The organism is Salinivibrio sp. MA607 (genome assembly GCF_001996245.1).
In the GTDB taxonomy this organism is placed as follows: domain Bacteria; phylum Pseudomonadota; class Gammaproteobacteria; order Enterobacterales; family Vibrionaceae; genus Salinivibrio; species Salinivibrio costicola.
On the sequence record NZ_MUFJ01000013.1, the window covers coordinates 1 to 87,592 of the forward strand.

Genomic DNA, 87,592 nt, shown 5'->3' on the forward strand with positions numbered 1-87,592 from the left:
TTACAAATTATTATTTTATTTTAATCCATTTTGGCAGCGCTAAATTGATTTGCGCGCACGAGCTTTTACTCTAGGCCTCCCTTTAAACCGCGAACAAGTAAGCAGATGAAAAATAATAAGATCGTTTATCTCGCCGTTGCCACCGCACTCGGCTCGCTTTCCACCACCGCCCACAGCGCGGGTTTTCAGTTAGCAGAAACCTCAGCAACCGGCCTTGGCCGTGCCTTTGCCGGTGAAGCCGCAATGGCCGATAACGCCAGTGCGCAATTTCGCAACCCTGCCCTGCTCAGCTATTTGGCGGACACCCAGGTATCAGCGGGTGGCATCTACGTGAACCCCAATGTCGATATTGATGGCACGAATACAAACACTTCAGGCAAAAAGACGGCGACATCAACCGATGATGTCGCCCATGATGCCGTGATCCCTAACTTTTACTTTTCGCATCAACTCGACGACCGCTTGACCGCGGGCATCGCGCTGGCCACCAACTTTGGCATGGAAACCGATTTAGGCAACGACTTTACCGGCACCCAGTTTGGTAACGAAGCGGCAGTCACTACTTTTGAAATCAACCCAAACCTTGCCTGGAAGGCCACCGACCAGTTGCGTATTGGCGCCGGTATCCGTTATGTGCTGGGGGAAGGCAGTATTGGGGCGAAAAGCAGTAAAGAGACCGATCTATCTGGTAAATATGGCAAACCCATCGGATCTGTGGTTATTCCAACAGGAACAACGCTTAAATATATGGAAGGCGATGATCGTGCCTGGGGCTGGCAATTGGGTGCCGTGTACGACATCAATGACAAGCACCGTGTCGGTTTTAATTACCGTTCCGAAGTGAACCTCACGCTGGATGGGCATGCTGAGGGGTTAACCTACAATATAAACCCCAATGGCTCAGGCTCCCCCCTAAGCAATACACACTACGCGGGCAGTATGGATCTTACTCTCCCCGCCACCGCCGAGCTCTCGTCGTTACATCAGCTGACTGAGCAGTGGGCGGTACACACCAGCATTAACTGGACCGAGTGGAGCAGCTTTGACAAGTTAGAGGCAGATATTCCATCGCTGTCTAGTGACCCACAAATGGTCAAAGTCGAAAACTGGGAAGATAACTACCGCTTTGCGATCGGCACCACGTATCAGTGGGATCAACAGCTAACACTGCGCTCAGGCATTGCCTATGACACCTCGGCAGTCAGTGATCAAAACCGTACCTTGACCATCCCAGAAACCGATCGTACCTGGTTAAGCCTGGGTGCTGGCTATGAGATGACGCCACAGCTCACCCTAGACGCGGCCTTTACCTATGTCTTTGCCAAAGATGCCTCGGTAAAAGAGCCGCGTGACGGGATCACGTCGGATAAAGGCGGTTCTGCGTTCGGTGGTGACTTTGAGGGTGAGACCACCGGTAATGTGTGGTTAGTCGGCGTGCAGGCCAGCTATCGTTTTTAAGTGCTAGACCAATAAACGCTCGCCAGTCGATGCGAGTGATTAAATAAAAACACCACGGTGTCGCCGTGGTGTTTTTTGATCACGCTTGTCCTCAACGAGTTCACGTTAACTTACGGTGCAGCGTCGATATCATCGATAAAGTCATCGAGAAACTCATCATTCAAGGCCGGTTGTTGCTCTAACGCCTCGTCCCCTTTGGCACGATAGCGACGATTTTGTAGATAAGCCTCACGCGCAAACGCATAAGGGTCTGGCGAGTTGTCCAGCTGTGATTCTTGCGATACCAAGGCCGCTCGTGATTCCATGCCATCAAACATCCACTTTAACGCCGACTGCGGCAACGTCAGTAATGCCAGTGGCGGGTATAAGCCATCGACCACTTCACCGGCACCTTCTCTGACCGACGTAGGACCATAACCCGGCAGCATAATATAGGCGCCCGTACCGACATCATAGTGCCCCATCGCATCGCCAAACTCACGTTGGTCGTATTGCTGAATATCGGCTGCAGAGGCGATATCAATTAAGCCACCCAAGCCAAACAAGGTGTTAATCCAAAAGCGATTAAAATGGGTGACCGCTTTTTCGCCCTCTAGCATCAGCACGCTATTTAAAAAACTGGCTGGCTCTTCTAGGTTACCCAAAAAATTGGAAATCCCGGTGCGCATTGGGCTCGGCACATAATCGACGTAGGCGATCGAAACCGGACGCGCAACATAGGGATCAAGGTAATCGTAATTTACCGTCCACATCGCACGGTTAAATCCTTCTAATGGATCATCGGGGTGCGGCTCGGCACCCGGTGGGCGTGACGCACACCCTGCGACAAGACCTAATATAAGCGCCATTAAACACAGACGTTTCCACATCAAATGGGATTCCTCTATAAAATGAAAGGCTGGGAATGCCCAGCCTTAGTAACAATCTGTCTATTTTGTCTTGGTTACTGCTGTTTGTCGATAACCAGTTCAACCCCTTCGCTTAAGACCACCGGATCACTGACACCCACCCAGTCGCCTTGCTTAGTCGCGACATTGCCATCTCGGTCAATACGCGCTTTGATCACCACGCTATCAAGCGAGGAAAGTGCCTGCACCGGGTTCAAACTATCGCTATCAGCCAAGGCCAGTGAAACCGGAAACTTAGACAGTGGGAGACGCTTAGCGGCAATCGGCATCGCTGCCTCAGCCGATGCATGCGCGGAAATGATCAGCACGCCATCCTCGGGTAATTCAACCTGCTCCCCCAGTTTCACCGTGATCGCTATCTTGGCTCCTGCGGCACTGTTGAGGGCTAGCTGGGCACGGGCAATCGACTGATCAAGGGTTTGGTTACGCGGATCGTCTTTGCCAATCAAGGTTTTCATCGCATTCCAAGTCGCGATGGCATCTTGATAACGGCCTTGCTCGAACGCCTGGTAGGCCAGTAACGACATCGCCTGTAGATTAAAGGGATCGTCTTTCACTACAGATTTTAATAAATTCTGCGCTCGGGCACTGTCTGCCTCATCACCTGCAAACAGCAAGGCTTGCGCCAACCCCACTTGAATATCGGATTGCGAGGGTGCCAAGGCATAAGCTTTTTCCATCGCCCCTTTGGCGGTTTCGCCATCCCGATTGGCCAAGCCAATGCGTCCGAGCAACAACCAACCGGTACTGTCTTGCGGCTCGTGCTGCAAGCGGGTCCGCAACGCCAAGGTAAGATCTTGCATCTCTTGCTGAGTTAATGGCTTCTCGCCCTCGAGTAACCGCTTTGATAGCTCGGGCAACTGTTTGGCGGTTTGCTGCCACTGCGCGACCTGATTCGCACTCCCTTCGATGCCATATAACCCAAAACTCACTATCGCAAGCACAATAAGCCCCGGCACCCATTGCATTGGCGTTAAGCGCAAATGACGAGCCTGCTTAGCTTTTTCTTTTTCAGGGATATCGTCCAACAAGGATTGTTGCAAATCCTGCGTTAGGTCCTGCTCATTATCAATCAGCCCTTCGGCACCCTCAGACTGGATTTCTTCAACCCGGTCATAATAAAAGGCTTTGTTAAGTGCATCCCGGCTGGCTTGATGGTCGTGTTCGCTTTTTTGCCAAAGGGGCCAGAGAAACATCACCGCGCCAAGTACAAAAAACACCAAGGTGGCGCCCCAAAACTCAATCATTTTGGCTCCTTTTTCTGTTCGGTTGATCCATGCTCAGCGGATACTTTAGGCTCTGCGTCGGTCGCTTTTTCTGAAGCTAATAACGCATCAAGCCGTTGTTGTTCTTCATCACTGAACGCCTCATTCAGCGTTTGCTTGGCTCGGCGACTGCGCACAACCATCAACCCAAGCCCCGTGAACATGACCAGTGCAGGCGCAAGCCATAAAACTATGGTGGAGGCAGTCAATGGCGGATTATAGGTCACAAAATTGCCATAGCGTGCAATCATAAAGCTGCGAATTTCATCGTCAGTACGCCCTTGCTGCAGCATTTGATGGACTTTTTGCCGTAAGTCTTGCGCCAATTCGGCATTGGAATCAGCAATGCTATTGTTCTGACACTTAGGACACCGTAATTCACTGGTGAGGGCGCGAAAACGCGCCTCTTGTTTGGCCGAATCAAACTGATAGACATCAATCGCATTGGCAAATGCTAAGGTCGCACCGGCCCACAATAGGACAATCATGATCACTTTTTTCACGATCCCTCCTCCTGCAATGCGTTAAATTTAGGCTTCAAGGTGTCTTGCCAATTACGTGCGTTAACATCCCCCACGTGCCGGTATTGAATGATACCGTTGGCATCGATCAAAAAGGTTTCTGGCGCGCCATATACCCCTAAATCAAGCCCTAGCATGCCATCGCCATCGTACAGACTGATCTGGTAAGGATTGCCAAGATTATTCAGCCATTTTACCGCTTTGCCGCGATCATCTTTGTAGTTGAGTCCAATGATTTTGACCCCTTGCGACGCCAGTTTATTGAGAAACTGATGCTCGGCATAACAGGTAGGGCACCAAGTCGCCCATACGTTTAACAGTAAAGGCTCACCATTAAAAATAGCCTGGTCATACACTTTGCCCGGCGTTTGCAAATCTTCGAGATGAAAAGCGGGCACCGGCTTGCCCACTAATACCGATTCAAGCTTGGTGGGATCGTCTCCTTGCGCATTTTTATCGAGCTGGGCGACGAAAAAGCCAGCGAGAGCAACAAAGGCAAGTAACGGGAGAAACCACAGTAACTTCTTCATCCTTTCGCCTCCGATGTCGCAGTTGATGAGATCGATTTACGACGAAAGCGGTAGCGCTTATCACTGATCGCTAACGCGCCACCAAGCGACATCACGATGGCACCAAACCAAATCCAACGGACAAAAGGTTTATAATAAAGCCGCATCGCCCAAGCGCCATCCGGCAATTCTTCACCCATAGCAATGTAGAGATCTCGGGTTAAACCGCGATCGATGGTTGCTTCTGTCATCATCGAACTCTGAACCGAATAAAAACGCTTTTCTGCTTCTAAATGATTGATAAAGCGCTCGCCATGGTACACATCAAAGGATGCCACATAAGCTTGATAGTTCGGTCCTTGCTTTTCCGACAAGTCAGTAAAGTTAAAGGTATACCCTTGCAGCGTGACACTGCTTCCTGGCGCCATTTTAACGTCACGTTCAATATCATAATTTTCCACCATGGCCACACCGATGATGGTAATGGCTAAGCCAATGTGTCCCAACACCATCGCCCAATGACTGCGCCCTAACTTTTTGATCCCGACACGGAATGGATGCCGATGCGTGGCGCGTAAATGTAGCTCATAGCCATGCAAGAAGGTAATCCACAACGCCATGGTGACCCCCATGGCCGCCATCGCTTTAAAGCTATCAGCCAATAAGGCAATGGACCCAATCCCCAAAGCGACCGCCGCGATCCCGCTTGCGAGCATGGGTTTGGCGAGAGTGGAAAGCTTATCGCGCTTCCAACGGATTAAGGGGCCAATCCCTAAGAAAAAGGCGAAAGGCAGCATTAGCCATGCGAACAAAAAGTTAAAGAAAGGTTCGCCAATAGAGACCGATCCTAACCCAATTTGTTTGTGCACCAAGGGAAGCAAGGTGCCGATTAAGACTATCACCAACGCGGTCATCAACAAGGTATTGTTAACCAACAAAGCGTTCTCGCGTGAAATGAGCGACACCTTGGTGTTCCCTCGAATTTCTGAGGCGCGCAACGCATAGAGCAACAATGAACCACCAATCACCACCACCAGGAAGCCAAGAATAAATAGCCCTCGCGCCGGATCGGACGCAAAAGAATGTACCGAGACCAAGACGCCTGAGCGCACTAGGAAAGTACCTAACAAGCTTAATGAGAATGCGGATATCGCCAATAATACGGTCCAGGCTTTAAAGGTGCCCCGTTTTTCGGTCACTGCCAGCGAGTGCATTAATGCCGTCCCAGCAAGCCACGGCATAAACGACGCGTTTTCGACCGGATCCCAAAACCACCAGCCTCCCCAGCCCAGTTCGTAATACGCCCACCAGGAGCCAAGTGCGATCCCAAGGGTAAGAAATAGCCAAGCGGCCGTAGTCCAAGGTCGTGACCAACGCGCCCAGGCGGTATCTAAGCGACCGGCCAACAATGAGCCAATCGCAAAAGCAAACGCAACCGAGAAGCCCACATAACCCATATACAAAATCGGTGGGTGGACAATAAGTCCTGGGTCTTGCAGCAATGGGTTTAAATCACGCCCGTCGACAGGAAAGTAAGGTAAGGTGCGATCAAAGGGATTGGACGTTAGAATAATAAAGAGTAAAAAACCAACCGAAATCATCCCCATGACGGCTAAAACGCGCGCGACAGAGGACAGCGGCATGCCGCGACTAAACACAGCCACCGCTACCGTCCACAGTGCTTGCACCAACACCCAAAGTAATAATGAGCCCTCGTGAGCGCCCCATACCGCAGTGAGGCGATAGTACCAAGGCAGTGCACTGTTGGAGTTACTGGCGACGTAAGCTACCGTAAAGTCATTGGTGTAAAAGGCCCAACTCAAGGCGATAAAAGAAAACAGCAACATGGCAAACATTCCCACAGACAGTGGTCGTGCCATTTTCATCATGCCTTCATGCCCTTTACTCGCCCCATAGAGGGGATAAAAACTTAAAAGTAGCGCCAGCCCCAGGGCGAGGATTAACGCATAATGCCCGAGCTCAACAATCATAACTGACTACCTTGTTTTTGCTCCTCGGTGTATTCAAGTGGCTGATGGTTTTTCTCCATCGCCTCCGCGATTTCTGGCGGCATATATTCTTCATCGTGCTTAGCCAGTACTTCACTCGCTTTCACCGTACGCGAATCAACAAGTACCCCTTGCGCGACAATGCCTTGTCCTTCTCGAAATAAGTCCGGCAAGATCCCCTCATAGGTCACAGTGACGGCAGGGCCTACATCGGCGACATCAAACTGAATTTGCAAAGACTCCTGATCGCGTTTCACCGAGCCTTCTACCACCATACCGCCAATACGAAGACGCTGACCGACTGTTGGCTTGGTCCCATCGGGTTTGCCTTGCACGATTTCAGTGGGGGTATAGAACAAGTCCATATTCTGATTCAAGGCGTAAACAACGAGCCCAATCGTGGTCGAGGCGCCAAGAACCAAAGCAAGGGTAATCCACAATCGTTTCTTACGTCGGGGCGTCATAAGGTGTTCTCCAGTGATTGAGCGTCTTTTATTCGCTGCTCTCGTGCGATTTGTTGTTTAACGGCTTGCAGGCGTTTGTTGTGAGTACGGTGATAACCGATAATCAGCGCAATCATCGCACCCGCGGTGATACCAAACGCACTCCACACATAGGCGGCATAGCCCCCCATGGATAAAAACGCACTGATACTATCAAAATGCATTAGTGGTCCTCCGCCAGCGCACGGACCCACGGTCGATGAGACTCACGTAACAAAATTTGATTACGCAGCCCCATCAAGGTCAGGGCGATAAAAAAACAAGCGAAACCCAGCAGGCAAACCAATAGCGGCCATAGCATGCCAGGATCGATAGACGGCCGAGCGAACTTAGTGATGGTGGCGCCTTGATGTAAGGTGTTCCACCACTCTACCGAGAAGTGAATAATAGGAAGATTAATCACGCCGACCATGGCTAAAATACCGGCGGCTTGTGAGGCGGTACGCGCATCGTCGAACGCGTTGTAAAGCGCCATCACACCGATATAAAGGAACAGCAAAATCAACTCAGACGTGAGTCGGGCATCCCAGACCCACCAGGCGCCCCACATCGGCTTACCCCAAATTGCGCCGGTCACCAACGCTATAAAGGTAAAAACGGCCCCAACAGGCGCAATGGCACCCACGGCCCAGTCGGCCATTTTAATCTGCCAGACTCGACCGATAAAAGCGGCTATCGCCATTGACATATATGCACCCATCGACCAGATTGCGGCCGGCACGTGGATATAGATAATGCGAAAACTATCGCCTTGTTGATAATCTGCGGGCGCGAACGCCAGCCCCCATATATTTCCGATCATTAAGCTCAGCCCAGCCAGCACGGCAAACCAAGGGAGCAAAGTCCCACAGAGCCGATAACTCACTTCAGGTTTTGCGTAAGGGTGAAGCCACTTCCACATGACAATTGCTCTACTTCCTGATTAATAATTAATTCACGCTCACACGCAACGCGGCGGCGATAGCAAATGGCGCCAAGGTGACCGATCCCACCAACATGGCGCCAAGAATAGCCAGTTGCCCACTGATGTCTGCCCCTAATGCGGCCATATCAATCGCTGAGGTCGCAAAAATCAGTACAGGGATATAAAGAGGGAGGATCAATAGGCTCAACAAGACGCCGCCTTTACGTAACCCAACGGTTAGCGCCACGCCAATAGCGCCAACAAAACTCAGTGTTGGAGTCCCCAATAACAAGGTTAAGACCACCGCTTGGTAACTAGTGCTATCTAATGACAGCAACAACGCCAGTACCGGGCTCACAAGCAGCAAAGGCAACCCCGTTAACAACCAGTGTGCAATCACTTTGGCGATCACCAACACAGGTAAAGGGACAGGCATCAGCATCATCTGCTCTAATGAGCCGTCCAGATAATCGTCGCGAAAAAGCCGCTCTAAGGATAATAATGCAGAGAGCAAGGCCGCGACCCAGATCACACCAGGAGCAATTTTCTGCAGTAATTGCGGGCCAGGCCCTACCCCTAATGGAAATAAGGTAATCACGATAATGAAAAACCATAATGGATTGAGACTGTCAGCAGGCTGACGGAAGGCCACTTTTAGCTCTCGGCGAATGGTCAACCACATGGCTTGGATCATTGGGCCCCCAAACGAATACGACGCAGCAAAGGATGGTCGACAAACATATCTTGATGCGTGGTGAACAATACAATGCCACCTTGGTTCACATGCCGCTCGAACACAGCTTCAAGCACCTTCACGCCCTGTTTATCAATCGCAGTTAACGGCTCATCGAGAATCCACAATCGACGGTCGGTAAGCCACAAACGCGCCAATGCTACGCGTCGATTTTGACCCGCTGATAGTTGTCCAGCGGGAATATCTTCGCGCCCAGCCAGGCCGACTTTAGCCAAGGCTTGCCAAATCGCATCACTGTCATAGCTGCCATGGATTTGCATCGCATGAGAGAGATTCTCAAAGGCGGTTAGTTCGCGTTTCACCCCGGGGGTATGCCCTAAAAAGAGAAGATTACGATAAAACACGTCGCGCTGTTGGGTAATCGTCTGCTGCTGCCAACAGACCTCTCCGCTATCCGCTAAGCCTAGACCCGCGATAATACGTAATAGCGTGGTTTTGCCTGCCCCGTTTGGTCCCTCAACTTGAACAAGATCACCCGGAGACAGAGAGAATGTCAGCGCATCAAACAACACTCGATCATCACGAACACAGCACAGCTGTTTCACTTCCAACATGACAAATGTTGCATCCTGCTTTGTGTTACAAAAGTGGACGCATAGTATCACAATGGTCAAAATGACTGTTAGTTACCATAGGGTTGCAAAGTGTGACTCGCGTAAATAATTGTGAGAAACCATGAAGATTGGGCCAACGAATCCACAACAATGGGTGGAAAAACCAGCAGCGCTTGCAAGACCAATGACACGTCAGATAGACAGTCGTGCACTGACGCAGGCGCAATTTACGTTGCTAACCGGTCAGTCCCAGGCCTCCCTCTCCGGAGTGCTGGCTCAGTTACACCTATTGCCCGCGTTGACCGCCACTATCCAGCAACAGCCTGCCGCGACACAAACGCTGATGCAATCGTTGCTGTCATTGTGGACGTTACCGAGTCGCTCACACGACCTGAACCCGGATAAAATCGCCGAATGGCTGTCACAACGCCCCGCAGATAAATTAATGGCGACGTTACTGCGCCAATGGCTGACACCACAATCTGAAGGCGACGGTATGAAGGGCGTATTGCGATTAATGGCCGAACAGCGGGTCGCTGAATCGGCTCGCCCGGGAGAGTGGCAATGGGTGCTGCCCTTTTCCGACCCCCAGCAACCCCCTATTCGGGTAAACGCGCGTCGATGCGGGGCTCAAGATTCATCGGAGTCGGCACCAAACCTAAGCTGGCAAATTCGACTTTATCTTCCCGTTGGCCGCCAATTTATTCGTGCGGATGTCGACGTCTCAGATGTCGAGAATAAAATAACGCTAACCGCCCCGACACACGCACTCCAGCAGCGAATTTATCAAACGGTTGATTGGCTTAATGACCGACTCGCTCAGCAAGCCATTACGATGAAGATCGGTGTTAGTGATAAAGTAGAAACCGTCACACCGAATACAGCCGAAGTGCCACCAGGGGCCGGCATTTCAGTGAGGGTATAATGATGAAAAGTGAGAAAGGTGGCAAAGGTAAGAAAGGTGAAAAACGTGCTATCGCGCTTGGATATGATGGTTATAACGCTCCGACGGTTCAAGCCAAAGCGTCTAACCAACTCGCGCATGAACTCATTGAAGCACTTAATGAACAAGGCTGCCTAATTCACGAAGATGCTCACCTGCTCGCGTGGTTAGAAAAGCTTGAAAAGGGGGATGAAATCCCGCCGATTCTTTACCAAGTGATAGCAGAGTTGATTGCTTATGCGTGGGTGTTGGAAGGAAAAACCCCACCAGGCTGGCACGAGCATAAGCCAATCAATACGCAGGTATAAAGACTAGCGTTGCTGATTGGCCGCTTGACGCTTACGTAAACTCAGTAAAAGCTCAGCCTCGGCTTTAGGGAGATCACATTCTTGCATCAGTTCATCCACATCGGCACCGAGGTCGACCATTTTGCTCGCACGGCTATATAAGCGGCTACCTGAATCGTGCATCTCCAGCTCGACGTGCTTTTCCAGTAGATCGTCGACATTGGCAGATAAATCCGCCAACTTTTTACCCATACCCATACTACCGGCACGCAATTCATTAAACTGCTTAGCAAGACTGTCATGGCGTTGACGCGCACTTTTTAGCACGGTTTCCATCGCCTGCAACTTGTTCTCTAATCGCTCCCGAGCGCGCTTTTCCGCGCCCAAGCGCCACAAAGTGACGATGGCAAACACCACCGTCACCACAACCGGCAACCAAGTAAGCAGCAGCTCAACCATTACAGCATGGCCATTTCATTCCACTCTTCATCGGTCAATAACTTGTTGAGATCGACCAAGATAAGTAGTTCACCATTACGGTTGCTTACGCCTTGAATAAACTTGGCGCTTTCTTCTGTACCGACGCTCGGCGTGGTATCAATTTCTGATGTTTTCAGATATACCACTTCGGCCACGCTGTCGACCATAATGCCAATGACTTGGGTTTCTGCTTCAATAACAATCACACGCGTATTGTCTGTGACCTCGGCAGAGGCTAAACCAAAGCGAGAGCGTGTGTCGATCACTGTCACGACGTTACCACGCAGATTAATAATACCCAATACATAGTCAGGGGCGCCAGGGACCGGTGCAATTTCGGTATACCGTAATACCTCACGCACCTGCATTACGTTGATGCCGTAGGTCTCTTCTTCAAGCTGAAAAGTAACCCACTGCAATACTTCGTCATTGACGCCTTCTTTTTGAATTTCAGCTACCTGAGACATTGATTTTCCTCTTTACGCGCTGTGTAACTAGTTATTACGCCATCGCTTTGGCGTCAATCCCCTGATTTAACATAGCAATAAATGCTGGGACATGGATCAAAGCACACATTTTCTCTTTGACCATGCCCGCTAGCCAAGGCCTTTTTCCGGCTTGTTTTCGCCAGCGAATGGCCTTTCCACTGAGAGCTTGTGTGCCTAGGAGTTGATCACACGCCAACCCCCACTTACTGTCCCCCAGTATCACAATATAATTATAGTCGTCCCTGTGCTGATTATCTGCCAGTTTTTCTGGCATCACCCAACGAGCAGTATCAACGACATCAAGCTGTTGCTGCTTCTCTGTCTGCAATCCTAGATACCAATCTGGTCGTCCGATCAAACGATTACAGTCTCCGAGTTGATGAATACCACCTAATTCTGCAAGTGGCACGGCATAGGTAACGCCCATACTCTCAAAAAATAATACCTGAAACTCCGCTTCAGTTTCAGCATTTTCCCACTGTGTGGGAGGAATCTCTTCACCGGCTTGAGTGTCAACCTCGACGTCAACGTCCGCCTGTTGTGCTTGCTCCGCCCTGAACGCCTCATCAACACGCACTTCTTCTTGGTCGGACGTAGATACCGTTGCTTCGGACTCGACGGAGATATCTTCGTCGGTCTCGGTCTCGGTCTCGGTCTCGGTCTCGGTCTCGGTCTCGGTCTCGGTCTCGGTCTCGAATGCAGTCTCTACCTCAGGCACAGACTCGTCTACCGTAATCGCGTCTTTTTCTTGTAGGCCCCAATCAGCCATGGTGTAAGTGTCTACCACTGACTCAGACGCTTCTTCAACCAAGGGTTCTGTTGTTTCAGTCGCAATGTCTTGGGCGCGCTCAGTCTCTGTTTGCGTTGAGGTTTCCGCTTGCGCGTCGACTTCAGCTTCTTCATCAATTCTAAGCTGAGCTAACAAACGCTCAACTTCTGCCAGATCGCGCTCTGGCTCGGCATAAGCAACCGGATCGGGCTTCAACGGTGCAGCACTAGGTTGTGGCTTGGGCTGCAAGCGTGGCTGTGTCGGATCATTATCCTCGATCAATGAGGCAGACGACACCCGCGTCACGCCCAAATCGGGTGTGACGGATTGGGAATCGCTTTCCGAGCTGTCACCTAAGTCATCCAGTAGGGCTTCAAAATAGTCATCGAGCGCCTGACCACTGGAGAGGGTGTTATGCTTGTTCATCCTGTTCCAGTCGCTCCAAATAGGTTAATAGCGTTTTGTAAGCAAAGACACCGCGGCAGTTTTTGGCATAGAAAGACGCTGGCATATGTTTGAGGCTCGCATCTCGAAACTTGGTATCAATAGGAACGGCTGACGCCCACACTTGATCACTGTAGCGAATCTTTAACTCTTGCAATGTTTCTAACGAGGCGCGTGTTCGCTTGTCGTACATGGTAGGAATGATGGTGAGATTAAAGTTGGAGCTACGAGATTTTTGCATGATCTGTAACGTCCGCATCATTCGCTCCAGCCCTTTCATGGCCAAAAATTCAGTTTGTACAGGAATTAAAATTCGATGACTCGCCGCTAACGCATTAACCATCATCACACCTAGTATGGGCGGGCAATCAATTAATACATAGTCGTAGTCATCAGAGAGTGCGCTCAACGCCTTCTTTAATACCAGCCCCATGCCACCACGGTTACCCATGACACGATCCAACGTTGCCAGTGACATATGAGCGGGGATCAAATCTATGTTTTCATACTGGGTCTTTAAAATAATCGGTTTGACCGTGTCTTTATTCACGGTCTGTAATTGGAATAAATCAAACAAACTTGCCGGAAGCTGCTCCGAATCAAAATTCAAATACGTCGATAGTGAGGCGTGCGGGTCGGTGTCCACCAGCAGGACACGTTTCTTACGCTCGCTAATCAATCCTGCTAATGTCACTGTGGTGGTTGTCTTACCAACACCGCCCTTTTGGTTGGCGATACTCCAGACTATCAAGCCCCACTCCTTATTTTAAATTCAACTCAACCAGTATGCGCTCGGCAATCCGGTCAAGTGGCAAGTCTTCCGATGAGATGCCCGCTTTGGCGACCGCTTGCGGCATGCCATAAACAACACAACTGTCTTCATCTTGCGCCCAGATCGTCGATCCCGCATTTTTGAGCATGCGTGCACCTTCTCGACCGTCCGCTCCCATGCCTGTTAGCACCATAGATAGGACTTTATCGCCATAGATTTTTGCCGCCGAGCCAAATGTCACATCCACACAGGGTTTGTAATTCATCCGCTCGCCGCCATCAAGAATTTTTAAACGTGCAGCACCCGGCCGACCATCTACCATCATTTGCATGCCACCAGGCGCAAGATAAGCATGACCCGGTTTGAGCATATCGCCATCTTTTGCCTCGGCCACGGTTACCTTACTCAGACCATTTAAACGCTGAGCAAATGCGGCGGTAAATGTCGCTGGCATATGCTGAATTAAGATAATGGGCAGTGGAAAGTTCGCTGGCAGTTTAGTCAGTACCTTTTGTAGCGCAACCGGTCCCCCCGTTGAGGTACCAATTGCCATTAATTGATAGCGCTTACCCGAAGCGGCAAATTTTGCCGGCGCTTTTGCTGAAGACGCCGTACCCGCGGTGGGTCTAGACACCGGACGTGCAGGCGCTCGCACCCCACCCGTCGGTGGTACGGTTTGCTCAGAGCCGGAAGCAGGTGACGGACGTGTAGCGCGACGCATGACCGGGCGCTTACGCGCGATCTCAAGCACGCGCTGCTGGAGTAAGTTCGTTGCCTCATCTCGATTACGCGCGATATCCTCAAACTTTTTGGGAAGAAAATCGAGTGCACCCGCTTCGAGTGCATCTAACGTCGCTTTTGCGCCATCGTGTGTTAGCGATGAGAACATCAAGATAGGTGTTGGCGTTTGCGCCATGATTTGGCGCACCGCTGAAATCCCGTCTAACACCGGCATTTCGACATCCATAGTGATCACGTCTGGCTTAAGTTGCGCGGTTTTTTCAACCGCTTCTTTGCCATTCACCGCACTATCAATCACCTCCATTCTTGGATCAGCGTTGATTATTTCACTCACGCGGCGACGGAAGAAACTTGAATCATCTACCACCAATACTTTTACTGCCATGGGCGTCCTTTTCTCTCATTAACCTGCGTAGTGTTTCAACAGGTTGGGCACATCCAGAATCAGGGCGATATGACCATCACTGGTGATGGTTGCACCCGCCATACCCGGTGTACCTTGCAGCAATTCATCAAGCGGTTTAATCACCACTTCCTCTTGCCCAAATAGGGTATCTACAACAAAGGCAATACGTTGGTGAGCAATTTGTACAATCACCACATGCCCTTTGGTTTTATCAATCTCCGTTGCACGTTTACATAGCCAATCTTGCAAGAAGAAAATCGGGATCGCTTTATCTCGAACAATAAGCGTGAGCTGACCATCAACCGTGTTAGTTCGGGACATATCTAAACTGATGATCTCACTCACGTTGGACAGTGGGAAAGCAAACGGGTTGTCTCCCACGCCAACCATAAGGGTTGGAAGAATCGCAAGGGTTAGCGGTACCTTGATTTCCAGCACTGTGCCTCGGCCCAGCTCAGAGTCGATATTGATCGAGCCATTCAGCTTAGTGATGCCCGTTTTAACTACATCCATCCCAACCCCACGGCCGGAAATGTCGGACACTTCTGTTTTGGTCGAAAAGCCTGGGGCAAAAATAAGATTATATGCCTCACTGTTGCTCAAGCGAGCGGCGGCTTCAGCATCCATCACCCCACGGTTAACCGCGATGCTTTTCAGCTTTTCTGCATCCATACCGCCACCATCATCGGCGATGGTCAGCAAGATATGATCCCCTTCCTGGGAGGCTTTTAAGGTAATGGTACCCACACGTGGTTTGCCTGCTTTTTCACGCTCATCAGGCATTTCAATGCCATGGTCAACCGAGTTACGCACCAAGTGGACCATAGGATCCGCCAAGGCTTCGACAAGGTTTTTGTCGAGATCGGTCTCTTCGCCCTGCATTTCCAAGACAATTTCTTTTTTCAAGCTGCGAGAAAGATCGCGGACAACACGAGGGAAACGACCAAAGACCTTTTTGATCGGTTGCATCCGCGTTTTCATCACCGCGCCTTGCAGATCCGCCGTGACCACATCCAAGTTGGTAACCGCTTTGGCCATGCTCTCATCATTGCTGCTTTGACCTAGGCTGACGAGTCGATTGCGCACTAACACAAGTTCGCCGACCATATTCATAATGCCGTCGAGCGTGGAGGTATTCACCCGAACGGTCTGCTCTTGCTGTGGTGCTGCAGGCGGTTTTTTCTCAGGTGCTTTCTCTACAGCGGCAGGCGCTTTTGCTCCTGCCCCCGCACTTTTAGGTGCTGCTTCTTTGGCGGGTTCTGGCTTGCTCGCTTTTTTAGCCGGCGCAGGATCCGGTTTGGGCTGCGGTTTTGGCTCAGGCTTAGCGTCGACTTTATCTGCATCGGCTTTCGCTTTTTCAGCATCTGCCGCTGGCCCCTTACCTCTACCATGCAAATCATCTAGCAGCTTTTCGAATTCATCATCGTCAATAAAATCATCACCACCCGATGAGGCGGGTTGGCTCGGTGCTGAAGCACTGTTTTCAGCTGCATCATCGCCTGGCTGCGGTGCGGCTGGGCCTTTACCAGAGCCATGCAGATCGTCAAGTAACTTTTCGAATTCATCGTCGGTGATATCACCGCTATCCGCTTCGGTGCTTTCCACCACTTCTGGCTTAGCGGGCGATGATTCATTTGAAGATGTCGGTGCTTTGCCTTCGCCATGAAGCTGATCGAGCAATTTATCGAATTCATCTTCGGTAATTTCATCGACGGAATCACCGCTTATCGCACCTTCGTCTTGTGCCGGTGTCGCATCGTTTTGCGGCTCTGGCTCAGCAGTCGGTGCTGGCTCAGGTTCTGGCTCCGGTTCTGGCTCTGCGGGTACTTCCTCGTCTTCGCTTGCCGGTTTGGCATAACGGTGAAGCGCTTCCAACAGTGTGGGATCTGCGATAACAGGCTCTTCACGATTTTGCACGGCAGAAAATTGGTCATTAACGGTATCCAATGCCTGCAAAATGGTGTCCATCACGTCGGACGTCAACTCACGGCCACGATTACGCAAATTATCAAAAACGTTTTCGGCACCATGGCAAGTGTCAACTAAGGCATTGAGGCCAAGAAAGCCTGCCCCACCTTTTACGGTATGGAACCCTCGGAAGATACTGTTCAATAAGTCTGCGTCATCAGGGGCACGCTCCAAATCGACCAATTGCTCAGACATTTGTTCGAGGATTTCCCCCGCTTCAATCAAAAAGTCCTGAAGGATTTCTTCATCCATCTCAAAGCTCATAGCGCACCTCTAAAAACCCAAACTCGATAATAAGTCGTCAACATCATCTTGGTTGTGAACCACGTCATCACGCTCTTCGGGATGAATAACAGGACCCTCAGGGGCTGATTTACTGGTGGTATCATCTGCTTGTGTTGCCGATGCTGCTTCGATTGCAGCGCTATCCATGCCAAACGCAGTCAGTATTTCAACCAGTTGCTGTTCCACTTCCTGCACTAATTCAATAACACGTCGAATTACCTGCCCCGTTAAGTCCTGAAAATCTTGTGCCATTAATATTTCAGTAAGGTGAGCATGCAGTTCTGTTGCCCCCCCCTCAACCTGAGTCAATAGACCCTCAATGCTGTGACACAATGGCTTAAACTCATCCAAGGCAATGTCGCCCCGCATCAAGCTGTTCCAATTAGGCCGTACCGCTTGCAGATTGTCTTGCAAATCACTGGCAATCGGCATGGTACGCTCGACCGCGTCCATGGTTTTGTTTGCCGCTAATTCGGTTTTCTGCATCACATACGTAAGCCGATCGCGAGCATCAGGTATATCGACATTCGCCAAATCACTTACTCTGGGATCCAAGCGAAAGTCAGTAATAGAATCATGTAATTGGCGGGTCAACTTACCCACTTCATTAAACAGCGGGTCACGCGCTTCTTTCGCTATCTCAGTCAGAAGCGTGTTAGCGTTATCTTGCTCTCCACTCTCAAGATACGCGACCAATTGTTTCGCTTGGTCCAGGTTGATCATGACGGTTCCTTTTAACTGTGCGCGTTACTGATTACATGCGCTCGAAGATCTTATCGAGCTTCTCTTTCAACGTTGCGGCAGTAAAAGGTTTTACAATGTAACCGTTCACGCCAGCTTGCGCGGCTTCTACAATCTGCTCGCGTTTCGCTTCGGCGGTGATCATCAATATAGGAAGGTGCTTAAGTTCATCGTCTTTGCGGATCTCTTTAAGCAGGTCAATCCCTTGCATGCCCGGCATATTCCAATCGGTCACGACAAAATCAATACCGCCTTTTTTAAGGATTGGCAGCGCGGTTAAGCCGTCATCTGCTTCAACGGTATTGTTGAAACCCAAGTCACGAAGAAGATTCTTTACGATACGGCGCATTGTTGAAAAATCATCAACAACGAGAATTTTCATGTTTTTATCCAAGGTTGCCTCCGGTGAGGTCTCGTTTTATTGTCGAAACAGTTACTCACTATGCCAAGCGGTTAGCTTGGCTCTCAAACGTTGCGTAGCCTGACTTTGAATCTGACAGACCCGGGATTCGCTGACCCCTATCACAGCGCCTATCTCTTTAAGGTTTAATTCCTCATCATAATAGAGAGATAGAACCAGTGCCTCTCTTTCAGGAAGACTTTTGATCGCGCCCGCTAATGCGGCCTTGAAACTATCTTCCGCAACGCCCTGAAAGGGAGTGTTGTCGTTACGGTGACTCTCCGTTGTGAATGCATCTTCAGAGACACCTAGATCATCCATACCGATTAAACGCCCACAGCTTACGTCGTTAAGCGCCTGATGGTATTGATCCAAACTCATATCGAGCTTTTCTGCCACCTCCACATCAGTTGGGTCTCGCCCTAAGGTTTTCTCTAACGATGCAATGCCATCACTGATCGTTCGACTCGCCTTGTGGACAGACCGTGGAACCCAATCACCGCGGCGCATATCATCCAGCATAGCACCGCGAATACGAATACCAGCATAAGTTTCAAAACTTGCGCCCTTTGACGGGTCATAATTTTGCTGCGCCTCAAGAAGACCCACCATGCCAGCTTGGATTAAATCTTCTACTTGAACGCTCGGTGGTAAGCGCCCCATCAAATGATGCGCGATGCGCTTAACCAAACTCGAATAACGCTCAAGTACCGCTTGGCGATCTACCCCTACGCGGCTATACGTGAGCGCTTTATTCACGAACTAACTCTCCTGCGTCATCATTTTTGATCAGCAATCGCTCAACGAAAAACTCCAGATGGCCTCCCGGATTACGTGGTACCGGCCATGTCAGCGCTTTATTTGCGAGCGCATTCATGGCTAATGATGCGGGGGAGCGAGGAAATGCGTCAATGACAACTTTTTGTTTTCTCACGGCTTGCCTCACCCTTTCGTCCACGGGAATACATGCTACTAATTCTAGATTAGCATTGAGAAAACGTTCAGTGACTCGCGTTAATTTTGTGAACAAGTCTCGCCCTTCACGGTAGCTTCTGACCATATTTGCGACAACTTTGAAGCGCGTCACCCCGTGTTCTCGGCTTAATAGTTTAATCAACGCATACGCATCAGTAATCGACGTGGGCTCATCACAGACCACAATGACGACATCTTGTGCCGCGCGCGAGAAGCTCAATACCATATCAGAAATACCCGCCGCCGTATCCACTAAGAGTACATCAACCTCTTCTTCGAGTGTACCAAAAGCACGAATTAAACCAGCATGTTGGGCGGGTGTCAGCTCTGTCATGCCTTGAAGGCCAGACGAAGCGGGGACGATTTTCATACCATGCGGCCCTTCCAGAATAATATCTTTGAGGTCACAGGCACCTTGGAGAACATGCGATAGGTTTTTACCCGCCCGCAATCCAAGTAATACGTCTACATTGGCGAGGCCAAGGTCGGCGTCAAGCACCATCACTTTTTTGCCCTGACGAGCCATGGACGCGGCCATCCCTAACGTAACGTTAGTTTTTCCTACGCCACCTTTCCCCCCGGTTACGGTAATAACCTTGGTACGTGACGGATTGGTTAAACGGCGAAGGCCGCTTGCTTGATCTTGCATGGTTGTCTCAATCATAAAAGTCCGCCCCATTCGACTCTGGGACATCGCTGCTCCAGAAGTGATTGTGCTGATCCGTGCCTGACTCCAACATTTCACTGGCTTTTACCACCAGAAATTGTCCCGTGGCTTGGCGGATATCTTCCGGCACACGTTGCCCATCGGCCAAGTAGGCCACAGGCAAGGCATTTTCGATGGTGACACACAATAATTCACCGAGGCTGAGCGACTCATCTAGCTTGGTCAGTACACATCCCGATAAAGGGATACGGCGAAAGTGTTCGATGGTTTCTTGCAATACGCGGCGCTGCGATGTCGCAGGCAACACCAGCAAGCTACGGATATGTGAGCCACTGTTTTGCATCAGGGTATCCAGTTGCTCCGACAACCGAAGATCACGCTGTCCCATTCCAGCGGTATCTAGCAATATCAAGCGTCTATGACGCAGTTGATAGAGGATATCGGCAAGCTCATCCGCATCTTTAGCGACTTTAACGGGACAGCCAAGGATTCGCCCATACGTGGCGAGTTGCTCATGGGCACCGATACGGAAGGTGTCCGTGGTGACTAAGGCAATATCCTCAGGGCCAAATTCCATCGCGGCGCGCGCAGCTAACTTAGCAATGGTGGTCGTTTTCCCCACTCCTGTAGGACCAAGCAAGGCAATCACGCCCCCGGTTTCTAGCATGTTCTCATCAACCGTAATCACTTGATCAGCCACCAAATCTAACAGCGCTTGCCACGCCTCATTCGGCGGCGTTTCTTCTGGGATATAACACGCCAGTTGATCGGCCAGTTCAGAGGATAGCCCCATCCGCTCTAAGCGTTTGATTAGCATCGCTCTTAATGGCTCTCGACGTTCCACCTCTTGCCACATCAACCCCGATAACTGGTGTTCAAGTAAGCTTCGAATCGAGGCCATTTCTTGACGCATGGCATCAATTTCTTTATCCGAGGCTTGCGATTGCCGTCCTTCAAACCGGGACGGATCGAGCTGCGGTTTAGCGGGCGATGAACGGGGCGCTGGTGATGCATCTTGCCAACCTGAGCGACCATTGCTCTTTAACTGGCGACGAGGCTCATAGCCACGACCCAGTGCCGACTGACGCGCGTCAGTTGGAGGTTGGGGGCGCGAACCGTGACCTGATTGCTTTTGCTGACGCTGTAGCAAGGCAGTGAGCGAGTCAGCTTCGGTTTCGGGTTCAGTTGGCTGTGATTGTTCCCGATACTCATCAAGCATCGCAGAAAAGCGAGGCGGTCGCTTGCTTTGCCCATTTTGACGCGCGTGGCTTTGCTGACGCTGGCGCAATTGAACTTGATCATCAGCCAATTGCCGATGTGCCTGTGAATAGGCGTTTGCCGACTGCTGCTGCGCCTTAGGAGCAGGCTTATCCGGCATCGGCTCAGTGTCTGCATCCACAGCCGCGACAATCTCTACGCCACCTGTCACTTTTTTGTTAGACATGATAACGGCATCCGCGCCCAGCTCTTCTTTCACTTGGCTCAGCGCAGCTCTCATATCTTTTGCAAAAAAACGTTTTATTTTCAAAGCACGGCCCTACTCATAAACGAGGTTAATTGTTGCCAACCGCATTAACGATACGAATTTGTTTTTCGTCCGGTACTTCCTGGTAAGACAACACACGTAACGTCGGAATCGTATTCTTGACAAATTTTGCGAGCGTGGCTCTCAACACACCCGATGTCAGCAATACCGCAGGCTCACCTTGTAGTTCTTGCTGCTGAGTGGCTTCAGCCAGTGAAGACTGTAACCGCTCAGCAAGACCAGGTTCTATGCCTGTTGACTCCCCACCGGACGCCTGCATTGTTTTATGCAACATCTGTTCCAGTTCAGGAACAAGGGTGATAACCGGTAGCTCAGGCGCGCTGCCATTGATTTCTTGGACAATCAAGCGACGCAGAGCAATCCGCACTGCTGCCGTTAGGATGTCGGGATCTTGACTCTTTCCTGTGTACTCCGCCATGGTCTGCACAATGGTGCGGATATCACGGATAGGAATCGCTTCACTGAGCAAGTTCTGGAGCACTTTGACTAACACGCTCAGTGGGATCTGATCGGGAATAAGCCCTTCCACCAAACGAGGAACTTGTTTACCCAGCATATCTATCAAGTTCTGCGCTTCTTCATGGCCGAGTAGTCGCTCGGCATTATTGGTGAGCATTTGGCTCAGGTGTGTCGCCAGTACCGTTGCTGAATCAACCACTGTGTAGCCTAAGGCTTGCGCGTGCTCGCGCTGGCTCGGCTCTATCCAGACGGCCTCTAAGCCAAACGCCGGGTCTTGAGTCGGTTCACCGTCAATGGGTCCGAACACTTGGCCTGGATTAATTGCTAATTCATGTTGGGGGTGTACCTCTGCTTCACCGACCGCGACGCCCATTAACGTAATGCGGTAGTTATGCGGTGGTAACTCTAGGTTATCGCGAATGTGTACGGGCGGGATTAAAAAGCCAAAGTCTTGCGAGAGTTTTTTACGCACCCCTTTCACTCGATCTAACAATTCGCCCCCTTGGTCTCGGTCGACCATAGCGATGAGCCGATAGCCCACTTCGAGGCCAATGACATCAACCGGTTGAACATCATCCCAGGACAGTTCTTTTGGTGCCGGAGGGGCTGCATCAGGGACATCAGACTGCTCTGGCGCTTGTTGTGCTTTTTGATACTGCTGGTATTTCCAATATGCCAGTCCACCACAAGCCAGCGCCAAAAATAGAAAAGGCAGGTGTGGCATACCAGGCACCACGCCCATGATCGTCAGAATACCGGTGGCAATCATGAGGGCACGTGGATTATCAAACAGCTGGAACACCACCTGCTGCCCCATATCCTCATCGGTATTTTGACGCGTCACCATAATGGCGGCACCAATGGATAACAGCAATGAAGGGATTTGCGCGACAAGACCGTCACCAATGGTGAGCAAGGTATACACTTCTATTGCGTCTGAAAATCCTAAATCATGTTGGCCCATACCGATAGACAGCCCACCAACAATGTTGATGAAAAGAATCAAGATCCCGGCAATCGCATCGCCTTTAACAAATTTGGACGCACCATCCATCGAGCCATAGAAATCAGCCTCTTGCGTCACTTCTTGGCGCCGAGCACGCGCTTGCTCTTGATCGATTAACCCTGCGTTCAAGTCGGCATCAATAGCCATTTGCTTACCGGGCAGCGCATCCAGGGTAAAACGCGCCGTAACCTCGGAAATCCGGCCTGCGCCTTTGGTGACAACCATAAAGTTAATGATCATCAAAATCAGGAAGACGACCAGACCGACAGCGTAGTTGCCACCAATCACGACTGACCCAAATGCACCAATGACCTGACCGGCTGCATCGGGACCCTCGTGACCATAAAGCAAAACCACCCGGGTAGAGGCAACATTAAGCGCTAGTCTCATCAAGGTTGCAATTAACAACACCGCGGGGAAGGCAGCAAATTCAAGAGGGCGGCGGGTATAAATGGTGACCAGCAATACAATCAACGACAAGGCAATGTTGAAAGAAAACATTAAGTCGAGCAGCATCGGCGGTACAGGCAGCACCACCATCGCTAAGGTGGCCAATACCAGTACCGGTGCGCCGATCGCCGGCATCGCTCCCAAGCGGTGGTAAGGTACCTTGTCAGAAAATGGCAATCGCCACTTGGCTTTTAACATGTCAGGCGTTCAAGTCCATGATTGGTGAACGTGGGCCAGTTGCCACGCGGAAATAAAACGAGAGTGCAAGGCAAGCAATTTTTACGCCAGAAAAAGCGGATAATGTGTCAGCTTTTTGGCGCGTCTACCAGCCCAAAAACACCGACAAGCAACTCGATAGCGGGACTTCGTTCACGCGTACGATGACACCATGGTTAATCGTGTTTCAAATCGGTAGGGATGGGTAAGTAGGTATCATCTGGGCGCGTAGGCCGCCGGCCTCGGCCTTTTTTGTATTGCTTGAGCTGGAAGACATACGCTAACACCTGAGCAACGGCAGTAAACAAACCGTCTGGGATCTGCTGCTCTAGCTCGGTACTGAAATACAGCGCGCGTGCTAGCGGTGGTGCAGGTACAATGGCAACATCATATTCTGCTGCAATTTCACGAATCTTCAGTGCGGTAAAATCAGAGCCTTTAGCTATCACAACCGGCGCACTATCCATGTCGCTGTTGTAGCGTAACGCTACCGAGTAGTGCTCAGGGTTCGTCACCACAACATCAGCTTGAGGCACATCGGCCATCATCCGGCGTTGCGCCATTTCCCGTTGCAGCATGCGAATACGTCCTTTAACTTCAGGGCTACCTTCGGTCTCTTTGTGCTCGTCTTTGACCTCTTGTTTAGTCATTTTCAGCTGCTCATTGTGTTGCCAAATTTGGAATGGCACATCAATCACCACCACTACCAGCAATGAACAACAGACCAACAACACAAAGTCCAATAAAATGTTTAAGGCGTGATAAAGATTGCTGGGGAAGGTATCGATCGTCAGCTCAAAAAACTCTTCTAAGTTGATATAGACCAAATAGGTCGCAACGCCGGCGACTAGCAAGACTTTCAACACTGACTTCAACAGCTCGACGAGCCCTTGGGTACCAAACATACGCTTGAAGCCAGAAATCGGGCTCATTTTTGATAATTTGGGCCGCGCGGCTTCCCAAGAGAAGCTGACACCTCCCAAACCTGCTGCGCCGACGAGGCCGGAGATAAATAACACCACAAGGATCAAGCCTAAGGGCAGTATTAGATGCAGTAGCTCACCAACGACCACCAGCATCAGCTCTGAGCTATCGAAGATTTCAGCACGCGAAAGTGAAAACAAGCGCGTCATCAGCGCCATTAACGCTTCGCCCAACGCTTGTCCAAACCACATTAAACTGACGGCACCTACCACCAGAACAGCCACTGACGCTAGTTCTCTTGAGCGCGGTACTTGGCCCTTTTCCCGCGCCTGCTCCTGCCTTCGGGGTGTGGCGTCTTCTGTTCTTTCCTGACCGTCACTCTCTGCCATTAGTTAAACTCGCAATTCAGCCGGATAAGGGAGCAAATTTGATTGAGCCCGGTTTGCCAATGGTTGTTGTAGTGCGTCAACATACCGGACAGTAAGTACCAACTGATCAACAACCCCATCAACAATGCAAATGCAAAGCCAAGTGAGAAAATATTAAGTTGTGGCGCCGCTCGGGTCATCACACCAAAAGACAAATTGACCACCAACAAAGCAATGACACCTGCCAGCGACATACTCAATGCGACCTCGAACATGATCCCAAACCATGCTGCGAGGCTGCGATAATCTGCGGCCCCTATCATCTCGCCAATGGGGAGCGTCTCAAAGCTCATTACCACTAGGTTAAGCATTTTCAAATGGCCATCGGTGGACAGAAATAACATAACGGCCAAGAAGAGATAAAACTGACCCAATAGTGGCGTGTTTTGACCGTTGGCTGGATCCACCATTGACGCAAAACCCAAACTTGATTGCATCCCCAAGATCTGGCCGAGGATGACAAAGGTTTGGGTAATGAACTGCGTGACTAGCCCCATCGCAACGCCAATCACGACTTGCTGCGCGAGCACCATAAATCCGGCAAATGACACTAACTCAATGTCCTCTGGCACCGCAGGAAGTGCAGGCATGACCGCAAAGGTAATCGCAAGAGAAAGGTATAAACGGATCCGGGTAGGCACGAAACGGGCACCAAAAAACGTCATCGCCATCATCATCGATGAGATGCGTGTAAACGGCCAAAAGTAGTTAGCCATCCAAGATAAAATCACCGAGGCCGGATATTCCATATGCCTTTCCGTCAGTACAGAATGGTTGGGATGTGATCAATCAAACGATAAAAATATTCCATCAACATCCGTGTCATCCAATGACCAAAAAACATCAGCGCAATAAACGTCGCAATTAAACGGGGAAGAAAACTGAGTGTCTGCTCGTTGATCGAGGTTGCCGCTTGGAATACAGCGACGATCAAACCGACTAACAAACCCGGCACGACAATCGCAGACACTAACAGTAGTACCAGGTAAAGCGCATCCTGGAACAGTTCAACAAACGCTTCCGGGGCCATTGCTGCCTCCTTTAGCCAAAACTGGCGGCGAGGGTAGAAAGGATCAAATTCCACCCATCAACCAACACGAAGAGCATTAATTTAAACGGTAATGACACTATCATGGGCGACAACATCATCATACCCATCGCCATCAATACCGACGCTACCACCAAGTCAATCACCAAAAACGGTAAGAACAGCATGAATCCAATTTGGAACGCGGTTTTCAGTTCTGATGTCACAAATGCGGGGATCAGTACGGTCATTGGCACCTGCTCTGGCTCGTCAACTTGAGCGCCCGACATATTGACAAAGGTTTCCAAATCTTTGACACGGGTTTGCCTAAGCATAAACTCTCGTAGTGGCACTTGCACCCGAGTGAAGGCCTCACGCGCTGTCATCTGCTCATTGATATACGGCTGTACCGCCTCTGTATTCATTTTATCGATCACCGGCGACATAATGAACAAGGTCAAAAACATGGCGATGCCAATAATGACTTGATTGGACGGCGTTTGCTGTAACCCCATCGCTTGGCGAAGGATCGCCATCACCACCACAATGCGGGTAAAGGACGTCATTAAAATGACGACCGCTGGCAAAAACCCCAACGCGGTCATCAGCGCTAAAATTTGTAAGGTCACTGAGTAGTCTTCGCTACCATCCGGATTGACTCGCATGGTCACCGCAGGGATCCCGCCTCCGGTATTGCGCTGCGTTTCCAGGCGAACCGCTTCACCGCTATCATTCAGTGACTCGGTTGTGATGCTTTCCTGGGCGGGCGTGGCTTCTTGCTCGGCGAAAGCAAACGGTGTCATCAAAGTGGCCACCACCAAAACCCAGACTGCCAATAGCGTGCGTATCGTCATTTTCGATTCAATAGTTGGCTAAGCTGATTTGCAAAGCGAGAGTGAGAGTCTGGCGAAGTCGGCGCTGTTGTGGGCACCGGATTATCTAGCGCTTTTAATAGCTGCACCTGAGAAGCTGTAACACCGATGACAAGTTGCTCTCCATGCACGTCCACAACTAATATCCGCTCTTTTTGGCCAATAGCTAATTGACTGACAATTTTGATCCCATTGCTTTGCTGCGCCAAGCCAGGGAGCTTAAGCCGACGTAATAGCCACGCTAAGCCAAAGATTAATGCCAACACCAGCCCGAGAGACAACAGCATTGTCACTATGCTTACGTCTGGCGCCGCTGCCCAAGCGGGCATCGGCACCAACAATATTGCCCAAACGCGTCGGTTCACGATCATCTTATCGTAACTTCTTAATTCGCTCAGTTTGACTGATGACATCGGTAAGACGAATACCAAATTTATCGTTAACCACCACCACTTCACCGTGGGCGATCAAGGTACCGTTCACCAGAACATCAAGCGATTCACCGGCGAGACGGTCGAGTTCAACCACCGAGCCTTGGTTAAGCTGGAGAAGATTCCGAATATTAATCTGGGTGTGTCCCACTTCCATCGAAATGGTCACCGGAATATCGAGAATCGCATCGAGCTTACGTTGTTCATCCGCGCCCAGTTGCTTCTCACTGTCGTCAGTGAGCTCATCCAATGGTGCCGCTTGTACATCATCTGATCCTTCCGAATCAGACTGCTCAGCCAGGGCAGCAGCCCAATCATCATCTACATCATTTTGATCCATGACGTCTTACCCCTGTTTACTGGTCTTATTCACTGAGTTTTACCTTGTTTATCATCAATCGGTAAATCTTCCTCGAGATCATCGAGTAGCTCAGGTTTATCCTGTAATAGCGAAATATCAGACTTCGCCATATCAGGTCGTTTTAGTTTCTCAACAATTTTCAGTGCCAGTTTATCGTTAGACTGGCCCATTTTCGCTCGATAGGTTGGCAAGTCTTCCACAAAAACCGTACACGCATCTGGCATATCAACCGGGATCACATCCCCTTTTTGTAACTCCATCAAATCGCGCAACGATAAGGTCACATCGAGTAGTTTTGCACTGAGTTCCACATTTACGTCCAAGATTTCATCACGTAGCGCTTTACTCCAGCGCACGTCGGTATCCATCTTGTCACTTTGTACCCCGGCGTCGAGGAGCTCACGGATTGGCTCCAGCATCGAATAAGGCATGACCATATGAATGTCACCGCCCCCGCCATCCAGTTCGATGTGGAATGAACTGACCACAATCACTTCCGATGGACTGACAATGTTTGCCATCGCTGGGTTGACTTCCGAATCAAGATACTCAAAGGCCACTTCCATAACAGGGGCCCACGCGTCTTTATAATCCTCAAACATCAGCTTCAGCAGCATCTGTATGACGCGTCGTTCGGTTGGGGTAAATTCGCGCCCTTCGATCCGGGCATGAAATCGGCCATCGCCACCAAAGAAGTTTTCAACCAAAATAAAGACCAGTCGGGCCTCCATGGTAATTAAGCTCGTCCCTTTTAGTGGACGAAACCGTACCATGTTTAAACTGGTCGGAACGTATAACGTGTTTTGGTACTCGCCAAACTTCATCATCTGCACGCCGTTTATCGAAACTTCGGCGGTTTTCCGCAGCATATTGAACAAGCTGATGCGCATGTGACGCGCAAAACGCTCATTGATAAGCTCGAGCGTCGGCATGCGCCCGCGCACAATTCTATCTTGTGACGAGAAGTCGAAGGAGACCGTCCCATCTTCTCCAACCTCGGGCTCATTATCGTCGTCATCGACGTCGTCAACGCCGTGAAGGAGCGCGTCAATCTCGTCTTGGCTGAGTAAGTCAGTCACGTCATCACCTATTGCATCACAAACCCAGTGAAGAGAACCCGCTCTACCACCGGCTCACCCGTTACTTTAATTAAAGCCGCGCGCACATTCTCAGCGGACTGGCGTCGGACTTCTAGCTGACCTTGAGGGGTCCGCAGTTGCTCAACTGTGGCAGCACCAAAGGTATTGAGTAACGCGTGTTCTACCAGCGGCAAATTTTCCTTCGCTAGCGCTTCTCTCTCGCTACCACGCACCAATAATTGTGCATTCACTTGCACCAGCCGTTGTTGTTCATCACCAGTCACGTTAAAGACAAACGGCTGAGGTAGGGTGATATAAATGGCCGGAAGCGTGTTATTTTCTTCCTCCAAGACAATATCGTCCTGACTTTTATCGTCACCCGATAAAAAGAAAAAAGCGCCACCGCCTACGGCCGCCAATAACACCACAGCAGCAACAATGATAATGATGAGCTTTTTCTTGCCCCCGCCTTGTTCCGAGGTTGCGTTGTCATTTGCCATGGCTATTCATGCTCCTCATTATTGGTGCGTTTTGATCAAGCATAGTAATCGACAGCGCGATCATTGTGTGAAACGTTTAACGCGTGCCCTGCTAACATCGCGTCATCATGGTCGTCAGCGGTCTTCAACCCAAGAGACGGGTCGCCTGACGCCCCTGCCCCAGTATGATTTTGTTGTCCTGAAGCCATTTGCTGCGCGCCACTGTCTTGCTGCTGAACGGATCCTTGAGCCAACTGTAAGCCTTGTTGCTGTAGCATATCACGAAGCCGCGGCATTGCTTGTTCAACCGCGTCTCGCGCTTGCTGGTTGGCGACTGTAATGTGAACCGTCGCTTGATCGTTGTTCATTCCCAACTTAATTTGCATTCGCCCTAGCTCAGGAGGATCAAGCCGAATATCAACCTGCTTGAGGTTTTTTGACAGCATGATGTTAATACGCTCCGTCAAGGCAGCACCAGCTTCTGTGGGCGTTTGTCCGAGCGGGAGGGGCGCCTGTGCACTCTGCGCTGCTTGCATATCTTGTCGTGCCGTGGCGGACTGGGCCGACGACAACCCTAAACCACTGGCCAATTGTTGCGCTAAGTTTTCAGGGCGTGTGGCTCCCTCTGCTGTGCTAGAAGCACTGCCACTTGTCAATGCGGTGTCCGCTTGACCCGCTTGCTCTGCCATCGCTTTTAATGCGGCTTTGCTGAGGTCATCCGACTGGCCCATTTTTCCTGCTAATAACGACGCTGGATTGGCATTGGGGGTCGCTGCTGATTTTGCATCATGGCGCAGTTTATCGGTCAGCTCGCTACTCTTTAATAGTGTCGCGCCTTCTTTTGTGACGCCCTCTTTCAGCTGACCTTCTTTCGCCAGCGTTTCCTTCTCTTTGCTTAGAGATGCTGGATTATCTGTCTCTTGTTGCGCTTTGGCGGTTGACCATTTTATCGCGCTTCCATCCGATTCAAGCGCGTTATCTTTGCGATGTGCAGCACTCTCAGCGTCAAGTGATTGCGTCGCTCTTACTTGACTTGCCAACGCCGCCAACTGATCCGGCGATAACTGATCGAGTACTTTTTCGGGTGACACACCCTCCGGCAAGTTTTTGGCCAGCTCAGTCAATAACGCTTGTCTGTCGATCACCCCTTCTGTGTTATCACCGTCTATCTGCACACTTTCATCGTCATCAGATTGCGTTACGTTTAGCGTCTGTGCTGATAACGCATCCGCACTGGCAGATAAGGGATCAGCGTCGGCAGTAGGCAAAGATTTGCCATTAAGCATGGCTGCCGCTTGATTCAGTCGCATCAGCAGTGCTTGGCTCTCTTCCATGGCTGTCATATCGGCAATTTCGGCCATTTCCGCTTCGCTAAACATGCCATCAGCAAGCATCGCCTCGGCATCAATTGCCTGACCATCAACCAGTAAAGTCTTGCCATCTTGGGTCAGTTTAATCGGTATGTCGCCTTGCTCACCCTTGCCATCAATGGACTGGCGCAACGCCGCTAAAAAGCCGGTATTTTTATCACCTTTTACCTCGCCTGTCGCACCGTCATTGGTCGCGGGAGGGGTTTTAGGTGAGAGATTGGAAAGCGTCAGCGTAGACTGCGTCATAAGTTTCTCGTCATTACCTTATGGTTATCCTTTAAACCGAGCCTCAATGTGCTGGCATGTCGGTAATGATAAAGCAATTATCGCGCCATTTTATTCTTAGGAAAAGGGAGAGGGACGTCGGCGTGCAATAATTGCTGCCATTTCATCCATTTGACGCTGTTCTTGATAATGAGCACGTTCCGCTTCTTCTCGCGCTCGCTTTTCGATTAACCACTCGAGAGACTGCCGGTGTTGGCGTGTTTGTTGCCATGCTTGACGGCACTGTTCTAAATGATCCTTAAACTGATGCTCAGCACCTCGTTGCTTTGCCAAGGTTTCATCAAGCTGGACGATAAATTTATTAAGATGGCCAAACGCGCTGGCAGAGAGCCCTGACTGACCCCGGTCAGACATTTGTCGGCAATATTCCAGACGATACTGCTCAATTTGCTCGAGCTGGTGATAATAGCCATCTAATGCTTGCTGGGCTTCACTGACGCTAAGTTGCGCCTGCTTTTCATCTTCTTGGGCCTTTTCTAACAATAAATGCAGTGCATGGTCAGCCATAAATTATCCTTGCAAGGTTGAGCGCAACATATTGACGCACATATCGAAAGGGACCACCTCTTTCATCCCTTGTTGCAAATAATTATCCAGTTTTGGCTTCAGGTGAAAGGCTTGGTCAACGGCTGCATCACTGCCTGGCTTGTACGCGCCAATTGAGACCAAGTCTTGGTTTTTGCGGCAAACGGACAACACTTGCCGCACCGCTTTCGACATCAAGATTTGCTCGTCATTGGTAATATTGGGCATCACACGGCTTACCGAGCGTTCGACATCAATCGCCGGATAATGCCCACCATCCGCCAATTCGCGAGATAACACGATGTGACCATCAAGAATGGCGCGTGCAGCGTCGGCAATTGGATCTTGTAAGTCATCACCTTCGGTCAATACAGTAAAAAATGCCGTGATCGAGCCCTGCCCGACAGCACCATTTCCTGCACGCTCGACTAATGAGGGTAAACGGGCAAATACCGAGGGTGGGTAGCCTTTGGTCGCGGGAGGTTCACCCACGGATAATGCGATCTCACGTTGTGCCTGAGCAAAACGTGTTAATGAGTCCATCAGCAAAAGCACATCCAACCCAAGATCGCGAAAATACTCAGCGATCGTTAGTGCCGTTTGGCAGCCTTTTAAGCGCACAAGCGGCGATGAATCAGCAGGGGCGGCGATAACGACGGCACGGGCCCGGCCCTCCTCCCCTAAGATATCATCGATAAATTCTTTTACTTCTCGGCCACGTTCGCCAATCAGCCCCACAACCACAACTTGTGCCGTGGTGCCACGTGTCATCATCCCAAGCGTTACGGATTTACCCACACCAGAGCCGGCAAACAACCCAATTCGCTGTCCTTTACCGACAGTAAGCAGACCGTTAATCGCTTTAATCCCCACATCGAGGGGTTCTCTAATTGGCTGTCTCGCTAATGGGTTGATGGGAGTACCTTCTAAACTGGCCTGCTTATCAGTGTAGATATCCCCTTTGCCATCCAGTGGGTTTCCCATACCGTCGATAACACGGCCAAGCAGCTCCATGCCTACAGAAAGTTGGCTACGTTCAGATAAAGGCGTCACGCGTGCACCCGGGAGTACCCCAGAGACTTGTTCATTTGGCATCAAGTACAACAACTCTCCGGCAAACCCCACCACTTCCGCTTCGATGGTTCCATTTAAGGTCTCGACCGCACAAACAGAACCGATGGGCGCCCGGCAGCCGATCGCTTCGAGCGTTAAGCCGACCATTCGTACCAATTTGCCGGATGCCACGGGTTTTGGCGCAAGGTTATCTAATTGACACCGCTTTAAGCGCTCAGCCAGCTGACTCATGACGACACGCCGTCATCATCGCTGGATGAGGAGGATGAAGCATGAGGTTTTGCTTGCGCTTGCTCTTGCGCTTGTGCCGCTGCGTCTGACGACGGTTGCGCCGACGACTTGAGCGTATCGGTTTCAGTATTGGGCGTATTAACACTGGGATCGTCAGCGCCAGACGTAGAAGACTGGGATGGCACTGATTGCCGTGACTGGTTTTTCCCTTGAAACTCGCGGAGCAACGCGTCCACCCGTTCACTGTATTGATAATCAACCACAGAATCTTTCGATTTCACATGTACATCACCACGCGCTAACGCGGGCTCTGATTGTAACGTCCAATCCCGTGAGGCTAACATGGCGTCGTCGTAGGCTTCGGTGACCACGGCATAATCATCAGGATGTAACGCGGCTGTGACGGGATGATCCGCCACGGGAAGTGCAGCTATCGATGCGCGTAATGTCTGTAAAATGACCTGCGGATTGGTTTCTAACTCCACGCCGGTCAGCGACTTAGTCAATGCTTGGACCATTACCAAAAGTTGCTGTTCGACGTCTATATCAAGCTTCTCCAATGGATGACTGAGCTGATTAAGAATGGTGTCAAGATGCTGACAGCGCGTCTCAATTAATGCTTTTCCCTCTTCAACACCCTGCTCATACCCTGCCTTTTTGCCTTCTTCGAATCCTTTTTCGTGCCCTTCTTCTAGGCCACCCTCTAGCCCTTCTTGATGCCCGAGTTGTTTGCCTTCTTCATAGCCTTCGTCATAACCTTGTTGCCGAATCGCTTCTAGGGCATCGGCCGTTAATGGCTCTGGGGCCGGCTCACTTTCTTCAACGTCAGTATCCGCTTCTGGCTCCCAGCTCGGATCATAATTGAGCGCAGTATCTTTGGGCAGATTCTCTCGATCGCCATAAGGCGGCAGTGTCCAACGATCGATCGTTTCGGCGTCAGCTTCGTTGGCACGAATATAGCCACGGCGTTTATCTAAACTCATCGACAACCTCTACGCGAAAGAAAAGCAACTTATACAAACTCATCACCGCCGCCACCAGTGAGCATCAGCTCACCGGCATCGGCAAGGCGACGCGCAACGGAAAGGATTTCTTTTTGTGCCCCTTCAACATCGGAGACACGAATTGGCCCCATGGCTTCGATATCATCTTGCAGCATTTCGGCCGCACGTTTAGACATGTTGCGATAGATTTTCTCGCGTAAATTATCTTCCGCTCCCTTAAGTGCTTTTTGCAGCACTTCTTGCGGCACATCGCGCAATAGGGTCTGTATACCGCGGTCATCCACATCAATTAAGTTGTCAAAGACAAACATCAAGTCTTGGATTTGTGATGCCATCTCTTCGTCCTGATCACGAATGGAGTCCATTAAGACACCTTCTACACTGTTGTCCATGTAGTTCATGATTTCGGCAGCCGCTTTTAAGCCACCAATTTTGGCGGCTTGAGCACCCGCTTGGCCAGCAAACTGCTTCTCCATGATTTCGTTTAGTTCGTGTAATGCCGCTGGCTGGACTTCTTCTAAGTTGGCTATCCGCATCATCAGATCGAGCCGGTCACGCTCAACAAACTGGGAGAGAATTTCTGCCGAATGTTCAGGATCTAAGTATGACAGCACGATAGTTTGAATCTGCGGGTGCTCGTTGATGATGATGCTGGCGACTTGACGCGGATCCATCCATTTGAGTGAGTCTAAGCCTTTGGAGCCACTGCCAAGCAAGATTTGGTCAACCAAGTTATTAGCTTTGTCTTCACCCAGCGCCGCCACCAGTGCGTTACGCACAAAGTCTTCGCTTCCCATCCCAATCGATGTGTATTTTTGGATTTCTTCCAAAAACGCACGATGCACCGCCGCGACCTTGTCCGAGTTAAGATCGGTCATTGATGTCATCGCCGAACCGACTCGCTGCACTTGTTTAGGTTCGAGGTGTCGAATGATGCTTGCTGCATCTTGCTCACTTAAACTTAACAGTAAGATGGCGGCTTTCTCAATCCCACTTAAAGAGCTGATATCGAAACTTGAGCCGGCTTGCTCTTCACCCGTGTTTGCGACTTCATTTGCCATCTTCGGTCACCCAGTTTTTTACCGCTTGTGCGGCCAAGTCTGGCTCATTGGCGACCAGCGCTCGGACCGCTTTTAGCAAGTCTTCGTCTTTATGTAAGTTTGGCAGCTCAACATCTGACGCTGACATGGCAAAATTACTCGAGCCATCGAGCTCTGAACCAATCAAGCCAACGTCATCGCCATCTGGGGTAATGGGTAGGCCATCCGGACCCAAGATTTCGCCATTAGGCCCGACAGTATTGCCATCTTCGTCGATATTGGGGTACAACAGCTTTTTCATCGCTGGGCGAACCAACACCACAATAATCACGATAATGACTAAAGCAGCCGCCAACCAGCGTACCCAATCATTAAAGTTTGGATGATCCCAGATAGCAACATCTTGTTCGGCAGCTTGCTCAGGTTCAACAAATGGTACGGCGATCACTTCAAGCACATCACCGCGCTGCTCACTAAATCCTACCCCGCCCATTAATAAGCGGCGGATTTTTGCCAGTTCATCATCCGTTAAAGGCTCTTTAACCACATCACCGGTGTCCGGATCGACACTTTGCTTAAAATTCACCGCCACTGAAACAGTTTGGCGGTCGATCACGCCTGATTGCGCGCGCCGATGACGAATTGTCGTATCTAATTCAAAATTACGCGTCGCTTCTCGACTGACCGAACCATTTCCGCCTGCGCCATTTTTTAAATCTCGCACATCCTCTGGAATAGAGGCGTCCGCTGGTGGTTGATTGCTTAATGCCCCAGGGATACCAGCCACACGGTCGGAGCCGTTATAATCTTCACGTGTGTATTCACTGCGCGTCGCAGGCGTATTGGGGTTATATTGCCGTTGCGTTTCTTCCAACGAGCTAAAATCCAGGGCAACATCGACTTGAGAGGTATAATTCCCTAAGCCCAAAACAGGGATGAGAATGGAATCAATTTTTTCCCGTAACTGGCGCTCTTGTTTACGTTCTAATTCGTACTCTTTTCGCCGCGCCGCCGACGCTGGATCTTCACTGCCTGAGTTGAGCAAACGTCCATGCTGATCAGTGACGGTTACGCGCGTGGGTTTCAGAGAAGGCACTGCGGAGGCCACCATATCAACAATCGAGTCGACTTCTTCCTGGCCTAGGGTATTACGCCCGCCAAGAGTCAAAAAGACCGTTGCGGACGCTTCTTGGTTGTGACGCACAAAAACACTCTGTTTGGGCAGCGCCAACAGTACTCTCGCGTTTCGCACTTGACGCACTTCTTCGATCGCTGCCGCCAGTTGACGTTCACGACTCAGTTTTAAGCGTTCTGTTTCAAGCTTTTGCGATACACCAAAGCCCATATCATTGAGCAAAATATCGTCGCCCTCTGCCGTGGCTGTATTTAAGCCCGCTCGGGTGAGCCCAAGACGAATGGACGAGTAATCGCTAGAGGGAACGCGGATGGTGTTTCCATCGAGTTGATAATCGACTTTGCTTTGATCCAGGTGATCGAGAACCGGAATAAGCTCTTCCGTTTCGTACGTACCCAGTGGCCGCATCTCTGGCTCTTGTACCCAGAAAAAAAGCATCATGATCAGGGCCACGCAGATCGCGACCGCGAGCACCAAGATCAGTTGACGCACCATGTCGAGATCGCCAAATATCGAATTTGACGACGCCGATTGTTCGAGTGCATCCGGATCTTGCGCGCTTTGCTCCGCGTCTAGCGTTGCATCGGTCGATGGTAATGCTGCTGCACCATCTGACACCGCGAGATCGGTATTTTGATTCTCTTCAGCCACTGATTAATTCCTACATTAAACAGGCATGTTCATTAATTCTTTATACGCTTCAACCAGTTTGTTGCGCGTTTGCACTGTTGCGTCAAAGGCCACACTGGATTTGTTCCGAGCGATCATGACATCCGATAAGCTCACATTACGATCGCCTTCATCAAACCGGGTAGCGAGTTCACCGGATGTTTTTTGCAGTCCATTGACATGATTAATGGCACTGGAGAGCATATCGCCAAACTCTTGGCTAACTTGCTGTCCCGTGGCAGGCTGAGACACATTTTTCGCGGCTACCGCCATGGCTTGCATTTCTTGCGTCAGGGCATTGGCTTTCATCGTCGATCCTTCCTGTGTCAATTTTTTGTCAAATGAGTCAGATTTCTATCAGATATCTGTGTGTTTGCAACTTTGAGACCACTTTAGCAAAAAGCCGCAACACCGCGCGATTATTGGGGAATATCGATGCCAGCATCACGCATTTTGGCTAATTTGTAGCGTAAGGTTCTTGGGCTAATCCCAAGGCGTTCTGCAACATCTTTGCGGCGTCCTTCACAAGCGCGGATCGTTTCTAAAATAATAGAAAATTCCTGATCGCGTAACTCATTGCCCAATCCTACGCTATTGGGGGGCTGCTCAACATGCTCAGTGGCCGTTGGAGGAGAAGCCGGAGCTTGTGCTTGGTGGTTAAAGCGCGTATTCATTACTTGATTTTGTAAGCTAGACGCATCTTGCCAATCTTGCCCCTCCAGTAGAATATCAGAGGCTTGAATGTGCGACTGCGTGGCCAAGATTAATGCGCGTTGCATAACGTTATCGAGCTCTCTGACATTACCAGGCCACGGGTACGCGAGCAGTTTCTGTTCGGCATCTGGATGCAAACTTGGGCAAGGTAAGCCTTGTTTTTGGCAGTGGCGTGACAGTAAATAATGCGCCAGTGGAATAATATCGCCGAGCCGATCACTGAGCGCCGGCCAAGTGATGGGAAAGACATTCAAGCGATAGTAAAGATCTTCTCGAAAGTGGCCTTGCGCTACGTATTCTTTTAAGTCGCGGTTACTGGTGGCAAGCACCCGCAAATCAAGCTGGATACTTTTTCGTCCACCTAAACGCTCAACCTCACGCTCTTGCAACACGCGTAGTAATTTCGCTTGCAACCCAAGCTCCATCTCACTGATTTCATCCAGTAAAATGGTTCCGCCTTGTGCCTGTTCAAACTTGCCCGGGCAAGCCTGAACCGCGCCAGTAAAGGCCCCTTTTTCGTAGCCAAATAACGTGGCTTCTAACATGTTTTCTGGAATCGCGGCACAGTTAATGGCGACAAAAGCGGCATTGGCACGTGCTGAATGATCGTGAATATAGCGCGCCATGACTTCTTTTCCTGAGCCTGAAGGCCCTAAGATCATCACATTCGCATCGGTATTTGCTACTTTGTCTGCCAACGCCAGTAAGGCGACGCTTTTTGGATCTTCAGCAATCGCATCGGAGTCATCGGTTTTGACAGGGGCATAGCGGCTCACCATATTTAACAGCACTTCGGGAGCAAACGGTTTGGCCATGTAATCGATCGCGCCCTCTTTCATCGCCGCCACGGCATCTTCGATGTTGGCATAGGCCGTCATCAGCAAAACCGGTAAATTCGGCATGTGTGTTTTAATCGAGCGCAAAAGTGCAAGGCCATCCATTCCTGCCATTTGCACGTCAGAGACGACAATATCAATGGCCTCTGATTTCAGGGTCACTAAGGCTTGCTCGGCACTGTCCGCTTCTCGCCAGTGATACCCTGCCAGCGCCAGTGTATCGACAAGCGCTTCGCGCAACCCTTCATCATCTTCCACGATTAGCACGGTTGTTTGGCTCATTGTGTTTCTCCTACGCTCTCACCATGATCTGCCACCGCCCCTTTGGCAAGCGGCAAACACAATGTAAAACAGGCCCCTTTTTCAGGCTTAGATTGTAAGGTGAGCTTGCCATCATGGGCATGACACACCATTTGCACAACGGCGAGGCCAAGACCTGTCCCCTGTTGTCGCGTGGTAAAAAAAGGCTCAAGGACTTTGGCATGTAACTCCGGCGCGATGCCTGGCCCGTTATCCGCCACCGAAAGTAAAAGGTTATCGCCCTGCAGCCGTGAATCGACAACGACTTGGCAGCCTTTGCCCGCCACCTGGACAGCATTAATCACAAGATTACTTAAGGCACTGGCTAACGCATTGGGGTTGCCCAACACCTTTACACTTTCGTCGTCACTGTTAATTGCAAAATCAACATCATGTCCTTGAACGACCGCATCCACCATGGGCTCAAATTCATTAAATAGCTGTTCGACACTGAATACCTTGACCACGTTATTGTCGCCGCCTTTGGCAAATAGCAACATGTCATTGACTTGCTTTTCCAGATCATGCAAACGGTCTAACAACTTGAATTGAAAACGCTGCCTGGTCGCATTATTCAGGTTTGGGGCACCTAGGTTGGACGCATACAAAATGGCACTCGATAGTGGCGTACGCACCTGATGCGCTAATGATGCCACCATTTTACCTAACGATGATAAACGTTGTAGATCACTGACACGCGATTGCAATAAACGGGTTTCGGTCATATCGGTAATTAAAATGAGCTGCCCCGAATCGGACGCTGAGATGGCCAGCTTTACTCGCCGACCATCTTTTAGTGATACCTCGTGCCCATCATCGTCACGTGGGGAAAAAGCCCGTTGTATCACCTCAAACCAACGCTGCTGAGTCAATGGCTCACCCAGTAGTCGATGCGCCTCTGGATTGGCTTCAGCAACACGTCCATTGGCGTCCAGCAAGATAACCCCCGCAGGCATAACATCCAGAACTTGCTTATATCGAGTAACTTGTTGATCCACTGATCCAAGTGGCGACGATTGGGTTTCCATTTAAGCAATACACATTTCAATCAAGGTTTTACTCATTTAAGCAGGGATTATGCCATAAAAATAGTCAATAATATCAGCTTGTTGAAGACAAAAAAGCGAAGTCATTTTTTTGACTCCGCTTTTTGACACATTACCGATTTATATTAACTCTTCTTTGTTGAGTCCGTACTTACGCATTTTTTCCACCAAGGTGGTTCGCCGCATACTCAACATGTCCGCGGCTCTGGCGACGACGCCTGACTGCGCCTCTAGTGCCTGCTTGATCAGATCAACTTCTACCTCAGCCAGGGTCTCTTTAAGATTAACGCCCTCGGGAGGCAAACTAGTAAAACCTGGACTGTCAGAAAAGCCTGGCATCTCATCGTCAAACGCGGGAATATCTGGCTCACAAAACATCGCAGTGAGTGCCTCTCGCTCTGCCATTTCGGTGTCTTCTACCGAATACGCTTCTGGCTGAAATTCAGGAATATCACTGTAGCGATATTTCGCGGGAAGGTGATTTACATCCACCATTTGCCCCGGATATAAAATCACCAAGCGTTCGATAAGGTTGGCCAATTCACGCACGTTCCCCGGCCACTGATGTTCCATTAGCGAATTAATTGCTCGCGGTGAAATATGAATTCGTCCATTTCCTTCACCATCTAGACGAGACATCAGTTCGTGGATAAGCAAGGGAATATCGTCAATACGATCTCGCAATGCAGGCATCTCAATCGGGAATACGTTGAGTCGGTAATAGAGATCTTCGCGAAATTCGCCTTCTTGGATCATCGTTTCCAGTGTGCGGTGAGTGGCAGCAACCACTCTGACATTGGCGCGAATACTTTTATTTCCACCCACTCGCTCAAACGTACGCTCTTGAAGGACGCGTAACAACTTCACTTGCATTGGCATCGGCATATCGCCGATTTCATCCAAAAAGAGCGTTCCACCCTCCGCAAGTTCAAAACGTCCTTTGCGCGCTGAAATTGCGCCGGTAAATGCCCCTTTTTCATGGCCAAAGAGTTCACTTTCGAGGAGCTCTCCGGGAATCGCACCACAGTTCACCGGCACAAAAGGACCGGTCGCGCGTGAGGATGAATGATGAATATGGCGTGCAACCACTTCTTTACCGGTGCCAGACTCACCTAAAATCAACACACTTGCCTCGGTTGAAGCAACCTGATCAATTAAATGACGAACCTGTTCAATCACATCGCTCTTGCCAACCATATTATGAAAGGCGGTGTTGTCACCTGCGAGTTGTGGAATACTAAACGCTTGTTTTCCAGCAAACTCACGGCAATGGTGTAAGGCGTCAAACAATTGTGGGTAATTTAACGGTAAGCCCAGTTCGCCGACATAATTAGGCAACCCGGAAAGTTCACGATCATGACGTCGAATCGCAATCACTGGAACATGGTGATAGGTTGCAAGTTGGTCAAGCACTTTCTCTAACAGAGATGTCGAGCGGACGTGACCAAGAAAACATGCGCCCCAGTTTTGCTCCCAGAGTGCATCACTGACATCTGTGGTCGAGTGAAGCGCGTAACGCTCGCCGATAAAATCGAGTATCACGCCGAGATCGTGACGAAACTGGTCATCGTCATCGATAACAAGGATCTTTGCTAAATCTTGCATGTGTGAGATACGTCTGCCCTGATAACTTATTATTATTGTGCCGCTCGTAAGCAACAACAATCTCAATTTTAATCAAGACATTGTAATAGAGAACGCGCATAAGGCAACCGGAGACACAGTAAACCTGTGACTCCAGTGCCATGTCCGTCTTTTGGTAGGCGGTTTAACTGGTCGCTTGGGTCATATTATGGTATTCAGAGGGAATCTGGTCCCAAGCTGATTTTATCTCTCGCAATAGCTCAATCACATCGTCAATGGGTTCTGGCGTATTGTCTAAGTTGGCGGCACTGACTTGTCGAATCATAAAGTCATAAATGGCATCCAAATTATCCGCGATATCACCGCCCTCATCCATAGATAAACAAGCCCGTAGATTGATAATAATATCCAATGCCTTACCTAGGCGCTCACCTTTGACGGATAAATCGCCTTGTGCCATCGCCGCCTTGCCTTGAATTAAACGCTCAATAGCCCCGGCCATCAGCATCTGGATAACCTTATGAGGCGACGCGGCGCTTAACTGACTGTCAACCGAGACCTTCTTATAGGCCTGTAGTGAGCCTCTCATAGTCTTCCTCACCTATTGAAATTTCTTATACAGCTGCACAGACTGCTTCCCCTTGCGCTGCTGTAACAAGCGCTTGGCAGATTCTGCTTTGTGCTCTTCGAGCGTATCAATGAGCGTTTTTGTTCTTGCCAACGCCTCGGACCATTGTGGATGACTCGGCGCCTGTGTTGACGCTGCAATCTTATCGAGCAGCGTTTTTCTATCATGCAATTGTTGAGCCAGCTTTTCTGGATCAATATCACTTAGGGTTAAGTGCTGAGCAATGTCTGCATCCATCACCTCTAACGTGGCGAGCCAATCCGCAATCTCTGTCATGGCTAACCTGGCATGATGTTTTGCATTGCTTGCAATTGAGAACGCATTTGACTCGTTGCTTCTTCCATCGCAGAAAAGCGCTGCATGGTTCGTGACTCTAAGCTTTCCATACGTCTATCTAACTCACGCTGATCATCACGTAATCTCAGCTTTTGCTCTGAAAGCGTGCTTTCACGGTTACTGATCGCCCCACCCGCGCCGGTGAACCCATTGACCACCTGCTCTAATTGACGCGCAAAGCCATCATTGCCACCGAAAAAACCTTCTAAAGCGTTAAAGTTTTGACGCAGCTGGCGGTCTAACACGTTATTGTCGATTTCTAAACGGCCATCCATGGTGGTCGTCACCCCAAGTTCACTCAATGTTTTCATCCCTTCAGGCGCTTTCTCTATCGGGGATGAAAATAAGTTACGTAACCGACTGGTCGCCGTACGTATCACACTTTCACCCGCCAACGGACCGCCTTGTTGCGTTTCGGGATCATATTGGCTAACGGCTTGAGAGACACGGAAGAACGCATTGTAATTATCAACAAAAGACGTAATCGTTGATCGTACCGATTCTCGGTCATGCTCTACCGCCAGTGAAAGTGGCTTATCACTGGTTTGGTCAACTTCTAACGAGACACCCTCGATAGCATTATCAAATGTATTGGTTGTACTGGACACCGAGGCGATACCATCAATCAGTATCTTGGCATCTTGTGCTGCCTGCATTTGCGTCATGCCATTATTAGCTTGTCCAGCTTGAAACCCTAACTGGTGGAGTGCACTGCCTATCTGAGCATCAACATTCACTTCGATCCGATTCGTTTCCCCGGTTTTATTACCGTTTAGCACCATACGTGTGCCACTATCGTCTTTGATAAGCGACGCCTGGATCCCGGGGTTTTTAGGATCGTTGTTAATCGCCCGCACAACGTCAGCCAAGCTGTCTTTGCCTTGTGGTACATCGATCACACTGGTGCGATTACCCATGGTGATCGTAAGTTTACCCGTACCCAACGATGCATCAGGATCGACGCCTGGCGAGACAAGCTTATGAGCCCCCGCAAGTTGCTGTACATCAATCTGATAACGTCCAGGGATGGCGTCCGGTGTTGCCGTAGCACCGAGCGCGTCGGGGTTGCTCACCGATGTGGTTCTCGCCGAAAAACCTTCGTTACGACGAAAATCATACATCTGGGTTTTAAGTGTCGCGAGAGAATCTTTTAAGCGACCAAACGCACTAATGTCGGTTTCAACGTCATTAGTGCGTTTGATAATCCGCTCTTGCTTGGGTGCACGTTCAGCATCCACGATTTTAGTGACCATGGCATTAATATCCATGCCACCGCCCATGCCTGCTGCTTTTACACTCATAACGACTCTCTCACCTCGTTACACCTTCTCTGTGACCAGCCCTCGCGCGTGTTGCGACAATTGCTTAGCAAGCTCTAACATTTCTTTTTCTGGAATTTGACGGATGATATCGCCACTGTTCATTTCATACACGGTGACAATGCTACGTCCTGTGTCTTCATCCAGTCGGAATGCGAGCCCTTTGTTAAAGTCAGACATAAACTCATCTAGCCGGGCGACCAGCTTTTCAAGCTGTTGTCGTTGTAGCTGACGGTTTTCTTCAATGCGCTGCGACTGTTCAACACGCCGTTGCTGCATTGATTCTCGCGCTTCTCGGCGTTCAGCTTGCTGATGCTGATTCACCGGATCAGACTGCGTTTTTCCAACTCTTACATCTTTTGCAATCTTTGTGCCATCAGAGGGTTTTGAGTGCAGCAGGGATGAATTGGAAACGGATGAAATGTCCATTGCTATTCACCTCCAAAAACGTAGCGGCGGCGATTAGGCCGCCGCTCGTGAATGGTTAACCGAGCAAGCTCAGTGCCGCTTGTGGCGCCTGCTTGGCTTGCGCCAAAATCGAGGTACCAGACTGCTGCAGAATTTGCGATTTGGTCAAGTTCGTTGTTTCTTTCGCGAAATCAACATCACGGATTCGGCTGTTCGAGGCCGATACGTTTTCATTGACGTTATCCAAGTTCGCAATTGTATGGCTCAAACGGTTTTGCTTCGCACCCAATTCAGCACGGTGAGAGTCGATAAATTGCATCGCATTATCGATCATACCGACCGCTTTTTGTGCGCCACCCATAGACGAAACATCCACATCTTTGATGGTTTCATCCACTTTGGTTCCCATGGAGAGCGACGTAGCCAGCGCCCCTGAGAAGGTTGCATCCGAACCTGCCCCAGTGACAATTTGCAGCTCACCGTCTTCCGTCACCGATGCACTGAGTTTATCGTCAGCCTGACCATTAATGTAGGTGGCGATTTCTTCAATGTCATCACCCGCTTTGGCGTTCACATTGATGGATGTTGATGTGCCATCCGCATTGGTGATGTTGATTGCCATGGTTGCACCGGCAGTAGCTGTCCACCCTGCTGACTTACCATTCGCAGCCGTAAAGCTAGCGCCACCCATTTCACTGTGGTCAGCGCGGATGTTTTTGAACTCCATCATCACCGCTTCACCAGCATCAGCACCTACTTGGAACGAACGCGTACCAAATGTGCCGTTGAGAAGCTTAGCACCACCGAACGAGGTGGTTTCTGCGATACGGTTCAACTCATCTTGTAACGCCACAACCTCTTCTTGGATTGCACCACGCTCAGCATCACCGTTTGCACCGTTAGCGGATTGCAGTGACAAGTCACGCATACGTTGCAAGATGTTGCTTGACTCTTCCATCGCCCCTTCAGCGGTTTGCGCCATTGAGATACCGTCATTGGCATTTCGAACAGCCACACCCAAGCCACTACTTTGTGCCATCAAGCGGTTAGAAATCTGAAGACCTGCCGCATCATCTTTAGCACTGTTGATACGAGAGCCGGATGACAAACGCTCCATTGAGTTGTTCAGCGCATCGGTTGAATTATTCAAAAATCGCTGAGCTGTCATCGCAGGGACGTTAGTGTTAACAGTAATAGCCATAACTATTCTCCTTAGGTTCTAGGTCCGGCTTCGCCCAGCTGACCAGGGAAAACCAGTGTAAAATTGTTCACAACCCATGTAGCGGCGCACGTTGAGAAAGCTTTAGCTTTTTTGTTGTGCGTGTCGGTATTAATACCGATGCCGTATGGCGCTATGAAGGTTAACGCCCAAAGGAGAGATATCTTTAGTGGGATTTTAATAAAAATTGGCATAAAAAAAGCGGCAACCGCTTGCCGCTTTTTTTTACCTGTAAAAACGAGAGGTTATTGCAGAAGGTTCAATGCTGCTTGCGGCATCTGTTTGGCCTGAGCCAGCATCGAGGTACCCGCCTGCTGTAGGATTTGACCTTTGGTCATTGCCGTCGTTTCACGTGCAAAGTCTGTGTCTCGAATACGACTGTTTGAAGCCGACACATTTTCCTGGATATTCGACAAGTTGCTAATGGTGTGGCTGAGTCGATTTTGCTTCGCGCCCAAATCCGCCCGCTGACTGTCGATATAACGCATCGCCGAATCGACAACGCCAACAGCCATTTGAGCACCACCGACATCGGACACATCGAGGTCTGCCGCTGTCACTAAGTCACCGTTACCCGAAACCATGCCCAGAGAGGCGGCGAGTCCACCACTAAAATTGACGGCGCCTGCGACTTTATTCTCTTCAATAAAGATTTGCAGCTGTCCTTCCTCGTCAACGGACGCGGTGAGCATTTCATCTGACTGACCGTTGATATAGCTTGCCAGCTCTTCCACATCATCGCCTGCTTTCGCGCCGATACTTAAGCTGACGTTTTCACCCTCTTTCGTGGTAAATTGCAGCTGTAATGTCGAGGCTGCACCATCCACTTCCCAGCCAGCTGATTTGGGTTGACCACCAACAAATTCTACGCCACCCATACGGAAATCATCTGCACGAATGCTCGAGAGTCCCATAATGATCGCTTCACCGGCATCCGCACCAATTTGGAACGAGGCTTCACCAAACGAACCATTCAGTAATCGACGTCCACCAAAGGCTGTCGTTTCTGCAATTCGGTTCAGCTCATCTTTCAGTGCCTCGACCTCTTCTTGGATAGCCACACGTTCAGATTTACCATTAGCACCGTTAGCAGATTGCAAGGAAAGGTCCCGCATACGCTGCAAAATATTGGTAGACTCTTGCATAGCCCCTTCGGCAGTCTGGGCAATCGAGATACCATCATTGGCGTTCCGCATTGCCACATCAAGCCCTCGAGTTTGGGCCACTAATCGGTTAGATATCTGCAAACCCGCCGCGTCGTCTTTAGCACTGTTGATTCGGCTACCTGACGACAGACGTTCCATTGAATTGTTCAACTCATCGGTCGCTTTATTCAGGTAACGCTGCGCAGTCATCGCAGACACGTTGGTGTTAACTGTTACACCCATTTTGCTCTCCTTTGACTTTCGCTTGCTTTGCGAAACAGCCTACCCGCGACGTGTTGCACTGTGTAATGGCGGTGCTGCGGGAACAGCTTGTTAATCAGTTTTAGTCTCAGCCCGTTCAAAAACTGGCCGCTTGGTTGATTAAATACAATATATGTGCCAACTTTTTAAAATATATCCAAATCAGTATCTTACTAGATTTTTGTTGTATAATAGAGCGCAATAATGACAGCGGAATCTGCCGATTTTCTGTACCAGCGGCAATATAGCGGCAACGCCTCGCCTTCGGTTGCCGGCATGACCGGTCTATCGCTTGTCGATGTACGCTTGCAAATAGGCGGCCAACTCCGGTAACGACTGAGCTAGAAGGCATATTTTTTGCAGATATTGTTTGCAGATAGATAACACTCATCATCCCACCAGCGTCTGGACACTAAGTCGAGGCAATCATAAATAACAGGACGAAGTCACTGATGACGCAAGAAAACGACGGTCAAACGAATATGACGCTGGATGACGCGTTCCAGCTCGGTATTCGCCTCTATCAAGACGGCAATAAAGTCGATGCACGGCAAGTTTTTGAACAGATACTGAGCCAGGCGCCAGATACCGTTCCCGTGCGGCAGGTTCTCGCCGTATTAGATGCGGAACAAGGGCAATATCGCCAAGCGATGACACATCTTGAACATGCCCTTGCGCTCGCGCCTGATGATCACTCTCTGTTGTTCGACAAAGCGCAACTGCTCACCCAGCAAGGCCACAACAAAGCGGCCTTAGACATTGTCGACGCTTTGTTTGCCGCCGCTCCCACCACCCAAGATATCCTTAGTTTACGTGAACAATTAACCGCAAAACTTGGCTTGCAAGGTGAGAGCCGTCGTACACATGCTTTGCGTGATGAATTGCATCAAATTAAAAATCAAGGTCTGGCTGAGGAAATCAACAAAACCATGGCGTTGGCCGCTAATTTGATGAAGGATGGCCACACGGCACAAAGCGAACAACTTTATCAAACGATACTAACGCTTGAACCCGACTACCCTCCTGCATTGATGGCGTTGGCTCAGCATGCGCTTGATGAACAAGAATACGGTAAGGCCCAGCAGCTCTTATTACGCGGTAATGACAAAGCGCAATCTCATCAAGTGTGGCAACTGCTTTTGGTAAGAGCAGAGTCAGGGCTCGGTGCGTATACAAGCGCTCGCCAACGCTGCTTGCAAGCCCATAAGCAAACTCAAGATCCAGCCTTTTTGCACCAACTGTTGGTGGTGTATCTCAAGGAAGCCAATTGGTTGGAAGCGAGTAAACTGGCCAAGCAATGTTTGCGTGATGACCCCGAGCGCGGAGAATTACACTATGCCTATGCCCGTGCTACCTTCGAGCGACTCAAGCAGCATCATCAGTTTACGCAAGATAAATTGACCGATTGCTACCAGATCCACGAGAAGGCTCTCGTTCATGTCAGCGATAAACAAGCGAATACCTTAAATGCACAATTAGGCGAGCTCGAGTGGTATATGGGAAATATCGATCAAGCCCAACATCGCCTAGAAACGTTATTAGCGGCGCAACCCGATGATCATGCGCTGCGGTTTAACCTTGCCTTTGTCTATCGTACCCAAATGGCGTGGGATAAGTTTTACTCGGCGAATGAAGCAGGACTTGATTGCGGCCGTCGACTCAAATACCACGGTGATTTACCCCGTTGGGATTTGTCGCGACCACAAACCGATGCCGTACTCATTATGCCTGAGCAAGGTGTCGGGGATGAACTCGCCTATTTTCATAACGTGGCAATGGTGGTTGAGCGTGCTCGAAAAGTGTACGTTGGCTGCGATCCGCGTCTAGAGCCCTTACTAAGTCAAGCATTTCCAAGTACAGAAATTGTGCCGATTTCTCGCAAAGATGGAAAAGATATTTTCGTCCCTGAGCATGTTCTCGCTGACATTGATAGTTGGGTGGCCGGTGGATCACTGGCAGGGTTGTGCTATCACCACTTTGACCGTCATCTTTATCAGCAAACCTATATTGTTCCTGATGTCGCACCCCATGCGCCTTGGATAGCACCGTTAGCTAAATTGCATCAGAAAGGGCCTGTGTTTGGGCTATGCTGGCGCAGTGGTCTTGCGGCTGCCACCCGTAACATTCACTACTTGGTGGCTGAAGAATTAGCAGGCTGGATAAAAGCCGTTCGCCAGCTTTGTCCTAGCGCCCAGTTTGTCAATTTACAATATGGTGAGTGTGAAAAAGAGCTGAGTAAAATCAAAAAACAAACGGGCGTTGAGATCGTGTCACTGCCCGGATTGGATCTTAAAAATGATTTTATGGGGACCGCGCATGCGATCAAACAGCTCTCGGGGGTATTTACCGCGGGGACAGCGGTGCATCGGCTGACGGTTGCCGTCGGCACACCTTGCTATGTGTTTTTTGCCGGCCATAAAGAGAGCGATATACAAACGCCAGAGTCGATGCCGGGCTACGCAGAGTATGCGTTTAGTTATCCGCCAATGATCAAAGACAAACAGCCACTGCTTGATGCGATAGCACGCCGTATGGTTGACGATCTCGGTCGGTAAAAAGGGGGGAATCACCCTCTACCAATAAAAACGGGGCCGCTGAGACGGCCCCGTTTTTTATTCACCCCTGGTACCTTGCGGTAACCTAAGGCTTCAACCTTGGGTTAGATATAATTAAACAACGAAAGATCTTTAGTCTTAGCAAATGCCTGCTGGGACGCTTGCAGTGCCAGCATATCTTCGTTCATATCGATGGCGGCTTGGGTATAATCTAAATCTTCCATGGTACCCAAAGAGCGATTCAACACTAATTTAAAATCTTTATGCATGCTTTCTTGTCGATCGAGCGTGGTCAACCGCGTTCCCACTTCTGAGCGTGCTTTGTTCAAGTGTTTAAAGGCGGCTGAAAACTGCTCAGTGACTTGATGGAGCTCTGCCGTGGCCGAGGCATCATCGATATCCGCATACGATAAAGCCGCACCATTTTTAAACGCATCGAAGATATTGAAGCTATCTTGTCTTTCTAAGTTAATAGTATCACCCGGCCTCATCTCACCTTCAAAGGTCATTTTGAGCGTGTTCCACTCAATGCCGGTTTGCGGATCGTAAAGGCCAGCACTGACTTCGGTGCCATCTTGCATCAGTGAGTACGTGGTATCACCACTCGCATTCACATCAAACGACACCGAATAGTTGGCCGTATCAGCATCATTGCTATTTTCCGCGTTTGCCAGCAACAGCAGAGATCCATCTTCAAGATCGTATTCCGGTTGATAATCGCCAAAAGGGTTATCAATTTCCATAAACATCTTATCGCCGGGATCGGAGGTCGGCACTTCTACTGCAGGCGCTACTTGAGCCGTACGAAAGTAACTGTCGCCGGCATAACGGACATTGCCTTGGGTATCACGATAAAAAGGCTGGGTACTGGTTTGGGTGCCGGAGAACAAGAAGTTGCCTGACTCGTCCTTGGTGTTCACCAAGTCCATAAAGTTATCAAACATTCCTTGCAGATCTTGGCGGTGCGCAGTGCGGTCTTCCACCGATAACGAACCATTAATCATCGCCATCACTTTACGCTTGGCGCCATCCATGATTTGCTCTGATTCATCAATAGCGATCTCTTCACGTGTTTGACGATTTCTCGCCAAGGTGATCGAATCAATAAACTGATCAATCTGCTCATCTTGCTGGCGAAAGTTCTGAATATAGATTGATGAGACGGGGTCATCGCCGGATGTGATCACACGTTTTCCGGTCGCCATTTGCTCCTGATTATCTTGCACCTTTACATTTTGGCGCATAATGTCGTTGGAGACAGATTGGTAATTATGAAAACTAGCAATACGACTAATCATACTGATCGACCCTTATCGCGTTGCATTGAGCAGAGAATCAAAGGTTTCATTGGCCGCAGTCATGATGCGTGACGCCGCCATATAAGCGCGTTGAAACTTCATCATATTCGCCGCCTCTTCATCAAGGTTAACCCCAGACACTTGGGCGACACGTCCTTCTGCCGCATCATGTTCAACCATACTCACATCCTGCAAACGCTCATACGACGCTTTTTGCACCCCTAAATCGGTACTCAGCCCTTCATAGACATCAAGCACGGTGGAGCGGCCATTATCCATCAACTTTTGCGTTTGCAACTCTTGCATGCGAATTAAGTTACTGTTGTCGCCATCCGCCGGGATCAAGCTTACGGCCAAGACATCGTCAGGCACCGCTTTATCATTAAGATCAATCACGGTCCCATTCACGTCTATCGGCCCACCAGGTGGATAAGCTTGAGGCGCAACCAAGATTTGACCTTTGGTGTCTGTCACCGCAAATTGGCTGCCATCCGGTGAGATTCGAACTTGAAATTCTTTTTGTCCGCCACTTTGCAGTACACGGACGTCGCCCTCACCTTTACTCACCGAGCTACCACTAATATAGCTTTGTGCGGCAATATCAGCAGGATCTTCCATCGCCACCCGCATTTGCCCTGCCGCTGACCGTGCCGGGCGAATTAATACTCGCTCATTGGCCGCCAATCCTGCATCAATTTGAACACGCATTCCGTCCACATTGAAGCTGGGAGGCGTACCACTAGGGGTAACGGCGGATTGTTTGCCGTCTGGGGCGGTCAGCGTATATTGTGTGCCATCGAACTTAAGTTGATAGTCACCCGGTTTAAGCTTTTGCAAATCATCGATATAAACTTTAAGGTCCGCGGTGGAGTCACCGTTTTGAACCACGCGAGAACGGGCGATGCGATCACTGTTAAAATCGGTAAAGATATTTTTGCCCACTTCACCATTAAGATCGAAGCCTTGTCCCTGCAAATCATTCAACGCCTGAGAAAACCCAATCGACATTCGGCCTAACTCGTCACGCGCTTGGCTGAGTGTGTCATCACGGTACTCAAATAATGCACCAAGTTTACCGCGAATATCGCTATTCGAAATGGCTTTCACACTCTTACCTTCAACGAGGGCTAAACGACGCTCTTGATGATCCGGCTCACCCGGCAAGGTAGTTAACTCACTGCTATTCATCCCGGATACCAGCATATGGCCACTGCCAATGATGACATTAAAAAGACCATCTTCGCGTGCATTCACGCTTACCTGGGTGTACTCAGACAGCTCTCGGATCAATTTATCATGACGGTCCAATAGGTCATTAGCTTCGGCGGGGGTTTTAAGTATTGCCTTATGCACATCCACCAGCTCTTGGCCGATGTCGTTCATTCGCTTTACCGTGGCATCAATTTGTGACGAGGTATCAATTGATTGCTGCTGTAACACGCCATAAACGTCATTCATGCCGGCAGCGACCATTCGCGCTTTTTCGAGCACGACTTTTCGCGCCCCCATATCACTGGGGCTATCAGTTAACCCTTTAACCGCGCCGTAGAATTCATTCATGTTTTCAGGAATTTTTTTGGCTGAATGCGCCATCATATCGTCGAGTCGACCGAGTTGATCGTTGCGCGCGGCGGCGTGAGACAAGTTCGAGGTCGCCACATTCAGTTCATTAACCGCGAACTTATCATAGTTACGGCGTACCGCAGCAGCATGAACACCGGTACCGTAATTGTTGCCACCCCAAAATTGCGGATCATTGGTTTGTTGCTCAACGGATTGACGGCTATACCCTTCCGTATTCACGTTAGAGATATTGTGACCTGTTGTATTCAGCTGTCGCTGCGCAGTCAGTACGCCTTGCGATCCAAGGGAAAGCAGGTCCAAGCCCATTGTGCCTCCAAGTAACCCGGCAATTAAAACGAGATAATCAAAGTAAAGCAAAAATCAGGCCAGAGAAGGTAGAGGGGTTTTAAAGCGATGTAAAACAAGATTTTAACTGATTTAAAGGCATCAAAAATCAAGCTGAAATAAAAAACGGCAAGCCTTTGCCTGCCGCTCAATTACTCCATCATGCCACGGACTTGATCGAGCACACGGATAACTTTGTCGGCATACTCAGGATCAGTGGCATAGCCCGCTTGGTGGAGTTCGCGAATAAACTGTTCAGGTTGCGCAGATTGAGACAGGGCTTGCTCATAACGGGGGTTTTCTCGTAAAAACGAAACAAAATCATCAAAACTCTCTTGATAGGATGGATACGCGCGGAAACTCGCCGTTTCTTTCACCGGGATCCCATCATACACTTCGAGTGTTTGCGTCGCGACTTTGTCTCCGCTCCAGCGTGGATCCGCTTTAATATTGAACAAGTTATGGCTGCTATCACGGGCATTGGCGATCACTTTTTTACCCCAGCCGGTTTCCAAGGCAGCTTGTGCTAAAATGATCGCTGGATCAGTGCCGAGTGCCCGTGCCGCGCGTCGTGCATGAGGCGCTAAGGTATCAACAAATGCGGCAGGCGAATCAAAGCCTTCATTACGTTGTCCCGCCTCACTTCCCGCTGCCGGTGGGGCAATCGACTGGCTATCCAGCGCAGCAATCGCTTTTTCTGCCGCCTCTCGACTTCGATTTTGATCCAAAGGCAAAGATTGCGCCGATGTGCGCGCCGCATCTTCCAAGTCAGGTTCACTATCGCCCAGAGCCTGGCCCAGTTGTTCCACAATCATATCAGCCAGCCCCAGCGATCCCTCTCGGCTGAGTTCACTTGCCATTTGTTCGTCTGCCATTTGCTCATAAAACTTAGAGGTGCGATCGTCGATGAGATCGGACTCGAACGCTTCATTGGCATCACGCATTGATTTAAACAGCATCTGGGTGAACAAGGCTTCAAATTGCTCAGCCGCGGAGCGTAATGCGGCACTTTTATCGCCATCGCCATTCTTAGTCGCTTGACGGCGCAACGAATCAAGCTGGCTAATATCGTGTACAAATTGACTATCAACAGGAGATTTCATTGCTGTCCCTTATATGACTATCAACTGGCCATCGATGGCACCCGCTTGCTTTAGCGCTTGCAAGATGGCCATCAAGTCTGAGGGGGCTGCCCCCACGCCATTGACTGCGCGAACTAAATCGTCCAAGGTCACGCCTGGTTTAAAGTGGAACATTCGCCCTTCTTCTTCTTCGACATTGATCTCGGTATCCGGTGTGACTACCGCTTCCCCACCACCGAGTGGGTTGGGCTGATCGACATTAAAGTCTTCTTGAATCGAGACGGTCATGCCGCCATGCGTAATTGCAGCTGGACGAAGGCGCACATTTTGTCCCACCACAATGGTGCCCGTACGAGAATTGACGATGATTTTAGCCGCACCATCTCCAGGTTGAAATTCAATATTTTCTAAGGTGGATAAAAACGCGACCCGCTGGCTCACATCACGTGGCGCTCTGACACGCACCGACGTAGCATCCATCGCAGACGCTGTTGATGGTCCTAGAAAGCGGTTAATCGCATCCGCCATACGTTGAGCGGTGGTAAAGTCGGATTGAAAAAGATTAAAGGTAAGGTGATCACCTCGACCAAATGGATTCGGCACTTCGCGCTCGACCGAGGCTCCGTTCGTGATTCGCCCCACAGTAGGGGTATTCCCCACCAGTTGTGAGCCATCGGCCCCCGTGGCACTAAACCCACCGACAATTAAGTTGCCTTGTGCGGTGGCATAGACGTTGCCATCCAGCCCTTTCAGAAAGGTTTGGAGCAAGGTTCCCCCTCTTAAACTTTCCGCCGAGCCAATCGATGACACAGTCACGTCAAGTTTTTGACCCTGTTTGGCAAACGCAGGGAGGTCTGCGGTCACTGCGACTGCGGCGATATTGTCTGATTGAGGGGTTGTATCAGTAGGAAGTTCGATACCAAAGTTATTTAGCATCGACTTAAAACTTTGGTCAGTAAAATCAGTGCTTTCACCTGTCCCCGGCAAACCGACCACTAAACCATAGCCCGTCAACGTGTTACTCCTGACCCCAGCAACCTCGGCAACGTCTTTTATTCGAGCCGCAAGACTTGGTGTGGCTACAACCAGCAAGACTATCGATAACAACCACTTTTTCACGTCAACTCTCCGTCACAATATAGGGCTACAAGGTGACATTAAAGAATCGTGCCAACCAGCCTTGTTCTTGGGTATCTTGTCGCTCGCCGGTACCGGAATATTGAATTCTGGCATTGGATATACGGGTTGAAGCAATGGTGTTATCCGGACCAATATCGGCGGGTCGAATGGTACCGCTCAAGCGAATGTATTCATCGCCTGAGTTCAGCGTTAACCATTTTTCGCCGCGCACCATTAAGTTGCCATTGGCCAACACATTAATCACTTGTACCGAAATAGAGCCTTGCAGACTATTACTTTGATCTGCCGATGAAGAACCCGTTGATGAATTATCATTGCTCACTTCATACGACAAGGTGCGCTCACCAATGGTGATTTCTTCCCCTCCTAAGGACAGAGGATCCATGCTCAAGTCGTTTGACTTGGCCAAATCGGAGCTCGCACTTTTTTGAGCCTGAGTGTTTTCCTCAAGCATGACCGTCACGATATCCCCAAGTCCACTGGGTTTTGAGCCATTATATAAATCACGCTGTTGGCTGGTATTAAACAGAGACCCTGTCGCCGTTGCATAGTGCTCCGGAGGCTGTTGCGGGCGAATCGGAGACCAAGACGGATCGTCAGCTTTGGGATCTTCACGTTGACGTAACAAACCAATCAAGCCCTCACCTTCCGGTGTTGTATCGCCTTCAACCGCATCCGTGGTCGAGGTGGCTTGGTCAAGATCACTGCCTGTATCTTGCTGCCCCGGCAATGAACAACCGCCCATCCCTAGGAGCGTGGCAAAGAAAAGGCCCGATATTAATCCACGTTGCACCGTCATCATTGCCCCCCTTATACCTTCACCATGCTTATAACTGTTGATTTACGTAACTGAGCATCTGGTCAACGGATGAGATAACTTTAGAGTTCATCTCATAAACACGTTGGGCTTCGATCATATTGACCAGTTCTTCGGTCACATTGACGTTTGAAGTTTCGAGCATCGATTGTTTTACTTCGCCAAACCCATTCAGGCCTGGTACGCCTTCTTGCGGATCACCACTGGCGCCTGTGGGTAGGTAGATATTCTGACCAACCGGCTCCAAACCACCTGGGTTAATAAAATCCACCGTCGTGATTTGACCCAAGACTTGGTTTTCTTGCTGACCGCGCAAACGGACAGAGACTTCGCCATCCGTGCCGACGGTCACCTGTACAGCATCATCCGGTATCGTGATTTCAGGCTCCAGTGTATAACCCGACCCTGAGGTAACGATAGTCCCCTCATCGTTGAGGGTGAACTGACCATTGCGTTGGTAACCCATGTTGCCGTCGGGGAGCAACACTTGGAAAAAGCCATCGCCTTCGATCATCATGTCGAGCGCATTGTCTGTTGTTTGTACATTACCATTGGTATGGACACGCTGAGTGGCAACGACCTTTGACCCTGCCCCCAACATCAAACCACTCGGCAGCTCTGTGTTCTGAGATGATTGGCCGCCCGGTTGATTAATGTTTTGATAAAAAAGATCTTCAAATACCGCGCGTGACTTTTTAAAACCGACCGTTGATGCGTTGGCTAGGTTATTCGAAATCGTCGAAATATTAGTTTGCTGCGCATCAAGTCCGGTTTTGCTGACCCATAATGCTGGATGCATAATTACTTCCTCTTAATAAACCTTAGCCAAGCCGCAATAACGATGAAGACGACTCGTCCATTTTTTCTGTGGTTTTCATTAACTTCACTTGCATTTCAAAGTGACGTTGCAAGTCAATCAGCCCCGTCATTTCACCCACTGCGTTAACGTTACTGCCCTCTAAAGCTCCCGTTTGTAACGTCACACCTGCATCCGCTGGAAATACGGTGCCAGGTTCTTTGGGCTTAAATACCCCATTTTTATCTTTGAAAAGGTCTTGGTTATCTGGACGAACGAGTTTAATTCTATCCACCACTTCCATAGCATCAGGCGGCGCCCCCTGGGGCAATACCGAGACGCCCCCCTCTTTTCCGACTTCAATTCTTGCCGCCGGCAAAGGAATAAAGATCGGCCCGCCATTTTCACCCAAAATGAGATTGCCGTTACTGTTCTGAAGTAACCCAGTTTGATCCACTTTCAAGTGACCGGCACGGGTGTAGCCTTCTTGGCCTTGGCTGTCTAATACCGACATCCAGCCTTCACCTTGAACGGCCACATCAAGATTACGGCCGGTTGTGATGGTGGAGCCTTGCTCGAAGCTATAACCAGGTCGCTCAGTCATATTAAAAACTCGGCTTGGTAATCCCTCACCGTAAGCTTGCATAGAGCGTGACTGCTCAAGATCAGCTCGGAATCCCGTGGTACTGACATTGGCTAGGTTGTTGGCGCGCAACTGCATTGCCTGCATATCTTGCTTAGCGCCACTCATGGCGAGGTATAACGCGCGATCCATATTGGTTGCCTCCACAATCGTTCTGTAGGTAACAAAGCAAGGAGCGTGCCATTAATTAAATGCATGTTTTTTCAGAAAGATAGAAAGAGAAAATCAAGAAAGGGGAGATAAAAGCAGTAAACGAAGGCGAGGACTTGCCGCCTGACGGGCAGGCGGCAATAAAAGCGAGCTTAACGGATTTGCAAGATATTCTGTTGCATCTGGTTACTCACTTCCAGCGCTCGCGAGTTCGCTTGGAAATTACGTTGCGCGGTGATCAAATCGACCAGCTCTTGAGTCATATCGATATTAGATTGCTCAATGGTCCCGCTTTTCACTTGACCAAATGCGCCTTGCATCGCCTCACCAAAAATGGGATCGCCCGAGTCTTGGGTGATATCCCACTGGGTGTTACCCACCTGTGCTAAGCCTTGCTGGTTGGCAACACGCACCATGCCAACCCGGCCTAATGCGATGTTTTCACCATTACTGTAGGTCGCCATAATGGTCCCTTTCGGATCAATATCGACCTTGGTCAAATAGCCTGTCGTCGCCCCATCATCAGAAAATTTGCGCATCTCAAACGGCGCGGCATACTGAGTCGGGTTATCAAAGTTGAGCGTGAGCTGCTGATCACCGTTGGCACCGTTCATCTCTAATCCAGCGCCTGTTGGGCCCAAGGCATCGGTCACGATCGGATTACCGCCATTAATATTGTTCACTGAACCATCTGAGTTAAAGTCGATGGTGTGACCAACCTGTCCAGTGGCATTGGTTGAATTGCCACCTTGGATATTCACCGGCTTTTCACCTTCAGGATCCGTCATGGTGTAATACACAGACCAGCTATTGGGATTGGCCGGATCGTTACCTTTCACATAATACGTCGACAACTTATACGGCTGACCAAGCGAATCATAAACCGTTGCAGAGGTTTGCTTGTTGTAGGTTTCAGGGTCTTCAAAATTAAACTGGGTCGGATCTTTTTGCGCACCGCCGGCTGGTAAGTTCAAACCAATATCAACATTTTGTGACGCACGAGGCTGACCAAACTGATCCGGTACATTAAGAGACTGAGGCTCATAAGAAGAGACCTGCTGGGTATCAGGATCGACATTGTAACCGAGCAAGTACTGACCTTCGGAATTGATAATGTCGTTATTTTTATCAAGGTGGAAAGCACCGTTGCGGGTTAAATGGTAATCATTGTTTTGCAGCTTGTCATTTGACACACCGAAGAAGCCATTGCCGCTAATCCGCAAATCGAGCGGATTATTGGTATAAATACTCGAGCCTTCGTGGAATTGCTGCGCCACGGTCGATGTTTGAACACCTGTGCCGTTGGTAGTCTTCGAGTTTGAGAAGATCGACGTCGAATACACATCACCAAACTCTGCGCGAGATTCCTTAAAGCCATAGGTATTGGCATTAGAAATGTTGTTACTGGTGGTGTTCATGTCTTTCTGGGCCGCACCAAGGCCACTTAACGCAATATTAAAACCCATTGCTTTTCACTCCTAATAAATCGGTCAGCCTTTCGTCACATTACCGACGTCGGCATTACCGACCTCTAGCACTTCAGCCAGTTTCATCGGTGAGGAAAAGCCAGCAATATTTAACATCACATTGCCACCACCATTCCCCAGCAAAACACTATTCACATTGGCATAGGTGGACACATCAAACTCTTGTGTCTGTCCATCAACCATGCCACTCACCTTGAGCTTGTAAGTGCCCTCCGGCATAGGATTGCCGTTGTCATCCATCCCATCCCATTCGACGCGATGATCACCCGGTGGTTTGGCACCCATACTGAACGTTCTCAATAGTTGTCCTTGTTCGTTCTCAATTCGAACATTGACATTATCTAGTGCTTGAGGCAGCTTCACCATGCCTGCGACACCGCCCGTATCTCCTTTGACACCGGTGGAGCCGGGAACTAGCACGTCACGTCCTACTAACGATGACGCTTGTAATGCCTGGTTGGACGTAATCGACTCATTGAACGTATCAAACTGCTTGTTCATTTTGCCGATGCCCTCTACCGTGGCAAACGACGCCATCTGTGAGATCATTCTGTCATTATCGACAGGTTTGGACGGATCCTGCTGTGACAGCTGCTTGGTGAGCAATTTGAGAAAGTCTTCCTGTTCGAGTGCTTGCTTACCCGTGGTCGAGTCTTGCTTCTCTTGCAGTTTTTTCTCTTGCTGCGCCTTTAGCTGGTCAATGTAGGACAGTCCGTTACTTGAACCTGTACCGTCAATTCCGGCCATCTTCGCCTCCTACATTACTGACCCATCTGAAGCGTACGCATCAGCATTTGTTTACTCGCATCGGCCACCTGAACATTGGTTTGGTAAGATCGCGACGCAGAAATCATGTTCGCCATCTCTTCCATCACATTCACGTTCGGTTTAAAAATATACCCCTCGTCATTCGACATCGGATGGTTGGGGTTATATTCCGCGCGTAATGGTTTCTGGCTCTCGACAATACCATCAATGTTGACCGGCACACTTTCGCCCTGCTGCTTAAAGCGATTAAGCTCCGCAGAGAAAATCGGATGCCGTGCTCGGTATGTCTCTTCAGCAGAGCTACTCACCGAATTGGCATTGGCCAGGTTGCTTGATGTGGTGTTCAATCGTACTGATTCGGCGCTCATGGCCGATCCCGACACGTTAAAAATATTAAACAAACTCATCGATTATTTCCCATTCAATGCCTTCTTCATATTCTTGAACTTAGAGCCAAGAAAATCGAGTGAGGCCTGGTATTCCAGTGCGTTCTGCATGAACAAATTCTTTTCTAGCTGCGCATCAACCGTATTACCATCGCCCGTATCCGGCTGTGATGGGACACGGTACTTTTTCTCTCCGGTCACCCGGCTAGAGGCAGCGATGTGCCGCTCATTTGTGCGACTTAGGCCAATACTTGCCTCGGAGCTTGCCGCCTTGAGCGCGCGTTGAAAGTCAATATCTTGCGCTTTGTAGCCTGGCGTGTTGGCATTAGCGATATTGCTAGACAAGGTCTCTGCCCGCTTTCCTCTTACGCCAACGGTGTGCTGGTGCACACCCAATGCATTGTCAAATGTAATCGCCATGGACAACCTCCGAATTCTTACTGAATAGAATAAAGCAAACAAAGTGCCAAGTTTCGATTTAGCTCTGTTTTTTAAAGTGAACACTAGGTAGGACGCGGGTTCGAAGCACTCATACTTCGACATAATGCAGCGAGGAGGCAGGTGTTAAACAAAAAAGCGGCAAACACTGTGCCGCTTTTTAAAATACTATTTTAACTTGTAGATGATGCCTGGATTACAACGGATCATCTCAAACTTATCGGTTAAACCAGTGAGTGACTCCGACGCCCCGAGAATAAGATACCCACCGGGGTTGAGCGCCCCTGCCATTTGATTAAGCACCTTGGCTTTCATATCCGGAGAAAAGTAAATCAAGACATTACGACAGAAAATAATGTCGAACTTGCCCAGCAAACTGTAGCTTTCCATCAGGTTTTGCGGACGGAAAGTCACCATTCGCTTGATATTGTCTTTGATCCGCATTTTGCCGTCACCCACATCTTCAAAAAAAGTGCGGCGACGCTCTGGAGATAAACCGCGGCCCAACGCTAAGTTGTCGTAGATGCCCTGCCGACACGCCTCTAACATCGACGTGGAAATATCTGTCGCGGTAATACTGACACTGCTCAGCATCCCAGGTTTTCGCTGCTGTGTTTCTGCGACCGTCATGGCAATCGAATAAGGCTCTTGCCCCGATGAACTGGCTGACGACCAAATTTTGATTGGTTTACGTGCTTTCGCCAGCTCTGGAAGTAAACGATGTGCCAAGACTTCATACGGATAGGTATCACGAAACCATAACGTCTCGTTGGTCGTCATCGCATCAATGGCCGCGACAGCTAATTCACGATTTCGTCCAGTGATGACCGACTTGACCAGCTCCGACAGTGACGCCAAGCCAAATTTATTCACAAGTGGGCTCAGGCGGCTACGCACCAGATACTGTTTACTGTCTCCGAGTACGATCCCACACTTGGACTCGAGGTGCTTACAGAAGTCCCGATATTCTTGATCACTGATTGCTACATTTGTCATTAATTCACTCAATCGCTCTGGTTACGTTACGACTTAACCGCTTCAAGGACGGTAGATCCCAGCTCATCTGGATCGAACTTAGCGATAAACGAGTTGGCTCCGACGCGCTGAACCATCGCCTCGTTAAAAACCCCACTTAGTGATGAGTGCAATACTACATGAAGATCTTTAAGACTCGAATCTTTTCTAATCTCAGTTGTGAGCGTGTACCCATCCATTTCAGGCATTTCGATATCGGATATCACCAAGGCCAACTGGCTATAGATACTCCCCTCTGCAGCCATTTCTTTCAGCTTATCGAGCGCTTCTTTGCCATCTTGCACGAGGATAACGTCATAGCCGACACTTTCTACAGCACGTTTCACTTGTCGACGCGCGACACTGGAATCATCCGCTACCAAAACTTGACTAGGCGCGCTTTCCTCTCGCTCTTCACGTTTTGACAAGACTTCTTCACTGATTTCCTCATTCACTGGGGCGATTTCGTTGAGGATTTTTTCGACATCAAGCACTTCAACTAGCTCATTATCGATTTCAGTGACGGCTGTCAGATAATGCGAGCGGCCCGTTCCCTGTGGCGGGGGCAGTATTTTTTCCCAATTCATATTAACAATGCGCTCAACAGAACCCACCAAAAATCCTTGCATGGATCGGTTGAACTCTGAAATGATCACAAATCGATTTTCAGGATCGGGAATAGCTGGCCCACCCGTTGCAAGACTCATATCAATGACAGAGATCGTTTGACCTCGAATATGGGCCACGCCTTTGACAAGAGGATGCAAATTCGCCATCGCCGTCAATCGCGGACACTGCAAGACCTCTTTGACTTTAAAGACATTAATGCCAAAGCGTTGGTTTCTCATCAGGCGGAAAGTCAACAACTCTAAGCGGTTCTGCCCCACCAACTGCGTACGTTGGTTGACCGAATCAAGAACACCACCTGTCATAAGATAAACTCCATATTGCCCCGTTTTTTTTGTAGAGTAGCATGGTAATCATAGTGGGTAATCACATGACTCTCGAGAAAGAAGGGAAATTTCTTCTTTGTCCGCTACCGATGGTTTGGAACTATGTCCAAGATATTACGCTTATTTAGCGTCACTTTGCTCGCAAGCTTTAGCCTAAGTATAGCCGCTGCAACAGTAAGTCAAATTGAAGCGGTACAAGATGCAGCAGAAAAACATGTTGCAGACATTATTTCTGTGCCCAAAAACGGCAAAATCGATATTACAGCAGGTAATCTGGATTCTCGCATGCGTTTAACAGACTGCCCTGTTCCTTTGGATACCGATGTGCCTGGACGACAGCAGCTTAATACGTCGGTTACTGTGATGGTGTCTTGTGATCAAGACAACTGGCAAGTGTACATTCCGGTTAAGATTGAGCTGATGACACCCTCGGTCGTGGCGAAGCGGCCTCTTAATCGTGGCATGACTATTGCTTCAAATGATCTTGCCATTCAAATGGTAAATAGTCGGTTTCAACGCGGTAGAACCTATACTCAGCCCGCCCGCTTGATTGGTTCCAAAGTCAAACGGACGGTGGGGATGGGCGAACCGATCAGCAGTAGTGATGTCTGTGCGGTGTGTCGAAATGATGACGTTTTAATCACTGCACAAGGAAACGGACTCAATATTGTTGCAAAAGGCACGGCATTAAGTGATGGAGCGCTAGGTGAGCAAATAAAAGTCAAGAACAACAAATCTAAACGTCTCGTCGATGCTACAATCTCAGCGGTCGGCGAAGTAACGGTTAATTTCTGACTTTTTACGTCTCAATGCTAAAGTAACTGCAAAATGTGCCGATATGCTGAGCGACGGACTCAAAAGCGACTGACAGTAAGGCAATGTTATGGCGAGTATTGATCAACTACGTGGTAACCAGCAAGCGCTGACCACCACACGAAACACCAGTAACCAGACCAAAACACAAGAGACACAAGGCGGCACGGTCCGTGAACAGCAGGGAGTGAAATCTCAAGACGATGCTGTTTCATTAAGCCAACAAAGCCAGAAGATCGACAAAATGAATCAAGAAATGGCCGCCGAGCCCCACTTTGATAGTGCGAAGGTTGAGCAAATCAAGCAAGCGATTGCTAACGGTTCGTATAGAGTGGATGCTGACAAGCTGGCTGCCAACATGATGCGCTTTGAGAATGATCTAAACGAAAGCTAAGCTGACGGAGTGGTTATGAGTCCTACAGCGCCTTTAATGACGCTTGTCGAGCAACAGCGTGAGTGTGTTCAAGCGCTGCAAACGCTCCTTGAACAAGAAGCCAGTATCATCGCGAGCCGTGTATCGGATGATATCGAAGCCATCGCGAAAGAAAAACAGGCGTTAATCAATGAAATCCAGCGAAATGATGCGCAAATCAGTCGTCACTCTGAACGTGATTCACTCCATCATGACGAAACCATGCGTGAGCACATCAGCGCGATCCAAACGTGTTTGTCCACCTGTAAACAACAAAACGAAACCAACGGCGTTGCATTGCAACGAGCCAGCTTAAGCATTCATCGTCTGCGCAACTTGTTCCAAGAAAGCGGTGGCAAATCAGAGCTGACTTACAACCAGGACGGCAATGCATCAGGGAGAAAAACACTCGGCACTAACATCAAAGCCTAAAAAGCGCTGTCCATCTTCCCCTCGCCCTCTCTAAGCCTCAGCCAACTAAAAAAGCGAGCACTTGGCCCGCCTTATTGTCGTGGTTCACGCACATATTATTGAAAAATCAGACAACGCCATTAGAAGATAATAGAGTTGTTGGTTGGCACCTGCTGTGACTCACCATAGCGTTTCATTTTTTGCATTGTATCTAGGTTCAGTTCGAGCTCTGTGACGTAACTATCACCAACTTTGTAACTCGCCACCACTTCGGCGCCGCGAATAATGCCATCGACGGCGCCTTGTGTGCTGTCACGACCTAAACTTTGATCGTTAACGCTCGCACGGCTGCTTATCCGCAATCCATAAACTTGCTCGCTCAACTCTTTGTAGGCGTCCACTTTAGACGCGCGCATCGCCCGTGTTTCTTTGTCTTCTTGGGTCGCACCTTGTTGGGCGCTGATCGAGGCCATGCCAACCGCCGAAATAATGCTTTCTTCTTTCATTCTGGTAAGAGGCTGACATGCAGAGAGCATCAATAATGCGGCGAAAAGTAATCCATGTCTTTTAAACATTTATCTACCTTACTCTTTCCTGTACTAAGGCTTTAGTACGACGGTTTCACGTTTCATGCGGTTTTGATCGTCACGAATAATCACACCATCACGTTTGCGCACCTTGTACAAGCTATCGATATCACGGCCAATCCGGTCTGCGGGTAAAAATCCTTGCGCTGAGGCGACAACCACACGCGACTCCATACCGATGACACGCGCATTGACGAGCACCCCACCGCCTTGACGCAGCATGGTGCCTGTTAATACATAGTCGATTTGCTGCTCAGGATCGAGCTCCTTCCAGTCACGGCTGATCGTGAAATCACCTTCTTCTGTGACCCGAATAGCGCCCGTTGACTTAAAGTCTACCACCGTAAAACCACGGCTTTGCATCTGGTAAATCAACCCTTCAGTGACAGTGTTTCCTAACCAGTTTGTTTCGCCCATATTTTGCAGATCGACAAACGAAGTCACGGCCAGCGGTGTGCGTGCCGTCAAATAAGCGTTGGTCGCTAAAAGTTCATCCGCCATGCTATTTAAAAAATAGTCGAGTGTGTGGCGTGGCCGCTGCTTAAGAAAAAACTCACTGCCTGAATACGGCTCTTTACCGTTATAAATAGGCGTATAAGCACAGCCCGTTACCAATAGCGCTACTATCGCCACTATCCACTTTTTCATCGTATCATGCTCCGCGCTCAGTCATCGATGTGAGACAAGTGTGTTATCTAGTGTATCGGTCAATGTCGTCAAACCTTTACCCTAGATTGCTCATTCTCATTTAGGAACACAACTTGCATCAGCGTCTTTGCGTCATCTTATTGGTAGGCCGTTACCCTACGCGTTAATAAAGTTAAAGCAATTTCCGTACCCACTAAGTGAGATCTTGACTATGAAAACCCTTTTGGCGCGGCTAACACTAGTTGTTAGCTTTGTTGTCACTCCGTTCACGCACGCTGCCTGGTATGAGGTATCCGCCAGTTCCCCGATACTCGAAAGCCAGCAAGCGGCGCGCGTGCGCGCACTCGAAGCGGCAACTTTTGACGCCATTCGTTTTGCGGGTGCCGATGTGGGGAGCCTTCAGCAGCTCAAACGTTTTTATACACAAGTAAAACCTGACTATCTCTTTAGCGGTAACGCGGTGCGCGAGGTGCAAGTGCTGGAGGAAGGCACGCAAGGTGGCAATTATGTGGTTAACCTGCGGCTAGATATCTACCCCTCGGCAAACGCTTGCCACAAAACCCAGTATAAAAAAGGCATAGTGTTAACCCGTTTCCCCATTATGTCGCCACAGCAGGCAGCGTTAGGTGGGATCTATCAATTCGGTGATGACTTTTCAGTGCTATTGAGCCGTGAAGTTAAACAGCATGCACAAAGTTTTGTGGGACGCGGGATCGCCAATGTTGATGTATCACCCAATATGCCAAACGCGATTACCATGCTGGCGGAAGACAAAGACGCGCAGTTTGTTGTGACAGGTGCGATCACCGACTTATCTGCCACCACGGATGATAGTGGCTTCGGTAAAGCTAAAAATAATCGACAATTAGCGGTCAATGTACAAGCGATGGACAGTGAGAGCGGGGAAGTGATCTTCCAACGCCGCTATCGTGATATCGCGCAATGGCCGTTTGAGCGACACAGCCAAGTCGATACGCAAACGGCACGGTTTTGGCAATCACCCTATGGGCAGATGGCGCGCCGGATGAGCCGAAATATTTTGTTGGATCTCGAGTCTTCACTGGCTTGCCGTGCCAGTAAGCCTAAAATAGTGTCATTAAAAGACAATATTGCGCAAATTAATGTAGGCCGTGTGAATGGTGTGCAGCAAGGTGATCAATTAAACCTATGGCATGTCGCTTCTTTCACTGATGATTTAGGGATTGTACGCACCCAGCGCCGCAAAAGCGGTATCACCCTGACCGTGGCTCGCGTGTATGAGAGTAGTGCAGAAGCTGTGATTCAGCCTCAAACCTTAACCGGCAGCATTCAAATTGGCGATATAGTGACCAAAGGGCTTAACTAAATGAAAACAGGCGCTTAAATCGCGCCTGTTTTTACGTATAATGGCCGCACGCTCTCATAGCTCAACAGGATAGAGCAGTCGCCTCCTAAGCGATCGATCGGGGTTCGAGTCCCTGTGGGAGCGCCATCCTTAATGCATGATTAATACTGAATGAGTCATGCTAAAAAAGCGTAGGCATGTAGGTCGTTAAGAGCCACAAGCTTAGCATCGCCATCACCCCGGCGAGAATATCATCCACCATGATGCCGATACCACCATGAACATGTTTGTCTAACCAGCTGATTGGCCAAGGCTTTGCCATATCGAAAAGGCGGAATAAAATAAAGCCAGCCAATACCGTTTTCCAATCTGTTGTGGGGACAAGCGCCATCGTCAACCAGAAGCCGACAAACTCATCCCAAACAATCGCACCATGATCATGGACTTGCATGTCTTTAGACGCACGCCCACAGATGGCAATCCCTGCGATGCCGCCAACAATAATGGCGATCCAAAGCCCAACAATCCCACCAAAAGTGACCAGCGCCCAATAAAACGGAATCGCAACTAACGTACCGACTGTGCCGGGCATTATCGGCGATAAGCCACCGCCAAACCCGAGCGCCAATAAGTGGATAGGATTAGACAACGATAAACGGTGTTTAGGATCCGTCACAATTTGACTCCTTAAAATGATCCCAACCTGTCAGCGTCCAATCAAGTGGCTGACCTTGTGAAACTAACTCAAGCGCACGGTGGCCATTAATTTGACCAATACGCTGCACCTTAGTGCCACTGTGTTTTAATGCTGTATCAAGTGTGCCACGATGCATTTCTGGGACAGTAAAGCAAAGTTCATATTCCTCGCCACTCGTCAGGGCCATTTTTTGTGCGGCTGTTTCGCTATCAACCTCTGCGAGTAAACGTTCAGAAATCGGCAGCCGTGTGACCTCAATTTGCGCCCCGACATCACTGGCTTGGAGAATATGGGTTAAATCTGCATACAAACCATCAGAGATATCGATAGCAGCCGATGCAATGCCCCGCAGTGCCTGCCCGGCAGCTACGCGCGGTTGAGCGCGATAATGATGGTTAATCAAGCGATTAGCACGCGCCTCATCAACGATGGGTTTGCCAAGCACATAAGCAAGCCCTGCCTGGCTTTCACCTAGCGATCCCGTTACATAGATCCAGTCGCCAGGTTTGGCGCCTGAACGCGTCAGTGCCTGCCCTTTAGGCACGTGGCCATGCAACGTCATGGTAATGCTTCTTGGACCTCGCGTGGTATCGCCCCCGATTAACTGAACCTGAAAGTGTTCAGCCAAAGCAGAAAACCCCTGACAAAAACCGGCCACCCAGGCTTCATCAGAATCGGGCAAGGTTAGAGCGAGCGAGCACCAAGCTGGCATCGCACCCATTGCGGCAAGATCACTTAAGTTAGAGGCTAAGGCTTTGTGAGCAACGTCGGATGCCTTGGCGGAAGGAAGAAAATGCGTGCCCTCGACTAACGTATCTGTGGTGACCACGAGTTGGCAGCCGTCTGGCACCTCAGTGATCGCACAATCATCGCCAATGCCTAAGGCGACATCTCGACGGTTAACCGGTTGACGTGCGAAATAATCGCGAATCAAATCAAATTCGTTGCGCGTCATAAAAACTATTTATCGGATTAGATCAATAAAAAGGCCAGCATGGCTGGCCTAGTAAGGAGGGATTAACGTAACCGAGGATACGCTTTATCCAAGACACCATTAACAAATTTATGGCTGTCTTCCGCACCAAAGCGTTTAGCCAACTCAATGGCTTCATTGATGACCACTTTATAAGGGACATCATCGCATTTGATCAGCTCATACATCGCAAGGCGCAATAAGGCGTGCTCCATGTCGTCAAGATCCTGTAATGGACGAGACAAATACGGACGCATCTTGCTATCAAGCTCTTGATGGCTGAGCGCAACACCACTGAACAGCGTACGAAAGTACGCAACATCTGTTTCAGGATCGCGAAGAAGTGGCTCTGTTTTCTGGTGCTCATCTTCTTCTTCGTATTTATCTGCGGCCAAAAACTGCGCTTCAATATCAGCGACATTCCCTTTTGCGATTTGCCATGTGTAAATGGCTTGCAATGCAAATTGGCGAGCATTACGCCGTGCGGCTGGTTTCACTTTAACCCCCATTAGGATTCAATCTGGGACAGAACATTCACCATTTCAAGCGCGCTCAGTGCAGCCTCTGCCCCTTTATTACCAGCCTTGGTACCTGCGCGTTCGATCGCTTGCTCAATGGTGTCTACCGTCAGCACACCAAAAGCAACTGGGGTTTCATACTCCAGCGCTACTTGTGCCAACCCTTTGTTACATTCTCCGGCAACATAGTCAAAATGCGGTGTGCCGCCGCGGATCACTGAGCCTAGCGCGACAATCGCATCATAACGACCGCTTTTCGCCAACTTTTGGGTCACCACAGGCAACTCGTAAGCACCGGGACAACGGACCACGGTAATATTATCGTCGTTGACTTGGCCTTGGCGCTTCAGTGCGTCAACCGCACCATCTAGCAAACTCTCATTAATAAAGCTATTAAAGCGAGAGATAACAATAGCAACCTGCGCATTGGGCGCGGCAAATGCACCTTCGATTACGTTCATKAGCCTTCCTGTGACTTGCTTTCCGGAATGAGAAACCGCGCGATTCTAGCATACTTTTTACCATTGACACCATGCTCAGTGTCTTGGGAAACGCGCCCGAGCCTCATCGCTTCTCTCAGTATTTATTCGGTCACGTATTCAACCACGTTCAGGCCAAAGCCTGACAGGGCGTGATAACGCTTTGTCGATGAAGAGAGCAAACGCATTTGTTTCACGCCCAGATCGGCTAATATTTGTGATCCAATTCCGACTCGGCGTGACGTGCCCTGCCATTTGGCACCTGCTGGTTTCTCACCTTTATCTTGCGCTTCAAACGCTTTGACTTTACTGATAATGGAATCAGGCGTCTCTTCTTTCCCCAAAATAACCAACACACCGCCTTCTTCACTGATGCGCTTCATCGCACGAGTCAGCCCCCAGCTGCGCTCAGCAGTACGATCGGAGCGAAGTAAATCGGTAAACGTATCTTGCAGATGAACCCTTACCAATGTCGGATCGGTGCTAATCTCGCCTTTACGCATCGCGTAATGAATTTGGTTATCAATGGTATCCCGGTAGGTTACCAGATCAAACTCACCAAATTCGGTCGGCAGAGTACAGGCAGCAACACGCTCGATGGTCGTTTCGTTTAAATTACGATACTCAATTAGATCGGCAATGGTGCCAAGTTTAATACCATGCTTGTCACAAAACACTTCTAAGTCAGGACGACGCGCCATGGTGCCGTCTTCATTTAAGATCTCAACAATCACCGAGGAAGGGTTAAAACCGCCTAGGCGCGCCAGATCACAGCCCGCTTCTGTATGACCTGCGCGAGTCAGTACACCGCCCTCTTGCGCCATGAGCGGAAAAACATGCCCAGGCTGTACTAAGTCGGCGGCTTTGGCATCTGACGCCACCGCCGCTTGCACGGTGCGCGCGCGGTCGGCCGCCGAAATGCCAGTGGTCACGCCTTCGGCCGCTTCAATTGATACCGTAAAGGCGGTGGAAAACTGCGCATTGTTATCTGACACCATCAAGGGCAATCCAAGTTGCAGACAGCGCTGTTGAGTCAGCGTTAAACAAATCAAACCACGCCCGTGGGTCGCCATAAAATTGATCGCTTCTGGCGTAATGGCTTCTGCTGCAATGATCAAGTCGCCTTCATTTTCGCGATCTTCGTCATCCATCAATACCACCATCTTACCTTGGCGGATATCATCAATGATTTCTTGGGCGCTACTAATTGCCATCTTGGATTCCTTATTTCAAAAAACCGGAACGGGCGAGCGTTTCAAGACTCACGCCCGTTGATTGTGTCGGTTCAGCCGCTTTGTCTCCGAGCATCAATCGCTCAAGGTAACGGGCGATGACATCGACTTCAATGTTCACCTTACGCCCCGAAGCAAAGTGCTGAATTGTCGTTTGTTCAGCCGTATGCGGTACGATAGTGAGCTTAAACGCACTGCCATTGACGTCGTTCACCGTCAGGCTAATCCCATCGACGGTAATCGATCCTTTCAACGCCACATACTTGGCAAGTTCAGGCGGTAATGCAATCCAGTACTCCCATGCACGTCCCGTTTGACTCACTGACGTCACTTCCCCTAGGCCATCCACATGCCCAGAGACCATGTGTCCGCCAAAACGCGTAGTCGGCAACATCGCCTTTTCCAGGTTGACGTTATCGCCAACAGACAAGATCCCGAGTGATGAACGCGCCAGCGTTTCTGACGATACATCGGCGCTATAACCGGTTGCGGTCAATGCAACCACGGTTAAACACACCCCATTGGTGGCGATGCTGTCGCCCAGTTTGACATCCGAGAGGTCGAGGGCACCACTCTCTATGGTGAGGGTCATGTCTTGGCCACGGCGAGTCAGCTTTTGAATTCGGCCCACCGCTTCGATAATTCCAGTAAACATCGTATTAATACTCTTGCGTGATGACCGCATGCTCCGAGAGCGTTGCGATTAGGCGAACATCGTCACCGATAGGCGTCACTTGATTAAAATGAAAACGCGGTGCGTCATCCATACGTTGCAACCCGTCTAAAGCAATCAGCGGGCGGCTATCTGCCCCCAGCAATACCGGCGCTTGATAAACAATCAGCTCATCCACTAACGACTCAGTTAATAACTGATTCGCCAGCCTCGCGCCTGCTTCTACCCAAACCTTATCGATATCATGTTGTGCCAATGCGTGAAGGATAGCGCTGAGCGAAGCGTCGGGCATGACCCATTCGTGGACGTTATCCGGCCATATCTGACTACTTGGCATATCGACAATTCGGATCACCTCGCCCTCAAGCTGATAGACGGTCGCTTCAGGTGACGTTTTATTATGTTTATCCAAGATCACGCGCGTCGGCTGGCGCAGTACTGATTGCGGGTAATGGTCGAGGATCTCAGTTGCAAGCTGGCTACGACGTATATTTAGGCTAGGGTTATCGGCTAATACCGTGGCGCTGGTCGATAAAATAGCGCTCGCTTGGGCGCGAAATGTCTGCACATCGGCGCGCGCTGGTTCACCCGTGATCCATTTACTTTGCCCATTTGCCAAGGCGGTGCGCCCATCAAGACTGCCCGCCAGTTTGAGCTGAACATAGGGCATCTGGGTTTGCATACGTTTAATAAAACCAGGATTCAGCGCTTTGGCCTGTTCAGCCATCACACCAACCACGACCTCAATACCGGCTTGTTGTAACCGCGCGAGACCGCGCCCTGCCACTTTAGGATTAGGGTCTTGCATCGCACAGACAACACGCGTGACCTTGGCGGCAACCAACGCATCACAACACGGCGGCGTGCGACCATAATGAGAGCAAGGCTCTAAGGTGACATAAGCCGTCGCGCCCACCGCGCGTTCCCCCGCTGCTTTTAAGGCGTGAACTTCGGCGTGTGGACCACCTGGAGCAATGTGAAACCCCTCACCCACAATGTCATCACCGTGAGCAATCACACAGCCGACATTGGGGTTAGGGGTGGTGGTAAAGCGACCTTGGGCCGCAAGCGCTAATGCGCGCGCCATCATCGTTTGATCTTGGTGGCTAGTTGTCATTTTTGTAACCGTGCAATCTCTTCACCAAATTCGCGAATATCTTCAAAGCTATGGTAAACAGAGGCAAAACGGATATAAGCCACCTTATCAAGCTCCTTCAGTGCTTCCATGACCAAGTTGCCAACCATGGCTGATCCTATTTCTCGCTCACCCGTCGCTCGCAAACGCGACTTAATGCTATTTATCGACTTTTCGATATCATCCGTACTGACAGGACGCTTCTCCAACGCACGTTGAATACCGCCCCGCAATTTATCTTCGTCAAAGGGCTCTCGATTACCGTTGGTTTTGATCACCCGTGGCATGACTAATTCCGCTGTTTCAAACGTCGTATATCGCTCAGCGCACGCCAAACACTGGCGACGACGGCGAACTTGATGGCCATCAGCCACGAGTCGAGAATCGATCACTTTGGTGTCGGTAGCACCACAGAATGGACAGTGCATGCGCGTCGTCTCCTCAATATTGTCCTGCTAGTGTAACCGATTTGCGAGGATGAAAAAGCCTCTCTAAGGAGACGGAGTACGGGTTTTGTGTCTCAACTAGACTTCGTTCTCAGATAAATATAAAAAAGGCGCCCATAGGCGCCCATCTTTTTAGATAATCTGTATTGCTTTATTAAGCATATACCGGCAAACGACGGCAGATGGCTTGGACCTTCTCTTTGGTCTCTGCAATCACTTGCTCATTGTTGATGTTATCAAGCACATCACACATCCAATGCGCGAGTTGTTCGGCGTCTTGCTCGGTAAAGCCACGACGTGTAATCGCTGGCGTCCCCACACGAATACCGGAGGTGACAAACGGGCTACGTGGATCGTTCGGTACACTGTTTTTGTTTACTGTGATGTTAGCGGCACCTAACGCGGCATCGGCTTCTTTCCCAGTAATGTCTTTATCAATTAAATCCACCAACAACAGGTGGTTGTCAGTGGAATCCGATACGATTTTATAACCGCGAGCTTGGAACCCTTTCACCATCGCACGTGCGTTATCAATCACGCGCGCTTGATAGGCTTTGAACTCTGGCTCCATCGCCTCTTTAAACGCGACGGCTTTACCGGCAATCACGTGCATCAATGGGCCGCCTTGGCCGCCAGGGAACACCGCAGAGTTGAGCTTTTTATAAATGTCTTCACCGGCATTTGATAAGATCAAACCACCACGCGGACCTGCAAGGGTTTTGTGCGTCGTCGTCGTGACCACATGTGCGTAAGGCAGTGGATCGGGATAAACACCAGCGGCAATTAAGCCAGCCACGTGTGCCATATCCACCAAGAACCAAGCCCCGACTTTATCTGCAATCTCACGCATGCGTTTCCAATCAACCACTTGTGAGTATGCAGAAAACCCGCCAATGATCATTTTTGGCTTATGCTCGAGTGCAAGCTGCTCCATTTGCTCGTAATCGATTTTACCGGCTTCATCGATACCGTAAGGGATCACATGATAATGCTTGCCGGAAAAGTTAACTGGCGAACCATGGGTTAAGTGACCACCATGCGCCAAGCTCATACCCAGTACCGTATCACCTGGGTTTAGCAGCGCCATGTAGACCGCGCTATTCGCCTGTGAGCCAGAGTGCGGCTGAACATTGGCATACTCACAGCCAAAGAGTTGACAGGCACGCTCAATCGCCAAGGCTTCGGCTTTATCCACGTATTCACAGCCACCGTAATACCGTTTACCAGGGTAGCCTTCCGCGTATTTATTGGTCAGTTGAGAGCCTTGCGCTTCCATCACGCGCGGGCTGGTGTAGTTTTCTGACGCAATCAGCTCAATGTGTTCTTCTTGACGCGTACTTTCTTCTTCCATCGCCGCAAACAGCGCTGGGTCATAATCCGCGATATTCATGTCACGCTTTAGCATTGGTCTCTCCTGACTTAACATTGGCGGGCAATCACCCATAAAGCGAACGCTAGGATCCGATAGGCCACCTAGCAACAATTAGTCTCGGTGTGATGTTTTAGATCACGCCCTGGCTTAATCGCTTTCACCTGCGAATCAAAGCGATTAAGCCAAGGCAACATCAAACGTTAGACCTACTTACGCAAACGTTTTCGTTACCGCCATGACTGCGTTTGCTATTCTACAAAAATTCCCTTCAATCAGGTAGCCTGAGGGATGATTTTTTTATTCAAAACCTGGCTATTTTGGGTTGTATCGCGGCGCAGCAGCACGCTATCCACTGTAAACACTTTACAGCGGAGTATCATAATAATGACAATCAAGACGCAGGTTATTTACGTTGTCGACTGTTTCCCAAGACTCATTGGCGATAGAATGCGCGCCCGCACCCGCAGGCACTCGTCGCCAGTGCCCATTAACCTTTTTTAACCGCCAGCCTATTGGGTTTTGGCGGGGCTTTTGTTGCTAACACGTTTTTGTTTTTATCACGCTAATTAAGTAGGGAGAAGCCGTGTGAGCCAGTATCAACACAGCTTTAAAGAAGACATTATTGCTATCGCCTCGGGCGCGTTTTTAGTCGCCCAGGGGGTATTTTTCTTGCAACAGGCCGGACTCTTAACCGGGGGGACCACCGGCCTGGCGTTATTAGTCAGCCAATTTACCGACCTATCGTTCGGTACTTTGTATTTTCTTTGCAATTGCCCGTTTTATGTAATGGCTTGGTTTCGTATGAGTCCGCGATTTGCATTACGCAGTTTACTTGCCGGTGGCGCCGTATCGGTGATGGCTGATCATATTGCCTACTTTTTTCAAATCACTTGGCTGGCCCCCGCCTACTGTGCGGTGATTGGTGGACTATTGATGGGCGTCGGTATGTTAATGATTTTCCGCCATAATGCCAGCTTAGGCGGTTTTAACGTACTGGTGCTCTATTGTCAGGACAAGTTTGGGATCTCGGCAGGAAAGCTACAAATGGGCATCGACTGCACCATTCTCGCGTTATCTTTCTTCCTTATCGATCTGAACCTGCTGATGTGGTCTGTGGCCGGTGCGATTGTACTCAATTTAGTGTTAGCGATGAACCACAAACCGGGACGCTATCAAGCGCATCCGGCCAATCCTGGCACGTAGACAGTATCTACACCGCGCATACGTTATCTACACCGTGAATACAATAAAGCCAAGCATCACGCTTGGCTTTTTATTGCTTGCCGTATTGGTCTAACCCGTGAAATTAAATCGCTTCTTCGTCTTCTTCGCCGGTACGGATACGCACCACACGCTCAACGTCAAAGACAAAGATTTTACCATCACCAATTTTGCCGGTTTGCGCGGTCTCAATAATGGTATCGACACATTGCTCAGCAACATCGTTAGACACCACTACCTCCAATTTCACCTTAGGCAGAAAGTCCACCATGTATTCGGCACCACGATATAGTTCAGTGTGGCCTTTTTGACGACCAAAACCCTTTACCTCTGAGACGGTCATCCCTGTAATCCCGACGTCTGCCAGCGCTTCGCGTACGTCATCGAGTTTGAATGGCTTGATGATGGCTTCAATTTTTTTCATTCCGTTATCCTTCTCGTTGGCCGCAGCCGGTCCTGATGGATCAGTTGTTTAGCTGAAATTGTATCGCAGCAGGATAAAAAATCATCCATCGATTCTCGCATATCACCAAAAAGCCGCCAAAGTGTGGCGGCTTTATTGGTATGGTGCTTACCCTAGAGTGACCCGCGCGTTGCGGAACATCCGCATCCACGCGCTATCTTCACCCCAATCATCTGGGTGCCAAGAGTTAGCGACAGTACGGAATACCCGCTCAGGGTGCGGCATCATAATGGTCACGCGGCCCGACTCGGTAGTCAGCGCGGTAATGCCATTTGGTGAGCCATTCGGGTTGGCAGGATACGCTTGTGTTGGCTGGCCGTGATTATCGGTGTAACGCAGCGCCACCGTGCCTGACGCCTCAATCGCCGCCAAGTGCTCAGCATCGCGCACTTCCACCCGTCCTTCACCATGCGATACCGCAATGGGCATCCGTGACCCTGCCATCCCGGCAAAAAAGGCGGATGGGCTTGATTGCACTTCCACCATGCTAAAGCGGGCTTCAAAGCGCTCGGACTCATTGCGAACAAATCGTGGCCAGTGTGCAGCCCCCGGGATCAGTTCATTCAGGTTCGATAACATCTGGCAGCCATTACATACCCCGAGTGCTAGCGTGTCTTCACGGCCAAAGAAGGCACTAAATTGGTCGCGCGCACGGCTATTAAACAGAATGGATTTCGCCCAACCTTCACCGGCGCCTAACACGTCACCGTAAGAAAAACCGCCACAGGCCACCAGCCCTTGGAAACCGTCCAAACTGACGCGTCCTGAGAGAATGTCACTCATATGAACATCCACGGCGTTAAATCCAGCGCGATCGAAGGCGGCGGCCATTTCCACATGCGAATTCACGCCTTGCTCACGCAAAATAGCCATAGTCGGTTGTTGACCGGTCGCGATATATGGCGCAGCAACATCTTCGTGCACATCAAAGCTCAGGCTGGCGTGCAACCCAGGATCGGCCGCCTGCTTGGCGTCAAACTCTTGGCGTGCACAGTCCGGATTATCGCGTCGCGCTTGCATTTGATAGGTGGTTTCAGCCCAAATCTGACGCAGGTGCTGGCGACTGGCTTGATAGATAGGTGCCTCACCGTGACGCAAGATAATCTCATCGCTATCACTTAGGCCGCCAATCAGGTGACTGCATGCGGTTAATTGATGTTCATCCAACACCGCGTTAACACGCTCGAGATCTTGCGTCGCTACTTGGATCACCGCGCCCAGCTCTTCGTTAAACAACACCGACAAGGCATCGTCGCCTAAACGGGCGATGTCCACGTCAATACCGGTGTGACCGGCAAAGGCCATTTCAGCCAAGGTAACGAATAGTCCGCCATCGGCTCGGTCGTGATACGCCAGCAGTTTTTGCTCTGCCACCAAGGTTTGCATCGCATTGAAAAAGCCTTTTAGGCGGGCGCTGCTGGTGACATCGGCAGGCTTATCGCCCAATTGATGATACACCTGAGCCAGCGCGGTTGCGCCCAGACGCTGCGCGCCTTCACCAAGATCAATCGCAATCAGGTGGCTGTCACCTTTATCGCTACGCAATTGTGGGGTCACGGTACGACGCACATCTTCCACGCGGCCAAAGGCGGTGATGATCAGCGACATCGGTGCGGTGACGGTTTTGTTTTCACCCTCTTGCTGCCACTGGGTTTTCATCGACATCGAGTCTTTACCCACCGGAATGGTCAGTGATAGCTCAGGACACAGCTCCTCACCCACGGCTTTGACCGCTTCGTACAAGCCAGCATCTTCGCCCGGGTGACCCGCCGCGGACATCCAGTTGGCAGACAGTTTAATGTTGGTCAGACTGCCAATATCGGCACAGGCGATATTGGTCAGCGCTTCACCCACTGCCATGCGGGCAGAGGCAGCAAAATCGAGCAAGGCGGCTGGGGTGCGCTCGCCCATCGCCATCGCTTCGCCGTGATAACTGTCATAACTGGCCGCCGTCACCGCACAGTTCGCCACCGGCACTTGCCACGGGCCAACCATTTGGTCACGCGCAACCAATCCGGTCACCGAGCGGTCGCCGATGGTGATCAAGAAGGTTTTCTCCGCCACTGCTGGCAAGCGTAAAACACGCTCGCAGGCTTGTGACAGTTCAATGCCTTGGGTGTTTAGCGCGGTACCTGTCACTTGTTGGCGTGTAACGTCACGGTGCATTTTGGGCGCTTTACCCAGCAGAATATCCATCGGCATATCGATAGGGCTATTACCGAAGTGGCTATCTTCAAGCGACAGGTGACGCGCGTCGGTGGCATCACCAATGACTGCGTACGGGGCGCGTTCACGCTCGCACAAGGCTTCGAAAAGCGCCAGGTTTTCGGGTTTGACCGCCAAGACGTAACGCTCTTGTGACTCGTTACACCAAATGGCGAGCGGGCTCATTCCCGGCTCATCATTCGGAATATCACGTAAGTTAAAACACCCGCCGCGGCCGCCATCATCAACCAGCTCTGGCATCGCATTTGAAAGGCCACCCGCGCCCACATCGTGGATAAAGGCAATTGGGTTATCCTCGCCAAGCTGCCAGCAGCGATCAATCACCTCTTGGCAACGGCGTTCCATTTCTGGATTCTCACGTTGTACCGAGGCAAAGTCCAAGTCTTCCGCCGACTGGCCGGATGCCATCGACGATGCTGCTCCGCCACCAAGGCCGATGTTCATCGCCGGGCCACCTAACACAATCAGTTTGGCCCCGACGTCAATCTCACTTTTTTGCACATGGCCGTCGCGGATGTTGCCCATTCCGCCTGCGAGCATGATCGGCTTGTGATAGCCGCGCACTTCCTCACCGGCATGCGAGGTCACTGATTGCTCATAGGTACGAAAGTAGCCCAGCAAGTTAGGACGGCCAAATTCGTTATTAAACGCCGCGCCGCCTAGCGGGCCTTCCAGCATAATATCGAGCGCAGTGGCAATGCGCTCAGGCTTGCCATAGTCTCGCTCCCACGGCTGAATAAAGCCCGGGATTTTCAGGTTAGAGACGGAAAAACCGACCAATCCTGCTTTGGGTTTACCGCCGACACCGGTCGCACCCTCGTCACGAATCTCACCGCCAGAGCCGGTCGCGGCCCCTGGCCACGGTGAAATCGCGGTGGGGTGGTTGTGGGTTTCCACCTTCATCAAAATATGGGCGGGTTCATGGTGATACTGATAGCTGTGGCTCTCTGGCGTCGGGAAAAAGCGCCCAACGTTTGAGCCCGTCATTACGGCTGCGTTGTCTTTATACGCCGACAGCACGTTATCTGGGGTTTGCTCATAGGTGTTTTTGATCATCTTAAACAGCGATTTAGGCTGCTTTTCACCATCAATGGTCCAGTCGGCGTTAAAGATTTTGTGGCGGCAATGCTCTGAGTTGGCTTGCGCAAACATCATCAGTTCAATGTCGTTAGGGTTACGCCCCAGCTGGGTAAAGTTCTCAACCAGATAGTCAATTTCGTCTTCTGCCAGAGCCAATCCTAAGACTTGGTTCGCCTCAGTCAAAGCGGCTCGACCACCCACGAGAATGTCCACGCTGTGCATCGGCGCAGGTTCCGCTTGTTCAAACAGCACCTCAGCGGCCTCAAGCTCACTAAATACCGTTTCCATCATCCGATCGTGCAACAACCCGATTAAGGTTGCATGTTGCTCACTGGTCAAAGGAGCAGATAACTGAATATAGTACGCGGTACCGCGCTCCAAGCGTTTCACCGCGTCCAAGCCACAGTTATGGGCAATATCGGTTGCTTTGGATGACCAAGGCGACAAGGTGCCGGGACGAGGCGTAACGAGAAACAGCGTCCCTTCAGGTGCGTGCGGCGGTAAAGTGGGTCCGTAAGTCAGCAGCTTTTCGAGCTTCTCGCGACTCGCGCTATCCAAAGGGTGATGCAAATCAGCGAAATGAATAAACTCAGCATACAGTGCCGTGACCGGTAACTGATGCGCTTGGCAGCTGGCCAGTAGTTTATTGACACGAAACTCAGACAGTGCGGGGGAACCACGCAAAATATCCATGTGCGTACGTCTCTCGTTAGCGGTAAATGAAAGGGTATACCCAAATTGACGCATCCTGGCACGATAACTTGGGTATCACCACGCTCTTGACCGCAGTGGTTTGAACACGCAAAAATGCGTTTTCGCTGGCCTTTTAAGCAGACGGCGGCCATTATAGGGCAAAATCCTTAGCGACAACACACCTGACGCAACCGTTTGCGCAAAAAATTTTCCCTCTATCCGTATCCAACCTATTCACGTAGAATGTGGCGTCTATCGATCATCGCTAGCACTACCACGCTAGCCAGCAACTGCGAGCGACAGCCTTTGATACAGCGTGACTTTTCTCTGAAATCATGGATGACTAGCCTTGTCGTGCTGGTAGTTAGCCTGGTATTAACGGGGTGTGATTGGCACTTCGACGATCGCACCGTACTGGAAAAAATCCGCGACCGCGGCGTGCTAAGAGTCGGAACACTCAATAACGAACTTTCTTATTATATTGGTCCCGATGGCCCGACCGGGCTTGATTACGAACTTGCATCACGTTTTGCTGACAAGCTTGGCGTAAAGCTGGAAATGGTGCCGACCTATACGTTATCCGGCCTCTTTCCTGCATTAGAGCGCGGTGATGTCGATTTAATTGCTGCAGGACTCACCATTACCGACCAACGCTTGGCCCAATTTCGCCCCGGCCCCGCCTACTATTTTGTCAGCCAACAAGTGGTGTATAAAAAGGGACATTGGCGCCCTCGCGATGTTGGCGATTTTAACCGCGAGAACGCGGTAATGGCGGTAGTGGAAGGTTCGAGTCACGATCTCACCTTACAATCGCTTAAAAACGATCACCCCGATTTAAGCTGGAAAGTTGTGCAAGACGCCGACGACGATGAACTGCTTAAACAGGTTGCAGACGGTGATATCGATTTTACCATTGCCGACTCCGTCGATATTGCCTTAATGCAACGCACCCAACCTGATATTGCCGTCGCCATGGCTCTGAGTGAAGATGAGCCCGTCGCCTGGTTTATGAAAAAACAGGGCGACAGCAGCGCCTATGCCCTGATGGTGAATTTTTTTGGTGAGCTGAACCAAACCGGTGACTTGGCAATTTTAGAAGAAAAGTATTTTGGCCACGTGAATCAATTTGATTACGTTGATACCCGCGCATTTTTGCGCGCCATAGAAAGCAAACTCCCGCAGTGGGAGCACCTTTTCAAAAAGCATGCAAACGATTTTGATTGGCGCCTGCTTGCTGCCTTGTCGTATCAAGAATCACACTGGAATCCACGCGCCATATCTCCCACAGGGGTACGTGGGATGATGATGCTGACGTTACCGACCGCTAAATCCGTCGGCGTGCGCAACCGTCTGGATCCAGAACAAAGCATCAAAGGCGGCTCACTCTACCTGCAGCGTATGCTCGACCGGATTCCCGACAGTGTTAACCCACACGAGCGGATTTGGTTTGCTTTCGCCTCTTATAACATTGGCTTTGGTCATATGATGGATGCGCGGCGACTCACTGAAGCGCAAGGCGCCAATCCTAACTCGTGGAGTGATGTGAAACAGCGCCTTCCCTTGCTCGCTAAGCGCCAATATTACACGCAAACACGATACGGCTATGCACGTGGCTATGAAGCGCTAAGCTATGTTGAGAATATTCGCCGTTATTATCAGAGTATTCTAGGCTATGAAAAAGCACATATAGAGTCGCTGGACAGTCAGCAAGTCGAATCGCTCGGTGGGCTGCAAACCATCATTGCGCCCGAGCCATCCTCCGAGCAAGTTGCTGAACCAGCACCGGATACTACGCCAGAGGGCTCTGAACAAAACCCAATATCGCAATCAGAAAAGCAACCGCAATGAGGATCCTATGGTGCCAAAAAAACGGCTGGTGAAACAAAGCTTTCGTAAAAACAATATTTCATCGGCCAACCGTCGCAAGCGCATGCGCCAAAATATGCACAAGAAAGTACTATGGCGCCAACGCGCGTTTGCAATTCGTGAGTTTGCCGCGTTTGATGAGGCGTTTTAAGACGCTTGGTCTGAATCAGACGACACAATAGAGGCCTCACCACGGGCTGTCTTTTTTGCAGCCTTTTTTTCAGCACGACGACGGCGGAAAAACGCTTGCAGTTGCGCACGGCACTCAGCCTCTAATACCCCACCCTCGCTTTGCACATGATGATTTACCTCTTCATAACTGAGTAGGTTCATCACCGAGCCAGCCGCGCCGGTTTTGGGATCCGGCGCGCCAAAATACACCTTTCTGACACGGCCATGCACCATCGCCGCCGCACACATCGGGCACGGTTCGAGTGTCACATAAAGATCCGCGTCTAATAGGCGATAATTACCCAGCACTTGGCCGGCTTGGCGTAAGGCCATCACTTCGGCATGGGCAGTGGCATCATGCTGGGTAATGGTTCGGTTCCACCCTGTGCCCACAACCTCACCTTGATACACCACCACGGCGCCGACAGGCACTTCACCTTCTTGCTCAGCATTGTCGGCCAGTGTGATCGCCTGGCGCATATAAACGTCGTGAATCGTATCCGACGTTTGTGGCTCGTTCATTCCAACCTCGATTTATTGGCTATGTAATTCATCGCTAGTATACGACACAAATAAGCCGGCTCGAAGGCCGGCTTGTGTCTGCAACGTCATGATAGACGATACGCGCTCTATGTGACCGTTATTGCACCAGATACTGATAGCTTGCTTGAATACCCAGTGGCAATCCGAATGCCCAGTACGCTAGCAAGAACAAGGTCCAGCCCACCAGCATGGTCAATGAATAAGGGATCATCATTGACGCCACGGTGCCAATGCCTGTTGCTTTGACATAGCGCTGGCAATACACCACAACGAGTGGGAAGAACACCATTAATGGCGAGATAATGTTCGAAACGGAATCACCGACACGATAGGCCGCTTGTGACAATTCAGGGGAAATACCGACAACCATCAGCATTGGCACCAAAATCGGTCCAATCAGACCCCATTTCGCTGACGCAGAACCGATTAACAGGTTCACGAGTGCGGTGAGCAAAATCATCCCCACAATCGTCATCTCACCTGGCAGGTTCATTGACTGCAATAGCTCCGCGCCATTCAGCGCTAACAAGGTACCAATATTTGATTGGGTGAATGCGGCTAAGAATTGCGCACAGAAAAATGCCATCACCATATAAGCGCCCATGGTCGCCATGGTGTCAGACATGGATTTAATCACATCTTGGCTGGTTTTAAAGGTGCCTGCGGTTTTGCCATACACAATGCCTGGAATAATAAACAGCACAAAAATGAGCGGCACGATCGATTGCATAATCGGTGCATCAAAGGCGGTGAGCTCGCCCGCCGGTGAACGAAGCGGCGAGGCTTCCGGCCATGAGGCCGCCACCAGCGCGGCAATCCCGGCCAGCATCGCCAATCCGGCACGGTTAAAGGCTTTACCTTCAATGGTGGTGAATGAGCCCAGATCAGGCGCCTCTTCGGCATCCTCATCAATCGGTGTGCGATTTAAGCGTGGCTCGACAATTTTCTCAGTCACAAACCAGCCCAGCGCCACGATTAAAATAGACGACAAGCCCGTAAAGTAGATGTTAGCGAGGGGATTAACTTGGTAGCTGTCATCCAACACGTGTGCGGCCGACTCGGTAAAGCCTGCCAGCAAAGGATCAATGCCAGACGGAATAAAGTTGGCCGAGAAGCCTCCCGACACCCCAGCAAAAGCGGCGGCAATCCCCGCTAGCGGATGACGCCCCGCCGCGTGGAAGATAATCCCGCCGAGTGGGATCACCAGTACATAGCCTGCATCCGCCGCCGTGTGTGACACGATCGCCACCAAAATCAGCATGGGTGTGAGTGCTTGCTTCGGCGTCACACTCAGCATTTTCTTCAAGCCAGTGGTGATAAAGCCGGATTGATCAGCCACTCCCACGCCTAACATCGCAACCAGTACAATCCCAAGCGGCGCAAAACCTGTAAAAGTGTCAACCATATTGGCTAAAAAGTGGGCGAGCGCAGTACCGGTAAGAAGGTTTTTGACTTGGACGGTGTCCCCGGTCAATGGGTGAACAGAATTAAACGTGATTTGTGACAAGAGAGCGGAGAGCACCCAAACCGTCACCAGGCCCCAGAAAAACAATAAGGCAGGATCTGGGATCCGGTTACCCGCACGCTCTATCATATTTAAAAACCGATCCATGCCGCGCGGTCGGCCTGTATCGGTTGCTGGGTTAATGTGTTGACTCACTGGGAACTCCATTATTTTCGATGTTGTGTTTTGGCTTACCTGATCCAGCAGGCTTTAATGACAATAAAATGACAAATTATCGCCAGTAAAGCAAAAATCAGCATAGTTAGCCATAAGTAAGCCAGTTAACCCAATGTTAAATTCCTTTAAAGTTAGAAAAGCAGCACAAAAAACGGATGCTTACAGACAGCAATGAAACATTTAGAAACAAAAACCCCGCTAGCGAGGAATAGGAGTGTTGATCCTTAGCACTCTGCAGCAGCGACGATATAATGGAGGGACATCAATGGTAGGAGAGCACCATGAAATCCATTTCGCGTATTACTAAAGCCCCTGCAGCACACTGGGTAGGCAATGGTTTCCCAGCCCGTTCGCTATTTTCCTATCACCATCAAGCGGAGGAGATGAGCCCCTTTTTACTGCTGGACTATGCCGGTCCAATGCACTTTCCTGCCGATGGCGTGAAGCGAGGGGTGGGTGAACACCCCCATCGCGGCTTTGAAACCGTGACCATTGTGTATCAAGGCGAAGTAGAGCATCGTGACTCCACCGGTAAAGGCGGCGTGATTGGCCCCGGGGATGTGCAGTGGATGACCGCAGGCAGCGGCATTATGCATGAGGAATTTCATTCCAGAGCGTTCAGCCACACTGGCGGCGAGCTGCAAATGGTGCAGCTGTGGGTTAACCTTCCCAAACAAGACAAAATGACCGACCCAAGTTATCAAGGCATTCAAAAAGCCGATATCCCCGAGGTTACCCTGGCCGATAAAGCGGGCACCTTACGGGTCATTGCCGGTGAGTTTGACGGTTATCAGGGGCCGGCCAAAACCTTCAGCCCGATGCAGGTTTGGGATATACGGCTAAACGCTGACGGGAAAACGCAGCTTACGCTCCCCCAAGACTGGACCTCCGCGATGGTGGTGCTGGAAGGCAACGTCAGTATCAACGGCGCCGACCCAATTGGCGACGCCGATATGGCACTGCTTAGCCGCCAAGGCCGCGAAGTCGCATTGCACGCCTCACAAGATAGCGTAATTTTGCTACTCAGTGGCGAGCCCATCACCGATCCCATCGTCGGTCATGGCCCCTTTGTGATGAATACCAAGCAAGAGATTTTGCAAGCGTTCAACGATCTGCAAGCAGGCAAATTCGGGCAGCTGTAGAAACTGAACCTGGACCGCTGTTATCCGCGAATACCAATAAAAAAGTCCGCCATTTCGCGGACTTTGTTTTTTGAAACTGTTCTTACAACTCTAGCCCTGCCCAAAAGTCATTTTGCAGCTGCTCTATCCTCTCATAACTACAAAAGTTCTGACTTCTGAACTGAGCCCTGACCAGTCCATCGATATCAGCTGCCAATGTGGTAATACGGCTGATGGTCTCCGGATTGGTAGCAGGCTCAGATAAAATCATTCTCAAATCGTATCCGAGCAAGAAGGCCCCTTGCCGCTCGGTATCATACTCTAAGCGCTCTGCTGGGATATACGGCTCCCACAAACGATCCGCCTGAACATGCTGATACTCAAGAAGAATGGTTAGAAAGTCAGATGCGTCTTTGCTGCTCTCGTTACTCCGCTCCTGCCAGGCAATCAGTTTTAGCAAAGTCAGTCCGGCTAGTGACGCAACTTTGATAATACCGCCCTGCCCTAGGTCTATTGATAGAGCGGCATCGTAAGCTTCCTGAAATCCAGCTACCGTCATGGTGACAGCATGCTCGGGTGGCCATTGTATTTCACCTGCTTCATCGGCGATGGCACCAAAGGGAATAATATCAATTGGCAAACCACTGTCAGAATCTTTAAGCCGATGCGCTTTATTGGTTGCGCTTAATCCGGCATCCAGCAAAGCCTGCTTTACACTGGCGAACGCGTCCCAATCCGGTATCAGAATGCCGGTATCAATATCCCGAGTCTGACGGCCCGGGTCACGGCCAAACACATGATACAAAACGAGATCTCTTGCCGTTGCCCCAGCAACAAAAAATGGTACTCCAGTTTGCTGAGTTGTGCGGGTGATCAGTGTCAGTACAGGCTCAAACCCAGGTTTCAGGGAGTGTTTTAAGCTGTAGATATTGCTCATTGATGCGTTCGGCAACCTCCTTGTTTCGGCTATCTCTGCTTGCAAGCAGCTCAGCAACAGCCAGCAATGCCTTGGCATTGATATTGATATCCAGCGCCTGTCCCCAGAATGCAGGCACTACCCAAAGTCTGCCGGAAGCGTCTGGCTTTGCCTTGATCAGCGCAAGCTTTTTTTGCAGTGGCTCTAAGGTAAAGAGCTGWAACTCATAAGGCTGTAAATAGCGTGTCAGTTCATCGGCAGCGACTTCTCCCCCCCAGCAATCCTTGGATGTTAAAGGGATGTCTCGCCAATCATCCGGCGCAACTAATTTTAGCCCTCCGAGCTTTGGCCTAAGCACGGTACGATAGTGTTCAATCCAGATCTGATAAAGGGCCTCTTTATCCAAAATGCGACGAGTACGACCAAGACTAACAAGCTTCTCGGCTTCTAAGTATTTAAACCCCTTACTCACCATACCTAATGAGATATTCGCCATCTCGGCTATGGTTCGAAACGGCAGATGCAACACATCTTCCTGAACCAACAAAGCAAACAACAGCTTCATAAAACCTAACCCCGGCTTTGCCGGCTGTGGAATTGCGAGGTGGTTTTCAGTGAGATTTTTGCCCTCAATCCATAGATTCAGCCCGTCATAGCTCAAGCGAGCATTACCGGCCTCATCAATAAAATTGATCGCGTTCTTGGTGCAAAAATCGGCGAGATGAGTCGTCAGTCTGTTACACACCAACAAAGTGTCTGAGCGAGCAGCACCTAGGAGTGCTGATAGGCTCTCTTTACGGTGGATACGCTTTATTTCAGTGCTAAACAAATAGCGTTGGCCGTGCACTGTCAGAGTCACCTCAGCATCGGTGTAAGGCTCACCATCTGGCTTAGGATCGAAAGAGTACTCCCCTTCAATATGCGAAGGCAGATTATCCAAAGCTCGCATTAGTAGTGTCGAGTTCTCGTTCACACCCAAATACCGTTCATGAATCATGAACAAATAATAGTCGTGAACATGAAATTCTGCAAGATAAGCGGAGAGCTTGAGTGAAGCAGGCACCGGTTAGCGTAACGCGCGACTGAAACTGCGTGATTACAATGCACAAGTTGGCGAAGCACTAGCCAACGTGAAAGTGATGAATAAAGCCATAAGGCTCGGTATGCCTGTTAGGCACCAAGTTTAGCGATAAAAATTATTGCTTATAGATCAATATATTAAATGATCACCTTATCAGCAGAATCCCTCTAGTAAGTCGTTTGAGCAATGAAATGACCTGTTCGCTGACTTAATAATTACCGCAGCTGCGATTGTTCGGATGGTGTGACATGCGACCACCTTTCATAGTGAAAGCAAAAGCTACAGACGCAAAATATCAATGGAGGGATAAGTAATTAGGAATCGGGGTTAAACGGTCATAATAATTGACGTTATACGCGAGTTTCGCACTTCGCAGTTGAATTCGGATACATTTTTCTATTATGTTAAAAATGTTTATGAGGACTCGATAGAGCTAAAGGGTGAAACAGAAAAACTCATTAATGAAGCAGCAGTGAGCTTGACTGGAGCTGGTACAACTCTTAGAGCAGGTGATGTCGGAAAACTGTGAGATATAGTCCGCCACATGGCTGACTCACGAGTAACTGATAGTAGGAAGCGGATGCCAGTTCTTAAGAAAAAAGGTTTTAATCAGAGCCAGATCGCAGAACAGCTGACGAAGATTTAAGGTATATCAATCTCATACCAGGCGGTATCAAAAACGTAAATAATATTCATGATTTTTTTCAACTTAAAAACCATTAGGAATAGAAAATGTCAGAAGAAAAAGAAAAAGACAAACAAAGCTTTTTATTTGAAGTACTAAAAAGATATGACCACTACATTGCAACCACTAACTTCAAAGTGGCTTTATTGATGTCTTTCATAGGAATTGTCGTTTTCGGGATATCTTCAAAAGCAATAGATCAAGACCTAAGTAAACTTAGCAGCCACACTTTGTACTTTTTTATAGCAATTGTTGCAGCAWCTATAATTTCAGCAATTATTTCAGCAACTTATCTTTTAAAGGTTGTTTACCCAAATTCATCAAATGAAAACCTAGATAAGAAGTCTCTTATTTTCTATGGGGATGTATCTAGCTGTGAAAACGGGTCTGACGGTTATTCTAAAAAAATAAAAGAGATTAACCAAAACGAAATAAACGACGACCTTGCAAAACAAACGTTTATACTCGCAGAAATAGTCTCAAAAAAATTTGAAACTTTAAAAAAAGCAGTAAATATTATAATAAGATTCAC

The 87,592-nt window shown here is 49.9% G+C and carries 89 protein-coding genes, 1 tRNA gene and 1 pseudogene; 15 read left to right on the forward strand and 76 right to left on the reverse strand.

The features are described from left to right. Positions 1-105 precede the first annotated feature (105 nt). Positions 106-1,458, forward strand: coding sequence for an outer membrane protein transport protein (locus tag BZG81_RS07755; RefSeq protein WP_077677119.1), 1,353 nt, complete (start codon positions 106-108; stop codon positions 1,456-1,458). A 110-nt stretch (positions 1,459-1,568) separates the two neighbouring features. Here BZG81_RS07755 and BZG81_RS07760 read toward each other — a convergent pair whose 3' ends face one another. From BZG81_RS07760 to ccmA, 10 genes are all read right to left on the reverse strand, one after another. Then, a complete protein-coding gene (locus tag BZG81_RS07760; RefSeq protein WP_021023094.1) occupies positions 1,569-2,327 on the reverse strand; it encodes an MlaA family lipoprotein in 759 nt (252 codons plus the stop codon). A gap of 74 nt (positions 2,328-2,401) precedes the next feature. Continuing rightward, positions 2,402-3,613, reverse strand: coding sequence for a c-type cytochrome biogenesis protein CcmI (gene ccmI, locus BZG81_RS07765; RefSeq protein WP_077677120.1), 1,212 nt, complete (start codon positions 3,611-3,613; stop codon positions 2,402-2,404). Further along, on the reverse strand, positions 3,610-4,134 hold the full coding sequence (locus tag BZG81_RS07770) for a cytochrome c-type biogenesis protein (protein ID WP_021023092.1): 525 nt from the start codon (positions 4,132-4,134) through the stop codon (positions 3,610-3,612). The genes ccmI and BZG81_RS07770 overlap by 4 nt, the downstream gene beginning before the upstream one ends. Further along, positions 4,131-4,682, reverse strand: coding sequence for a DsbE family thiol:disulfide interchange protein (locus BZG81_RS07775; RefSeq protein WP_077677121.1), 552 nt, complete (start codon positions 4,680-4,682; stop codon positions 4,131-4,133). Before BZG81_RS07775 ends, BZG81_RS07770 begins: the two co-directional genes overlap by 4 nt. Next, positions 4,679-6,652 (reverse strand): heme lyase CcmF/NrfE family subunit, encoded by a 1,974-nt coding sequence (locus BZG81_RS07780; protein WP_077677122.1) that lies wholly within the window; start codon positions 6,650-6,652, stop codon positions 4,679-4,681. The genes BZG81_RS07775 and BZG81_RS07780 overlap by 4 nt, the downstream gene beginning before the upstream one ends. Further along, positions 6,649-7,134 carry a cytochrome c maturation protein CcmE gene (gene ccmE / locus BZG81_RS07785; protein WP_021023089.1) on the reverse strand — a complete coding sequence of 162 codons (486 nt, stop codon included), beginning with the start codon at positions 7,132-7,134 and terminating at the stop codon, positions 6,649-6,651. Before ccmE ends, BZG81_RS07780 begins: the two co-directional genes overlap by 4 nt. Continuing rightward, positions 7,131-7,337 carry a heme exporter protein CcmD gene (gene ccmD / locus BZG81_RS07790; protein ID WP_021023088.1) on the reverse strand — a complete coding sequence of 69 codons (207 nt, stop codon included), beginning with the start codon at positions 7,335-7,337 and terminating at the stop codon, positions 7,131-7,133. Before ccmD ends, ccmE begins: the two co-directional genes overlap by 4 nt. After that, complete coding sequence (locus BZG81_RS07795) at positions 7,337-8,074, reverse strand: heme ABC transporter permease (RefSeq protein ID WP_077460321.1); 738 nt, start codon at positions 8,072-8,074, stop codon at positions 7,337-7,339. The genes ccmD and BZG81_RS07795 overlap by 1 nt, the downstream gene beginning before the upstream one ends. Before the next feature lie 28 nt (positions 8,075-8,102). Continuing rightward, a complete protein-coding gene (gene ccmB / locus BZG81_RS07800; RefSeq protein WP_077460320.1) occupies positions 8,103-8,771 on the reverse strand; it encodes a heme exporter protein CcmB in 669 nt (222 codons plus the stop codon). After that, complete coding sequence (gene ccmA, locus BZG81_RS07805) at positions 8,768-9,385, reverse strand: cytochrome c biogenesis heme-transporting ATPase CcmA (protein WP_077669125.1); 618 nt, start codon at positions 9,383-9,385, stop codon at positions 8,768-8,770. The genes ccmB and ccmA overlap by 4 nt, the downstream gene beginning before the upstream one ends. 121 nt (positions 9,386-9,506) lie before the next feature. On the opposite strand from ccmA, the gene BZG81_RS07810 reads away from it, so the two are divergent. Both BZG81_RS07810 and BZG81_RS07815 read left to right on the forward strand, forming a co-directional pair. Next, a complete protein-coding gene (locus tag BZG81_RS07810) occupies positions 9,507-10,310 on the forward strand; it encodes a hypothetical protein (protein WP_077677123.1) in 804 nt (267 codons plus the stop codon). Next, positions 10,310-10,636 carry an EscU/YscU/HrcU family type III secretion system export apparatus switch protein gene (locus BZG81_RS07815; protein ID WP_021023083.1) on the forward strand — a complete coding sequence of 109 codons (327 nt, stop codon included), beginning with the start codon at positions 10,310-10,312 and terminating at the stop codon, positions 10,634-10,636. Before BZG81_RS07810 ends, BZG81_RS07815 begins: the two co-directional genes overlap by 1 nt. Positions 10,637-10,639: 3 nt before the next feature. On the opposite strand, the gene BZG81_RS07820 is transcribed toward BZG81_RS07815, so the two are convergent. From BZG81_RS07820 to BZG81_RS08000, 36 genes are all read right to left on the reverse strand, one after another. Continuing rightward, positions 10,640-11,074 (reverse strand): DUF2802 domain-containing protein, encoded by a 435-nt coding sequence (locus tag BZG81_RS07820; protein ID WP_021023082.1) that lies wholly within the window; start codon positions 11,072-11,074, stop codon positions 10,640-10,642. After that, on the reverse strand, positions 11,074-11,562 hold the full coding sequence (locus BZG81_RS07825; protein WP_021023081.1) for a chemotaxis protein CheW: 489 nt from the start codon (positions 11,560-11,562) through the stop codon (positions 11,074-11,076). The genes BZG81_RS07820 and BZG81_RS07825 overlap by 1 nt, the downstream gene beginning before the upstream one ends. Positions 11,563-11,596: 34 nt before the next feature. Continuing rightward, complete coding sequence (locus BZG81_RS07830) at positions 11,597-12,778, reverse strand: chemotaxis protein CheW (RefSeq protein ID WP_077677124.1); 1,182 nt, start codon at positions 12,776-12,778, stop codon at positions 11,597-11,599. Beyond that, positions 12,765-13,547, reverse strand: coding sequence for a ParA family protein (locus BZG81_RS07835; protein WP_077460316.1), 783 nt, complete (start codon positions 13,545-13,547; stop codon positions 12,765-12,767). The genes BZG81_RS07830 and BZG81_RS07835 overlap by 14 nt, the downstream gene beginning before the upstream one ends. Positions 13,548-13,557: 10 nt before the next feature. Further along, positions 13,558-14,694 (reverse strand): protein-glutamate methylesterase/protein-glutamine glutaminase, encoded by a 1,137-nt coding sequence (locus BZG81_RS07840; RefSeq protein ID WP_021023078.1) that lies wholly within the window; start codon positions 14,692-14,694, stop codon positions 13,558-13,560. 18 nt (positions 14,695-14,712) lie between these two features. Then, positions 14,713-16,947 (reverse strand): chemotaxis protein CheA, encoded by a 2,235-nt coding sequence (locus tag BZG81_RS07845; RefSeq protein WP_077677125.1) that lies wholly within the window; start codon positions 16,945-16,947, stop codon positions 14,713-14,715. A 9-nt stretch (positions 16,948-16,956) separates the two neighbouring features. Next, positions 16,957-17,691, reverse strand: coding sequence for a protein phosphatase CheZ (locus BZG81_RS07850; RefSeq protein ID WP_021023076.1), 735 nt, complete (start codon positions 17,689-17,691; stop codon positions 16,957-16,959). A gap of 31 nt (positions 17,692-17,722) precedes the next feature. Further along, the gene (gene cheY / locus BZG81_RS07855; protein ID WP_037353866.1) at positions 17,723-18,091 is read right to left on the reverse strand and encodes a chemotaxis response regulator CheY; all 369 of its coding nucleotides are present in this window, start codon (positions 18,089-18,091) and stop codon (positions 17,723-17,725) included. 51 nt (positions 18,092-18,142) lie between these two features. Continuing rightward, entirely contained in the window at positions 18,143-18,868 is a 726-nt protein-coding gene (locus BZG81_RS07860) for an RNA polymerase sigma factor FliA (protein WP_021023074.1), read from the reverse strand. Continuing rightward, positions 18,861-19,748, reverse strand: a complete 888-nt coding sequence (locus tag BZG81_RS07865; RefSeq protein WP_021023073.1) for a MinD/ParA family protein — start codon at positions 19,746-19,748, stop codon at positions 18,861-18,863. Before BZG81_RS07865 ends, BZG81_RS07860 begins: the two co-directional genes overlap by 8 nt. Beyond that, positions 19,741-21,279 (reverse strand): flagellar biosynthesis protein FlhF, encoded by a 1,539-nt coding sequence (flhF, locus tag BZG81_RS07870; RefSeq protein ID WP_077669120.1) that lies wholly within the window; start codon positions 21,277-21,279, stop codon positions 19,741-19,743. The genes BZG81_RS07865 and flhF overlap by 8 nt, the downstream gene beginning before the upstream one ends. A 25-nt stretch (positions 21,280-21,304) precedes the next feature. Beyond that, entirely contained in the window at positions 21,305-23,410 is a 2,106-nt protein-coding gene (flhA, locus tag BZG81_RS07875; protein ID WP_021023071.1) for a flagellar biosynthesis protein FlhA, read from the reverse strand. A gap of 194 nt (positions 23,411-23,604) precedes the next feature. Continuing rightward, complete coding sequence (gene flhB / locus BZG81_RS07880) at positions 23,605-24,741, reverse strand: flagellar biosynthesis protein FlhB (protein ID WP_077576583.1); 1,137 nt, start codon at positions 24,739-24,741, stop codon at positions 23,605-23,607. Then, a complete protein-coding gene (fliR, locus tag BZG81_RS07885) occupies positions 24,741-25,529 on the reverse strand; it encodes a flagellar biosynthetic protein FliR (protein WP_077576582.1) in 789 nt (262 codons plus the stop codon). The genes flhB and fliR overlap by 1 nt, the downstream gene beginning before the upstream one ends. Positions 25,530-25,540: 11 nt before the next feature. Then, positions 25,541-25,810 carry a flagellar biosynthesis protein FliQ gene (gene fliQ / locus BZG81_RS07890; protein WP_021023068.1) on the reverse strand — a complete coding sequence of 90 codons (270 nt, stop codon included), beginning with the start codon at positions 25,808-25,810 and terminating at the stop codon, positions 25,541-25,543. Between the two features lie 11 nt (positions 25,811-25,821). Continuing rightward, positions 25,822-26,661 carry a flagellar type III secretion system pore protein FliP gene (gene fliP / locus BZG81_RS07895; protein WP_077460311.1) on the reverse strand — a complete coding sequence of 280 codons (840 nt, stop codon included), beginning with the start codon at positions 26,659-26,661 and terminating at the stop codon, positions 25,822-25,824. Then, the gene (gene fliO, locus BZG81_RS07900; RefSeq protein WP_158011835.1) at positions 26,658-26,966 is read right to left on the reverse strand and encodes a flagellar biosynthetic protein FliO; all 309 of its coding nucleotides are present in this window, start codon (positions 26,964-26,966) and stop codon (positions 26,658-26,660) included. Before fliO ends, fliP begins: the two co-directional genes overlap by 4 nt. Positions 26,967-27,051: 85 nt before the next feature. Further along, a complete protein-coding gene (gene fliN, locus BZG81_RS07905; RefSeq protein WP_021023065.1) occupies positions 27,052-27,450 on the reverse strand; it encodes a flagellar motor switch protein FliN in 399 nt (132 codons plus the stop codon). Between the two features lie 29 nt (positions 27,451-27,479). Further along, complete coding sequence (gene fliM, locus BZG81_RS07910) at positions 27,480-28,550, reverse strand: flagellar motor switch protein FliM (RefSeq protein WP_077460309.1); 1,071 nt, start codon at positions 28,548-28,550, stop codon at positions 27,480-27,482. 8 nt (positions 28,551-28,558) lie between these two features. Beyond that, positions 28,559-29,050, reverse strand: a complete 492-nt coding sequence (gene fliL, locus BZG81_RS07915; protein ID WP_077677126.1) for a flagellar basal body-associated protein FliL — start codon at positions 29,048-29,050, stop codon at positions 28,559-28,561. A 35-nt stretch (positions 29,051-29,085) separates the two neighbouring features. Then, positions 29,086-30,645, reverse strand: coding sequence for a flagellar hook-length control protein FliK (locus BZG81_RS07920; RefSeq protein WP_077677127.1), 1,560 nt, complete (start codon positions 30,643-30,645; stop codon positions 29,086-29,088). 96 nt (positions 30,646-30,741) lie between these two features. Continuing rightward, positions 30,742-31,191, reverse strand: a complete 450-nt coding sequence (gene fliJ / locus BZG81_RS07925; RefSeq protein ID WP_021023061.1) for a flagellar export protein FliJ — start codon at positions 31,189-31,191, stop codon at positions 30,742-30,744. Between the two features lie 3 nt (positions 31,192-31,194). Beyond that, positions 31,195-32,514: a flagellar protein export ATPase FliI gene (gene fliI / locus BZG81_RS07930; protein ID WP_021023060.1), complete on the reverse strand. Its 1,320-nt coding sequence runs from the start codon at positions 32,512-32,514 to the stop codon at positions 31,195-31,197. Further along, positions 32,511-33,497 (reverse strand): flagellar assembly protein FliH, encoded by a 987-nt coding sequence (locus BZG81_RS07935; protein WP_077677128.1) that lies wholly within the window; start codon positions 33,495-33,497, stop codon positions 32,511-32,513. Before BZG81_RS07935 ends, fliI begins: the two co-directional genes overlap by 4 nt. 29 nt (positions 33,498-33,526) lie before the next feature. Continuing rightward, complete coding sequence (gene fliG, locus BZG81_RS07940; protein WP_021023058.1) at positions 33,527-34,579, reverse strand: flagellar motor switch protein FliG; 1,053 nt, start codon at positions 34,577-34,579, stop codon at positions 33,527-33,529. Continuing rightward, positions 34,569-36,344 carry a flagellar basal-body MS-ring/collar protein FliF gene (gene fliF, locus BZG81_RS07945; RefSeq protein ID WP_077460305.1) on the reverse strand — a complete coding sequence of 592 codons (1,776 nt, stop codon included), beginning with the start codon at positions 36,342-36,344 and terminating at the stop codon, positions 34,569-34,571. The genes fliG and fliF overlap by 11 nt, the downstream gene beginning before the upstream one ends. 15 nt (positions 36,345-36,359) lie before the next feature. Continuing rightward, on the reverse strand, positions 36,360-36,671 hold the full coding sequence (gene fliE, locus BZG81_RS07950; RefSeq protein WP_021023056.1) for a flagellar hook-basal body complex protein FliE: 312 nt from the start codon (positions 36,669-36,671) through the stop codon (positions 36,360-36,362). Between the two features lie 110 nt (positions 36,672-36,781). Then, positions 36,782-38,194, reverse strand: a complete 1,413-nt coding sequence (locus BZG81_RS07955; RefSeq protein ID WP_077677129.1) for a sigma-54-dependent transcriptional regulator — start codon at positions 38,192-38,194, stop codon at positions 36,782-36,784. After that, entirely contained in the window at positions 38,191-39,240 is a 1,050-nt protein-coding gene (locus BZG81_RS07960) for a sensor histidine kinase (RefSeq protein ID WP_077677130.1), read from the reverse strand. Before BZG81_RS07960 ends, BZG81_RS07955 begins: the two co-directional genes overlap by 4 nt. Positions 39,241-39,378: 138 nt before the next feature. Beyond that, entirely contained in the window at positions 39,379-40,863 is a 1,485-nt protein-coding gene (locus tag BZG81_RS07965; protein WP_077460303.1) for a sigma-54 dependent transcriptional regulator, read from the reverse strand. 163 nt (positions 40,864-41,026) lie between these two features. After that, entirely contained in the window at positions 41,027-41,431 is a 405-nt protein-coding gene (gene fliS / locus BZG81_RS07970; RefSeq protein WP_021023052.1) for a flagellar export chaperone FliS, read from the reverse strand. Positions 41,432-41,443: 12 nt separating this feature from the next. Further along, positions 41,444-41,746, reverse strand: a complete 303-nt coding sequence (locus tag BZG81_RS07975) for a hypothetical protein (RefSeq protein WP_077677131.1) — start codon at positions 41,744-41,746, stop codon at positions 41,444-41,446. A gap of 2 nt (positions 41,747-41,748) precedes the next feature. Beyond that, entirely contained in the window at positions 41,749-43,107 is a 1,359-nt protein-coding gene (gene fliD / locus BZG81_RS07980; RefSeq protein WP_077677132.1) for a flagellar filament capping protein FliD, read from the reverse strand. An 18-nt stretch (positions 43,108-43,125) separates the two neighbouring features. Further along, positions 43,126-43,554, reverse strand: a complete 429-nt coding sequence (locus tag BZG81_RS07985; protein WP_021023049.1) for a flagellar protein FlaG — start codon at positions 43,552-43,554, stop codon at positions 43,126-43,128. Positions 43,555-43,609: 55 nt separating this feature from the next. Then, the gene (locus tag BZG81_RS07990) at positions 43,610-44,734 is read right to left on the reverse strand and encodes a flagellin (protein WP_077669111.1); all 1,125 of its coding nucleotides are present in this window, start codon (positions 44,732-44,734) and stop codon (positions 43,610-43,612) included. A 263-nt stretch (positions 44,735-44,997) separates the two neighbouring features. Then, positions 44,998-46,140, reverse strand: coding sequence for a flagellin (locus BZG81_RS08000; RefSeq protein ID WP_021023046.1), 1,143 nt, complete (start codon positions 46,138-46,140; stop codon positions 44,998-45,000). Between the two features lie 470 nt (positions 46,141-46,610). Here BZG81_RS08000 and BZG81_RS08005 point away from each other — a divergent pair, with 470 nt between their 5' ends. Then, positions 46,611-48,713 carry a tetratricopeptide repeat protein gene (locus BZG81_RS08005; RefSeq protein ID WP_077677133.1) on the forward strand — a complete coding sequence of 701 codons (2,103 nt, stop codon included), beginning with the start codon at positions 46,611-46,613 and terminating at the stop codon, positions 48,711-48,713. Between the two features lie 104 nt (positions 48,714-48,817). Here the strand turns inward: BZG81_RS08005 and flgL are convergent, their stop codons facing one another. The 13 genes from flgL to BZG81_RS08070 form a co-directional block, all read right to left on the reverse strand. Continuing rightward, on the reverse strand, positions 48,818-50,011 hold the full coding sequence (flgL, locus tag BZG81_RS08010; protein WP_077677134.1) for a flagellar hook-associated protein FlgL: 1,194 nt from the start codon (positions 50,009-50,011) through the stop codon (positions 48,818-48,820). A gap of 12 nt (positions 50,012-50,023) precedes the next feature. Next, entirely contained in the window at positions 50,024-51,901 is a 1,878-nt protein-coding gene (gene flgK / locus BZG81_RS08015) for a flagellar hook-associated protein FlgK (RefSeq protein ID WP_077576575.1), read from the reverse strand. Positions 51,902-52,071: 170 nt separating this feature from the next. Next, positions 52,072-53,022 carry a flagellar assembly peptidoglycan hydrolase FlgJ gene (flgJ, locus tag BZG81_RS08020; RefSeq protein WP_077677135.1) on the reverse strand — a complete coding sequence of 317 codons (951 nt, stop codon included), beginning with the start codon at positions 53,020-53,022 and terminating at the stop codon, positions 52,072-52,074. A 9-nt stretch (positions 53,023-53,031) separates the two neighbouring features. Continuing rightward, positions 53,032-54,120: a flagellar basal body P-ring protein FlgI gene (locus tag BZG81_RS08025; RefSeq protein ID WP_021023040.1), complete on the reverse strand. Its 1,089-nt coding sequence runs from the start codon at positions 54,118-54,120 to the stop codon at positions 53,032-53,034. A gap of 25 nt (positions 54,121-54,145) precedes the next feature. Beyond that, positions 54,146-54,943, reverse strand: coding sequence for a flagellar basal body L-ring protein FlgH (locus BZG81_RS08030; protein WP_443216187.1), 798 nt, complete (start codon positions 54,941-54,943; stop codon positions 54,146-54,148). A 25-nt stretch (positions 54,944-54,968) separates the two neighbouring features. Further along, positions 54,969-55,757, reverse strand: a complete 789-nt coding sequence (gene flgG / locus BZG81_RS08035; protein ID WP_021023038.1) for a flagellar basal-body rod protein FlgG — start codon at positions 55,755-55,757, stop codon at positions 54,969-54,971. Between the two features lie 22 nt (positions 55,758-55,779). Beyond that, complete coding sequence (locus BZG81_RS08040; protein WP_077460296.1) at positions 55,780-56,529, reverse strand: flagellar basal body rod protein FlgF; 750 nt, start codon at positions 56,527-56,529, stop codon at positions 55,780-55,782. Positions 56,530-56,699: 170 nt separating this feature from the next. Next, positions 56,700-58,013, reverse strand: a complete 1,314-nt coding sequence (flgE, locus tag BZG81_RS08045) for a flagellar hook protein FlgE (RefSeq protein ID WP_077460295.1) — start codon at positions 58,011-58,013, stop codon at positions 56,700-56,702. Between the two features lie 24 nt (positions 58,014-58,037). Next, positions 58,038-58,781, reverse strand: coding sequence for a flagellar hook assembly protein FlgD (gene flgD, locus BZG81_RS08050; RefSeq protein WP_077677136.1), 744 nt, complete (start codon positions 58,779-58,781; stop codon positions 58,038-58,040). A gap of 14 nt (positions 58,782-58,795) precedes the next feature. Further along, entirely contained in the window at positions 58,796-59,209 is a 414-nt protein-coding gene (gene flgC / locus BZG81_RS08055; RefSeq protein WP_021023034.1) for a flagellar basal body rod protein FlgC, read from the reverse strand. 3 nt (positions 59,210-59,212) lie between these two features. After that, the gene (gene flgB, locus BZG81_RS08060; RefSeq protein WP_021023033.1) at positions 59,213-59,608 is read right to left on the reverse strand and encodes a flagellar basal body rod protein FlgB; all 396 of its coding nucleotides are present in this window, start codon (positions 59,606-59,608) and stop codon (positions 59,213-59,215) included. Between the two features lie 186 nt (positions 59,609-59,794). After that, on the reverse strand, positions 59,795-60,622 hold the full coding sequence (locus tag BZG81_RS08065) for a CheR family methyltransferase (protein WP_021023032.1): 828 nt from the start codon (positions 60,620-60,622) through the stop codon (positions 59,795-59,797). Positions 60,623-60,648: 26 nt separating this feature from the next. Next, positions 60,649-61,572, reverse strand: a complete 924-nt coding sequence (locus tag BZG81_RS08070) for a chemotaxis protein CheV (protein WP_077460292.1) — start codon at positions 61,570-61,572, stop codon at positions 60,649-60,651. A gap of 123 nt (positions 61,573-61,695) precedes the next feature. Here BZG81_RS08070 and flgA point away from each other — a divergent pair, with 123 nt between their 5' ends. The 3 genes from flgA to BZG81_RS08085 all read left to right on the forward strand — a co-directional run bounded on the left by flgA (position 61,696) and on the right by BZG81_RS08085 (position 63,250). Next, entirely contained in the window at positions 61,696-62,388 is a 693-nt protein-coding gene (gene flgA, locus BZG81_RS08075) for a flagellar basal body P-ring formation chaperone FlgA (protein WP_077460291.1), read from the forward strand. Positions 62,389-62,476: 88 nt separating this feature from the next. Continuing rightward, positions 62,477-62,800 (forward strand): flagellar biosynthesis anti-sigma factor FlgM, encoded by a 324-nt coding sequence (gene flgM, locus BZG81_RS08080; protein WP_077677137.1) that lies wholly within the window; start codon positions 62,477-62,479, stop codon positions 62,798-62,800. 15 nt (positions 62,801-62,815) lie between these two features. Beyond that, entirely contained in the window at positions 62,816-63,250 is a 435-nt protein-coding gene (locus BZG81_RS08085; protein ID WP_077460290.1) for a flagella synthesis protein FlgN, read from the forward strand. A 119-nt stretch (positions 63,251-63,369) separates the two neighbouring features. On the opposite strand, the gene BZG81_RS08090 is transcribed toward BZG81_RS08085, so the two are convergent. Both BZG81_RS08090 and BZG81_RS08095 read right to left on the reverse strand, forming a co-directional pair. Beyond that, a complete protein-coding gene (locus BZG81_RS08090; RefSeq protein ID WP_021023027.1) occupies positions 63,370-63,804 on the reverse strand; it encodes an LPP20 family lipoprotein in 435 nt (144 codons plus the stop codon). 24 nt (positions 63,805-63,828) lie between these two features. After that, entirely contained in the window at positions 63,829-64,464 is a 636-nt protein-coding gene (locus tag BZG81_RS08095; protein WP_021023026.1) for a FlgO family outer membrane protein, read from the reverse strand. 211 nt (positions 64,465-64,675) lie between these two features. On the opposite strand from BZG81_RS08095, the gene BZG81_RS08100 reads away from it, so the two are divergent. Next, positions 64,676-65,809, forward strand: a complete 1,134-nt coding sequence (locus BZG81_RS08100; protein WP_021023025.1) for a flagella assembly protein FlgT — start codon at positions 64,676-64,678, stop codon at positions 65,807-65,809. A 50-nt stretch (positions 65,810-65,859) separates the two neighbouring features. Then, a tRNA-Arg gene (locus BZG81_RS08105) sits at positions 65,860-65,935 on the forward strand. Between the two features lie 34 nt (positions 65,936-65,969). Here the strand turns inward: BZG81_RS08105 and BZG81_RS08110 are convergent. The 9 genes from BZG81_RS08110 to glyA all read right to left on the reverse strand — a co-directional run bounded on the left by BZG81_RS08110 (position 65,970) and on the right by glyA (position 73,346). Further along, positions 65,970-66,464: a phosphatidylglycerophosphatase A gene (locus BZG81_RS08110; RefSeq protein WP_077677138.1), complete on the reverse strand. Its 495-nt coding sequence runs from the start codon at positions 66,462-66,464 to the stop codon at positions 65,970-65,972. After that, positions 66,451-67,440 carry a thiamine-phosphate kinase gene (gene thiL, locus BZG81_RS08115; RefSeq protein WP_021023023.1) on the reverse strand — a complete coding sequence of 330 codons (990 nt, stop codon included), beginning with the start codon at positions 67,438-67,440 and terminating at the stop codon, positions 66,451-66,453. The genes BZG81_RS08110 and thiL overlap by 14 nt, the downstream gene beginning before the upstream one ends. A gap of 62 nt (positions 67,441-67,502) precedes the next feature. After that, positions 67,503-67,967 (reverse strand): transcription antitermination factor NusB, encoded by a 465-nt coding sequence (gene nusB / locus BZG81_RS08120; RefSeq protein ID WP_021023022.1) that lies wholly within the window; start codon positions 67,965-67,967, stop codon positions 67,503-67,505. Then, positions 67,967-68,437 (reverse strand): 6,7-dimethyl-8-ribityllumazine synthase, encoded by a 471-nt coding sequence (gene ribH / locus BZG81_RS08125; RefSeq protein ID WP_021023021.1) that lies wholly within the window; start codon positions 68,435-68,437, stop codon positions 67,967-67,969. Before ribH ends, nusB begins: the two co-directional genes overlap by 1 nt. Positions 68,438-68,559: 122 nt before the next feature. Further along, positions 68,560-69,669 carry a bifunctional 3,4-dihydroxy-2-butanone-4-phosphate synthase/GTP cyclohydrolase II gene (ribBA, locus tag BZG81_RS08130; RefSeq protein ID WP_077460285.1) on the reverse strand — a complete coding sequence of 370 codons (1,110 nt, stop codon included), beginning with the start codon at positions 69,667-69,669 and terminating at the stop codon, positions 68,560-68,562. Positions 69,670-69,679: 10 nt separating this feature from the next. Next, entirely contained in the window at positions 69,680-70,342 is a 663-nt protein-coding gene (locus BZG81_RS08135) for a riboflavin synthase (RefSeq protein ID WP_077677139.1), read from the reverse strand. Between the two features lie 4 nt (positions 70,343-70,346). Next, positions 70,347-71,477, reverse strand: a complete 1,131-nt coding sequence (ribD, locus tag BZG81_RS08140; RefSeq protein WP_077677140.1) for a bifunctional diaminohydroxyphosphoribosylaminopyrimidine deaminase/5-amino-6-(5-phosphoribosylamino)uracil reductase RibD — start codon at positions 71,475-71,477, stop codon at positions 70,347-70,349. Next, positions 71,474-71,923, reverse strand: a complete 450-nt coding sequence (gene nrdR / locus BZG81_RS08145) for a transcriptional regulator NrdR (RefSeq protein WP_021023017.1) — start codon at positions 71,921-71,923, stop codon at positions 71,474-71,476. The genes ribD and nrdR overlap by 4 nt, the downstream gene beginning before the upstream one ends. Positions 71,924-72,095: 172 nt before the next feature. Next, positions 72,096-73,346, reverse strand: coding sequence for a serine hydroxymethyltransferase (gene glyA, locus BZG81_RS08150; protein WP_077460282.1), 1,251 nt, complete (start codon positions 73,344-73,346; stop codon positions 72,096-72,098). 552 nt (positions 73,347-73,898) lie between these two features. Between glyA and BZG81_RS08155 the strand changes: the two genes are divergently transcribed. Then, entirely contained in the window at positions 73,899-74,516 is a 618-nt protein-coding gene (locus BZG81_RS08155) for a YitT family protein (protein ID WP_077660448.1), read from the forward strand. Between the two features lie 103 nt (positions 74,517-74,619). Here BZG81_RS08155 and glnB read toward each other — a convergent pair whose 3' ends face one another. Together glnB and purL are read right to left on the reverse strand one after the other, a co-directional pair. Continuing rightward, entirely contained in the window at positions 74,620-74,958 is a 339-nt protein-coding gene (gene glnB, locus BZG81_RS08160) for a nitrogen regulatory protein P-II (protein ID WP_021023014.1), read from the reverse strand. 147 nt (positions 74,959-75,105) lie between these two features. Then, complete coding sequence (gene purL / locus BZG81_RS08165) at positions 75,106-78,996, reverse strand: phosphoribosylformylglycinamidine synthase (protein WP_077677141.1); 3,891 nt, start codon at positions 78,994-78,996, stop codon at positions 75,106-75,108. A 339-nt stretch (positions 78,997-79,335) separates the two neighbouring features. On the opposite strand from purL, the gene mltF reads away from it, so the two are divergent. Together mltF and BZG81_RS15705 are read left to right on the forward strand one after the other, a co-directional pair. Further along, on the forward strand, positions 79,336-80,844 hold the full coding sequence (gene mltF, locus BZG81_RS08170; protein WP_077660450.1) for a membrane-bound lytic murein transglycosylase MltF: 1,509 nt from the start codon (positions 79,336-79,338) through the stop codon (positions 80,842-80,844). Between the two features lie 7 nt (positions 80,845-80,851). Further along, positions 80,852-81,013, forward strand: a complete 162-nt coding sequence (locus BZG81_RS15705) for a hypothetical protein (protein WP_021023011.1) — start codon at positions 80,852-80,854, stop codon at positions 81,011-81,013. Here the strand turns inward: BZG81_RS15705 and tadA are convergent. Next, positions 81,010-81,555 (reverse strand): tRNA adenosine(34) deaminase TadA, encoded by a 546-nt coding sequence (gene tadA / locus BZG81_RS08175; RefSeq protein ID WP_021023010.1) that lies wholly within the window; start codon positions 81,553-81,555, stop codon positions 81,010-81,012. The genes BZG81_RS15705 and tadA overlap by 4 nt on opposite strands. 118 nt (positions 81,556-81,673) lie before the next feature. Then, a complete protein-coding gene (locus BZG81_RS08180) occupies positions 81,674-83,188 on the reverse strand; it encodes an AbgT family transporter (RefSeq protein WP_241827373.1) in 1,515 nt (504 codons plus the stop codon). 350 nt (positions 83,189-83,538) lie between these two features. Between BZG81_RS08180 and BZG81_RS08185 the strand changes: the two genes are divergently transcribed. Beyond that, on the forward strand, positions 83,539-84,399 hold the full coding sequence (locus tag BZG81_RS08185) for a pirin family protein (RefSeq protein ID WP_077677143.1): 861 nt from the start codon (positions 83,539-83,541) through the stop codon (positions 84,397-84,399). Positions 84,400-84,481: 82 nt separating this feature from the next. Here the strand turns inward: BZG81_RS08185 and BZG81_RS08190 are convergent, their stop codons facing one another. Together BZG81_RS08190 and BZG81_RS08195 are read right to left on the reverse strand one after the other, a co-directional pair. Next, positions 84,482-85,315, reverse strand: coding sequence for a hypothetical protein (locus BZG81_RS08190; protein WP_077677144.1), 834 nt, complete (start codon positions 85,313-85,315; stop codon positions 84,482-84,484). Next, positions 85,269-86,267: a type IV toxin-antitoxin system AbiEi family antitoxin gene (locus BZG81_RS08195; RefSeq protein ID WP_077677146.1), complete on the reverse strand. Its 999-nt coding sequence runs from the start codon at positions 86,265-86,267 to the stop codon at positions 85,269-85,271. The genes BZG81_RS08190 and BZG81_RS08195 overlap by 47 nt, the downstream gene beginning before the upstream one ends. Before the next feature lie 100 nt (positions 86,268-86,367). Here BZG81_RS08195 and BZG81_RS15485 point away from each other — a divergent pair. Beyond that, positions 86,368-86,481: pseudogene (locus tag BZG81_RS15485) on the forward strand (IS5/IS1182 family transposase); the annotation flags it as partial. A 626-nt stretch (positions 86,482-87,107) separates the two neighbouring features. After that, positions 87,108-87,592 (forward strand): Pycsar system effector family protein (locus tag BZG81_RS08200; RefSeq protein ID WP_077677145.1); only part of this gene is annotated, 485 nt, incomplete at its 3' end.

Bases quoted from the DNA above. Each gene is read 5' to 3' on its own strand.
- BZG81_RS07755 (WP_077677119.1), top strand. From the start codon at position 106: ATGAAAAATAATAAGATCGTTTATCTCGCCGTTGCCACCGCACTCGGC.
- BZG81_RS07760 (WP_021023094.1), bottom strand. From the start codon at position 2,327: ATGTGGAAACGTCTGTGTTTAATGGCGCTTATATTAGGTCTTGTCGCA.
- ccmI (WP_077677120.1), bottom strand. From the start codon at position 3,613: ATGATTGAGTTTTGGGGCGCCACCTTGGTGTTTTTTGTACTTGGCGCG.
- BZG81_RS07775 (WP_077677121.1), bottom strand. From the start codon at position 4,682: ATGAAGAAGTTACTGTGGTTTCTCCCGTTACTTGCCTTTGTTGCTCTC.
- BZG81_RS07780 (WP_077677122.1), bottom strand. From the start codon at position 6,652: ATGATTGTTGAGCTCGGGCATTATGCGTTAATCCTCGCCCTGGGGCTG.
- ccmE (WP_021023089.1), bottom strand. From the start codon at position 7,134: ATGACGCCCCGACGTAAGAAACGATTGTGGATTACCCTTGCTTTGGTT.
- ccmD (WP_021023088.1), bottom strand. From the start codon at position 7,337: ATGCATTTTGATAGTATCAGTGCGTTTTTATCCATGGGGGGCTATGCC.
- BZG81_RS07795 (WP_077460321.1), bottom strand. From the start codon at position 8,074: ATGTGGAAGTGGCTTCACCCTTACGCAAAACCTGAAGTGAGTTATCGG.
- ccmB (WP_077460320.1), bottom strand. From the start codon at position 8,771: ATGATCCAAGCCATGTGGTTGACCATTCGCCGAGAGCTAAAAGTGGCC.
- ccmA (WP_077669125.1), bottom strand. From the start codon at position 9,385: ATGTTGGAAGTGAAACAGCTGTGCTGTGTTCGTGATGATCGAGTGTTG.
- BZG81_RS07810 (WP_077677123.1), top strand. From the start codon at position 9,507: ATGAAGATTGGGCCAACGAATCCACAACAATGGGTGGAAAAACCAGCA.
- BZG81_RS07815 (WP_021023083.1), top strand. From the start codon at position 10,310: ATGATGAAAAGTGAGAAAGGTGGCAAAGGTAAGAAAGGTGAAAAACGT.
- BZG81_RS07820 (WP_021023082.1), bottom strand. From the start codon at position 11,074: ATGGTTGAGCTGCTGCTTACTTGGTTGCCGGTTGTGGTGACGGTGGTG.
- BZG81_RS07825 (WP_021023081.1), bottom strand. From the start codon at position 11,562: ATGTCTCAGGTAGCTGAAATTCAAAAAGAAGGCGTCAATGACGAAGTA.
- BZG81_RS07830 (WP_077677124.1), bottom strand. From the start codon at position 12,778: ATGAACAAGCATAACACCCTCTCCAGTGGTCAGGCGCTCGATGACTAT.
- BZG81_RS07840 (WP_021023078.1), bottom strand. From the start codon at position 14,694: ATGGCAGTAAAAGTATTGGTGGTAGATGATTCAAGTTTCTTCCGTCGC.
- BZG81_RS07845 (WP_077677125.1), bottom strand. From the start codon at position 16,947: ATGAGCTTTGAGATGGATGAAGAAATCCTTCAGGACTTTTTGATTGAA.
- BZG81_RS07850 (WP_021023076.1), bottom strand. From the start codon at position 17,691: ATGATCAACCTGGACCAAGCGAAACAATTGGTCGCGTATCTTGAGAGT.
- cheY (WP_037353866.1), bottom strand. From the start codon at position 18,091: ATGAAAATTCTCGTTGTTGATGATTTTTCAACAATGCGCCGTATCGTA.
- BZG81_RS07865 (WP_021023073.1), bottom strand. From the start codon at position 19,748: ATGATTGAGACAACCATGCAAGATCAAGCAAGCGGCCTTCGCCGTTTA.
- flhA (WP_021023071.1), bottom strand. From the start codon at position 23,410: ATGTTAAAAGCCAAGTGGCGATTGCCATTTTCTGACAAGGTACCTTAC.
- flhB (WP_077576583.1), bottom strand. From the start codon at position 24,741: ATGGCAGAGAGTGACGGTCAGGAAAGAACAGAAGACGCCACACCCCGA.
- fliR (WP_077576582.1), bottom strand. From the start codon at position 25,529: ATGGAATATCCGGCCTCGGTGATTTTATCTTGGATGGCTAACTACTTT.
- fliQ (WP_021023068.1), bottom strand. From the start codon at position 25,810: ATGGCCCCGGAAGCGTTTGTTGAACTGTTCCAGGATGCGCTTTACCTG.
- fliP (WP_077460311.1), bottom strand. From the start codon at position 26,661: ATGACGATACGCACGCTATTGGCAGTCTGGGTTTTGGTGGTGGCCACT.
- fliO (WP_158011835.1), bottom strand. From the start codon at position 26,966: ATGCTGTTGTCTCTCGGGCTGGTGTTGGCATTAATCTTTGGCTTAGCG.
- fliN (WP_021023065.1), bottom strand. From the start codon at position 27,450: ATGGATCAAAATGATGTAGATGATGATTGGGCTGCTGCCCTGGCTGAG.
- fliL (WP_077677126.1), bottom strand. From the start codon at position 29,050: ATGGCAAATGACAACGCAACCTCGGAACAAGGCGGGGGCAAGAAAAAG.
- BZG81_RS07920 (WP_077677127.1), bottom strand. From the start codon at position 30,645: ATGACGCAGTCTACGCTGACGCTTTCCAATCTCTCACCTAAAACCCCT.
- fliJ (WP_021023061.1), bottom strand. From the start codon at position 31,191: ATGGCTGACCATGCACTGCATTTATTGTTAGAAAAGGCCCAAGAAGAT.
- fliI (WP_021023060.1), bottom strand. From the start codon at position 32,514: ATGAGTCAGCTGGCTGAGCGCTTAAAGCGGTGTCAATTAGATAACCTT.
- BZG81_RS07935 (WP_077677128.1), bottom strand. From the start codon at position 33,497: ATGAGTTTAGATAAACGCCGTGGCTATATTCGTGCCAACGAAGCTGAC.
- fliG (WP_021023058.1), bottom strand. From the start codon at position 34,579: ATGGCAAATGAAGTCGCAAACACGGGTGAAGAGCAAGCCGGCTCAAGT.
- fliE (WP_021023056.1), bottom strand. From the start codon at position 36,671: ATGAAAGCCAATGCCCTGACGCAAGAAATGCAAGCCATGGCGGTAGCC.
- BZG81_RS07955 (WP_077677129.1), bottom strand. From the start codon at position 38,194: ATGAGCCAAACAACCGTGCTAATCGTGGAAGATGATGAAGGGTTGCGC.
- BZG81_RS07960 (WP_077677130.1), bottom strand. From the start codon at position 39,240: ATGGAAACCCAATCGTCGCCACTTGGATCAGTGGATCAACAAGTTACT.
- BZG81_RS07965 (WP_077460303.1), bottom strand. From the start codon at position 40,863: ATGCAAGATTTAGCAAAGATCCTTGTTATCGATGACGATGACCAGTTT.
- fliS (WP_021023052.1), bottom strand. From the start codon at position 41,431: ATGAGAGGCTCACTACAGGCCTATAAGAAGGTCTCGGTTGACAGTCAG.
- BZG81_RS07975 (WP_077677131.1), bottom strand. From the start codon at position 41,746: ATGACAGAGATTGCGGATTGGCTCGCCACGTTAGAGGTGATGGATGCA.
- fliD (WP_077677132.1), bottom strand. From the start codon at position 43,107: ATGAGTGTAAAAGCAGCAGGCATGGGCGGTGGCATGGATATTAATGCC.
- BZG81_RS07985 (WP_021023049.1), bottom strand. From the start codon at position 43,554: ATGGACATTTCATCCGTTTCCAATTCATCCCTGCTGCACTCAAAACCC.
- BZG81_RS07990 (WP_077669111.1), bottom strand. From the start codon at position 44,734: ATGGCTATTACTGTTAACACTAACGTCCCTGCGATGACAGCTCAGCGA.
- BZG81_RS08000 (WP_021023046.1), bottom strand. From the start codon at position 46,140: ATGGGTGTAACAGTTAACACCAACGTGTCTGCGATGACTGCGCAGCGT.
- BZG81_RS08005 (WP_077677133.1), top strand. From the start codon at position 46,611: ATGACGCAAGAAAACGACGGTCAAACGAATATGACGCTGGATGACGCG.
- flgL (WP_077677134.1), bottom strand. From the start codon at position 50,011: ATGATTAGTCGTATTGCTAGTTTTCATAATTACCAATCTGTCTCCAAC.
- flgK (WP_077576575.1), bottom strand. From the start codon at position 51,901: ATGGGCTTGGACCTGCTTTCCCTTGGATCGCAAGGCGTACTGACTGCG.
- flgJ (WP_077677135.1), bottom strand. From the start codon at position 53,022: ATGAAATCTCCTGTTGATAGTCAATTTGTACACGATATTAGCCAGCTT.
- BZG81_RS08030 (WP_443216187.1), bottom strand. From the start codon at position 54,943: ATGATGACGGTGCAACGTGGATTAATATCGGGCCTTTTCTTTGCCACG.
- flgG (WP_021023038.1), bottom strand. From the start codon at position 55,757: ATGCATCCAGCATTATGGGTCAGCAAAACCGGACTTGATGCGCAGCAA.
- BZG81_RS08040 (WP_077460296.1), bottom strand. From the start codon at position 56,529: ATGGATCGCGCGTTATACCTCGCCATGAGTGGCGCTAAGCAAGATATG.
- flgE (WP_077460295.1), bottom strand. From the start codon at position 58,013: ATGGGTTTTAATATTGCGTTAAGTGGCCTTGGTGCGGCCCAGAAAGAC.
- flgD (WP_077677136.1), bottom strand. From the start codon at position 58,781: ATGGCCGGAATTGACGGTACAGGTTCAAGTAACGGACTGTCCTACATT.
- flgC (WP_021023034.1), bottom strand. From the start codon at position 59,209: ATGAGTTTGTTTAATATTTTTAACGTGTCGGGATCGGCCATGAGCGCC.
- flgB (WP_021023033.1), bottom strand. From the start codon at position 59,608: ATGGCGATTACATTTGACAATGCATTGGGTGTGCACCAGCACACCGTT.
- BZG81_RS08065 (WP_021023032.1), bottom strand. From the start codon at position 60,622: ATGACAAATGTAGCAATCAGTGATCAAGAATATCGGGACTTCTGTAAG.
- BZG81_RS08070 (WP_077460292.1), bottom strand. From the start codon at position 61,572: ATGACAGGTGGTGTTCTTGATTCGGTCAACCAACGTACGCAGTTGGTG.
- flgA (WP_077460291.1), top strand. From the start codon at position 61,696: ATGTCCAAGATATTACGCTTATTTAGCGTCACTTTGCTCGCAAGCTTT.
- flgM (WP_077677137.1), top strand. From the start codon at position 62,477: ATGGCGAGTATTGATCAACTACGTGGTAACCAGCAAGCGCTGACCACC.
- BZG81_RS08085 (WP_077460290.1), top strand. From the start codon at position 62,816: ATGAGTCCTACAGCGCCTTTAATGACGCTTGTCGAGCAACAGCGTGAG.
- BZG81_RS08090 (WP_021023027.1), bottom strand. From the start codon at position 63,804: ATGTTTAAAAGACATGGATTACTTTTCGCCGCATTATTGATGCTCTCT.
- BZG81_RS08095 (WP_021023026.1), bottom strand. From the start codon at position 64,464: ATGAAAAAGTGGATAGTGGCGATAGTAGCGCTATTGGTAACGGGCTGT.
- BZG81_RS08100 (WP_021023025.1), top strand. From the start codon at position 64,676: ATGAAAACCCTTTTGGCGCGGCTAACACTAGTTGTTAGCTTTGTTGTC.
- thiL (WP_021023023.1), bottom strand. From the start codon at position 67,440: ATGACGCGCAACGAATTTGATTTGATTCGCGATTATTTCGCACGTCAA.
- nusB (WP_021023022.1), bottom strand. From the start codon at position 67,967: ATGGGGGTTAAAGTGAAACCAGCCGCACGGCGTAATGCTCGCCAATTT.
- ribH (WP_021023021.1), bottom strand. From the start codon at position 68,437: ATGAACGTAATCGAAGGTGCATTTGCCGCGCCCAATGCGCAGGTTGCT.
- ribBA (WP_077460285.1), bottom strand. From the start codon at position 69,669: ATGGCAATTAGTAGCGCCCAAGAAATCATTGATGATATCCGCCAAGGT.
- BZG81_RS08135 (WP_077677139.1), bottom strand. From the start codon at position 70,342: ATGTTTACTGGAATTATCGAAGCGGTGGGCCGAATTCAAAAGCTGACT.
- ribD (WP_077677140.1), bottom strand. From the start codon at position 71,477: ATGACAACTAGCCACCAAGATCAAACGATGATGGCGCGCGCATTAGCG.
- nrdR (WP_021023017.1), bottom strand. From the start codon at position 71,923: ATGCACTGTCCATTCTGTGGTGCTACCGACACCAAAGTGATCGATTCT.
- glyA (WP_077460282.1), bottom strand. From the start codon at position 73,346: ATGCTAAAGCGTGACATGAATATCGCGGATTATGACCCAGCGCTGTTT.
- glnB (WP_021023014.1), bottom strand. From the start codon at position 74,958: ATGAAAAAAATTGAAGCCATCATCAAGCCATTCAAACTCGATGACGTA.
- purL (WP_077677141.1), bottom strand. From the start codon at position 78,996: ATGGATATTTTGCGTGGTTCCCCCGCACTGTCTGAGTTTCGTGTCAAT.
- mltF (WP_077660450.1), top strand. From the start codon at position 79,336: ATGACTAGCCTTGTCGTGCTGGTAGTTAGCCTGGTATTAACGGGGTGT.
- BZG81_RS15705 (WP_021023011.1), top strand. From the start codon at position 80,852: ATGGTGCCAAAAAAACGGCTGGTGAAACAAAGCTTTCGTAAAAACAAT.
- tadA (WP_021023010.1), bottom strand. From the start codon at position 81,555: ATGAACGAGCCACAAACGTCGGATACGATTCACGACGTTTATATGCGC.
- BZG81_RS08180 (WP_241827373.1), bottom strand. From the start codon at position 83,188: ATGGATCGGTTTTTAAATATGATAGAGCGTGCGGGTAACCGGATCCCA.
- BZG81_RS08185 (WP_077677143.1), top strand. From the start codon at position 83,539: ATGAAATCCATTTCGCGTATTACTAAAGCCCCTGCAGCACACTGGGTA.
- BZG81_RS08190 (WP_077677144.1), bottom strand. From the start codon at position 85,315: ATGAGCAATATCTACAGCTTAAAACACTCCCTGAAACCTGGGTTTGAG.